General features: G+C 59.5%; 110 protein-coding genes and 1 tRNA gene (1 of these 111 only partly in view). 52 read left to right on the top strand and 59 right to left on the bottom strand.

Annotation, left to right across the window (positions count from 1 at the left end):
* The 5 genes from KF767_07050 to KF767_07030 form a co-directional block, all read right to left on the bottom strand.
* Positions 1 to 443 carry the 5' portion of a hypothetical protein gene (locus KF767_07050; protein ID MBX3017626.1) on the bottom strand. It extends 925 nt beyond the left edge of the window, so 443 of the gene's 1,368 nt are visible here — the first part of the coding sequence; its start codon is at positions 441 to 443; its stop codon lies beyond the left edge, outside the window.
* A gap of 3 nt (positions 444 to 446) precedes the next feature.
* Positions 447 to 1,145, bottom strand: a complete 699-nt coding sequence (locus tag KF767_07045) for a hypothetical protein (GenBank protein MBX3017625.1) — start codon at positions 1,143 to 1,145, stop codon at positions 447 to 449.
* Positions 1,142 to 1,696: a 2OG-Fe(II) oxygenase gene (locus KF767_07040; protein ID MBX3017624.1), complete on the bottom strand. Its 555-nt coding sequence runs from the start codon at positions 1,694 to 1,696 to the stop codon at positions 1,142 to 1,144. Before KF767_07040 ends, KF767_07045 begins: the two co-directional genes overlap by 4 nt.
* Positions 1,693 to 2,511 (bottom strand): hypothetical protein, encoded by an 819-nt coding sequence (locus KF767_07035; GenBank protein MBX3017623.1) that lies wholly within the window; start codon positions 2,509 to 2,511, stop codon positions 1,693 to 1,695. The genes KF767_07040 and KF767_07035 overlap by 4 nt, the downstream gene beginning before the upstream one ends.
* A gap of 65 nt (positions 2,512 to 2,576) precedes the next feature.
* Positions 2,577 to 2,738 carry a hypothetical protein gene (locus KF767_07030; GenBank protein MBX3017622.1) on the bottom strand — a complete coding sequence of 54 codons (162 nt, stop codon included), beginning with the start codon at positions 2,736 to 2,738 and terminating at the stop codon, positions 2,577 to 2,579.
* 215 nt (positions 2,739 to 2,953) lie between these two features.
* Between KF767_07030 and KF767_07025 the strand changes: the two genes are divergently transcribed.
* The 6 genes from KF767_07025 to KF767_07000 all read left to right on the top strand — a co-directional run bounded on the left by KF767_07025 (position 2,954) and on the right by KF767_07000 (position 10,899).
* Complete coding sequence (locus KF767_07025) at positions 2,954 to 3,427, top strand: hypothetical protein (protein ID MBX3017621.1); 474 nt, start codon at positions 2,954 to 2,956, stop codon at positions 3,425 to 3,427.
* Positions 3,424 to 5,361 (top strand): PAS domain-containing protein, encoded by a 1,938-nt coding sequence (locus KF767_07020; GenBank protein MBX3017620.1) that lies wholly within the window; start codon positions 3,424 to 3,426, stop codon positions 5,359 to 5,361. Before KF767_07025 ends, KF767_07020 begins: the two co-directional genes overlap by 4 nt.
* A gap of 13 nt (positions 5,362 to 5,374) precedes the next feature.
* On the top strand, positions 5,375 to 7,174 hold the full coding sequence (locus KF767_07015) for an ABC-F family ATP-binding cassette domain-containing protein (protein MBX3017619.1): 1,800 nt from the start codon (positions 5,375 to 5,377) through the stop codon (positions 7,172 to 7,174).
* 53 nt (positions 7,175 to 7,227) lie between these two features.
* Positions 7,228 to 8,139, top strand: coding sequence for a hypothetical protein (locus tag KF767_07010; GenBank protein ID MBX3017618.1), 912 nt, complete (start codon positions 7,228 to 7,230; stop codon positions 8,137 to 8,139).
* Positions 8,136 to 9,734 carry a metallophosphoesterase gene (locus KF767_07005; protein MBX3017617.1) on the top strand — a complete coding sequence of 533 codons (1,599 nt, stop codon included), beginning with the start codon at positions 8,136 to 8,138 and terminating at the stop codon, positions 9,732 to 9,734. Before KF767_07010 ends, KF767_07005 begins: the two co-directional genes overlap by 4 nt.
* A gap of 100 nt (positions 9,735 to 9,834) precedes the next feature.
* Positions 9,835 to 10,899 (top strand): alkene reductase, encoded by a 1,065-nt coding sequence (locus tag KF767_07000; GenBank protein MBX3017616.1) that lies wholly within the window; start codon positions 9,835 to 9,837, stop codon positions 10,897 to 10,899.
* Here the strand turns inward: KF767_07000 and KF767_06995 are convergent.
* Both KF767_06995 and KF767_06990 read right to left on the bottom strand, forming a co-directional pair.
* Entirely contained in the window at positions 10,896 to 12,767 is a 1,872-nt protein-coding gene (locus KF767_06995) for a ferrous iron transporter B (protein MBX3017615.1), read from the bottom strand. The genes KF767_07000 and KF767_06995 overlap by 4 nt on opposite strands.
* Positions 12,764 to 13,024 (bottom strand): ferrous iron transport protein A, encoded by a 261-nt coding sequence (locus KF767_06990; GenBank protein ID MBX3017614.1) that lies wholly within the window; start codon positions 13,022 to 13,024, stop codon positions 12,764 to 12,766. Before KF767_06990 ends, KF767_06995 begins: the two co-directional genes overlap by 4 nt.
* 170 nt (positions 13,025 to 13,194) lie before the next feature.
* Here KF767_06990 and KF767_06985 point away from each other — a divergent pair, with 170 nt between their 5' ends.
* On the top strand, positions 13,195 to 14,571 hold the full coding sequence (locus KF767_06985; GenBank protein MBX3017613.1) for a hypothetical protein: 1,377 nt from the start codon (positions 13,195 to 13,197) through the stop codon (positions 14,569 to 14,571).
* Here KF767_06985 and KF767_06980 read toward each other — a convergent pair.
* Positions 14,568 to 15,671: a hypothetical protein gene (locus KF767_06980; protein ID MBX3017612.1), complete on the bottom strand. Its 1,104-nt coding sequence runs from the start codon at positions 15,669 to 15,671 to the stop codon at positions 14,568 to 14,570. The two genes, KF767_06985 and KF767_06980, sit on opposite strands and share 4 nt — an antisense overlap.
* A 350-nt stretch (positions 15,672 to 16,021) precedes the next feature.
* Positions 16,022 to 16,249, bottom strand: a complete 228-nt coding sequence (locus KF767_06975; protein MBX3017611.1) for a hypothetical protein — start codon at positions 16,247 to 16,249, stop codon at positions 16,022 to 16,024.
* Positions 16,250 to 16,408: 159 nt separating this feature from the next.
* Here KF767_06975 and KF767_06970 point away from each other — a divergent pair, with 159 nt between their 5' ends.
* Both KF767_06970 and KF767_06965 read left to right on the top strand, forming a co-directional pair.
* Complete coding sequence (locus tag KF767_06970; GenBank protein MBX3017610.1) at positions 16,409 to 18,622, top strand: cation:proton antiporter; 2,214 nt, start codon at positions 16,409 to 16,411, stop codon at positions 18,620 to 18,622.
* Between the two features lie 122 nt (positions 18,623 to 18,744).
* On the top strand, positions 18,745 to 19,842 hold the full coding sequence (locus tag KF767_06965; GenBank protein MBX3017609.1) for a GGDEF domain-containing protein: 1,098 nt from the start codon (positions 18,745 to 18,747) through the stop codon (positions 19,840 to 19,842).
* Positions 19,843 to 19,865: 23 nt separating this feature from the next.
* Here KF767_06965 and KF767_06960 read toward each other — a convergent pair whose 3' ends face one another.
* Positions 19,866 to 20,720: an HNH endonuclease gene (locus tag KF767_06960; GenBank protein ID MBX3017608.1), complete on the bottom strand. Its 855-nt coding sequence runs from the start codon at positions 20,718 to 20,720 to the stop codon at positions 19,866 to 19,868.
* Positions 20,721 to 21,384: 664 nt separating this feature from the next.
* Here KF767_06960 and KF767_06955 point away from each other — a divergent pair.
* From KF767_06955 to KF767_06930, 6 genes are all read left to right on the top strand, one after another.
* Positions 21,385 to 22,467, top strand: coding sequence for a hypothetical protein (locus tag KF767_06955; protein MBX3017607.1), 1,083 nt, complete (start codon positions 21,385 to 21,387; stop codon positions 22,465 to 22,467).
* Positions 22,468 to 22,487: 20 nt separating this feature from the next.
* A complete protein-coding gene (locus KF767_06950) occupies positions 22,488 to 23,693 on the top strand; it encodes a S8 family serine peptidase (protein ID MBX3017606.1) in 1,206 nt (401 codons plus the stop codon).
* A 237-nt stretch (positions 23,694 to 23,930) separates the two neighbouring features.
* Positions 23,931 to 24,488, top strand: coding sequence for a hypothetical protein (locus tag KF767_06945; protein ID MBX3017605.1), 558 nt, complete (start codon positions 23,931 to 23,933; stop codon positions 24,486 to 24,488).
* Positions 24,489 to 24,581: 93 nt separating this feature from the next.
* On the top strand, positions 24,582 to 26,063 hold the full coding sequence (locus KF767_06940; protein ID MBX3017604.1) for a hypothetical protein: 1,482 nt from the start codon (positions 24,582 to 24,584) through the stop codon (positions 26,061 to 26,063).
* A 51-nt stretch (positions 26,064 to 26,114) separates the two neighbouring features.
* Positions 26,115 to 26,921, top strand: coding sequence for a hypothetical protein (locus KF767_06935; GenBank protein ID MBX3017603.1), 807 nt, complete (start codon positions 26,115 to 26,117; stop codon positions 26,919 to 26,921).
* A gap of 70 nt (positions 26,922 to 26,991) precedes the next feature.
* Entirely contained in the window at positions 26,992 to 27,483 is a 492-nt protein-coding gene (locus tag KF767_06930; GenBank protein MBX3017602.1) for a hypothetical protein, read from the top strand.
* Here the strand turns inward: KF767_06930 and KF767_06925 are convergent.
* Positions 27,480 to 28,124 carry a methyltransferase domain-containing protein gene (locus KF767_06925; GenBank protein ID MBX3017601.1) on the bottom strand — a complete coding sequence of 215 codons (645 nt, stop codon included), beginning with the start codon at positions 28,122 to 28,124 and terminating at the stop codon, positions 27,480 to 27,482. The two genes, KF767_06930 and KF767_06925, sit on opposite strands and share 4 nt — an antisense overlap.
* Positions 28,125 to 28,251: 127 nt before the next feature.
* Here KF767_06925 and KF767_06920 point away from each other — a divergent pair, with 127 nt between their 5' ends.
* Complete coding sequence (locus KF767_06920; protein MBX3017600.1) at positions 28,252 to 28,758, top strand: hypothetical protein; 507 nt, start codon at positions 28,252 to 28,254, stop codon at positions 28,756 to 28,758.
* 47 nt (positions 28,759 to 28,805) lie between these two features.
* Here KF767_06920 and KF767_06915 read toward each other — a convergent pair whose 3' ends face one another.
* The 4 genes from KF767_06915 to KF767_06900 all read right to left on the bottom strand — a co-directional run bounded on the left by KF767_06915 (position 28,806) and on the right by KF767_06900 (position 34,068).
* Positions 28,806 to 30,047 carry a TolC family protein gene (locus KF767_06915; GenBank protein MBX3017599.1) on the bottom strand — a complete coding sequence of 414 codons (1,242 nt, stop codon included), beginning with the start codon at positions 30,045 to 30,047 and terminating at the stop codon, positions 28,806 to 28,808.
* A gap of 9 nt (positions 30,048 to 30,056) precedes the next feature.
* Positions 30,057 to 30,470: a hypothetical protein gene (locus tag KF767_06910; protein MBX3017598.1), complete on the bottom strand. Its 414-nt coding sequence runs from the start codon at positions 30,468 to 30,470 to the stop codon at positions 30,057 to 30,059.
* A gap of 10 nt (positions 30,471 to 30,480) precedes the next feature.
* Positions 30,481 to 33,615, bottom strand: coding sequence for an efflux RND transporter permease subunit (locus tag KF767_06905; protein ID MBX3017597.1), 3,135 nt, complete (start codon positions 33,613 to 33,615; stop codon positions 30,481 to 30,483).
* Between the two features lie 75 nt (positions 33,616 to 33,690).
* Positions 33,691 to 34,068, bottom strand: coding sequence for a hypothetical protein (locus KF767_06900; GenBank protein MBX3017596.1), 378 nt, complete (start codon positions 34,066 to 34,068; stop codon positions 33,691 to 33,693).
* Between the two features lie 224 nt (positions 34,069 to 34,292).
* On the opposite strand from KF767_06900, the gene KF767_06895 reads away from it, so the two are divergent.
* Both KF767_06895 and KF767_06890 read left to right on the top strand, forming a co-directional pair.
* Complete coding sequence (locus KF767_06895; GenBank protein MBX3017595.1) at positions 34,293 to 34,754, top strand: hypothetical protein; 462 nt, start codon at positions 34,293 to 34,295, stop codon at positions 34,752 to 34,754.
* Positions 34,751 to 34,942, top strand: a complete 192-nt coding sequence (locus tag KF767_06890) for a hypothetical protein (protein ID MBX3017594.1) — start codon at positions 34,751 to 34,753, stop codon at positions 34,940 to 34,942. Before KF767_06895 ends, KF767_06890 begins: the two co-directional genes overlap by 4 nt.
* On the opposite strand, the gene KF767_06885 is transcribed toward KF767_06890, so the two are convergent.
* Together KF767_06885 and KF767_06880 are read right to left on the bottom strand one after the other, a co-directional pair.
* A complete protein-coding gene (locus tag KF767_06885; protein ID MBX3017593.1) occupies positions 34,939 to 35,871 on the bottom strand; it encodes a YihY/virulence factor BrkB family protein in 933 nt (310 codons plus the stop codon). The genes KF767_06890 and KF767_06885 overlap by 4 nt on opposite strands.
* Positions 35,871 to 36,974, bottom strand: a complete 1,104-nt coding sequence (locus tag KF767_06880; protein ID MBX3017592.1) for an AI-2E family transporter — start codon at positions 36,972 to 36,974, stop codon at positions 35,871 to 35,873. The genes KF767_06885 and KF767_06880 overlap by 1 nt, the downstream gene beginning before the upstream one ends.
* Before the next feature lie 219 nt (positions 36,975 to 37,193).
* Here KF767_06880 and KF767_06875 point away from each other — a divergent pair, with 219 nt between their 5' ends.
* The 3 genes from KF767_06875 (at position 37,194) to KF767_06865 (ending at position 39,144) form a co-directional block, all read left to right on the top strand.
* Positions 37,194 to 37,664, top strand: a complete 471-nt coding sequence (locus KF767_06875; GenBank protein ID MBX3017591.1) for a hypothetical protein — start codon at positions 37,194 to 37,196, stop codon at positions 37,662 to 37,664.
* A 153-nt stretch (positions 37,665 to 37,817) separates the two neighbouring features.
* Positions 37,818 to 38,516: a pirin family protein gene (locus KF767_06870; protein MBX3017590.1), complete on the top strand. Its 699-nt coding sequence runs from the start codon at positions 37,818 to 37,820 to the stop codon at positions 38,514 to 38,516.
* Positions 38,517 to 38,649: 133 nt separating this feature from the next.
* Positions 38,650 to 39,144 (top strand): chemotaxis protein CheX, encoded by a 495-nt coding sequence (locus KF767_06865; protein ID MBX3017589.1) that lies wholly within the window; start codon positions 38,650 to 38,652, stop codon positions 39,142 to 39,144.
* On the opposite strand, the gene KF767_06860 is transcribed toward KF767_06865, so the two are convergent.
* Positions 39,141 to 40,022, bottom strand: coding sequence for a LysR family transcriptional regulator (locus tag KF767_06860; GenBank protein ID MBX3017588.1), 882 nt, complete (start codon positions 40,020 to 40,022; stop codon positions 39,141 to 39,143). The genes KF767_06865 and KF767_06860 overlap by 4 nt on opposite strands.
* A gap of 148 nt (positions 40,023 to 40,170) precedes the next feature.
* On the opposite strand from KF767_06860, the gene KF767_06855 reads away from it, so the two are divergent.
* Entirely contained in the window at positions 40,171 to 40,764 is a 594-nt protein-coding gene (locus KF767_06855) for a YceI family protein (protein ID MBX3017587.1), read from the top strand.
* Here the strand turns inward: KF767_06855 and KF767_06850 are convergent, their stop codons facing one another.
* Positions 40,765 to 41,169, bottom strand: a complete 405-nt coding sequence (locus KF767_06850; GenBank protein ID MBX3017586.1) for a four-helix bundle copper-binding protein — start codon at positions 41,167 to 41,169, stop codon at positions 40,765 to 40,767.
* A gap of 243 nt (positions 41,170 to 41,412) precedes the next feature.
* Between KF767_06850 and KF767_06845 the strand changes: the two genes are divergently transcribed.
* From KF767_06845 to KF767_06835, 3 genes are read left to right on the top strand one after another with little or no spacing between them, the layout of a single operon-like run.
* Positions 41,413 to 41,697: a hypothetical protein gene (locus KF767_06845; protein ID MBX3017585.1), complete on the top strand. Its 285-nt coding sequence runs from the start codon at positions 41,413 to 41,415 to the stop codon at positions 41,695 to 41,697.
* The gene (locus KF767_06840; GenBank protein ID MBX3017584.1) at positions 41,697 to 42,116 is read left to right on the top strand and encodes a hypothetical protein; all 420 of its coding nucleotides are present in this window, start codon (positions 41,697 to 41,699) and stop codon (positions 42,114 to 42,116) included. Before KF767_06845 ends, KF767_06840 begins: the two co-directional genes overlap by 1 nt.
* A gap of 14 nt (positions 42,117 to 42,130) precedes the next feature.
* A complete protein-coding gene (locus KF767_06835) occupies positions 42,131 to 42,607 on the top strand; it encodes a GNAT family N-acetyltransferase (protein ID MBX3017583.1) in 477 nt (158 codons plus the stop codon).
* On the opposite strand, the gene KF767_06830 is transcribed toward KF767_06835, so the two are convergent.
* Entirely contained in the window at positions 42,604 to 43,446 is an 843-nt protein-coding gene (locus KF767_06830; GenBank protein ID MBX3017582.1) for an MBL fold metallo-hydrolase, read from the bottom strand. The two genes, KF767_06835 and KF767_06830, sit on opposite strands and share 4 nt — an antisense overlap.
* A gap of 124 nt (positions 43,447 to 43,570) precedes the next feature.
* On the opposite strand from KF767_06830, the gene KF767_06825 reads away from it, so the two are divergent.
* On the top strand, positions 43,571 to 45,850 hold the full coding sequence (locus tag KF767_06825) for a PAS domain S-box protein (protein ID MBX3017581.1): 2,280 nt from the start codon (positions 43,571 to 43,573) through the stop codon (positions 45,848 to 45,850).
* On the top strand, positions 45,840 to 46,175 hold the full coding sequence (locus KF767_06820) for a response regulator (GenBank protein ID MBX3017580.1): 336 nt from the start codon (positions 45,840 to 45,842) through the stop codon (positions 46,173 to 46,175). Before KF767_06825 ends, KF767_06820 begins: the two co-directional genes overlap by 11 nt.
* Positions 46,176 to 46,189: 14 nt before the next feature.
* Here the strand turns inward: KF767_06820 and KF767_06815 are convergent, their stop codons facing one another.
* The 7 genes from KF767_06815 to KF767_06785 form a co-directional block, all read right to left on the bottom strand.
* Positions 46,190 to 48,136, bottom strand: coding sequence for a class I tRNA ligase family protein (locus tag KF767_06815; protein ID MBX3017579.1), 1,947 nt, complete (start codon positions 48,134 to 48,136; stop codon positions 46,190 to 46,192).
* A gap of 84 nt (positions 48,137 to 48,220) precedes the next feature.
* A complete protein-coding gene (locus KF767_06810) occupies positions 48,221 to 48,688 on the bottom strand; it encodes a DUF2062 domain-containing protein (protein ID MBX3017578.1) in 468 nt (155 codons plus the stop codon).
* A 108-nt stretch (positions 48,689 to 48,796) separates the two neighbouring features.
* Complete coding sequence (locus KF767_06805; GenBank protein MBX3017577.1) at positions 48,797 to 49,831, bottom strand: nitronate monooxygenase; 1,035 nt, start codon at positions 49,829 to 49,831, stop codon at positions 48,797 to 48,799.
* Positions 49,832 to 49,899: 68 nt separating this feature from the next.
* Positions 49,900 to 50,481 (bottom strand): YaeQ family protein, encoded by a 582-nt coding sequence (locus KF767_06800; protein MBX3017576.1) that lies wholly within the window; start codon positions 50,479 to 50,481, stop codon positions 49,900 to 49,902.
* A complete protein-coding gene (locus KF767_06795) occupies positions 50,448 to 50,915 on the bottom strand; it encodes a GNAT family N-acetyltransferase (protein ID MBX3017575.1) in 468 nt (155 codons plus the stop codon). The genes KF767_06800 and KF767_06795 overlap by 34 nt, the downstream gene beginning before the upstream one ends.
* On the bottom strand, positions 50,912 to 51,382 hold the full coding sequence (locus tag KF767_06790; protein MBX3017574.1) for a VOC family protein: 471 nt from the start codon (positions 51,380 to 51,382) through the stop codon (positions 50,912 to 50,914). Before KF767_06790 ends, KF767_06795 begins: the two co-directional genes overlap by 4 nt.
* 10 nt (positions 51,383 to 51,392) lie before the next feature.
* A complete protein-coding gene (locus KF767_06785) occupies positions 51,393 to 51,872 on the bottom strand; it encodes an ASCH domain-containing protein (protein ID MBX3017573.1) in 480 nt (159 codons plus the stop codon).
* A 93-nt stretch (positions 51,873 to 51,965) separates the two neighbouring features.
* On the opposite strand from KF767_06785, the gene KF767_06780 reads away from it, so the two are divergent.
* Positions 51,966 to 53,021 (top strand): P1 family peptidase, encoded by a 1,056-nt coding sequence (locus tag KF767_06780; GenBank protein ID MBX3017572.1) that lies wholly within the window; start codon positions 51,966 to 51,968, stop codon positions 53,019 to 53,021.
* Between the two features lie 254 nt (positions 53,022 to 53,275).
* On the opposite strand, the gene KF767_06775 is transcribed toward KF767_06780, so the two are convergent.
* Positions 53,276 to 53,352, bottom strand: a tRNA-Asp gene (locus KF767_06775).
* 90 nt (positions 53,353 to 53,442) lie between these two features.
* A complete protein-coding gene (locus KF767_06770) occupies positions 53,443 to 55,440 on the bottom strand; it encodes a cyclic nucleotide-binding domain-containing protein (protein MBX3017571.1) in 1,998 nt (665 codons plus the stop codon).
* Positions 55,441 to 55,550: 110 nt separating this feature from the next.
* Between KF767_06770 and KF767_06765 the strand changes: the two genes are divergently transcribed.
* From KF767_06765 to KF767_06750, 4 genes are read left to right on the top strand one after another with little or no spacing between them, the layout of a single operon-like run.
* Entirely contained in the window at positions 55,551 to 55,856 is a 306-nt protein-coding gene (locus KF767_06765; protein ID MBX3017570.1) for a hypothetical protein, read from the top strand.
* 12 nt (positions 55,857 to 55,868) lie between these two features.
* Positions 55,869 to 58,070 carry a hypothetical protein gene (locus KF767_06760; GenBank protein ID MBX3017569.1) on the top strand — a complete coding sequence of 734 codons (2,202 nt, stop codon included), beginning with the start codon at positions 55,869 to 55,871 and terminating at the stop codon, positions 58,068 to 58,070.
* Positions 58,067 to 58,360: a hypothetical protein gene (locus tag KF767_06755; protein ID MBX3017568.1), complete on the top strand. Its 294-nt coding sequence runs from the start codon at positions 58,067 to 58,069 to the stop codon at positions 58,358 to 58,360. Before KF767_06760 ends, KF767_06755 begins: the two co-directional genes overlap by 4 nt.
* A 13-nt stretch (positions 58,361 to 58,373) precedes the next feature.
* Positions 58,374 to 61,838 (top strand): hypothetical protein, encoded by a 3,465-nt coding sequence (locus tag KF767_06750; GenBank protein MBX3017567.1) that lies wholly within the window; start codon positions 58,374 to 58,376, stop codon positions 61,836 to 61,838.
* A gap of 85 nt (positions 61,839 to 61,923) precedes the next feature.
* On the opposite strand, the gene KF767_06745 is transcribed toward KF767_06750, so the two are convergent.
* Positions 61,924 to 62,397, bottom strand: coding sequence for a hypothetical protein (locus tag KF767_06745; protein MBX3017566.1), 474 nt, complete (start codon positions 62,395 to 62,397; stop codon positions 61,924 to 61,926).
* Between the two features lie 197 nt (positions 62,398 to 62,594).
* Between KF767_06745 and KF767_06740 the strand changes: the two genes are divergently transcribed.
* Positions 62,595 to 62,795 (top strand): hypothetical protein, encoded by a 201-nt coding sequence (locus KF767_06740; protein MBX3017565.1) that lies wholly within the window; start codon positions 62,595 to 62,597, stop codon positions 62,793 to 62,795.
* On the opposite strand, the gene KF767_06735 is transcribed toward KF767_06740, so the two are convergent.
* Genes KF767_06735 through KF767_06725 form a run of 3 tightly spaced genes read right to left on the bottom strand, consistent with a single transcriptional unit; the run spans position 62,792 to position 65,355 of the window.
* Positions 62,792 to 63,571: an ABC-2 family transporter protein gene (locus KF767_06735; protein MBX3017564.1), complete on the bottom strand. Its 780-nt coding sequence runs from the start codon at positions 63,569 to 63,571 to the stop codon at positions 62,792 to 62,794. The genes KF767_06740 and KF767_06735 overlap by 4 nt on opposite strands.
* 1 nt (position 63,572) lies before the next feature.
* The gene (locus KF767_06730) at positions 63,573 to 64,358 is read right to left on the bottom strand and encodes an ABC-2 family transporter protein (protein MBX3017563.1); all 786 of its coding nucleotides are present in this window, start codon (positions 64,356 to 64,358) and stop codon (positions 63,573 to 63,575) included.
* A 4-nt stretch (positions 64,359 to 64,362) separates the two neighbouring features.
* Positions 64,363 to 65,355 (bottom strand): ATP-binding cassette domain-containing protein, encoded by a 993-nt coding sequence (locus tag KF767_06725; protein MBX3017562.1) that lies wholly within the window; start codon positions 65,353 to 65,355, stop codon positions 64,363 to 64,365.
* Between the two features lie 258 nt (positions 65,356 to 65,613).
* On the opposite strand from KF767_06725, the gene KF767_06720 reads away from it, so the two are divergent.
* Genes KF767_06720 through KF767_06710 form a run of 3 tightly spaced genes read left to right on the top strand, consistent with a single transcriptional unit; the run spans position 65,614 to position 68,671 of the window.
* Positions 65,614 to 66,786, top strand: coding sequence for a CapA family protein (locus KF767_06720; protein ID MBX3017561.1), 1,173 nt, complete (start codon positions 65,614 to 65,616; stop codon positions 66,784 to 66,786).
* Complete coding sequence (locus tag KF767_06715; GenBank protein MBX3017560.1) at positions 66,786 to 67,628, top strand: hypothetical protein; 843 nt, start codon at positions 66,786 to 66,788, stop codon at positions 67,626 to 67,628. Before KF767_06720 ends, KF767_06715 begins: the two co-directional genes overlap by 1 nt.
* Complete coding sequence (locus tag KF767_06710; protein ID MBX3017559.1) at positions 67,625 to 68,671, top strand: hypothetical protein; 1,047 nt, start codon at positions 67,625 to 67,627, stop codon at positions 68,669 to 68,671. Before KF767_06715 ends, KF767_06710 begins: the two co-directional genes overlap by 4 nt.
* Here KF767_06710 and KF767_06705 read toward each other — a convergent pair.
* The 9 genes from KF767_06705 to KF767_06665 form a co-directional block, all read right to left on the bottom strand.
* Complete coding sequence (locus KF767_06705; GenBank protein ID MBX3017558.1) at positions 68,668 to 69,345, bottom strand: hypothetical protein; 678 nt, start codon at positions 69,343 to 69,345, stop codon at positions 68,668 to 68,670. The two genes, KF767_06710 and KF767_06705, sit on opposite strands and share 4 nt — an antisense overlap.
* 58 nt (positions 69,346 to 69,403) lie before the next feature.
* Positions 69,404 to 70,612, bottom strand: a complete 1,209-nt coding sequence (locus KF767_06700; protein MBX3017557.1) for a hypothetical protein — start codon at positions 70,610 to 70,612, stop codon at positions 69,404 to 69,406.
* Between the two features lie 182 nt (positions 70,613 to 70,794).
* Positions 70,795 to 71,208, bottom strand: coding sequence for a RidA family protein (locus tag KF767_06695; protein ID MBX3017556.1), 414 nt, complete (start codon positions 71,206 to 71,208; stop codon positions 70,795 to 70,797).
* A gap of 24 nt (positions 71,209 to 71,232) precedes the next feature.
* Positions 71,233 to 72,387, bottom strand: a complete 1,155-nt coding sequence (locus KF767_06690; GenBank protein ID MBX3017555.1) for an asparaginase — start codon at positions 72,385 to 72,387, stop codon at positions 71,233 to 71,235.
* Positions 72,380 to 73,363 carry a hypothetical protein gene (locus KF767_06685; GenBank protein ID MBX3017554.1) on the bottom strand — a complete coding sequence of 328 codons (984 nt, stop codon included), beginning with the start codon at positions 73,361 to 73,363 and terminating at the stop codon, positions 72,380 to 72,382. Before KF767_06685 ends, KF767_06690 begins: the two co-directional genes overlap by 8 nt.
* Entirely contained in the window at positions 73,360 to 74,256 is an 897-nt protein-coding gene (locus KF767_06680; GenBank protein ID MBX3017553.1) for a tRNA U-34 5-methylaminomethyl-2-thiouridine biosynthesis protein, read from the bottom strand. Before KF767_06680 ends, KF767_06685 begins: the two co-directional genes overlap by 4 nt.
* Positions 74,257 to 74,260: 4 nt before the next feature.
* Positions 74,261 to 75,709, bottom strand: coding sequence for an aldehyde dehydrogenase (locus KF767_06675; protein ID MBX3017552.1), 1,449 nt, complete (start codon positions 75,707 to 75,709; stop codon positions 74,261 to 74,263).
* A complete protein-coding gene (locus tag KF767_06670; protein ID MBX3017551.1) occupies positions 75,706 to 76,950 on the bottom strand; it encodes an LLM class flavin-dependent oxidoreductase in 1,245 nt (414 codons plus the stop codon). The genes KF767_06675 and KF767_06670 overlap by 4 nt, the downstream gene beginning before the upstream one ends.
* The gene (locus KF767_06665; protein MBX3017550.1) at positions 76,947 to 77,753 is read right to left on the bottom strand and encodes an SDR family oxidoreductase; all 807 of its coding nucleotides are present in this window, start codon (positions 77,751 to 77,753) and stop codon (positions 76,947 to 76,949) included. The genes KF767_06670 and KF767_06665 overlap by 4 nt, the downstream gene beginning before the upstream one ends.
* 83 nt (positions 77,754 to 77,836) lie before the next feature.
* Between KF767_06665 and KF767_06660 the strand changes: the two genes are divergently transcribed.
* Together KF767_06660 and KF767_06655 are read left to right on the top strand one after the other, a co-directional pair.
* Entirely contained in the window at positions 77,837 to 78,703 is an 867-nt protein-coding gene (locus tag KF767_06660; protein ID MBX3017549.1) for an alpha/beta hydrolase, read from the top strand.
* Positions 78,704 to 78,855: 152 nt separating this feature from the next.
* The gene (locus KF767_06655; GenBank protein ID MBX3017548.1) at positions 78,856 to 79,302 is read left to right on the top strand and encodes a hypothetical protein; all 447 of its coding nucleotides are present in this window, start codon (positions 78,856 to 78,858) and stop codon (positions 79,300 to 79,302) included.
* A 10-nt stretch (positions 79,303 to 79,312) separates the two neighbouring features.
* Here the strand turns inward: KF767_06655 and KF767_06650 are convergent, their stop codons facing one another.
* On the bottom strand, positions 79,313 to 79,891 hold the full coding sequence (locus tag KF767_06650) for a hypothetical protein (GenBank protein ID MBX3017547.1): 579 nt from the start codon (positions 79,889 to 79,891) through the stop codon (positions 79,313 to 79,315).
* 2 nt (positions 79,892 to 79,893) lie between these two features.
* Positions 79,894 to 81,030, bottom strand: coding sequence for a hypothetical protein (locus tag KF767_06645; GenBank protein MBX3017546.1), 1,137 nt, complete (start codon positions 81,028 to 81,030; stop codon positions 79,894 to 79,896).
* A gap of 214 nt (positions 81,031 to 81,244) precedes the next feature.
* Here KF767_06645 and orn point away from each other — a divergent pair, with 214 nt between their 5' ends.
* From orn to KF767_06630, 3 genes are all read left to right on the top strand, one after another.
* Positions 81,245 to 81,808, top strand: coding sequence for an oligoribonuclease (gene orn / locus KF767_06640; GenBank protein ID MBX3017545.1), 564 nt, complete (start codon positions 81,245 to 81,247; stop codon positions 81,806 to 81,808).
* A gap of 150 nt (positions 81,809 to 81,958) precedes the next feature.
* Positions 81,959 to 84,931: a hypothetical protein gene (locus tag KF767_06635; protein MBX3017544.1), complete on the top strand. Its 2,973-nt coding sequence runs from the start codon at positions 81,959 to 81,961 to the stop codon at positions 84,929 to 84,931.
* A gap of 379 nt (positions 84,932 to 85,310) precedes the next feature.
* Positions 85,311 to 86,144: a flagellin FliC gene (locus KF767_06630; protein MBX3017543.1), complete on the top strand. Its 834-nt coding sequence runs from the start codon at positions 85,311 to 85,313 to the stop codon at positions 86,142 to 86,144.
* Positions 86,145 to 86,434: 290 nt separating this feature from the next.
* On the opposite strand, the gene KF767_06625 is transcribed toward KF767_06630, so the two are convergent.
* The 3 genes from KF767_06625 to KF767_06615 form a co-directional block, all read right to left on the bottom strand.
* Positions 86,435 to 87,115 carry a hypothetical protein gene (locus tag KF767_06625; protein MBX3017542.1) on the bottom strand — a complete coding sequence of 227 codons (681 nt, stop codon included), beginning with the start codon at positions 87,113 to 87,115 and terminating at the stop codon, positions 86,435 to 86,437.
* A 96-nt stretch (positions 87,116 to 87,211) separates the two neighbouring features.
* Positions 87,212 to 87,718 carry a hypothetical protein gene (locus KF767_06620; GenBank protein MBX3017541.1) on the bottom strand — a complete coding sequence of 169 codons (507 nt, stop codon included), beginning with the start codon at positions 87,716 to 87,718 and terminating at the stop codon, positions 87,212 to 87,214.
* A gap of 3 nt (positions 87,719 to 87,721) precedes the next feature.
* Positions 87,722 to 88,480, bottom strand: a complete 759-nt coding sequence (locus KF767_06615) for a hypothetical protein (protein MBX3017540.1) — start codon at positions 88,478 to 88,480, stop codon at positions 87,722 to 87,724.
* Positions 88,481 to 88,600: 120 nt separating this feature from the next.
* On the opposite strand from KF767_06615, the gene KF767_06610 reads away from it, so the two are divergent.
* The 4 genes from KF767_06610 to KF767_06595 all read left to right on the top strand — a co-directional run bounded on the left by KF767_06610 (position 88,601) and on the right by KF767_06595 (position 91,272).
* Entirely contained in the window at positions 88,601 to 89,461 is an 861-nt protein-coding gene (locus KF767_06610) for a LysR family transcriptional regulator (GenBank protein MBX3017539.1), read from the top strand.
* A 337-nt stretch (positions 89,462 to 89,798) separates the two neighbouring features.
* Positions 89,799 to 90,137, top strand: a complete 339-nt coding sequence (locus KF767_06605) for a hypothetical protein (protein ID MBX3017538.1) — start codon at positions 89,799 to 89,801, stop codon at positions 90,135 to 90,137.
* Positions 90,138 to 90,221: 84 nt separating this feature from the next.
* A complete protein-coding gene (locus KF767_06600) occupies positions 90,222 to 90,365 on the top strand; it encodes a hypothetical protein (GenBank protein ID MBX3017537.1) in 144 nt (47 codons plus the stop codon).
* 205 nt (positions 90,366 to 90,570) lie between these two features.
* A complete protein-coding gene (locus KF767_06595; protein MBX3017536.1) occupies positions 90,571 to 91,272 on the top strand; it encodes a hypothetical protein in 702 nt (233 codons plus the stop codon).
* 2 nt (positions 91,273 to 91,274) lie between these two features.
* Here KF767_06595 and KF767_06590 read toward each other — a convergent pair whose 3' ends face one another.
* Positions 91,275 to 94,397, bottom strand: a complete 3,123-nt coding sequence (locus tag KF767_06590; GenBank protein MBX3017535.1) for an efflux RND transporter permease subunit — start codon at positions 94,395 to 94,397, stop codon at positions 91,275 to 91,277.
* A 175-nt stretch (positions 94,398 to 94,572) separates the two neighbouring features.
* On the opposite strand from KF767_06590, the gene KF767_06585 reads away from it, so the two are divergent.
* From KF767_06585 to KF767_06570, 4 genes are all read left to right on the top strand, one after another.
* A complete protein-coding gene (locus KF767_06585; protein MBX3017534.1) occupies positions 94,573 to 94,944 on the top strand; it encodes a hypothetical protein in 372 nt (123 codons plus the stop codon).
* Positions 94,945 to 95,041: 97 nt separating this feature from the next.
* Positions 95,042 to 96,145, top strand: coding sequence for a hypothetical protein (locus KF767_06580; GenBank protein ID MBX3017533.1), 1,104 nt, complete (start codon positions 95,042 to 95,044; stop codon positions 96,143 to 96,145).
* A complete protein-coding gene (locus KF767_06575) occupies positions 96,145 to 97,572 on the top strand; it encodes a thiol oxidoreductase (GenBank protein MBX3017532.1) in 1,428 nt (475 codons plus the stop codon). Before KF767_06580 ends, KF767_06575 begins: the two co-directional genes overlap by 1 nt.
* 10 nt (positions 97,573 to 97,582) lie before the next feature.
* Positions 97,583 to 97,924 carry a hypothetical protein gene (locus KF767_06570; GenBank protein MBX3017531.1) on the top strand — a complete coding sequence of 114 codons (342 nt, stop codon included), beginning with the start codon at positions 97,583 to 97,585 and terminating at the stop codon, positions 97,922 to 97,924.
* On the opposite strand, the gene KF767_06565 is transcribed toward KF767_06570, so the two are convergent.
* From KF767_06565 to KF767_06555, 3 genes are all read right to left on the bottom strand, one after another.
* On the bottom strand, positions 97,899 to 98,459 hold the full coding sequence (locus KF767_06565) for a nucleotidyltransferase family protein (protein ID MBX3017530.1): 561 nt from the start codon (positions 98,457 to 98,459) through the stop codon (positions 97,899 to 97,901). The genes KF767_06570 and KF767_06565 overlap by 26 nt on opposite strands.
* Before the next feature lie 389 nt (positions 98,460 to 98,848).
* Positions 98,849 to 99,493: a hypothetical protein gene (locus KF767_06560; GenBank protein MBX3017529.1), complete on the bottom strand. Its 645-nt coding sequence runs from the start codon at positions 99,491 to 99,493 to the stop codon at positions 98,849 to 98,851.
* 129 nt (positions 99,494 to 99,622) lie between these two features.
* Entirely contained in the window at positions 99,623 to 101,659 is a 2,037-nt protein-coding gene (locus KF767_06555) for a hypothetical protein (protein MBX3017528.1), read from the bottom strand.
* 191 nt (positions 101,660 to 101,850) lie between these two features.
* On the opposite strand from KF767_06555, the gene KF767_06550 reads away from it, so the two are divergent.
* Positions 101,851 to 102,375, top strand: coding sequence for a hypothetical protein (locus KF767_06550; protein MBX3017527.1), 525 nt, complete (start codon positions 101,851 to 101,853; stop codon positions 102,373 to 102,375).
* A 30-nt stretch (positions 102,376 to 102,405) separates the two neighbouring features.
* On the opposite strand, the gene KF767_06545 is transcribed toward KF767_06550, so the two are convergent.
* From KF767_06545 to KF767_06530, 4 genes are all read right to left on the bottom strand, one after another.
* Complete coding sequence (locus tag KF767_06545) at positions 102,406 to 103,569, bottom strand: hypothetical protein (protein MBX3017526.1); 1,164 nt, start codon at positions 103,567 to 103,569, stop codon at positions 102,406 to 102,408.
* Positions 103,570 to 103,668: 99 nt separating this feature from the next.
* Complete coding sequence (locus KF767_06540) at positions 103,669 to 104,790, bottom strand: hypothetical protein (GenBank protein ID MBX3017525.1); 1,122 nt, start codon at positions 104,788 to 104,790, stop codon at positions 103,669 to 103,671.
* 15 nt (positions 104,791 to 104,805) lie between these two features.
* Positions 104,806 to 105,384 (bottom strand): YceI family protein, encoded by a 579-nt coding sequence (locus KF767_06535; GenBank protein ID MBX3017524.1) that lies wholly within the window; start codon positions 105,382 to 105,384, stop codon positions 104,806 to 104,808.
* A 78-nt stretch (positions 105,385 to 105,462) separates the two neighbouring features.
* A complete protein-coding gene (locus KF767_06530) occupies positions 105,463 to 106,224 on the bottom strand; it encodes a hypothetical protein (GenBank protein MBX3017523.1) in 762 nt (253 codons plus the stop codon).
* 131 nt (positions 106,225 to 106,355) lie between these two features.
* Between KF767_06530 and KF767_06525 the strand changes: the two genes are divergently transcribed.
* Together KF767_06525 and KF767_06520 are read left to right on the top strand one after the other, a co-directional pair.
* Complete coding sequence (locus KF767_06525) at positions 106,356 to 108,110, top strand: hypothetical protein (GenBank protein MBX3017522.1); 1,755 nt, start codon at positions 106,356 to 106,358, stop codon at positions 108,108 to 108,110.
* 69 nt (positions 108,111 to 108,179) lie between these two features.
* Positions 108,180 to 109,265: a tetratricopeptide repeat protein gene (locus tag KF767_06520; protein MBX3017521.1), complete on the top strand. Its 1,086-nt coding sequence runs from the start codon at positions 108,180 to 108,182 to the stop codon at positions 109,263 to 109,265.
* Here KF767_06520 and KF767_06515 read toward each other — a convergent pair.
* From KF767_06515 to KF767_06500, 4 genes are all read right to left on the bottom strand, one after another.
* Entirely contained in the window at positions 109,213 to 110,559 is a 1,347-nt protein-coding gene (locus KF767_06515; GenBank protein MBX3017520.1) for an alkaline phosphatase family protein, read from the bottom strand. The genes KF767_06520 and KF767_06515 overlap by 53 nt on opposite strands.
* A gap of 135 nt (positions 110,560 to 110,694) precedes the next feature.
* Positions 110,695 to 112,104, bottom strand: coding sequence for an OmpA family protein (locus KF767_06510; protein ID MBX3017519.1), 1,410 nt, complete (start codon positions 112,102 to 112,104; stop codon positions 110,695 to 110,697).
* A 96-nt stretch (positions 112,105 to 112,200) separates the two neighbouring features.
* A complete protein-coding gene (locus tag KF767_06505) occupies positions 112,201 to 113,202 on the bottom strand; it encodes a DUF3445 domain-containing protein (GenBank protein MBX3017518.1) in 1,002 nt (333 codons plus the stop codon).
* A 4-nt stretch (positions 113,203 to 113,206) separates the two neighbouring features.
* Complete coding sequence (locus KF767_06500; GenBank protein ID MBX3017517.1) at positions 113,207 to 113,584, bottom strand: hypothetical protein; 378 nt, start codon at positions 113,582 to 113,584, stop codon at positions 113,207 to 113,209.
* Positions 113,585 to 113,847: the final 263 nt, after the last annotated feature.

Below are 113,847 nucleotides of genomic sequence, written 5' to 3'. Positions count from 1 at the left end.
AAGTGATAGCCCAGAACCGCGAGATTCAAAGTCACGTTCAGGAGCACCGCCGTGATGTCGAACACGGTCGCGGCGACCTGGCGCAGCTGCCCCAGCGCTTCGCCCGTCACGCTCGCCAGAAAAGTTTCACGCTGATCGCGGCGCGCCCAGCGGCGGATCCCCTCGCCGTCCGCGGGAAAATTCGCGCTCAGGAAGTTGCGGTACGCCGATTGGACCCCCGACTCCAGTTCGCGCCGACCGAAGATACCGGGAACGTAAGGCGCGCTCAGCGCGAACAAAAAGACGAGCACCCACGGGGAAGCCGCCGCGACGTCCGTCGCCGCGAGCCCCGAGGCGCGAATCAGCGCGTAGGTCGAAAGCGCGACCAGTCCCTGCTCCAGGAAAAGCCAGAACGACATGCGAAACCAAGACGACTTCGGAAAAAACGCGATCAACTCTTTCATCGATTACTCCAATCCCAATTCCGGAAAAACCAAGGGCACGGCGGCCGTTAAAACTTCGGTGAATCCCACGCGCGAACTCGCCCATTCGAGCGCCCACAGCTTGCGGGGCCTGGCGCGGGCGTGCCCCGCCTCGATCTCGCGCAGCTCCCAGCCGCGCGCCCACAAGTTCACGCGGTCCCAAGCGCGTTGGTACGCGAGGTACGCCGCGAATTCCGCGGGCAACGTTTGGGTCTGCATGAATCGGCGTTCGGTTTCGAGCGCCGCGACCTCGGACGCCAGCACGGTCGCGAAGTCCTCGCCCGGATGAAGGGCGTCGAACCGCGCGTGCCCCGCTTCGTGCGCGACCATCCGGAGCCACCCCAAGGTCATCCCCCGCGCGGGCACCGTGACGACGCCTTGAGCGCAGGAGGCGTTCGCGCCCTCGACTAAACGGAGCCCCGCCACGAGCGGACCAAGGGTCTCGACCGCGATCGGCCGCGCGAAAAACTCGGGCTCGACCGGAAATTCCGGCGAGACGTCCGTCGCCGCACCCCGCGCGGAGTCCCGGCCCACGACGATGGATCCGTCCGCCCGCGCCGCGCGCAAAAGCGGGGCGCGCAGCGCTTCGGCGGCCACGCGAAAGTCTTCGTCCCACAGCAGACGCAGCGTCTCGCGACGATCGTCGAAAAGGCGTTGCAGCTCGGCGGAGGTTCGCAAAATCATCGCGCGCTCATTTCCCAGCTGACGTTCAAACGCGTTCCCGCCCGGACGGGCCGCACGCTGTGCCAGGTGCGCTCGTTCGATTCGAAAAACACGAGCCGATTCAGCTTCGGCGCGATCCGCACCTCGTCCGCGCCCGTCTCGCCCGCGTGCAGGCAGAGTTCGCCGCCATTGGCGGTCGGCCACGCCTCGTTCAGGTAAAACAGCGCCACGGCCTGACGCCCGGGCAGACGGTCCGTGTGACGCGGGAGCGGCGTCGAGGCGGATGTCATCTGGCGCAGCTGGATCCAACTGGTCGCATCGAATTTCCACGGAGTTTGGGTACGCGCCGAGACGAACTCACGAAACTCACGGCCCATAAAAAAGCGCGCGAGCGGAAGCGAACCCAAAGCCTGAAAGCGAACCCCGAGACGGTCGTCCGGAGCCTGCTCGAACTCGCCGATGCGTAATGCCTGAAGGGCCTCGCCCAGAAAGGCGGCGTCCAGAAAATCGTCGACGATGAGACAGGTCCAAGGCGCGCGGCGCATTTGGATTTCGGCAGCGGGGTTAATCACCGGACGGCTCCGTCGGTGACGTGATCCACCGCCGGCTTCACCGGCACCAGCAGGCGCAGGAACTCGCGGTCGACGTGTTTCGGCTTCACGCCGGGAACGAGTAACGTCATCCCGAAGTGCACGTTCTTCACCGCGGTCGTCATCTCATTGATCGTGGTGGTGATGACCCGCACGGGGCCCGCCGCGCCGGTCTCGTCTTCGGGCGAGTGCAGAAATTCGATCACGTGATCGCCGGGCCAGAACTTGCGAAGCTGATCGCGCAGAAGTTCCAAACGGTTCCCCCGCCAGGGCTCCAGAAAATCCGTGGCGGAGTTTCCGACCGAGCAGACATGGTAGATGTAGGTGTCCATTTCGGGATTGAGGTTTTGATTGAAAAGCAGCAGGCGGTTCGCGTCGATCATCAAAGATCCGCGGTCCAAAGGGTCGCGCCAGCGTTCGATGAAAAGATTGTCGAGACTCGAAGGCGCCGCGATCGCGCGGACCTGCGTGCCGTAAGCCGCCTTCAAACGTTGGGCGATGGTGACGCCCAGAAGCGGATGTCCTTGCACGAGAAGCGAAACGGTGCCGAACTCGCGACCGACGGCGTGAATATGGTTGAGGATACGGGCGTAATTGTCGTTGTCGACGGCGCCGTCTTGGTAAAGATCGTCGATGAACTCGGGGTCGACCAGATCCTGCGCGGTCGCGAACTCGAGCATCTCGAAGGGACGGACCTGAAAACTCAGAATTTTTTCGCTGCGTTTAAGAACGTTCAGGCCTTCCAAAGTGATCTGTTCGAGGCCTTTGGTACCGATGCCGACGAGATAGAGGGTCATGGGGGACTCCGGAAAAAGTGGGGGCTTCGGTCCGCGCATCCCTTCGCGAACCGAGGCAAGAAAAACTACTGCGCGTCTTGATCCTGCGACGACTCTTGCGCTTCGATTTCCGCCAGCAGCTTCAGAAGCTCGTCGGGAACCGTGTTCAACAGGCGGCGAATGATCGAGGGACCGGCCGACATCGCGTTCGAAGTTTCGACGGCAGCTTGAGTTTGTTGTTTGTCCATTTTGGACCTCCGTTGTTGGTGGGCATCAGCGCCCGCGAGGAGTCCAAAGCAAAGCGGGGCCCAGCGCCCGGCGCCGCGGTGACCGCGTAAATTTGATTTGAGGGTCCCGAAGTCCGGACCCGCGGACGGACCGGTCTCGGTTCCGGGATTGCCTGTTCGGCGCGGGACGGCTTGCCTCTCCATAAGGGAGGGATAGCCTTAAACCGGAGGTCCCCATGCTGATTCTCGCATCCCTACTGACCGTGCAACTCGCGTCCGCCTTCACCCCCCACGTGGGCGACGAAGCCAGCTACGAGGTCACGACCCCCATCGGTTCGACCCTGCACCGCCGCGTGATCGAAAACTTCGATGAAACGAAAGACAAATACGAAGTCGCGATCTACCAAGAGGCGAACGGCCAAGAGAAAAAACAAGTGGAATGGATCGACGCCGCGAAAGTGAAGGCCGTCTACGTCGGGGACCTCGGCGCGTTTTGCGCCGAGCGCGGAGGCCAGCTGACCCAGGTCGAATTCGAGCGCCGGCAACAACCCGCATGCTACACGTTGAAGGACAACGGCGTTTTGAAACAAGAGGACTTCTGGATGGCGGGCGTGCCGTTCGCGACCTACTTCTCGGAGAAAAAGAGCCCGCTGCACCCGAAAGCCGGAACCACCACCCGTCTGCTGTCCTTCCAACTGGCGCCCAGATGATCAACTCCCCCCCGAGCGATTCGGAGCTCATGCGCCTTCTGGACCGCGTCCATCGCGAAGCCCGCATGTCGGGTTGGTCGCTGTCGCTCGCGAAGGATGCGTTCCGGTGGTCGGCGGGGATGAGCGAGCTGGTGGGAGTCCCGTCCGAAGCGCATCCCACCGTCGCCGAGTTCATGAGCTATCTGGAGCCTGCCGCCGCTCGCGCCTTCGCCGAGGCCGTTGAAAGCTGCCTGAAGGATGGCGCGAGCTTTCACCTGACCGTCCGCACCGCGCGCGTTCCCCATTGCCTGGCGATCTGGGGTCTGCGCGAAAAAGACGAGGACGGAGAGCCTTGCGTTTACGGTCTTTGCCAGGACATCACCGCGCAGATGCGCCAAGAGCAAGAGCTTCTGGAAACCCGCACGCGCCTGCAAAATATTTTGGACGAAGTGCCGGCGGTCATCTACTCGAAAACCAAAGAAGGATACTTCCAATTCGCGAATCCGCTTTTTTACGAGGTCGTGCCCACGGGCGGACGCGCCTCGGTGACCGGGATGCACTCCAACGATATTCTGCCGGAAGAGACCTCGCGTGAGCACATCGCAAATGACTTAGAGGTCGTGCGTACGGGAAAGACGCTTCACTCGATCGAGCACGTCCCGCAGGCCGACGGCACGGTCCGTTACTTCGACTCCTATAAGTTCCCGACCCGTAACGCGCGCGGCGAGATCACGGGTATCACCGGCGTCTCGGTCGACATCACCGAGAAAAAGCGCATGCAGGACGATCTGGATCGCCAGCGCGCCCTGGCCCTTCATCAATCGCGCCTGGCCTCGATCGGCGAACTTGCGGCCGGAGTCGGTCACGAGATCAACAACCCGCTCACGATCGTGATGTCTTACCTTTCGCAGATCGAAGAGAACTTATCCGAACCCGCGATCGGCACCGTGACCCGGCAACGCAATCTGGAGATGATCTCGAAAGCGCGTAAAGCCAGCGAGCGCATTCGCAGCATCGTCGGGGGACTGCGGACCTTCGCGCGGGCGAGCGCGGACGCGAAGCAGGCCTTTCCGGTCCTGCGCGCCGTCGCGAACTCGGTGAACATGGTGAAAGAGATCTACGCCAAAGACGGCGTCGATCTCGAGTTCAAACCTTGCGACGGACAGCCCGCCTGCCACGGCGACGAGGGACAGATCCAGCAGGTCGTGATGAATCTGCTTTCGAACGCGCGCGACGCGGTCCTGCCGATGAAACTGCGACAGATCCACGTAGCCGTCGAAAGGAAAGATCAACACGTCCTGATCGTGGTGCGCGATTCGGGGCCCGGGATCGAACCCGTGCACCTGGCGCGGATCTTCGATCCCTTTTTCACGACGAAAGAGATGACCAAAGGCACGGGCCTGGGACTCCCCATCGCGCATTCGATCGTAAAGGACCACGGTGGCGACATCCACTACACGCGTCGCCCGGAAGGCGGCAGCGAGTTCACCGTGACGCTTCCCCTGCACCTCAAGAATATCGAAGTCACCGACACCGCGGTCGCGGTCGCCCCCGCCCCGGCTCCCGCGGTCCGGCCGAAGGGGCTGGCGCGCATCTTGGTGGCCGACGACGAGATCGACATTCAAGAGATCCTCTGCATGGTGCTTGAGCAGATCGGCTTCGATGTCGACAGCGTCGGCACCGGCAAAGACGCGCTCGCGCGCATCACGACCGGCGAATACGATGCGCTCATCACCGATATGAATATGCCCGCCCCCAAAGGCGGCGAGTTGATCCGCCTGATTCGCGAGGAACACGGTAACCAACGCCTGAAAATCTTCATCATCACGGGCGGAATCACCGGCAACCTCGGTTCGGAGGACGCCAAACTTCAGGGCATGATCGACGGACACTTCTTCAAGCCCTTCGATCAGCACATTCTGAAATCAAGCCTTTTCAGCGCGCTGGGCCTGTGAGACAAACGACCACATGAGTTTGATCAGTGTGCGCGGTTTGAATCACGGATTCGCCGGTAGAACCCTTTTTCGCAATCTTCAATTCGGCATCAACGAAGGCGATCGCGTCGGCCTTTTAGGACCGAACGGCGCCGGTAAATCCACGCTCGTCAAAATCCTTTCGCAACGTTTAGTTCCCGATGGCGGGGACATCGTCCACCGCCGCGGCCTCGTGCTGGGATTTTTGGATCAAGACCCGCTGTTCAAAGACGGTCAGACCATTCTGGACGCCATGATCGAAGACTCGCACCATGACGACGGCGGTTACAGCAAAGCTTTCGAGCTGATCTCGACGATGGGTCTTTCCCGTTTTGATGAAAACTCGCCCGTCGCGGACCTTTCCGGAGGCTGGAAGAAACGTTTGGCGCTGGCGCGCGAGCTCATGAAAGACCCGCAGCTCCTCATCCTCGATGAACCGACGAACCACCTGGACGTGACGAGCGTGCGTTGGCTGGAGGAGTTCCTGGCCGAGTCGCGCATCACCCAGATCGTCGTCACGCACGATCGTTTGTTCCTTCAGCGGGTCACCACCCGCATCCTCGATCTGGATCCGCGCTACCAGGGCGGACTGCTCGATTTCAAAGGCGACTATTCGGGCTATCTCGAAGCGCGCGAACAGATCACGGAAGGGCAAAAAAGCCGCGAAAAATCGCTGCGCAATACTTTGCGCCGCGAGACCGAATGGCTGCGCCGGGGGGCCAAGGCCCGTCAAACCAAACAGCAGGCGCGCATTCAGGCCGCGGGCGACTTGAAGGAAGAAGTGGGACTTTTGCGCGAGCGAAATCGCGTGCAGGTCAGCGGCATCAACTTCGGCGAAAACGACAAGACACCGGAACGTTTGATCGACGCCGAAGACTTGGGACAGTCGTTCGACGGCGGCGAAACCTGGCTTTACCAGCACCTCAATTTGCTGATCACGCCGCGCACCCGTTTGGCCCTTCTGGGAGACAACGGCTCGGGAAAAACGACGTTGATGCGGACGCTCATCGGCGAAGGCGAAGGGACCGAGGGTCGCGTGAAGCGACTTGAAGGTTTGAAGGTCGCCTACTTCGAACAGACCCGCGACCGCCTGGATCCGTCGAAGTCCGTCCTCGAAAACATCGCGCCGGGCGGCGACTACGTGAACTTCCAAGGCAGCTTCGTGCACGTGCGTTCGTACCTGGACCGCTTTTTGTTCTTCGGCAACAAGGCGGAACTGCCCGTCATGAAGCTCTCGGGCGGAGAAAAGGCCCGTCTACGGATCGCGCAGCTGATGCTCGAGCCCGCGCAGGTCCTGGTCCTCGATGAGCCGACGAACGATCTCGATCTCGAAACCCTCGAAGTTTTGGAAGAGGCGCTGGCGAACTTCCGCGGCGCCATCGTCCTGACGACGCACGATCGTTACTTCATGGATGCGACCTGCGATCAGATCCTGGCTTTCCCGCGCGACGGCAGCGGTGAACTCGTGAAGTTCGCGAGCTACTTCCAATGGGAAGACTGGATCGAAGGCCAAGGCGAAAGCGACAAGAAGAACGTAAAAAAAGCCGCCGACGCACCGGCCCCCGCCCCCGTCAAAGGCAAGCTCAGCTTCAAAGAGAAAAAAGAGCTCGACGAGATGGAAGGCACGATCAAAAAACTCGAAGCCCGCGTCAGTGACCTCTCCGCGAAGATGCAAGATCCCGCCGTCATCGCGAACCACCAAGAGCTCGCCAAGATCGGCGCGGAACTGAGCGCCGCCGAGCAGGAACTCGAACGCAAATTCACGCGCTGGCAAGAGCTCGAAGCCAAGGCCTAACCGAACGCTGACACGGCAGACTCTTTGCCTTATCTGGGGCCGAAGAGGTGCGTATGTCGTCCCATTCGAACGAATCGGAGCTGAAGTCCCGTGGAGGCTCATTTTGGGCGCTGGTGCTTACGAGCTTCACAGTCCTGATCGGCGTCAGTCTGACGGCCACGGTCGTCTGGGCCAAGCCCGCAGCCACCCTGTGCTCCTCCGCGAAGGATCGCCAAGCCCTCGAGGACCCGGCGAATTACCGGCCCTTGACGGACCTCCCCCGGATGGTGGAAGGCGCGCAGGTTCTTCTGCTGGGTGAAGTCCACCGCACGCACTACGGCTTTCGCGCGGCGCTGATGAAAGCGCTGGGCGCCACCCGCAAAGGGAACGCCTGCTTGTTCGTCGAACTCAATCGTGAAATGACGCTCGAAGAGCACATCCAAAATTTCAGCCAACCGGGCTTCGAAGACGTCGCGAAACACATGAAGCGCATGCGCACGCTCGCGCGTGAACAAGGTTTGAAGTCCTTCACGGTCGACACCGAGTCCTCGCCCGAAGATACCAGCGTCGGCGAAATCAATCGCCGCGATCTGGAGATGGCCAAAGAGATCGCGCGACTTCTGAAAAAGGACTGCGACACGGCGATCATGTTCGTCGGCAAAGCGCATCTCGTGAACGAAAAACGCGGACGCGTGAATTTGAACGAACGTCTGCGCAAACTCGGCGTCACGACCCGCTCGATCAATCTGCAAGATCCCGACGATCACCGGATGACACGCTTTTGGGGCGAAGAGCACGCACGTGAAGTGCAAAGCTGGAACGGCATCTGCGCGCGCGGCAAAAAATTGCCGAGCCCTTCCGCGCCGCAAATCTTTCTGAGCCGCAAACTTGATCCCCAACTTGTCCTGTGGCCGAAAATCAACGAGCGCGCCAATTGGGGAGCTTTCGACTTTACCCTCTTGGCGAAGGATCCGGATCTCGAGTGAAGTTACGCGTCCTGGCCCCTCTTTTACCGGCGCTGCTGATGCTGCTCATGGGCCTGATGGTCGCGCGCGCGCACGGGCAGACGTTGGTTGTCGAGTTCTCGGACGCGCACTCGGCCTACGACCGCTTGCCGAACTTCCTGCGCACGGTCGGTGAGTCGATCCGCGAATTCCGCGCGCAAAATCCCCAAGGCCAAGCCGTCATTCTGGTGAACGGCGACTACTCGGGACTGAGCGCCTGGACCAACGAGGACGGTTGGCTGGGCATCAAGGCGCTCGAGCATCTGCGACGTCAAGCGCCCGTGCTGTTCGTGCTGGGAAACCACGATGCCTTCGATTGGTCCGACAACAAACGCGGGAACGAGCTCGTTCAGCGACAGCTCGCCCGTCTGCACCAGGTCGGCGTCAAAGTCCTGGGCGCCAACATGGAGTTCGGCGATTCGGTCCGTCAGCTGACCGAGCCCCACTTCGATCTGCGCGCCCACGGAAAAACGCTCCGGATCGCCGCCCTGGGCCTTGAGAACTTCTTCGTGAAATCGAACTGGGTGAACGATCCGGTTCATCCCATCGTGAACCGCATGCTCGACACCGACCGCGCGCTCGCGGAGGTCTGGGACCGTGCCGCCCGCGACGGCGTGCACTCGCTCGTTTTCTTTCAACACGACGGTCACCGCGAGGTCGCCGAGCGCGTGCGGCGCCTCGGGACGTATCGGGAAGGTCGCGCGGGGCCAAACCTTCCGGTCGTGTTCGCGGCCCATGACCATGAGCTTGCGCGCTTTCAAGTGCAAGGCACCGAGGTCGTCGATAGTCGTTCGAATTTCGACCTCAGCACCGTGACGCTCGACCGCGATTTCAAATTCCGCAACGCCGAATTCTACGATCAAAGCCGTCAGCAAACGGTCGCCGCCCGCGCCGCGCGTCTGGATGACGGACTTGAGCGTTTCATCCGCACGACCGAAAGCCTGATCGCGAAAACCGCGCGCCAAAGCGGCGAAGTCCTGGCCGAGATGGCCGGCTTCGAAGATTATAAACTGACGCTGAAAGACGGTCGTCGTCCGCTGGGGACCGCGCTCGCCGAGTCGTTGCGGGCCTGGGGCGAAGAGGAAGCGCGGCGTTTGGGAAAAGCGCGTCTGCCGGTCGTCGCGATGTACAACTCCAGTAGCTACCGCCGCGACGATCCCGTCCGCGAAGGCGCGCTGACCCGCGGGGACGTACGTGGCTTTTACCCTTTCCCCGGCGAAGTCATGATGTTCGAGACGACGCTCCGTGAAGCCGAGAAGCTTTTCGCGGATCTGCGGCGCTGGCGTTTGGCCCAGGACGGAAAGTACACCCCGCAGCTTTCCGAAAACCTTGGCGAAGGGGATGCCCTGACCTTGGAGCTTCGGAAGAGCAATCGCGCGAAAAACCCGCGTGTGCTTTTGGTGCTCGACAGCTGGCTGAGCCGCAACGGCTACGCGATCGAATCCTTCGACGCCTTCCTGAAGACCCATCCCCCAATCGCGGGTTTCGCCCATATGCGGCTTCTGGAGAACTTCGCGCCCCGGGTTTTTGAACGTTTGGCGCCCCCGGTGAAGTCCTGCCGCCTCGTGCATCGCTGATTTGCGTACGAAAGTGGCAGCTTCAAAAATATCGAGCCGCCCCGACCTTGCGCTTGGCCAAGACGCGACCAGCTTCTTCGGGAAAGGAACCTTTCCCCACATGAAAACACTTTTTGATTCGTACGACCTCGCGGGGTTGAAGCTGAAAAACCGCGTCGTCATGGCGCCCATGACCCGCTCACGCGCCGAAGGCAACGTGCCCAATGAGATGATGGTCGAATACTACCGCGAGCGCGCGTCCGTCGGACTCATCGTCACCGAGGGCACCTCCCCTTCGCCGAATGGCGTGGGTTACTCGCGCATCCCGGGTCTTTATAGCGACGCGCAGGTCGCGGGTTGGCGAAAGGTCACCGATGCGGTTCACGCCGAAGGCGGTCACATCTTCGTGCAGCTCATGCACACCGGACGCGTCTTTCACGAGCTGAATCTGCCCCCCGGCGCGAAGGGCGTCGCGCCCTCGGCCAAAAAACTCGCGGGTCAGGTATGGACGGATCAAAAACAAATGCAAGACTACGGCACGCCCCAAGAGATGAGCTTGGCGGATATTGAAGCCGCACGCGAGGAATTCGTCACCGCCGCGAAGAACGCGATCCGCGCGGGCTTCGACGGCGTCGAGCTGCACGGCGCGAACGGCTATCTGCTGGAGCAGTTCCTTAGCCCCGTGACCAATGAACGCACGGACGACTACGGCGGCACGCCCGAAAAACGGATGCGTTTCGTCCTGGAGGTCGCGGCCGACGTCGCGCGGGCCATCGGCGCGAACAAAACGGCGATCCGTCTTTCACCTTACGGTACGAACGCCGGCACCTCGGCTTTCGAGGGCGTCGACGCCTTTTTCGGCGAACTCGCGAAACGTCTTTCGGAGTTGAAACTTGCCTACGTTCACGTCGTCGATCACTCGGCGATGGGCGCCCCGGCGGTCAGCCCCGAAGTGAAGAAACTCATTCGCGACAACTTCCAAGGCACTTATATTCTGTCGGGAGGTTACGACCGCGAACGCGCCGAGAAAGAGCTGAACGAAGGTTTTGGTGATCTGGTCGCGTTCGGACGTCCGCTCATTTCAAATCCGGATCTGGTGGCGAAACTCAAATCGGGCGCCGCGCTGAAGGCTCCCGACATGACGAAGGCCTACACTCCCGGACCCGAGGGCTACTTGAACGTTTAAGACAGAACCTGGTAAACGGCGACGGCCAGAATATAGGCCACGCCGTTCAGGGCCACGAGCTGCCCCAAGGCAAACTTCCACGAGCCGCTTTCACGAAAGGCGACCGCGACGGTGCTGAGGCATTGCAGCGCGATCACGAAGAAAATCAAAAGCGCGCAGGCCGAAGCGAAGTTCAAGATGGGCTCGCCGCCCGCGTCGGGAACTTTCGCGAGCGTCTGGATCAAAGAGCCCTCTTCGGTTTCGGTGCTGCCGCTGACCACGAGCGCGAGCGTCGCGACGAAGACCTCGCGCGCCGCGAACGCCGACAAGAGCGCGATGCCCACCCGCCAGTCGACGCCCATCGGATGGAAGATCGGATCCAAGAACTGCCCGATCTGCCCCAGGTAGCTGAGTTCGAGCTGCTGCTCGGCGCTGACGCCCTCGTGCCGCGGGAAACGCGACGCCGCCCAGATCAAGACGGTCAAAACGAAGATCACGGGCGCGGCGTTTTCGATGAACGCGCGCGTACGGTACCAAGTTTGGCGCGCGATCAAACGCCACTGCGGCCAACGGTAGAGCGGAAGTTCCAACGCGAGCGGGTTCACCGGGCCGCGGGGAAGCATCTTGTCCAGGATCAAGGCCGCGATTCCGCCCACCACGAGCGAAAGCAGGTACATCCCCGCCATCGCCATCCCCTTTTTCCAAGCGGGCGCATCGACGAACAAAAAGCCGATGAGCAGCGCGAAGACCGGCAGACGCGCCGAACAGGTCATGAGCGGAATCACAAAGTTCGTGATCCAACGATCGCGCTTTGAGCTGATCGTGCGGGTCGCCATGATCGCGGGGACCGCGCACGCGAAGCCGACCAGCACCGGGACGAGGGAACGGCCGCTGAGGCCGAACTTCGAAAGCGGACGATCCATCAGGATCACCGTGCGGGCCAGATAGCCGCTGGCTTCGAGAAACGAAATCACGACGAACAAAATCGCGATCTGCGGAACGAAAACCAGAAACGCGCCGAAGCCCGTGATCAGACCTTCACTCAAGAAAAGCCCGAACAGATTTTCCCCCGTCTGCGCGAGCGTCCACTCGGCGAGCGAAGCGAAGCCGCCGTCGACGAAATCCATCGCCGGCGCGGCCAATACGAAAACCGCCGTGAACAGCGCGGACATCACCAGGAAAAGCAGCGGCAGCGCGAGGTAGGGATTCAGGAAAAGCGCATCGATCGCTTGGGTGATCTTGCGTGCTTTGGGAATTTCGACGCGCGCGCGGCTGAGCTTTTCGCGGATGCGTTTTTGCGCGGCCACGTAGTCGGCTTCCGTCCACTGCAGATCGCGTAGTCCCGAGAGGGCCGGCGTTTTACGAAGCTCGATGATTTTCGCGGCCAAGGTGTCGACGCCGCCGCCCAGGCGACCTTCGATCCACAAGGCTTCGGGGAAGCGGGCTTTCAAGTGGCGACGTTCGTCCTCGCCGAGCAGATCCGTCATCGTGAAGACCAGAAGCGGCCGCACGCCCATGGCGACGAGCTGCTCGGGCACGATGAGTTGGCGCTCCAGCTGAGTCGCGTCGACGACGCCGACGACGAGATTCGGAGCGTCGCCCGTCGCGTCCCCGCGCAAAGCGCCAGCCTTTTCCGCGCGCAAAGCGCGACGCGTGACCTCTTCATCGGCGGTCACTTCACGCGCGGCCAAACCGAAGACCCCGGGACTGTCGACGATCTGGATGGGACCGACGTCCTCTTTGCTTTTGTTCCAGTGAGCGGCGAGCGGACCGCGACTGATCTCGACGGTGGAGCCGGGATAGTTCACGGCTTTGGCGGACAGGCCCGTCAGCCAGTTGAAGAGCGTGGTTTTTCCGCAGTTGGGTGCGCCGACGAGAAGGACCTTCACGCGTTCTCCTTCGTGGTTTGGACTTTCGCGATTTTCACGATCGCGGCCTCGTCTTCACGAAGCGCCCCCTGCCAGGATTCGAAATCCAGAATCAAACTGGAGGAGCCGGGCACGTGGCCCACGCATTTCAGGCGAACGCCCGGGATGACGCCGAAGGACATCAGCAGGTCTTTGAGGGCGCCGTCCGCGGTAAAACCGAGGACCTCCGCCCAACCGTCTTGCGGCTTCAATTGGCTCAAAATTTGGGGGTTCGACATTCGGGAATCCTTAAACTTTTCCGAAGCTTTCGTCCCCCTGGGCCCACCCCCTGCCTCAAATTGAAAATGAACTGAGAACACGCTCCGCTTTGAGACAGCGCTCTGAAATTTCGGGCGATAAAAGCCGATCATTTCTAGAATGAAATTCACGGGGCAACGAGTGGGGAACCATGTCTAAAATCACCAACGGCTTCAGTTGGAACTTTTCGAGCATTACATCCGTTCTCGCGGCCTTCGCGATCACTCTGTCGTTTCAGAATTGCCAAAACAATGGCCTCTTTGAAAACGACCTCGGTTTCAATGAAATCAACCGGAACCTCTCTTCGGACAATACCTGTGCCGATCCTCTCGATTCGTCCCGCAATCTGAACGAAGGCGAGTGGCGTTTGGCTTTCCGCACCCCGACCGTCGCGCCCGACGAGTACTGCCACGCGCAGAAACGCGTTTGCTCGAGCGGCAAAGTCTTCGGGAACTTTCGTTTTGAAAGTTGCTCGAACGAAGTTTTGAGCGGCTATTGCGGCTCCCCTTTCCCGGGCGGAAACCCCGTGGCCGAGGGGAAGTCGGTGCGCGCCTACTACCTGGATGCGAACTTCACCTGTAAAACCTCGACCCGCACTTGTACGGGCGGTGTTCTGAGCGGTCGGGGCAATCTGCCGTCCTGCCCCGATACGCCCACCTGCGTTCTGCCTTGGGGACTGCAGCTGGCGGAAGGTGGCCACATCGTCACCACCGATCGCGACGGCACCCCGCTGAAGCCCGGCACCTGCGGTAAGCCCACGATCAAGTGGACTTGTTCGGCCGGTAAAATTGTCGAGACGCCCTCGGCGAACTCTTGCGATCCCGGCGCCTGCTCCGCGCCTTGGGGCGAAAACGTCAGTAACGGAAAATCCGTCGACGCTTACCGCGTGGAGATCGCGACGAACTGCGCGGGCAACAAGATTTCGCGCAAATGCACGAACGGCGTTCTGGGCGGCGATACCTCGTATGATCGCCCGCACTGCTTCCAAGATCGCAATCCTTGCATGCTGCCGTGGGGGAAAGAGCTCGGCCACGGACAGTCGGTGGACGGCTACAACGTGCGGACCGCTTACAACGGCTCGACCTGCGATAAGAAGGTCTTCTCGTGCACGAACGGCGTCCTGAAGGGACCGAAAGACACGCACAAGTTCGAAAAGTGTTCGGTCTCGACCCGCAGCTGCGCTTCGCCTTGGGTGGCGGGCGAAGTTTACGAGCATCTCGCGATCGTCGAGGGCTGCACCACCGACACCGCTTACGGCTCGCAGATGTGTAACTGCACCGCCCGTCAATGTATCGACGGCGCGCTGACCAATCCGGCTTGGAAGTTCAAGACGTGCACGTACACGCCCGCGAACTGCAAGACGCCTTGGAACACGACAGTGAAGCACGGCGACTCGGTGAAGGCTTATCGCGACAACACGAAGAATTCGACGGCGGCCTGCGAGGCGGCGTCGAACATCCAACAGCGGACCTGCAACAACGGAACGCTCGAGGGCGATGCCCAGCACCGCGCCTGCACCACGAACTAGTTCGATTCCGTTTTTGATTCTTTGAGGAACTGCACGATCCGCTCGGTCAACCGGGCGGAGTTCTCGGGCTTTACGATCCGACCCGCGAGGATATGATTGTCCGCCGCCAGATCGAAGATCTCCAAACGACGAAATTGAAAACCGCGCAGGTAGGCTTCCGCCTTCCGGGCGTCGACCACGTCATCTTGGGGATTTCGCACCCACAGCACGTCGACGTCATGCCAATCGGCGCGGGTTTTCCCCGCCCGCATGCCGAGGTCCACGATCTCGGCCATCGCGCGCAGCGCGAACGCGCTCGTGCGGTGAACCCAGAACTTGGCCTGCTCTTCATTGAGCGGTTTCCATTCGTGATGCCCGCCGGTCGCCACGCGCGCGATCACGGTGCCGAGGGGGCCGATCATGAACTTCCAGTCCCAGCGCGGCAGACCGAAGTTCGGGGAAACCAGGATCAACGTCTTCACCGGCGCGCGGCCGTTGAGTTTCGAACGCGCGGCCATCAGCATCGCCATCGGCGCGCCCGTCGAAACGCCAATCACCGCGGCTTCGGGCGCCAGCTGTTTCGCGGTGACCTCGGCTTCGATCACGGCTTGCATGTAGTCGTCCAAACTCAGGCCCGCGAGATCATCCCCCTGAACGCCGTGATGATTCACACGACTGAAAAACACGGGCATCCCCGTTTGCGTCGAGACGTCCTCGATGACGGGCGAGATCTCTTGGCGGTTCGCCTGAAAACCGTGAAACGAAATGAGCGCGCGCGGATTCGCGAGGGCTTCGGTGCCCGGCGGGAACTGCACGAGCTTTTCGGCTCCCGGCAGAAGGCCCGCGACGGTCCCCTCTTCCAATTGGAAATGCTCGCTCAAAAAGCGATTGCGGGTCCCCGGCTCGACGGCGGAAGAGTTGAAGCTGAAGATCTTCTCGAGCAGCTGGCCCCGCGCACGGGCCCCCTGGTAGTCCTCGGGGTCGAAGCTCTTCAAGTAAAGACCCCAGGGGCCTAAAAGGAGTAGCGCCAGCACCACGATCACGACGAGCGAGAATCGTTGAAAGCGGAGGCGTTCACTGACTTTAAACGGAGACTTCAAGATACGGCGCTTCAGCTTCATGTGGGGCTGAGCCTATCTCAATTCGCGACGCTTTCACAACTCGTTCATCATTTACACAGACGTCAAACCGACGCCACTTTCCCGCGATTCATGAGCCGGTTTGGTGACTTAGGCAGAGCGTCACGGCGTTTTCCCCCGCTTCGTGGACGCGAAGGGGCCCTGCACCCGTGCTGGATTGGCGCGGGGCCCGGCCTGGAACTTGCTCTTGAATTGGGATGAACACACGGAGGATTTATGAAGAAAGCCCATGTCCGCTCCTACTTCTCTTGGAATTCGCTCGTCCTGCACGGATTCGCGCTGGCGACGATCTGGAGCACGGCTTCGGTTCTGTTTAGTGCTTAAGCGCTAAGCTAATCGATGAAATCGAGGGGATGAACACCCTCGACCGAGTGGACGTCCATCGAGGGCGTCCGTCTTTTTTTCGTCTCACAACGAAACCCCGGGTCCTCACCCGCGATCGCGGACGTGAATTGGACGCTGACGGGAGAGTACGTACAGTTCTGGAAAGGCAACAGGACGAACAAGAGCAAGCTGCCGATCAGATACAGATTTTCTGGTGATTTGGTGTCTTGACTCAACTCGCGGCCCTCCCCTTGCCAAAGCCCATCTAAAAATCTTAACTCCAGTTTCGGAATTTTCGTGCGGAAAATTTCGGAATTTTTATTCAGGTCTGGAATTCGTTTTTCAGCTATGGGTTAAGGTTTGCCGAAGGCGCCGATCATTGGCAAAGATGTCCTATGACCCATTTGCCTGATTTAATTTCGGATTTGGCGTTGATCCTGATCACCGCCGCCATCGTCACCGTCATTTTCCAAAAACTCAAACAGCCTCTCGTTCTGGGATACCTGCTCGCCGGGGTCCTGGTCGGCAGTTCCGTTTCGATATTCCCGGACATCCAAGACCCCCAGTCCATCCAAGTTTGGGCGGAAATCGGGGTGATCTTCCTGCTGTTCGGTCTGGGTCTCGAGTTCAGCTACTCGAAGCTCGCGCAGTACGGAAAAAGCGCCGGGATGACGGCGACCGTCGAGATCGTCTTCATGATGGGGCTCGGATACCTCACGGGACGCGGACTCGGCTGGAGCCACTGGGACTCGATCTTCCTGGGCGGAATCCTCGCGATGTCTTCGACGTCGATCATCGTGCGGGCCTTTGACGAACTGAACCTGAAGTCCAAAGCCTTCGCGCAGTTCGTCTTCGGGGTCCTCGTCTTCGAGGATTTATTTGCCATCTTGCTGCTCGTCGCCTTCTCGGCGATCGGAGCTTCAAGTGGCGAACTCGGACTCGGCTGGCTTAGCGTCATTCCCTTCCTGCTCTTCTTCCTGATCCTGACTTTCACTATCGGCGTCTACATGGTCCCCCAGGTGTTCAAACGCCTGAAGAAAGAGATGACCGACGAGACCCTCACCATCCTCAGCATCGGTCTTTGCCTTGTTCTCGTGGTCCTCGCGACCAAATCCGGATTCTCTCCCGCCCTCGGCGCCTTCCTGATGGGCTCGATCATCGGCGGCACCAAAGAAGCCCACCGCATCGAACTCCTCCTGCAGCCGGTTAAAAATCTTTTCTCCGCGGTCTTCTTCGTCTCGGTGGGGATGCTGCTCGAGCCGCGCTACCTTGTCGAATACTGGGCTTCGATCCTGATCATCATCGCGATCACCATCATCGGAAAAGGCTTCTCGACGGCGCTCGGCGCGGTCGTTTCGGGCCTGACCCCCCGGGACTCGATGCGTGCGGGACTGTCCATGGCGCAGATCGGGGAATTCGGTTTCATCATCGCCACGCTGGGCGTGACGCTGAAACTCACGAGCCCCTTCCTGTATCCCATCACGGTCGCCGTTTCGGTCATCACCACCTTCACGACGCCCTACCTGATGATCTGGTCGGGACCGATCGCCACCTGGCTCGAGAACCGGATGAGCGATCGTCTGCGCGAGCGCATCTCGGATTACCGTCAGGCCGTCAATACGGCCTCGGGTTCGGATCTGAAATCGCTGATCTTCCAGGCTTTCGGTTTCGCGCCGCTCATCAACATGGTGCTCGTCATCGCGTCGATCTACGGAATCCGCAACTGGGTCGTGCCGTGGACGGAAGACCTTTTCCCGCCCGTCGTGCGTCCCTACATCTACGCGTTCGGAACCTTGCTCCTCGTCGCGCCCTTCCTGTGGGGCATCATGCACTCGCGCGCCCGCGTGCGCCGCGACCTGGAAGGCACGGATATGCGTGCCGTCTTCTTCGGCGTCCTAATCGCCCGCGCGTTTTTGAGCCTCGTCTTGGTCTTCTTCATCTTCGGGACCTTCATCACCGACTCGCTCGTGTCGCTGATCTTGATCACGATGGTTTTCTTGGCGCTCTTCTTCGGTCGTCGTTGGCTCGAGCCCGCGTACCGTCGCTTCGAAGGCCGCTTCCTCGAGAATCTGTTGGCCGAGGGGCCGCACGGAGAGCCCGGACCCGCCGCGAAACCGCTTATGCACCTGACCCCTTGGGACGCGCAGCTCAAAAAAGTACAGGTCAGTCCGGATTCCAAATGGGCCGCGCATACGCTGCTCGAGGCGAATCTGCGCGAAGCTTATGGCGTCATGGTCGCATTGATCGATCGGGGCTCGCGTCAGATCATGACTCCCGGTCGCGACGAATTGCTTCTTCCCGGCGACACGCTTTACATGATCGGGACCGAAGAGCAGATCGAACGCGCGCGCGGCGATCTGGAGTTCGTTTTGCCCGAATCCCACGCCGAAGAGAACATCGGGTTGGCTCCGCTGAAGCTGGGGTCGGACTCGCCGTTCTTGAAGAAATCCATTCGCGACTCGGGCTTGCGTGAGGCGACTCACGGCTTGATCGTGGGCATGGAGCGCGCGGGTTCGCGGATTCTGAACCCCGACTCGACCATCGCCCTGGAAGAGGGTGATCTGCTCTGGATCGTGGGCCGGCGGGATCTGATTCAGGAGCTCGCCTGAGGCGAGACATTCAAGAGCTCGCTTAAAACGCGAGACCGGACCTTCGGCCGTTGTCGGCGGGGGCGGATCGACCGATAACTCCTGTGGACCTTGGGGGTCCCCCGATCGACAGGAGTTACCTCTTGAAAAAGTGGATGCAAAAATTGATCGCCCAGTTCGACATGGACTGGTCCGAGAAATCCGGCGGCAGCGCGCCCCAAATCTCCGAGGACCGCGCCACGATCTTGTTCTTCATCGATAACTACTCCAAACACCTGATCGAATTCGATTCGCAGCCCGTGCGCAAGGTGCGCGAAACGCTCGACGGTTTTTCGAAAGAGCTGCTCGCCGCCGACGACGTCGAGCTGGAGAAGGTGCTGTTCCGCATCCGTCAGTTCTTCGCCTCTTACCGCATCGAGGAAAGCGCCTACGTCCAAAAGACCTTCGAGGATTTCCGCGGTATCATCTGGGGTTTCGTGGATCAGCTGGCCGAAGACTTCGGCGACGAGAAAAAAGAAGACCGCGATCTGCGTTTGGGCTTGGAAAACCTGAAAGAAGCGGTCGAGGCGAACTCCATCGACAGTTTGAAAGCGCAGGCCCGCGAGTTCATCAACAGCTACGTCGAATACCAGTCACGTAAAGACAGCCGCCGCTCGCGCCGGATGGAAAACGTGAAGAAGAACCTGGACACGGTGAAAAAGCAACTGACCGACGTTTCGGCCTCGGTGAACGTGGATCACCTGACCAAGGCCATGAACCGCAAGGCTTTTGATGAGCACATGAAGCAGCTGCGTGGTTTGATCGAGATCTCGAAGAAGCCCGCGTCCATGATCGCCATCGATATCGATCACTTCAAGAAGATCAACGACTCTTACGGTCATGCCGTGGGTGACGTGGTTCTGGTCGAATGCGTGAAGATGCTCCAATCGCAGTTCAACCGCGACACCGATTTCGTCGCCCGCATCGGCGGTGAGGAGTTCGTGGTCGTCATGAGCGAAACCTCGGTTCACGAAGCCGTCAAACGCGCCGAGCTGTGCCTGGCGAAGATCCGCAAAGACGCGCTCGTCATCAATGAGCACACCCTGCGTTTCACCGTCTCGATGGGCATTGCGCAGTGGTTGACGGACGAGTCTCCCAGCGATTGGCTCAAACGCGCCGATAAGGCCCTGTACGATTCGAAGTCCGCAGGACGCGACCGTTTCACCATCGCGGGTCTGGCCGCCGTGAAAACCGCGGTTTAATTCGCGCGGTGTGGTTTTAGGCCTCAATGTCTAAGTCGGTGATGGGCGGCGCACAGAATCTCGAGATTTTGTGGCGCGTTCGTACCTCCGGCATGGACCGGTCTCCGATGATGAATCTCTAGAAATTTCGTATTCTCGCAGCGGATCCCTTGGCGGATCTGGTGCGTGCAGCGGTTTTGGTCCCGGTGGATCACGATGTGTTTGATCGCGGCGGGAAGGGGCCGGCGCGTGGACCGTGACGAAGGTTCCGATTTGAGTTTTGGAGTTTCGTCCTTCTGCAAGGAAGACTTCCCGGGCGAGCTTTTCCGATTCAAGCTGCGTTTCGCTTTTTCCAGCGGGTCGTGTTTTTGAATATACTCATCAAGCACGAGGCCGAGGGTTTCTTCGAGCGTGAGATCGCGTTTGATGAGATTGCGTGCTTTCTTGAGTTTTCCCATCGTCGCGGAGTCGAGCTTCAGCGTATGGAGGGTGTCGATCCCCTTTTTCTCGCGGAGCCATCTTTCGGTTTCGGCGGTGGAGTGCTGGGACGCGAACTCGATGACTTGTTTGGTTTCTTCGACGTGCTGGATATCCAGTGCGGAGGTGATCTTCGCGGCTTTCGATACGGTGAGCGTTTGCGTTTCGAGGGCCTCCATCAAATCGGGAACGACCGCGGCCTTGCGTGAAACCGTGATGAAGGCCGAGGTCACCGCTTCAGAGAGTTTGAGTTCGAGGACGCAGTATTGAAAGAGACTCGCGTACCCGAGTTCACGGAAGGCCCGCCGTCGATCCATCTCAATGAGGAGCGTGACCAGATCCGCTTCGATCTGCAGATAAGTTTTCGCGACAGACTTGGTTTTGAGGTGCAGCTCTTGATTCGTCATGGGTTTGTTTAACATGGCTTTTCCCGACGTCGTTTTCGCTCCAAGGAGAAGGGTGATCTAGGCCCCTTCTAAAGCGAACCGTGAAGCCGTCGTGCCGTTTTCTGCGGAAGAATCGGAAATTTTTGAGTCGAAGAGAGTTGTCTTCGTTATGGCGATCCTCGTGCTTCGAAAATTCGGTCAAATGAATTTTTGTTTGATCACGGCGTCAATTCCCCGAATTCATCTCCTCCCTCCGGCACACTGGATATCCAGTGTTTGCATTCCTTCGTCGGATCGGGTTGGTCGCGGACACCCAATTCAAGATCGAAGTCTGAATTTTCATTCTTATGTTTTTTTGAATCCGTTCTGATTTTGATTCTTGGTCGCTCACCCCTGGCTCCTGATCGTTAACCTCAATCTAAGTCCGCCCCCCCAATCCCAATCCCAATCCCAATCCCATTCCCACCCCGATCAAAACCCCTACCCCCAACCACGCTCCACCCGGCATCTCCCGCTGAGACGGCGCCCGAAAAACTTCGACACCGCCGTCGAAGCCTTTCACCCTGTCGGAAAATTCCGAACACCCCTGTTCCAAAGATTCTCGTGTCTGTCACAAAATCCCGAGTGACACCCGCGTCCCTCGCGGCGAACGCGTCACGCGCTCGCCGCGCTGGCCTCGCGGTTGCAATTCACCTCGAGTATGAAAACTCAAGCGCTCTTGTTCCTTCTCGGAACAGCGCTCGCCGAAGGATCGTCGGGCTTCGTGAATCTCAAGGATGGCTCCTACCAAACCCAACCCAGTCCGGAACGTCTGCAGCGCCTCGCGCTCGACTACTCCAGCCGCCGCAATATCACCGGAGTCTTCGGTGCGGGTTGGTGTTCGGAACTGGATCGCGAAATCCGTCCCGGTCGCGGCGACCGTTTCGAGCTGCGCGACTGCGACCGCATCACGCGCTTCGAGCCCGTCAAAACCACGGCCCTCGCGAACGGGCCCAAAACTTACGTCGCCAGTGACGATGACGGCAACCCGGCCCGCCTCGAACGCGACGCCAACGGTTTCCGAGTCGAGAGCGAACAGCGCCGTTACCGCTTCGACAAATACGGACAACTCACCGAGACCACCGAAGACGGCGCCACCGTCTATCGGCGACTCGATGACCGCCGCGTCGGGGGCGTGCGCAGCCTGCGCGCCCAGGTCCGCGGGGAACTCATGGATCTGACCTTTAATAAGGACAAACTCACGCGGCTTTCGACGCCGAAGGCGCCGACGCTCGAGTTCCGTTACGACGGAGCCCGTCTGGTGGCGGTGAACGAGAGCGCGCTCAAGATCACCTCCGAAATCGCGACCTACGCCTACGACACCGAGGACAATATGACCCAAGAGTCGCGCGACGGGGGGAACCCGGTCTTCATCGGCTACGACCGTCGCGCCGATCGGGTGCGGACGGTGAGCGGGCAGAACGAATGCGCGGAAAGATATGACTACGACCATCACGCGGGCCCGCCAAACGGGCCCGCGGCCGTTTTAACCGAAAGATCCAGGGTCATACGACAGTGCCCTACGACGGAACAGCTGATCCTGCAGATCGAGAACGACTATCTCCGCACCGAAACGAACGAGCTGCTGCTGACCGAAAGCCGCCGCATCAGCCAAGACCAGATCCTGCGCCGCCGGTTCCATCCCCTCTTGGGGAGCGTGGAATCCGAACGCCGCGAACCGAATCCGCAATCGCATCAATTCGCACCCGTCGCCCGCCCGAAAACTCGGCTGGCTTCGGAATAATGAAACACCGGGAGGTCCCTATGAGATCCATTCCGCAAAAACGCATCCTTGCTCCCGTCCCCGATACCCGCGCGCTTCTGTACCGAAGACTACGTCAGGCCGCGCTGGTTCTGGGAACCGGGGGACTCCTCACTTGGATGATGTTCGGATCCGGGGACCTCCCGATCCACAACCTACCTCGAGGAGAGAAAGCCCAACCGCCCGCGCCGCCGGAAAAGAAAGACGCGCGGGCGGCCTTTGGGGGAGGCGAACCTCCGCGCCCCGTCGTCATCGCCATCATCGATACCGGCATCGACCAAGAAGCCTTCCGCGATCTCCTTTGGACCAATCCTTTCGAAACCGCCGACGGCATCGACAACGACGGAAACGGACTGATCGACGACGTCCACGGTTACAATTTTATCGGCGACAACCACCGCATCGACGACCGCCACGGTCACGGCACCCACGTCGCGGGCATCGTCCGCCGCGAGCTGCGGTTACGGGAAGCCCTCGGCATCGAGGGACGCCCCATCCGCCTGATGATCCTGAAATACTTCGATCCCGGAGTCCCCGCCGGACGCACGATGCGCGCGAGCCTCGAAGCCTTCCGCTACGCCATCGATCGCGGCGCCGACATCATCAACTATTCGGGCGGCGGCGCGGTCCCCAGCGCGGAAGAAGAAGCCCTGCTCGTCGAAGCCGCTCGTCGCAACATCCTCCTGGTCGCGGCGGCCGGGAACGAAGGTCTCGACTCGGACGACGCGCCATTCTACCCCGCAAGCTACGGTACGCCCAATATTCTGTCCGTCGGCGCTACCGACGATCGCCTGGGCGCCGTTCCGTCCTCGAACTTCGGTCGTCACAGCGTTGATGTGACCGCACCGGGCGCGCAGGTTCTGTCGGATCTTCCCGAGGGACGTACCGGCCGCATGACCGGCACCTCGCAGGCCACCGCCTTCGTCACCGCGGCGGCCGCGCTCATCATGAGCGAGCACCGCACGCCCCCACCCGTCGAACGCGTCATCGATCGCGTGCTCGGTACGGGACGGATCTTCGCCCATCTCGAGGGACGCACCCGCAGCGGCGCTCACCTCGATGCCCTTCGCGCGGCGACCCAGCGCGATTCACAAACCACACTCACCGGCGAAAGCTCACGAAGTTCAGCGCGGATTCCCGCGAAGTACTTCTCGCACCATCCGGATGAAAGTTTACAGGCCCTCGACGAACGGAACAGACCGAACTAATCCCACCCCGGAACCCGCCGCCCGCGGTCCTCGCGGCACCGGGAACCGGCATCCCACCTTTACGGAAAGCATCGCCCCTCGTGATTCGAGGGCCGGGCGGTGCTTTCCGTCCTTTTTTTGTCTCAGGGTGAAGCACGCCGACGCGCGAACGCGGACTTAAGCAGTGGATCGACACGGGTTTCTAAGTTCGAATCCCCTCCCCGTCACGGCAAACTGAATTCATCAAAGGAGAACAAAATGAAGAAACTCATCTGCACTCTAGGACTCGTGACTACGGCACTCTTCTTCCAAAACTGCGGCACGAACCTGCAAACCACCTCCCTCGCTGACGAGACCAATAACGAAGCCTCTTTGAAACCCGTCGTCGACGACTTCATCATCGCCCCGTCCGCGGGCGAGGTTCCCGTGCTCGCCATTCTCTCCGCACCAACATTGAAAGTTCGTTTCGACGGTCGACATGGCGAATATCTGGTGGACCTGAAGGCCGCGACGGCGACGCGTGGAACGGCGAAAGCGAACTTGCCCGAAAGACTGCGCCTGCAATTTGTCCAAGCGCTCTCGAATGCGAAACTTTGTGAACAAGACCCGAAGAGTATCCGCGCTGATCTGGCCTGCACGATGATCGCAAGCGGCCCCTACGCCCGCCTGGAAACCAAAGGCAGCTCGATGGACTTGGGGACGCAAACCAGTGGCTGTACCTGGGTCCAGGACCTTTGCGGCAAAAAACGCGATCAACTTCGCCAGGCGATCAAGAACTTCATCGTCCTGAACGAAGAACTGTCTGCGCCCTACTGATTTGAACCCACAACCGACAACGACAATCCCACCGACCCCGACCGGAGTGAAGGCGACTTCACTCCGGTCGCTTTTCGAAGGACAATGATTTTCATGAATGCGGAGCTTTCAAGCATCGACCAAACGATCCGCGCGGGGGAAACCCGTCGCGCCCGTCAAGCGCTGATGGCGATTCGCTGGAAATCTTTGCCGCGTTCCGAACTCGTCCACTTCGCGAACCTCTGTCGACGCGCCCAGATCCCGGCGCAGGCCGCGCGCGCGCTTTTTCCCCTCGTGCGCCACGAATCGCCCACCGATGCGCCCGCGACTCCCGCTGAACTGGCCGAGTACGCCGTGGCTTTGCAGCGTCTCGGCGCCAACCGCGAAGCCCTCGAGATTCTGCGCGGTCTTCCCGAAGCCACCCGCAAGAGCATTCCGCAGTGGGGGCTTTACGTTTCGTTTTGCCTCGTCAGTCAGTGGAAGTACGACGAAGCGCTCGGGGTGCTGCAGTCCAGCCTCTCTCAAGCCGATCTCGATCCTTACTTGCGTCAGATCATCTTGATCAACGACTTCGCCGCGCGCATCGCAGTCGGCGACATCGCGAACCTCGCAGGTCCCTTGCAAGAGTTCGCCAATGAGCTGGCCACCCAAGGGGCACGTCGTCTTCAAGCGAACGCCTTAGAGCTTTTGTCGCAAGTGCATCTGCTGAGCGGGGAATTGAAAGCCGGCGAAGCGCAGCTGAACGCCGCCGCCGACCTTCACGCCGACGAAAAGGCGTGGGATCAGCTTTACATCCGCAAATGGCGCGGGATCTTGCGCGCACTGAAAGATCGCGACGCCGGGGAACTCTTGCACCTCCGCAGCGAAGTCGAAGGCACGGGACATTTCGAAAGCTTACGCGATATCGACTTTCATCTCTTGCGCACCCGCTTCGACGAGGAACGCTTCCGTTATCTTTACTTCGGCACGCCCCACCGCTCTTACCGGCGCCGACTTCACGAGTTCGGCGCGCCGCGGACGGCGGAAGCTTGGGCGCAGATTCCCGGCTCGACCGCGAAGCTGACGGACTTCGATCCGATGATCGACGTTCCCGACCTGGGAAGTCTACCGCACCGAACGTTGCAACTTTTCCTGCGCGACTTTTATCATCCGTTCCGGGTCGCCGAGATTTTTGGACTGCTGCACCCGGAAGAGTTCTTCGATCCCGATCACTCTCCGAATCGCGTTCACCAATCGTTGCACGCGACCCGCGCGTGGCTGACGAAGCACCAATTCAACTTCCGCATCGATGCGCGCGGCACGCGCTTTCGCCTGAATTGGGGCGACCACTATCGTCTGCGCGTCCGCGAGCCCGTCTTGCCCGTCACCGAGATGCAAATCTATCAGTACCGCATGGAGCTGGCCGCCCCCGGGCCCGAACACTACTGGTCTCGCCAAGAGACGCAGGAGCTTTTAGGCTGCGCGAAGAGCGTGGCGACCCGCTTCCTGGATCCCACGCTCAATCCCCTGATTCTGGAAAAACGCGGCGGCGGACCGCAGACGCGCTATCGGGTACGGCCCTACTCGGACCTCGGCGCGAACATCGCCCCAACCTGAGACACCAACTGGGAAATCGCCAAGCTTTTCGCTAAAATGGAAAGACGAGGAATGAACTCCATGATGCTCCGTCGTCCGCACTTCATCATTCTGCTGATGCTCATGATCGTGCCGCTCGCATTTCAAAATTGCGGCGAGTCCTTCAATATCGCCGACGGTCTGAACGTTCAGGGGAAAGGCAGCGGCGGCGGAAACGGCGGTGGTTACGACGGGAAACCCGGCACCTACGTGCTCGCCGATTTGGGTGACGAATGTAAATCTTCGACCGCGACCACCGTCACCGCCAAACAAGTCATCGTCGTCGATAAAGACGGCGGCATGAGCCGCACCGTACGCGACTGCCAAACACTTCCCGTGCCGGAACCCGTACGCGCCAGCGATCTCGAGTACCGCGCGAAAGCGAGCGACAGTTTCGTCGAGTCGGGACGACTGTTCCAGTACGCCGCACTCGACGTGAATCGGCACCTCGAACGGGGCCTCGTCGCCGAAGTCCTCTGTACCTGGAGTCGGGGCCACAATCGCGTGGGTGAGGCGCGCCTGCGGAACAGCACACTCCCCGAAGGGGTTTCGTCGACGACGTCATCGGGAACCGGTTTGTTCAGTGAGCTCTTCGAAGAAGGGGAACCCGAAGACGGCGTCACCAATGTGGGGATGGTCGACAATACGCCATCCCCCCATCTGGGCGATGTCCCGGATGCCTACGGCAAAGGGATCCTGAAGATTCTCGACTCTTCGGCCGGGGCCGCGCGGCCTCTTTCGGTTTCGGGTTTGTTCTTCGCGAACCGCGCCGCCGAAGGCGCCAGCGTCACCCTGGACAATCAAACCCAGTCCGGAACGCGCTGCTGGATGGCCTACTGAGTTCACGTCCTGACAAAAGTCCAGTCGCCTAGCCGCCCCTGAATTTCGGGTATAATATAAAATGAGGACTATGATCAAATCCATCGTGACCTTCGGAGTTTGTCTTCTGCTGAGCCTGAGCGCGACCGCGCAGATGACTCACCTCGTGGGCTCAACCCCGCAGGGAATCCAAAAAGGACTCGAGGCGCTTCGTTCAACGAAAGAGCGCGACTGCCGCTGGAAAGCGGGTCCCGAATCCGTGCGTCCCGAAAACCTCGCTCCGGAAGTTTTGAATTTCGTCGGCCAAGACGAGGGCCCCAAGGTGAAACGCCTTTGCCGCGGCACCATCGAATGCGACATCAAAGGCGAGCGTTGGCATTCGGATTTGTATCTGGTCTGCGGAATGCGTGAAACCAACTGCGATTCCGCACGCAAGTGCTGGACCCATTATCTGGAAGACAAACTCGCCTTCATCGAAAAGGTGAACACTCCCGCCACGGGGGCTCGTCCGCCCGTTGACGGGGGCCGCAAATCGATCGACGGTGGCCCCAAAGCCCCCGCCGATGGCGACGGTCGCGATTAGTCTTTTCGTTTAAAATGCAAAACGTGACGGCCCGTCCGCTCGAGCCGTAGGCCGGCGCGCCCCATGAAACGCGTCAGCCCACTCTTCGTGAAAAAAACCAAATGCGTGGGATCGCGCTGGTAATGCCAGCGCGCGAAGTTGATCCCGTCCTCGTACAGCTGAGTCATGATAAAAAGCGAACCCCCGGGGCGCAGCCGCGCGAGCAGACGCCGCAGCTCCTTTTCCGGTTCGCGCAGATGTTCCAAGACTTCGCTCGCGGCGATCAGATCGAAATCTTCCCGCCATACCCCTTCATCCGCCGCGAAGTATTTGTCGTACACCCGCCAGTCGTGCTCGGCCCGCAGAAGCGTCGCGATGCTTTTCGTGGGTCCGCAGCCGAAATCGAGCGCACGGGTCATGCGCGGATAAGCCGCCGCACGGATCGCCTCGAGCAGTGGCGCCAAATAGTTCAGGTAGCCGGGCTGCTCCAGATCGTTGTCGTGCTGATCGTAGCGCGAGGCCTCGTCGGGCTCGGTCAACCAACACTCTGGCCGCACATGAACCGTGGCGCATTCCGCCTCGGTACAGCGATCGAAAACGCGACCGCGAGTGTCGTCAAAAAAGGCAATACTCGGAGCCTGGCACAGGGGACAAACGGACATCCCTATCCGCTTAATCAGTTTTGCTTATGAAGGAAAGCGCGAAGGACGATTTATCAAGGAATTCTTACAGGCGGCGGTTGCCCGTCCCGGATCGGTCGACTAACGCCCAAAGCTCTTGGAGGAAACAATGTCACTGAAAAGCCTGCTTTCATGGTCCCTGTCCGTCGCCGCAATCACCCTGTCCGTGAGCGCTCACGCAAGCGAGCCCGCCCTGCAACAACAGATCAACACGATCCTTATTGCGGCTCCGCAAAAAGGACAGCGCGCGGATTTCCAACAGTACGTGAACTACTACTTCGCTTCGGGAACGAGCTTTGACACGAACGTCGACCGCGACGTGAAGTACTTCAGCGTCATCGGCCTCGTCGATCCCGCCAGCGGCGAGTTCTTCCCGCAAATGATCAGCACCGTCAGCGAATCTTGGCGCAAAACCGAACAAGGTTGGAACGTGGGTCAGAACATCCGCGAAGTCACCCTGGATGGTCGCGTGTACAAAGCCCTCGCGCAAACCCTGGTCTTCGAAGGCGCGGGCCGTTTGAAAGACATCCTGCGCGAACCCGCAGCGGAAGCCAGCGCCGACCAGGCCGCTTTCGAAGCCGAAGTCCGCGCCCTGTACACTGAACTCACGAAATAGAGGCTGAGGGGCGCTAGCGCCCCAGCTGGTGGAGTGAGCCAGGGCACCTAGCGCCCCAGCTTTGCCTTCACATGCGACTTCGCGATTTGGAAGTCGCGGATGCTTTCCAGGCGCTTTTGCCGCGCCTCGAGCAATTTCAGATTGGCTCCGAGAACATCGGGGCTATTCTTCACGCCCCGACCGTATTCACTGAGTGTCATCCGGTGATAGGTCTCGGCCCGACCGATGTTCTCTTCGAAATCGTGAACCTGATCGTGCAGCCGCTTGAGTTCGCGCATTTCCGTGCGCATGTGAAGCGCCATCGCCCGGCGATCCTTATCCGAACGCAGCTTCAGCCCTTCGGCCTCAAGCCTTTTCGCGCGCGCCTCGCGCTGCTCTTCGAAACCCGCCGACAAGTTCATGCGGACTTTCAGTCCCACGTAGGCCTCGGTGCGATCGGCGGCGTCCGGCGGATCCTCTTCGAGCTGGGTCAACTGCCAGTAGCCCGCCACCGCTTCGACCCGCGGCCAGAAGCCGCGCGCATCCCGGCGACTTTCCACGGACAAGCGATCGGCCGCGATCCGCGTGTCGGCGGTCCAGTAATCCATCGCGCTTTCGTCGTGCGCGAGTTCCTTTTCGTAGTCGTGGGCATGGGCCAATTTTTCGTTGATGACGAGCGCCTCGCGCGTTCCCAAGATCAACGCCAAGTCGTCGCGCGCCACCTCGAATTCCAGCTCTGCCTGCCGAAGCTGACGCCCGATTTCGGCGGATTGCATCTCGAACTCCAAGCGGTCGATACGGGTCGCGACCCCGCTCGCGATGCGCCGATCCGCGGCCTTCAAACTTTCGTCGTTCAGCGCCCGCGCCTTTTTCAGCGTTTCGATCCAGTCGCGCAGATAAAGCGCTCGCCAATAGCCAGAGTAAGCTTCGGACAGTCTTTCGGCGGTGACCCGACGGAGCGAAGCCTTCTCGCCTTCGGCGGCCAGATCGCGAATATCCGAAGTCAGGGCATCACGGCCCCCGTTCCACAGATTCACGCGCGCTTCGACTCCGTACTCGGGTTGGGTCTTCACCTCTTCGCGGCCTTTTTTGAAGTGCTCGCCCCCCACGCCCGCCGTCACTTCCGGCAGAAAGCTCCGGAGCAGACTGCCGCGACGGGTTTCGCTGGCTTCGACCTCCAGACGCTTGGCCTGCAGATTCGTATTGCCCGCTTCGACGAGTGTACGCAGGTTCGTCGAATCCACCGCCACTTGCGCGCGCGCAGGGGAAGTCAGGGTGATAAAGATCAGGAAAAACATCATGCGGATCATCCGTCCCCCTTAGTTACGTCGCGGTTCAATGGTAAACTTAAGGTCGTCGTCGTGACCGACCTTCGGATCGAAGATCTTGAGCTTCAGGTCATAGCGATGGGCGTTTTTCGCATCGTAGACGGTCGTGTAGTGATCGCCGTTGTCTTTCAAGACCAAGACCGACTTGCCTTTCTTGCGCGGAAGCTCGGCTTCGGCGGTCACTTTCAGGCCCTCGGTTTTACGCGGTTTCATATCGTGATCGAACATATAGATCGTCACGTCTTTGCCTTTGGTGACGACCTCGACGTTCAGCTCCTCCAATGAACGTACGATGCCGCCCTTCACGGGCTTCACCGACACCGGGGCGTCGTGATCGTGGCCCTCGTGGGCGAAGACGTTCGCGGCAAAAAGTGTCGAGATGAGGATCGTGATCAGATGTTTCATGATGTCTCCTTTAAAGTTCGGTTTCATTTTTTGTTCTTTCCAAATAGCGATGGGAGGCGGCCCCGCCCCACTTCAAAAACAGCGCCGGCGTCACGAAGATATCCAGCAGCGTCGAGGTCAGCAGCCCCCCGACGATCACCACGGCCACGGGATGCAGTATCTCGGAGCCGGGCTGCCCCGCCGCGAAGACCAGCGGCATCAGCGCCAGACCCGCGACCGCCGCGGTCATCAGCACCGGCACCAAACGCTCGCGCGAACCCCGCACGACCATCTCGTAACTGAACTTTTCGCCCTCGAACTCCATCAAGTGCAGATAGTGCGAGATCATCATGATCGAGTTCCGCGAGGCGATGCCCGCCAGCGTGATGAAGCCGACAAGGCTTGCCACCGTGAACGAACGATCCGTGAAGAACAGCGCGACGACCCCGCCGATGAAAGCCAGGGGCAAGGTCACCATGATCTGCGCGGTGATGACCTTCGAACGAAAGTGCGCGTACAGAACGAAGGCGACGCCCAGAAGCGCGATCAGTCCGTAGGTGAAGATGTTGCGGCTGGCCTGACGCTGACTTTCAAACTGCCCGCCGTAAACGACGTAGTAGCCTTCGGGCAGCTTCAGTTCTTCCGCCACCCGCGCTTGAATGTCGCCGATGACCGAGCCCAGATCCCGTCCCGCCACGTTCGCGCTGACCACGATCCGCCGCTGGTTGTTTTCGCGACTGATCTCGTTCGGGCCTTGGCTTTCGTAGACGTCGGCGACCTGCTCCACCAGAACCCGCCGGCCGTCGGGCATGACCTTCAGCACCGTCTTCTGCATGGCCTCAAGATTCGCGCGCGAGTTCGAATCATACTGGAAGAACACATCATAGCTGCGGTTCTCTTCGATCACCTGGGTGAGTGTCTCGCCGTTGAAAGCGGCCTCGAGCAGCTGCGTGACTTCCCCCGGACTCATCCCGAACTTGGCCGCCTCGTCGCGCAAGACGTGAATCTTCAGCTGGGGCACCAGGCCCTGACTTTCGACTTTCAAGTCCACCAATCCCGGGACGTCCTTCACCACCTCTTGCATGCTGGCGGCGTGTTCACGAAGGCTGGCCAAATCGGGACCGAAGATTTTGATCGCGATGGCCGAATTCACCCCGGACATCATATGATCGATCAAGTGCGAGATCGGCTGCCCGACGTTGACGCCCGCCTGCGGGAATTTTTCTTTGAGTTTTAAGCGCATCTCTTCGATGACCAGATCGCGCGCGCGGCCGCCGGGATTAAAATCCACGTCCATTTCGCTGACATTCACCCCCATGGCGTGCTCGTCCAGCTCGGCCCTTCCGGTCCGGCGCGAAACCGATTTCACTTCCGAGATCTCCAGAAGCGTCTTTTCCGCGTCCAACCCCATGCGGTTACTTTCCGTCAGCGAAATCCCCGGAGGGGCCGCCAACGAAACCATGGCCGTGCCCTCGTTGATCTTCGGCAGGAAGTCGACCCCCATGAAAGGGATGAATCCCAAAGACGCGACAAAAAGCAGCGCCGCGCCCCCACCGATGAGCTTCGGCCGCACCAGGCTCCAGGAAAGAATCCGCCCGTGAATCGCTTTGAGCCCGCGCACGAAACGAGTGTCACCATGATCGGCTCCGGGGGGAACCTGGCGAAGCAGATAGTAACAAAGCACGGGGGTCAGCGTGAGCGACACCACCAGCGAAGCTCCGAGCGCCGTCAGATAAGCGATGGCAAGCGGAGTGAACAAGCGCCCCTCCAGCCCGTCCAACGCGAAGAGCGGCAAGAAGACCAGCGCCACGATGACCGTCGCCAAAACGATGGAGTTTCGTACCTCGCTCGACGCATCGAAAATCACCCGCAACGCCGGACGCGGGGAAGCCAACTTGGCGTTCTCGCGCAGGCGGCGGAAGACGTTTTCCGCATCGACGATGGCGTCGTCCACCAGCTCACCGATCGCGATGGCCAATCCCCCGAGCGTCATCGTATTCACGCTGAGTCCCAGGTAATGAAAGACGATGGCGGTCACCACGAAAGACAGCGGGATCGCCGTCAAGGTGATCAAAGACAAACGTATATTGGCCAAGAACACGAGCAGGATCACGAAGACCAGAAGGCTTCCGACCTTCAGCTTTCCTTGGATGCCTTGGATCGAGGCCTCGATAAAGTTCGCCTGCTGGAAGACGTGGGGATTGATTTCGACGTCCGCGGGTAAAGCCGACCGCAACTCCTCGATGGCGCGGTCGATCTCACGGGAAATCCGCACGGTGTCCGCACCGGGTTGCTTTTGGATGGTCATGACCACCGAGGGCTGACCGTTGAAGCTGCCGTCGCCGCGTTTCAACCGGGGCGCCACGCGAACCTCGGCGATATCCGAAACCAAAACGGGACGCCCGAAGTGCAGTCCCACCAGGGTCGCCAAGATATCGTCGACGGACTCGACGACACCGATATTACGAACCAGGATTTCCTGGCCGTCTTTTTCGACGAAGCCGCCCGTCGTATTCTGCGAAATCGTCCGCAACTTTTCGTCCAGCTGATCCAGGGTCAGCTGGAAGCGGTTGAGTTTTTCCGCCGAGACCTGAATCTGGTACTGCTTCAAACCCCCACCGATGGAAATCACCTGCGCGACCCCGGGGATCATCATGATGCGCGGACGCAGCTGCCATTCGGCGATATCCCTTAACGCCAGCGGGTCGAAGGGCTTCGCGCTGTCTTTGGAATAGACCGCGATCTGCTGAATCTGCCCCATCAAAGAACCCACCGGCCCCAAGGTCGGCACCACGTCCCGGGGAAGCCGGCCCTGTGCCAGATTCAGTTTTTCCTGCACCAGCTGACGGGCGCGGTAAATATCCGTGCCCCAAGTGAACTCCACGAAAACGACCGACAGACCGATCCCCGATTGCGAGCGCAGTCGGTCCAAGCCCGGCAGTCCGTTCAAGTTCATTTCGATGGGCATGGTGACGCGGGTTTCGACCTCTTCCGGCGCCATCCCGTGGGCTTCGGTCATGATGGTGACCGTGGGTTTGGTGACGTCGGGAAGAACGTCGATCGGCAGCCGTTGAAAACTGATGGCTCCGAAAAAAAGAAGTGCCGCCGCCCCCATCAGGACGAAAAGGCGATGATTCAACGAGAGGCGTATCAATGCGTCGAGCATGTCGGCTCCATGAGCGTAATGATCACATAATAAAGATGTGGAATTTTAAACGGACGGGGGCCTTGCGGCCAGGACTCAAGCTCGAGGCGGCTGGAAAGGGCCGTCAAGATCGGGCGAGGTGATCAGCTCGGCATCGGGAACGCGGTTCCACGAAGCCGATAACTGGAAATTTTCACTCCACGAAAAACGCGGAGCGAAATTCAGCAGATTCTGCGCGATCCCCGAACAGGGGTAATGGCAATGGCAGTTCTCTTTGCCATTTTCGGAGTTTCCGGATTTCTCCGACGGGTGACCGTCGGCATGCGTATGGGTATGCGTTCCGTCCGCGCGTTCGACCGAAGCCTCCGCGTGGGAATGAAGATCGCAAGCGTGCTGCGCGAAGGCCGCCATCACCGGTCCACCCAGAAAAAGAATTCCGATGAGAGTGATAAACGAAAGCCGGAACCGCTTCATATCTATGATCTTCGCTCCAAATGAAGCCTAATCAAACACGAGTCCCAAAACTCTGTCAAAGCGAGACACGGCGCCCGGTCCAGGACCCAATTTCCACCCCGACCCGTTACGGAGTGTCCCAGCACGCCTCTGTTTTGGGACATGGGACCGGATGCCGGTTTTGCATAACTTAGAAGCGGAGCCGGACATCAATTGAACCAGGGACTGCACGGAAGGAGTACGATATGGGCCCCATGAAACTGAACAACAACGCCGCCACCGTCGAAGAGTTCCAGTGGACCGACTGGTTCTGGGCCGTGCTTGTCTGCGTTCTGTTTCTGCTGCCGGGTCTAACCTACGGTGAGACCGAGCGGGTCGCCTACCCGATCCAGATGGTGACCGGAGCGCAACAAACCCATCCTTCCACGGTGCAAATCCAAGCACGAACCTTGTTCCCCAATGCGTGCTTTCGCGCGGATCTGAATGGCGGTCGCCTGCGCGACCGTCAGACGATCGAGCTCGTACAGTACGCGCTGGTGACCGATGGTCACTGCACGCAGAAAATGGAAGCGACCGGTCTGACCGTCCAATTGGAGCGCCCGGATGACGGCACTTACCACATCCTGGATGCCCTCGACCAAAGATTCTTGGGCGTGCTCGAAGTGCGGGACGGAGTCGCGCAACTGATACCGAAGGAGGAGTTATGATCCAAGAGATTCCTTGGGCCGCATCGACCGCGGCCCTAATGACCACGATCACACTGCTCATGGTTTTCGCCGCGCTCTTCGGACTCATTATCATGAGCGTTCTGGATAGCTGGCACGACGATCACCTTTATGAAGTGGATCGTAAGAAAAATCGTCGCCCTCTCCGGCTGCTGCCGCTGCCGGGTTAGTGAAGGAGCGACTCTTCCCGCAGCGGGGTCTTGGACTTCGCTGCGGTTTTGTTTTCGACTTTGCCTTGAGTGAAGAAGACCTGCGCCGCCACCCCGCTGATCAGCACGATGAGCCCATTGTACTGCGCCCACAATAGCAAAATGATAAATCCGGCGAGCGCCCCGTAAGAATTCGAAAAGCCCGAGTTCGCGAAATAAATCTCGAGCATCTTGTTTCCGACATGAAACAAACCCGAACAAATCAGCGCGGCGCTTGACGCGAAACCCTTGCGCGGTTGTTTGGAAGGAAGAAAACGAAACATGCCGTAGAACAGCAGCGCAAAGACGGCGTAAGAACCCAGGAAGTTGACGTTGCGCCAGAAGTTTTCGTCGGCCGGGATCAACCAACGTAAGGCGATGCTGCCCGCGAAGCTCACGATCGCAAGCAAGACGCAGCTGATCACCGCCAAAATCGCGAATGCACGCCCCCAGGCCCAAAGCCGAATGGCGCCCCAAGTGCTGACGCTTTCCGCCTCCAGACGCGCGGCTTCGGTGGCCGCCGAAACTTCGGCCGCGCTCGCTTGCGGAGGCATCGGCAGAATCACGCGATTGAGGGCGTCACGAATCTCACCCACCACGCCCGAGCTCGAAAAAAGGATCGCGATCAAACCCAACAGCCCAAAGCTCAGGCCACTACCGCGGTCCGCATCCAGCCTTTGGCTGATGGCATCCAGACCGATGGCGGCGCTAGGCCCCAGACTTTCCGCCACCGCCGAACGGAAGTCGCTGCTGTTCTCCCAACCGATGACGGCGGTGAGCGCGAACATCAAAAGTAAAAATGGCGTCAACGACAGCACGAGGTAGAAACCGATCGAGGCCGAAAGCCCCAAAAGATTGCGATCCGCGAAGAGCGTGAAGAATTCAACGACTTTACTTTGCAGGTTCTTCATCAACGGGCTCCCGGCACGGTTCGATCCGCGAAATAGGCTTTCAGCTTCCGCCAACTTTCGCGCCATGCGGCCGGCGTCAGGTGGCGCTCTTGGGAAGGGGCGATCTCTTTCATCACGAGCTGTTCAAGCACGGGCGCGATGAAAAGTCCCGCGAATCCAAAAAGCGCGATCCCACCCAGAAAAGAAATCAACGAAATGAGCGGGTTACTCTTCGCCGCGCGCGAAAACAGATAAGCCACCATCAGGTTGTCCGTGACCCCCGCGAAGAGCGCGAACGCGAGCATGATCGTGCCGCCTTGAGAGTTTCCCTCGGCGAAGGCTCCGAGCGCCAAAAGAGTCCCGGCGACTCCCGCCCCCAGCACCGGCACCATGGCGAAGATGAAGGTCACCAATCCGATCAGCATCAAGCTGCCGAAGCCCGACATCGAAGCGCCGACGGTGATGATCACGGCCTGCACGGCCGCCGTCAGAAACACCGACCCTAAAGACAGCCAGCAGGTCTCTTCAAAGTCGTAGTAGCGGCGCTCGGCTTCGACTTCATCTTTCGTGAACCAGCCGATGACGCGCGAAAAACTCGGCCCCACCAGTAAAAACGCCGCCCAAGCGACGAAGAAAATGAAAACGTCCAATAAGAACACGGGCGTCTCGACGAGCGCGGTTCGCCCAAACGCCAACGCGGCATCGCGCGCGGACAGGGCGGCCGCATCCAGACCTTGCTCCACTTGGCGTAGGGCACTTCCCGACTCCAGCATCGGAATTTCGCGCATCCATCCCAGAACCGAAGACTTAATGCCGTTCAACCGCTCCGAATAGCCCGCGACGCTTTCGGGGTCGCCCATGATTTGCGTGGCCAATGAATACGCGTTCCACCCCATCGCGACGACCAACCCCACCAAGATCAACGTCAACAAACCCCAGATCCCCCACGCCGCGAGTTGCGGATGCCCCGGCCAGTAACCACGCACCCGGCGCACGAGGGGTTGGCTCGCGCTGGCGAGCAAGAAACCCAGGACGACGGGCTTCCAGAAAGGCGCAAACAGAAGAAGGTAGGCCGCCAGAACGGCGCCGAGCAGAAAGGTTTTACGATGATTCGTGGTGAGCATCCGGTCCCCCTTCAATGGAGGGGAGCAACGGAGGTGCCCCCACGCGAGGGGAATTCACGGACAGGAATGGGGACTCCTGCCCCGGGTGTCGAAGCTTTCGACAGCTGCCGAACCCCCTCGGGCGATCCCCTTCGGCACGAGACTCAAATCGAAAGGGAGGGGATCTGGCCGGTGCGTGCTTTGAAATACGGAGGGGTGAACGAAACATCGGAGGCCCTTATGAAATCATCTTTGAAAACCCTCTCGGCTTTGTCGCTGATCTCGATCATGGCGCTGGCTTCGGGCTGCGCGAAAGGTGACAAGGGCGATCCCGGAGATCCCGGTTCGGGCCGCATCGTTTCGACCATCAACTGCGGCGGCAACGTCGCGGGAACTTCGACGACCCTTGACGGAATCCGTGTTGAGTACAACGCCGTGCTGACCTCGGGTGGCGACGTTTACGTCACCGGAAATATCATCGATGAGTTGAGCCAAGTTTCGGGCACCGAATTCTACGCCGCCGGCCAAAACGGCGCCGCGACCGGCAAGGTCCTCGTGACCTTCGATCAACGCTCACCCGCCAACGGTGGAACTTGGGAGCTGACCCTGAATCGCGTGACCCTGGAAACCCTCGCGGTCTACAAAGATTCGGGTTACGCAGACGTCGTGATCCCGTTTGCGGCCTCGGCCTGCACGGTGATGAACTGGTAATACTCCGCTCTCCATATTCAATTAACCCCCCAAGGCCGGATCCCCCCTCCGGCCTTTTCTATTTTACGGATATCCGCAAGATCATTGCAGATTACCTCACCTTTTCAGAAAGCGATTTCATACCTATATTAGGGGCACACCAAGGAGGTCCCTATGACTCAATACTACCCCGCTCGCCTGCGTGGCCATGCCGACCACGGTTGGTTGAAATCCGCCCATAGTTTTTCGTTCGCGGATTTCTACGATCCGGGTCGTATGGGCTTTCGTTCGCTTCGGGTCATCAACGATGACCGCGTCGAAGGCGGTCAAGGTTTCGGCATGCACCCCCATCGCGATATGGAGATCATCACCTACGTCGTGGAAGGGGCGCTTCGGCACCGTGACTCGATGGGTACGAGTGAAGTCATTCGCCCTGGCGAAGTGCAACGCATGAGCGCCGGCGCCGGCATCACGCACTCGGAGTACAACGAGAATACGAACGACACGGTCCACCTTTACCAAATCTGGATCATGCCGAAAGTGCGCGGCGGAAAATCGACTTACGCGCAGAAGTCCTTCGACGAGGCCTTGAACAAAGAAGAAAAAGTTCTCGTCGTCTCGGAGGACGGACGTGACGGTTCGATCGCGATCAAACAAGACGCGGAGTTGTGGGTCAGTCGACGTCCCGCGGGTAGCACTTTGGAATTCCCGATCCGTCAAGATCGCGGCGTGTGGGTGCAAGTCGTGAAAGGCGAACTGAAAGCTGGAGAACACACTCTGCAACCGGGCGACGCGTTGATTGTTCAGGAAGAGTCCATGCTCCAGCTACGGTCGTTGACCGAGTCCGAGACTTTGATCTTCGACCTCAACTAAAGTCTTCGGCGCGCGTCACCTGACGCGCGCCATTTCCTGGCCGGTGGTCCAGTCCCCTCCACTGCGGAGCTTGGCCACGGGTTCGGTATCAAACGACTTGATTTCGTAAAACGTCCCCGGGAAAATTAGGGCCATGAGCCGCCCGAGCATCACGATTATCCCCCCGCTTCTCGAAAAATCCCTTCAAAACGCGTTCAAAGTCATGATGAACGCCAACGCCAAAATCGGCCGCATGAGCATGGACGCCTCGGTCGCGTCCAAGTTCCGCATCGATTGTTTAAGCACGATCACGCTGAACTCCTCGACGCTGGCCGGGACGTTGTCCCTGGGCTTCGGGTCGCCGGCGTTTCTGGCGCTCTTAACGGCGATGCTCGGTGAGCCCTACACCGAAATCACGCCCGAAAATTCCGATGCCGCCAGCGAGCTTTTGAACATCGTCTACGCGAATTCGCGCAAAGAGATGAACGAGGCGGGCTTCGATTTCGAACCTTCGATCCCGACAACCGTCATCGGCACCGCGCTGCACCTGGCGAAATCAAACCTGGCCGGTCAAGCGCTCTTCTTCGAGGGCGAAAGTGACTTCGGCCCCTTCCTGATGACGTTGTCCTTAAAAGCCAAAACCGCCTAGTCGATCCGGTACTGGGGCTTCAGGGCGAACTCCATGAAGCTACGGACGCGTGGGTCGACAAAACGCTGCGGCGGATACACGAAATTCAACGTAAAGCTGCCGAAGCTCCACTGCGGCAGCACGCGCACCATCTTTCCCGACGCTTCATCGGCGGGGCACAAAAAGCGCGGGATCAAACCGATCCCGTCGCCCGCCTGCACGAAGATCTTCAACATCTCGACGTCGTCGACCGCTAAACGTCCGTCGAATTTCACGTCGAAGTCGTCCTTCCCGTTCGTGAACCGCAGCGTCTCGGGCAGCACCGTGAACCGCATCAGCTGGTGGGATTTCAGATCGCGGGGATGTTTCGGCGCGCCCATTTTTTTGATGTACGCGGGCGACGCGTAGAAGTGTCCCTGCGTTTCGATAAACTTGCGCGCGATCAAATTGGAGTCGTGAAGTTTACCGGCGCGCACGGCCAGGTCCACTCCTTCGGTCACCAAATCCACCCGCCGTCCGGTCAGGATCATCTCGATTTGCGTTTTCGGATACTGCTTCAAGTAGTCCCGGATGATCGGGGCCAAAAGCAGGTGGCCGGCATCCACGGGAGCCGTGATCCGCAGAAGTCCTTCGGGCGCCGTTTTGGAGCTCGCGATTTCACTTTCCCCCGCCCGCACCTCTTCGAGCGCGCGGACGCAGCGTTTGAAGTAGGCCTCGCCCGCCGAAGTCAGATTGAGCTTTCTGGTCGTACGATGGATCAGTGTCACGCCAAGACGTTTCTCGAGCTGAGCCACTTTGCCGCTGACCGTCGTCACGGGCATTTTCATGACCCGCGCCGCGCCGCTAAAGCTGCCGACCTGGGCCACCTTCACGAAGACATCGATGCCGTCCAAGTTCAAAACGCGCCCCCTTTGGAAAACACCATTATACGGTTATCCGTAAGATAATTCCAGAATTAACGATCTAATCAGGAGTCCCGGTCGGGGGTAGCCTGAATCCGTCTTGAAAGAGATTTTGAATACGAACTAAAACTCAAGGAGCTTCATCATGAAAATGTCCCTCGCCACCCTGACCGTCGCCCTGGCGCTGCCGGTTCTGTCTTTCGCCAAAGTGCAAATCGCCCCGGGCACCTACAACATCGATCCGATGCACTCGAAAATCGGTTTCGAAATTCCCCACTTGGTGATTTCGACCGTGGAAGGGAAATTCGAAAAATTCGACGGTAAAATTGTCGCCGACAAAGACCTTGCGAAATCTAAAGTCGAGGTCAACATCGACGCCGCGTCGATCAATACCGCCGTCGAAAAACGCGATGAGCATTTGAAAAGTCCCGACTTTTTTGACGTCGCGAAGCACGCCAAACTCAGCTTCGTTTCGAAAAAAGTCACCGTCACCGGAAACGGTTTGAAGATTCAGGGCGCCCTGACCATCAAAGGCGTCAGCAAAGACGTGACCCTTGATGCGAACTATCTGGGACAAGTGAAGGACGGTTACGGCAACGAGAAAATCGCGTTCAAAGCGAAAACCAAGATCAACCGCAAAGACTTCGGTCTGACTTGGAGTAATATGGTCGAAGCCGGCCCCGTCGTCGGCGACGAAGTCGAAATCCAACTCAATATCCAAGCCGCTCTCGCGAAGTAATCAATGCGCGTGCGCGGACATCCTTTCGCAGGTGTCCGCGCAGTCCCGACACTGACGCGCGCAGGTTTTCATCTGCTCGTCGTCCCCCGCCAGCCGCGCGCACTCTTCGGCGCAATCGCGGCAAACCTTGGCGCAAAGTCCACACATCTCCGCATGAAATTCCGATTTGTACGCCATCAAGCGGACCGCGGCGTCGCAGGTCTCGGCGCAAACTAACAAACGACGGATATGATCTTCACTCGCGTGGGGGCCGCCCATGCTCAGACAGTGCGGCACCAGCGAACGACACAACTGCGCGGAGTGCTGACAATTCTCGAGACATTCGGCCATCAGAAGATCGTGAGCGGCATGCGCCTCGGCGGTGGGGAATTTTGTCGTCTCGTCGTGCTTCATCGTCGTTGCCATGAGGACTCCCTTCGGTGCGCCGGATCTTCCCGGCGGACCATGACCCCGCAAAATCGGCGCCGTGAAAAACGCGTCCATTAACCCCAATCGGGCGAAGATCCGTCCTAACGAGTGTCCCCGTTCGCTATAGAACGAATTCCAACCACCCAAAAATCCACCGAAAATCCCGTCCCGGGGGTATTTTTCCCTTGCCGCGCGGGAGTCCAGCTTGCAAAAACGCCTGAAAGGCGAATGGAGGTTCCCATGGCAGAACAGAAGTCTCCCCGGCGCGCAGTCCTGAGCGGCGCTATTTTCGGTGGTGTGATCGGTATCGCGGTCGCCCTGGTTCAAGTGGTCCTTTTCATGGCAGGTACGACCAGCTACAACGTCTCTGGAATTTCCGAGACCGTCACGACGGCGGGTTCGAGCGATTTCACGGGCTTCGTGGCGCTTCCGCTGCTGATCGTGCTGGGCTTCGCGGGCGCGGGCGCCGCGCTGGCCTCTCGTGCAGCGAAACCCCCGGTCGCTTCCGGCTCTCCCTACGCGTGATGGGGACGTCGAGCCCCCTGAATTCTTGGCAGAAAGTCGCGCTCGCCACCGGGATCGTCCTGGTCGCGAGCGTCGGCATTTTTGCTGGCTACACTCTCTTGTTGTCGCGGGACTTCAAAGTGATCTGCGACGCTTACTCGCGCGGCCCCGAGCTCGCACTGAGCGAAGACCCCGCCGCGATCGCTTACGAAATTTCCCGCTATATCGATGGCCACACGTTCACACGTCCCGCCCGCCAGGCGGTTAACGCCATCGCGTTCGCCAGCGCCGACGATCAATACCAGCTCTTACAGCTTGCGGCCTCGCAGTCGGGGCAAAAGGACTGGGAATGCCCAGCGATGCGCGAGTATCTGGCGAAAGCCGCGCGCCCTGCGGAACCCGTCACGGCGCCGACGGGCACCCCCGAAGCGGCCGAGTAACCGAAGGAATTCCGATGTCCGAAAAGTCCGCCGACCTGCGGGTCGTCACCTATGATCCCCAATACCTTCCCGCGTTCATCGCCCTGAATCGTGAGTGGATCGAAAAATTTTTTAAGATCGAATCCAACGACGTCTTGCAGCTCGAGAACGCCGAAACCGCGATTCTTCAGCGCGGCGGCGAGATTCTTTTCATTCTGGATGGCGCAGAAGCGATCGGCACCTGCGCGATGATCCCCCACGGCGAAAGCGAATATGAGCTCGCGAAAATGGCGGTGTCCCCCAAAGCGCAAGGCCGGGGCGCGGGCGATTTGCTGATGCGGGCCGCGATCGGTTGGGCACGTGAACGGGGCGCGCGCGAAGTCGTCCTGATCTCCAACACCCTCTTGACGCCCGCGATCGCCCTTTACAAAAAGCACGGCTTCGAGACGACCCGACTAGGTCCCCATCCCGATTACGAACGCGGCGACATCGAGATGCGTTTACGCCTCTAGCGACCGCGAGGAAAGACCTCGACGCGCGCACGATGCACGGCCGGGACTTTCTCGTCCAAGATGCGCACGAGCTCCGCCGGCGCGTAGCGCACCGAACTGTGAATGAGCAAAATTTTTTGCGCGCGAATGTCGTCCAGCCGGGGGATCAATTCATCGAGATGGATATGCCCCCACTCCCGGGCCCGGGCGACGTTTCGTTTGTCGTCCCAGAACGTGCACTCCATCACGAGGACCTGACTTTCCCGCGCCTGCGCGGAATCGAGAAACTCGATCTGCGTATCCCCGGTGAACGAAAGAACGTTGGCCTCGTAGGATTCATCAATCACGGTGCCGCCATGACGAAGTCGACCGAGCTCGGACGGCGAACGCCCGCGGAACTCCTCTTTCAAGCGTTTCTTGCGTTCAAAGATCGTGTACCCGGTCGAAGGCACCCGGTGGACCGTCGGGAAGCTACGCGCGAAGTAGTCCCCCTTGAGCGGATAGTCCCGCCCCGGGAAAACAGGAATGAACTCGAAGTTGTAGGTGTGCTCTTCGACCCCCGACCAAATCCGCATGATTTCACCTAAAGGTTCGATCAAGTGCGGGGGCAAGTGGATACGGGCACGCGAGGTCCCGTGCATCGCCTTTTGCCCGATCAAATAGGGAAGGCCCGCCGCGTGGTCCATATGGCCGTGGGTGATCAGGATGTTTCCGAATGGGATTTGCCACGGCAAGCCCTGGCCGACGTCAAAAAGCGCGTCGGCGGCGGAAAAGCCCACGCTGGTCGTGATTCCCGCGAGCGAATATCCCGTCAACCGAATGTCTTGGTGGGCCCAGACGAGCCCCTTCTCGAGCGACATGGGGAGAACATTAACATTCCATTCCTGGGGCGCGGAAGAAATCTTCTTCGCCCCAGATCCGCGACGCGAGGTGCCCTCTTGGTAGCACTTCCCGACGTCGCTTAAATTGGGGATAATAATTGTTATGGAACTCACTTATTCCCACTTTTCGGATGCGATGTCCCTACTGTCCGTGGAGCACCACCGTTTCGTCGAATGTAACGACGCAACCTTGGCGCTCTTCGGATACACCTCCCGCGAGGAGTTCTTCGCAAGAACGCCTTGGGATCTGTCGCCCGAGTTCCAACCGGACGGTGAAAGCTCGCGCACCAAGGCCATGCGGATCTTGGCGCTCACGATGGAAACCGGCAGTCACTATTTCGACTGGTTGCATGTGCGTAAGGATGGGACCGAGGTCCACTGCATCGTGCTGCTGAGCCGGATCACGCATGACGGAAAAACCTATATCCAAACGACCTGCCGGGACGTCACCCGCGAAAAAACGGCGCTGCGCCAACTGCAAACCCAACAGCACGAGATGAACCAGATCATGGAGGCGCTCAATCAAACCGCCCTCGTCTGCTGGACCGACGCCGAAGGACGTATCACCGACGTGAACGACTACTACTGCATTCAGTGCGGATATCGCCGTGAAGAGCTGATCGGCGAAACCCACGAAAAGCTGATCCCGCCCGGTCGCCCGCCGGAGCTCCGCGCGCAAATGCTGGAAGTCCTAGCCCAGGGGAAGCACTGGACCGGGATTCTGAACAACCAAGCAAAAGACGGATCCATCTATTGGGTGAACACCGTCATCACGCCGATTCGCGATATGCACGGCAAGATCATGAAGTACCTTTCGATTCAGACCGACCTCACCCGCCTGACCGAAACGCAGAACAAATTGAATCACGCGCAGGAAGTGGCGCGGATGGGAAGCTGGGAATTCCACTTCGAATCGAATTCATTCACCGGGTCGCAGAACTTCTTCCGACTCTATGAAGTCAGCCCCGACCATGACGAAAGCGCCCTCGCGGACTGCGTCAAGATGCGCGTCCATCCCGACGATATGCCGCTGGTCAACGCCGCGATGAAAGAGAGTCTGGAAACTGGGAACGACTACAACGTCCGCCACCGCCTCCTCTTTGACGACGGCAGCATCAAATACTTCGACTGTCGGGCGAATCTTGTTCGGGACCGAATGGGGACCCGCTTCTTGGGAACGGCCGCGGACGTGACCGAAACCGTCTTCCGCGAAGAAAAGATGAAACAACTTCTGAACTTCAACCGCACCGTCATGGACAGCGCCGACGCGATTTTGGTTACGGTGGACCGCGACGGTGTGCTCACCGGAATGAACGAGCATTCGGTCAAAATGCTGGGGTACCAGCCCGAAGAACTTGTGGGTAAATCCACTTCAGCGATCTTTCACCTGCGCGAAGAGATGATGCAGGCGACATTGGAGCTGAACCGCGAGTTCGGGTTGAATCTCGCCAAACCTTGCTTGGACACCTTTACTTATCGCGCACGCAACGGCGTCACCGATAGTCGGCAGTGGACGCTCGTTCGCAAGGACGGAACGAATTTCCAAGCCCGCCTTAGCATCACGCCCCTACGGGATTCGCAGGGCGCAGTTTACGGATTCGTCGGGATTGCGCGGGACCTCACGCAGGAGTTGGCGATTCGCGAAGCGCTCGAGTTCGAAAAGGCCAAGTCTTTGCACAACGCAAAGCTCGCATCGCTGGGGGAAATGGCCGCCGGGGTTGCCCACGAAATCAATAACCCCCTCGCGATGATCGTGGGCTCGGCCGAGCTGCTCGAAACGGCGCGTGAGGATGCGGCAAAGTTTCAAAAGAAAATCGACATCATTCGCCGGGCCTCGGGCCGCATCGAAAAGATCGTCAAGGGTCTACAGAAATTCGCCCGCACCACCGGCACGACCGAATTCTCGGTCGTGGATCTACGCACCGTCATCCAAGACGCTTTGATCTTGGTCGAAGGCAAAGCCCGTCGCCATGACGTGACGATTTCATTCGAGGCCCAAGGTGACGCTGCCATCTACTGCGACGCCGTCGAGATCGAGCAGGTCATCGTCAATTTGCTCAACAACGGGATCGATGCGATCAAAGAGCTTCCCGAGCGCTGGATCCGCATGGAGGTTCACTCTTCCCCGACGGGCGTCACTTTGCGGGTGGTGGATGCCGGCAAAGGGATCTCTCACGATGTGGAACCGAAACTCTTCCAACCTTTCTTCACGACGAAACCCGTCGGCGAAGGCACGGGTTTGGGTCTTTCGATCGTGAAAGGAATTTTGGATCAGCACCGGGCTTCGATTCGTTTGAACCGGGCCGAAAAGAACACCTGCTTCGAGTTGGATTTCCCGCGGGCCCCGACTCCACGGAATGAGGCGAGTCTGCATGGCGCTTAAGGTTTTTTATCTCGACGACGAACCGGATCTTCTCGAGATGTTCGCGGACCTGTTCTCGAGCCCCGAGATCGAAATATCGACTTCGGCCGACGCGGTCGCGGGCCTCAAGCGTCTGCAGTCGGAAAAATTTGACGTCGTATTTTTGGACTATCGGCTTCCGGGAACGACCGGCGACGAAATCGCGAAACGTATCCCTCCGGGGCCGACGCTCGCGCTGATCACCGGGGATCTAGCCGTGCACACGGACTTTCCGTTCAAAACGATCTTCTCGAAACCCTACAAACGGGAAGAGATGCTCCAGTTTCTACGCGACCAGATGAAATGAGTCGCCCCCGAGGCTCAGGCCTCGGTCGTTTCGCCCTCGACCGCCGGGAAATAAGTGCGCTTGGGGCCGATGACGTGACCCGCGGGTAACCCCGTTCCCAGCTCCTCGGCGCGCAGCGCGCTTTCGGGCAGATTCAGCGATTGGCGAAGCTCGTTCATCGTATGCGGAACGAAGGGCGCCAGCATGATCATCAAGTTCTTCAGCACGTAGAAGCAGGTGAAGAGCGCGTCTTTGCGCTCGGCCTCGGGCGCGCGGTCGTCGTGGGGTTTGAACTGCGCGAAGAGCGAGTTGATCTGGCGCGCGTAGTTTTCCACCTGGCCCAGCAGGACCGCGTAGTCCCCCTTCTGCATCGAGCGCAGATACATCTGCACGATCTTCAAGGTTTCCGCTTCGGCCTTCCCAATCAGTTTCCCTTCGGGAACCTGGCCGCCGTACTTCGAGTGGCAGGCCGAAATGGGTTTTTCAAAAGCCGCGTTCATCGGCCCGGCCAGGAATTTGTTGCGCTCTTTGAAGTGCTCGAAGTCGAAGTTCGACGCCTTCACCGCAAGACTCAACATCGCCAGATAATAGCGGACCTGATCCGGTCCGTAGCCCATTTCAAGCAGCTGATCGCCGGTGTAGAAGTTGCCTTTGGATTTACTCATCTTTTCGCCGTTCACCTGCAGGTGATAGCAGCTCAAGACTTCGGTCATCTGCAAGTCACCCCGTTGCGGCAGCTGTTGCGGATCGTTTTTGTGACCCAGCCACATCGAGCCCTGCATGATGACGTAGAAGAAGACGTTGTCCTGTCCCAGGAACTGCACGACGGTCGCTTCGGGATCGCACCAGAAGTCCTTGAAGGACTCGGCGGAACGCCCCGATTTTTCCAGCGCCACTTGCGTGAACACGATGGGCGCGATCAGCGAATCCGGCCAGACGTAAAGGGTCTTGCCGTTCATCTCGGGATCAAGTTCGGGCGGAACCGGAATCCCCCACGACACATCACGGGTGATGGGACGATAGCCCCATTTGTCGGTGATGGTGGACGGAATGCCGTGGCTTTCCAGCGTCGCTTGCGCGGCGGCGAGGTCCGCTTTGGAGTCGAACAGGCATTCGACTTTTTTGCCGGGGACGTAGCGGGATTTGTGTTTCGGGAGCGTGTCCTTGATCTCTTTGTATTTTTCTTCGTGGACGTTTTCGAAACGACAGCCGATCAGGACGACGTTGGTCACTTCCTGAATGATGGCCGAACGCCAAGCTTTGGTTTTGGAGTCGATCCAGGTTTTCAGCGGATCGGCGACCTTCCACATGTCCAGCCACCAGTGCGCGGTCTTGCGCAGCTCGGGGGTGGCGTCGCTGATTTCACTGCGCGGGCTTTTTAGCGTCGACGGGTCAAAGGTCGTCCCGCAGGTGTCGCACTCATCCGAGTAGGCTTCGGTGGCGCCGCAGTTCGGGCAGGTGCCGCGCACGAAGCGGTCCTGCAGAAAGCGATTCGCTTTGGGATCGAACCACTGCTCGGTCACGCGCTTTTCCAGCATGCCGTTCGCGTGGAGTTTACGCAGAAAATCCTGCGAGTACTTCTCGTGCTTCGGATAGGTTTCGGGGCGCGAGGTGCCGGTGAAGACGTCGGTCTGGACCGAGTATTTCTTCAGGGTCTCTTTCTGTTTTTCGTGGATCGTGTCGATGAACTCGCGGATCGTTTTGCCGGCGCGAACGGCCGCGACCTCGCTGGTCGAACCGTGATCGTCATTGCCGTTCACGAACAGCACGTTCTCGGCGCCGATCAGCATCCGCATCCAGCGGGCGTAGATATCGGCGGGAACATGCGCCCCCGCCAAGTGCCCCAGGTGTAAGGGACCGTTCGCGTAGGGCATGCCCGCCGTGACGACGACCTTCTTCGGTTTTTTGGCCTGCTTGAGCGCGGACGGAACGTCCGTGGGCGGAGTGAATCGGTTCTCGGGTTTCGTTCCTGGCTGCGACATCGGGGGCCTCGCTAAAACCTCGATTTAACGCGAAAAAGCCACGAAAGTCGAGAATTCGCGCCGCAGTAAGGGGGCCGTCGTCGTTTACGCCACCGGAGCGGGAACCGCGCGCCGAAGGACGCGTCGAAAAACCGGTCGAAGCGCGTGGTACAGGATCCAAGCGCAAGGGGGCGTAATGAGGGCCCAAGCCATGATCGCGTACAGGCCGGCCCAGCCGTACTCCGCAAGGAAGGCGCCGAAGTCGGTGGTCATTTTCTGGAAGATCACGACGGGATGGATGGTCACGTGCGGGGCACCGACCAGCCACTCACCCAGATAAAGATAAACGGGCAAAAGCAGGATCTGCGCCGGATAAAGCAGGTAGTTCACGATATGCATGACGGGCTGGTTGCCGCGAATCAGAATTCCCGCCAGCAGGCACAGCACCGCCGTCGTCCCGAGCAGCGGAAAGACCGACACGAGAGCCGAGACCGCGCACGCGCGCGCGAGGCCTTCGGGCGAGGCGCCTTGCTTCAGCTGATTTCGAACGACCGTTTTGATTTTCGCGAACACGCTTTCGACTCCCGGTGGGGGTGCGAAGGCGATTACCTGAATTTTCGGGGCTCCGCTAGGAGAACCTTTGGGCAGGGAAAAATGCCGTGGCCTTCGAGCGATCACCGTTTAGGGGAGCAGCCCGTCGATCACCTCGGCGACCGTGCCCGTGGGGAGCGCGCCCGTCCCCGTTCCACACCAAAGCGAGAGGTGGTCGGCCGAGTCGGCCTTCGCCGAGGCCGTGCGCAGATCGCGGGTGAATTTGTTTTGCGCCGGGAACGGCAGGATCGCGTCGGGCTGGGCGTCCATTTCAAGCATGAACGGATTTTCGATCCCGCGGGCCAGGCGGCCCGAGAACGCGCGCGTGGTTTTCGTGCGGCGCTGGCCGCTTGCGAGCAGAGCCCGCCGGTGGGGCGCCGAGGTTCCCGCCTCGCGGGTGGCGAGGAAGAGCGTTCCCATCTGGACGGCGTCCGCGCCCAAACTCAGCGCGGCTTGAACGTCCGCGGCCGTCATCAAGCCCCCCGCCGCGATGAGCGGGAGTTTCACGCGCGAGCGGGTCTCGCACAAAAGATCGAGCGCCGGAATTTCGGCGTCGGGCTCCGTCGCCGAGAAAATCCCCCGGTGACCGCCCGCCTCAATCCCTTGCAAGGTGATGGCGTCGACGCCCGCTTCGGTGAGCCGCTCGGCCTCTTCGGGGGTCGTCGCCGTACCGATGACGGTGATGCCCCAGCGCTGGGCCTCGCGCAGATAGTGGATGTCGGGAATTCCGAAAACGAAGCTGAAGACATCCGGCCGAAGCGAGATCATGGCTTCGAATTGCGCGTCGAAGTCCTCTTCGAAAGGGGGCTGAAGTGAGGGGCGCGGAAGCCCCCATTCGTCGCGGTGTTTTTGTGTCGCCGCCTCTGCGCGGGCGAGCCTTTCGGATGTGACTTTCACTTCCCCCGTGGGCACGAACAGATTGATGGCGAATGAGCGCGCGGTGCGGGCGCGGACCTGATGCACAAACTCCACCATTTGCGCGGGCGTGGAATAGGCCGCGCCCATGGAGCCGAGCGCCCCCGCCTCGCAAGATGCGGCGACGAACTCAGGCGTGGACGTTCCGCCCGCCATCGGGGCGACGATCAAAGGAACGCGAAGTTTGAGTTGGCGCAGGAGCGTGCTCATGTCGGGATTCTAAACCGCACCCGCCACGAAGTCAGGCTTCGTCTGGTGAACGGAGCACCTTGGCGTCTTTAAGCGTGAGTTTGGCGAAGCTGCGTCGAGTGAGTGCGCCCCGCGACCGTGACGTCGACCTGCCCCGACTGGACCAGGAGTGACCAGCGATTGTTTTTCTCGAGCGCCTCGGAGAGTTCATCCAAAAAGGCGGGCTCCACCGCGACGATTTCGATCTCGGAGGCGCGGTGAACTTGGTTCTCTTGGATATCCGCGCGCAGGACGTCGGGATTTTTGTAGGTGAAGACCGAAACACGGGACGCGGATTTGGTCGCCTTATGTAGTTTGCGGGAGGTGGGATTCCCGATCTCGATCCACGTGGCGACGGATTGGTGCGCGCCGTATTTCAAGATGGCAGGCGCTTCGGGATCGCCCAGTCCCTGCGCCGAGAACTCAAGGCCTTCCTCGTACGCGAGCGCATAGGCCAGGACGCGGGTCAGCAGGTACGGATGAGTTTCCGAGGGATGCTGAGCGACGCGGAAATCCAGAGTCTCGTAGACGCCGCGATCCACATCCGACAGTTCGATTTGAAAACGGAAAAGCAAACGGGGCTCCTTGCCGCAGGGATCTAGACTTGCAGACTCTTCACTAGAAGCAGGCAGGGGTTGTGCTCGCCCCACAGTGTTTTGAATTCCTCGAGCGGAGTGAAGCCCACGCGCAGGTAGAAGTTCCGCGTCTGATCGTATTCGTTGTTCGGGCGCGAGGCACTGAGGGTTTTCACCGTCAGGAATTTGAAGCCTCGCCCGCGCAGATCGAATTCGATCGTCTGCAGCAGCTCACGTCCGAGGGCTTGGCGATGAAAGCGCTCCACGATGCCCATGACGTGGATCTCGGCGGATTCGGGGAAGTGCACGTTGACGCTGGCGAAGCCGATGAACTCGCCGTCTTTTTGAACCGCCCAGGTGTCCATGGGTTTCACATCGTTCGCGTAGTCGACGATGGCGGATTCGATGCCGAACCAGAGCGGCAGGCTCCGTAAAATCGAGTCGCAGATCTGACTCTTCTGTTCGGGATCGGTGATCTTCGTGATGTTCACGCTTCTCCTTGGTTCAAATAGGGATCGAAGTCGCTTGCGAGCTGATTCGTCCAGTGCTGGGGCGAGCAATAGCCCGGCGAATAGACGACTTCAATTTTAATCCGGTCGGGATCCTCGAAAAAAACGGAGTAGTAGGTCTCGTCCCCTTTGGATTCGGTTTCATAGAGGCAAGGGATCTGGTGGGGCTTCAAAACCTTCTCGACATAGTCGTCGACCGAGGATTGCGACGGAGCGTAAAACGCCAGATGGTTCAGCCCCACCCTTTTCCGGTGATAGCTCGGCGTTTGATATTTCTCTTCGACCGGTCCGAGGACGATCTTCATCTGACCGTCACTGTAAACCGTATGGGTTTTCTGACAGACGAGGCGACGCCAGCCCAGCGGCACCAGAACATGATCGTAAAAGCGAATGCTTTTCGCGTAATCGGAAACATTGAGCTCGATGTGGGACAGAAGCGTACCGGACACGGGGACCTCGTCAGGGATTCGGTGAGCGGTACACGATGCGAAAGAACTCCGTGATGACCGTGGCCTCGTTCAAATCATGAACGCCCCACTTTGCCAAGAACGGCGTGTAGATCTCGCGGTGCACGCGACGCCAATACTCCAAAGAGCCGTCCCCCTCGCCTTCGGCGGCGGCGATTTCAGGAGGAACATCTTTGAACTTGTGCATCACGATTCTTTCCGTTTTCAGAATGCAGCAGGGCTCGCCACGGCGGTTGAGGTAGATCCAGTGGTTGCCCACTTGCGGCAGCGAATCCCCCGCCGACTGAAAATCCTCGAGCAGGCTGCTGCCCGCCGTCTTTTTTCCCGCGAAGTAGAGGGCCAACAGCTCGTCGGTCAATTCCGGATTTCCCGCATAGCCCGCGCTGACGACCGCGTCGTTCGGTCGCTCCCCTTCAGGCAAGGTGCGCAGATAGCTTTCCCAATAGCTTTGCTCGACCGGATTCAGTGCCATACGTGTTTCAGTTTCGCTGATCGACGCGGGTTGATTCAAGACTTCCCTTGCGGGATTTTATTGCCTATCTTTTTTTCGAAAAGGAGATCGCCCATGAACCACAACTTCCGTCCTGGCCCCCGCAATCGCATCACCGACGTGGAATCCATTCGGGTCGGCCAAGCCGAAGACGCCAAAGTCTGGAGCGGCGTTTCGGTGATCCTTTTCGACTCGACGGCGGTGGTCGCGGCGGACGTGCGTGGCGGCGCCCCCGGAACGCGCGACACCGACGCCCTTCAGCCAAGCTGCTTGGTGGACCGCGTGGACGCGGTCGTGCTGAGCGGCGGTTCGGTCTTCGGCCTGGGCGCGTCCTCGGCGGTGACGGACATGCTGGCCTCGAAAGGCATCGGCTTTCCCATCGGTCCCGCGCGCGCGCCCATCGTACCGAGCACGGTGCTATTTGATCTTTTGAACGGCGGCAACAAAGAGTGGGGCGCGAAATCCCCCTACGCGGAGCTGGGCCTTGCGGCACTGAACGCGGCTTCGCAGGATTTCAAACTTGGCAACGCGGGTGCGGGTTACGGCGCGAAAGCCGGCGCGTTCAAAGGCGGACTCGGAAGCGCATCGTCGGTTTCGGGCGACGGCTTGCAGGTCGGCGCCATCGTTGCCGTGAACTGCGTCGGCAGTCCCGTAATGCCGGGCCAGTCCTCGCTGTGGGCGTGGCCTTACGAGCAGGCCGACGAGATGGGCGGACAACCGCTCCCGACGTCCGGGATCGACTTTCAATCCCCGGGCGAAGCGTGGACCGGCTCGCCGCTGGACAACCTCGCGCCCCGCGCGGGCGAGAACACCACGATCGGCTTGGTCGCGACGAACGCGAAACTCACGAAGTCCGAAGCCCAGCGCGTGGCGATCATGGCGCAAGACGGATACGCGCGCTCGATCCGCCCCGTGCACACGCCCTTCGACGGCGACACGGTCTTCGCGGCCTCGACGGGCGAGTGGGGCAAGGATGTGGAGTCCCGCGCCGATCTCGTGAACCGCGTGGGCCTCGTCGCCGCAGATTGCCTGGCTCGCGCCGTCGCCCGTGGCGTATACGAAGCGTCGGCTCTTGGTCCGTGGCCCGCGTACCGCGAGGTTCATGGGAAGAGTTTGCGGGTGAAGCGGTAGGGAGCGCAGCGAGCGCGCCAAACACGAGTCCCGAGCGAGAAGCCACGGCGAAGCCGTGACAGATCCATCGCCTTAGCGATGAAACAATCCCCGCCAGAACCTGCGGAGTGAGTAAAGCGAACGACAACGCGAAGTGATTTAGAGAGTCGCGGCGAAGGCCGCAACAGGACCAGCGCGAAGCGATGGGCCCAACAGACAACACCCCGCCGAATAAACCGGGAGCTGAGCGAAGCGAACGACGATGGCAGGTGATTTGGCGGGGTGGACGGGACTCGAACCCGCGGCCTTCCGCGTGACAGGCGGACGTTATAACCAACTTAACTACCACCCCGCGGCGGTAAGAAAGAGACACAAGATATAGGGAGAAAAGATCCCGCTGCCAACGCCTTTTTTTGAGCAGACCCGGCGAAGCCGCGCCGCCCTAAAGGCGGGAATCTGCCAGATTATCGGGCGTTTCGCGGCGGAGCCAGCTGAGTTCTTGGATGTGGGCCGCGAGCGCGGGGTTCTGGTCGACCATCCGCCAGAATCCGTCGAACGGCAGCTTCAGGGCGACGCCGTCCGCGAGCGCGCGGATCGAGGCCGAGCGCGGCCGGTTCTCGAAAAGCGAAACCTCTCCGAAAAACCCCGCCGGACCGATCACGTTCAGCCGCATATCGCCCGCCCGCACGGCCTCAACCTCGCCGCGCAAAACGATGTAGAAATCCTTGTCGCGATCGCCGTGTTCGATCAAAAGCTCGCCCTTTTTAAACTCGCGGAACTCGCCGTAGCTCAAAATGATCTGCAAGGTCTCGGCGGGCAGATCTTGAAAAACGCTGGAGTCGCCGAGCACGCCCGACAGCGCGATCCTCCGCTCGATCATGCGGATGTTTTCACCCTGGAAGATCCGTGCGAACTCGCTGTTCGGCATCATGAAGACGCGCAGAGGACTGAGCGCCACGACGCTCGCCGTGCGCACCGTATTTCGCAGAAGCGACATCTCGCCGAAAACCGCGCCCTTCGACAGCACCGCCAGATCCTGCGCTTCGCCGGCCTCATCCAGACGTCGCACGACGGCCTCGCCCTCGAGCAACACGAAAAGTTCGGTGCCGACGTTCCCCTGAACGATGAGGGACTGTCCGGGCTTTACGATTTGGATCACTCCGCACTCCAAAAACGCGTCCAAAGATGCCTCTGCGGCCCCATGAAAAAGCGGCGACGCTGACAGGAAACGCCGGATCTGCGCGGGATCGAAACGACGTTCGGTGCGGATCGAGCGGTTGCGCGAGAAGTCCCGCAGCGGCCGCTGGAACAAGAACAGAAAATGCCGCGCGAGAAGTCGCCACAACTCCGAGACGACCGTCGCGGTGATGCCCGCGAAAATCAGCAGCATCAAAATCACCGAGCCCCAAGCGCTTCCGCGCGTATGCCCCAGCGCGAGCCACAGATCCTGCCCGTTCGCTACGACCAGCCCGATCAAGAAGGCCAGAAAACCCGCAGACCACAAAAGACACAAGAGCGCGTAACGCAAAAGCTGACTTTCATCTTGAATCCAACGTCCGCGCTTGAAAAAAGCGAAGAGCGCGCGGTTCTCCAGATAGCTGAGCGCGCGACGCACCTTCCACTGCGGATACAAGATGCCGAAGATCTTCGAGACCTCGCCCCGACGCCGCGGATTCAGCGACAAAAACGTCATCAAGAGTCCCAGCACCGAAAGGCTAGCCGCGTTCAGGCCCGGCAAAGAAAACGCGCCCCAAAAGGCCGCGCCCGCAAGATAAAGCAGAGCCGACGTCGTGAAGTAGAAGAGCTTCACGCTTTTCAAACGGTGAGCCTCGACCGGGGAGGCATCAACATCGAGATCGATCATCAAACCGCGAAAAGCGATCCGCGTCTCGGGCCAAGAACCCGTCGCCAGAAGGTGCATCGCCACGAGCACCACACCCTTCGTCAGCCCCAACAGCGAAAGCCCCAAAAAAAGCCCCACGAAGGCGAGCTCGAAGCTGCCGTTCACCCAAAGAAAATGCCGCAAATCAAATCCCGAAAGCACGCGCAGACCCGCGAGCGCCATCGTCAGAAAACCTAGAAAATAAAATCCCGGATAGAAACGAGCCCAGACATTGCGCTCACTCCAAAGTTTCAACTCAAAAAGCCGGTACTCGAACCAACCGGGGGCGACGTCGAATTCACGCAGTTTGCGCAAAAGTCCCGCGTCGCCGGGGACCTTGCCCTCCACTTCACGCACGAACTCGATCCAATCCCGCAGCCGCACCGGACTCGACTTTTCGATTCCGTCTTGTAACACCCGCGACGGCGGCAGGCCTTTTTGGTAAGCGTCGATCAGGGGCTTCCACGCCAGCGGGAACAGCTTCCGGAAGTGAAGATCATGTGGCTTTCGCACCACGATCGACTCCCCCACCACCTGCGTCTTCAAGATTTCCGGCATGCTTTGAGTGTAAGGACATTTTCTGCGGGTTGGCAAATCCACGACGCACTTTCTTTCGGTGATTTTCCGAGACGAAATCGCTACGCTGAGCCCCTCATCCGGAGGTTCCCATGAAGTCCGTTTTACTGCCGTCAATTCTGCTTTCGACCTCCTTCGCCTTCGCGGCCCCTTTGCAATTCAACGTGAGCGGGATGCACTGCGGGGCCTGCAAGGCCGCCATCGAAAAAGAGATCTGCGCCAAGGGCGACTTCGCGAAATGCGAAGCGAATCTGGTGGACACCAAAAAACAAACCGGTGAACTGATCATCGAAACCAAACCGGGCCAAACCGCCGATAACGCGGACATCATGAAGCGCATCGAGAAGCTCGGCTACAAGGCGGAGCCGGCCTCCAAAACACCCGCAAAGAAGAAATAGTCCCGCCACCACATGCTGAAGAAGCTCGGGATCGCTTTTTTAGTTTTTGTTTTGGTCCTCGGCGCCGTGGGCGTCGGCGGCTACTTTTGGGTGAAGACCCGTTTGTGGTCGGAAATCCAAAGCGTCGCGCGCGAACACGGAGCGGAACTGCAGCAGCCCGACCTGCAACTCGGCTGGCGCGGCGGTCTTCGCTTCACGATCACGCTCAAAAATCTGCGCGGCGAACTGAAAGCCCCGCTGCCCGTCACCGGGACCTTCACGCTCCCTCTTCTGGATGCGGACGTTGAGCTGACCGACGAGCGCCGCCGCGCCGTCATTTACCACGCGAAGATCGAGGGACTTTCGGGCGACTTCCACCGCGTGGCGGGGCCCGTGGAAGAGGCGCCCCCGAAGGACGATTTCAAAATCCCGACAGTCGAAGTCCCCGCTTTCGATCGTCCCGAACTTCCCCTCGCCGTCGATCTGCGTGACCTCGATTTGCAAACCGCAGAGATCCGCTTCCGCCAAACCGGCGAAGGCACGGAGCTCGAAGCGCGATCCACCGGCACCCGCATCAAAATCTCGGGACAAGCCGACGAACGCCAAACGAACTTCGCCGGCAGCGTTGACCTCAAACCCCTGCGGGTCAGCCAAAGCTCGACCACTCCCGAAGGCACGAGCCAAGCCCGCGCCGAGGTCCGCTCCGTCCAACTGAACTTCGAATCCAAATCCCCCGAGGCGGCGCCCCGGCGATTGCAACCCAAACTCGAAGCCCGCGCGGAATGGTCCCAACTCCAATTCGCGAAAACGCCGAAGGTCGGCACACCGCTGACTCTGGAAGACGGCGGCGGCGAGTTCACCGCCCAGGCCGAAGGCGCGGATTTTCAGATGCGCGGCCAAGGAAAGAACCTGCGCGCCTCGCCACTCAAGAAACCCACCGACTGGGGCTTTGAGCTGAAACCCCTGGCCCAGACCGCCACCGAACGGGCTTACCGCATGACCGCCACCGTGCCCGGTCTTTTGGATTTGAAGTTGAACGCGCGCGTTCCCGTGAACTTCGACCCCGCGACGCCCGAACTCAAAGCCGACGGCGAGGTCTCGGCGCATTCGGATCTGAGCCTTCTCGTGCTGGATCAGAATCCCTCGCCCTGGAAGTCGCGCCTGGATGGCAAGTTCAACGCGCGCCTGGCCCGCTCGGGCGACGTCAGCCTGACGATGCAGCTCCGCGGGGACGGCGTCTCGCTCGATCTGCAAAGCGAGCTCAATCCCCGTGCGCAAGAGGCGCAGGCCACGGGCTTCGTCTCGCTGCACTTCAAGGATAAACAGTTCCAGTATGCGGGCATCAAACCCCAGGGCCGCGTCTCGGCGCCCTTCAAACTTTTGCTGCGCCAGAAACGAAAGTTCTTTTTTGAGAGCGAACTTCGGTTGGGCGCCTTTTCGGTGGCGACCCCCGATCTGCGCATCGAGGCCATGCAGGGCTCGCTTCCCGTCAAGCAAGCCTGGTCGTACGTGGACGGACGCTGGACGCTCTCCCCGAAGCTTTCGCCGAACGCCTTTGGGCGCGCGGACTTCGAATCCTTCGAGCCTTTGGACACGCGCCTGAATCAGCTGCGCATCGCCCAGATCGTTTACCAGAAGCGCAATTACGGTCCGGTGTCGCTGGATCTGAAGTTCGAGCAGAATCTTCTTCGCTCGGGCTCTTGGTCCGCGGTCGTGGGTCAAGGCTCGATCGAAGGGGCGCTGCAGGCGGATCTCTCGCTCGACAATCCCCGCATGGGTCTTTTGATGCGCGCCTTCGACGTGAAGCTCGAGGAGCTTCTGCCCGAATCCATGTTCCGCTCGGCGCAAAAATCCGAGCGCGGGCTTTCGTTCCGCTTAGGCATGGACTGGGATCTGGGGAAAGCCACTGCGGTGGGACGTCTGGATTGGAGCGAAATCAACTCCGCCCAGGTCCTGCAGGTTCTGGATTTCCTGGATCCGCAATTCGAGAACGCGACCTTCAATCAAGCGCGGATGGTCCTCGCGCAAGCTTACCCTACCCGCGTGCAGGTCGAGATGCGCGGGCCCGTCGCCGACGTTCGCATCAGCACCAATCTCGTGGCCTTGCCCGAAGTGCGCAACGTCGCCATTTCGCCCTATCTCGTGAAAGCGAATGAAGCCCTGTATTCCAGCGAAGTCTACCGCAACCTCCGAGCCTCGGGGAAACCCGCCGTGCGAAAGGAACCCTCACCATGAAACGTTTCGTCCAAGTCCTCGCGTTGACCTTCACTTTCGTTTCGATCAGCGCCTGCGCGCCCAAAGTTTACGTCATCGACCGCGCGACCATTCTGGAAGAGGAATCCGGCGGCACCTGGCCGAACGTGGATCAGGCGCAGCGCCAGAAGTTGCTCAAGACATCGCCCACGGCGCAAAAGACCTCGGACCGTTCGGGACAAAAGGAAAAGCTCACCCGCATCCTCGAGCCGGATGAGTCCGTTTCGGGTCAGGCTTCGGGTCCATCTACCAACGCCCCCACTCAACGCTAAGCCGAGGCCCATCATGAAATCCTTGATGAACGTCGCATGGATGTCGCTTCTCGCGCTGAGCGCAAGCCCGGCCGGCGCGCAAAACGCCGCGCCCGCCCCCAAACCCACCATCGTCACCACGCGCGCGGCCGCGCTGATGCAGACCGTTCGCCTGGACCGGCTGACCTTCGGACCCGACGACAACTTCCAGCCCGCGCCGTTCTCGGACGGCCGATCACTTCTGTTCACGCGCAAAGCGCATATGAATCCCGTTCTTGAAATTCTGGACATCAACCGCCGCGAGCTTTCGAGCTGGCGTTCGAATTTGCGCGACGTGGACTCGGCCTCGGTGCACGCTTCGTCCGGGCAAGTGGTCTTCCGCTCGCTGGAGCGCACGCCCGACGGCGAGATCTGCCTGACGAACGCCATGTCCGAATCCGTCAGCTGCCTGAAACTTCTGAACGGAGAAAAATCCTCGCCCTTCTGGATCACCGACACCAAGATCGGCTTCGTCCGCAAAGAGCGCGGCTCGGCGAACGTGACCCTCGAGGTCTACGACACCCGCTCGCAGCAAAGCCGGACGCTCAACAACTCCAAACTCTTTCACCCTTCAGCGTCCATCGACGGTCGTCTGATCACTTGGGTCGAACGCCTGGCCCGCCAAGGCGAGCAGCAGAAGATCCAGTACGCGAGCTTCGACGGCGAACGTTTGGGCGAGCTCTGCACCCCGCGCATCGCATGGCCGGGACTGTCCGCGTACCCGCGCTTTTCCCGTGACGGAAAGTTCCTCGTGTTCTCGCATTATCTGGCGGACACCAATCAGGACGGCCGCATCGATGGCGATGACAACTCGATCCTCGCGCGCATTCCGCTGCCGGCGAAGGGCTGTCCCACCGAAACGCAGTTTCCCGAGCCGCTCACCTCGCTTGCGGAGAACTGCAGTCAGCCGGGGCTTTCGCCCGACCGCATGATCGTCGCCTGCGCCTTCGAAGGATCGCTGGATCTGTACGCGCTTCCCGAAACGGGCGTCATCCCCACGGCGTGGACGGAAAGTGAACTTCTGTCGGCGCACTTCTCGGCCCGCACCCCCGAAGACCGGCTGCTCTTCCTGCTGACGCTCGCCGCGCGCGCGAATGCGAATTCCGCGATCTCCCGCCCGCTTCTTCTGCGCGGGGTCTTCGGTCAAGCGCTGCTCATGAACGACGAAGCCGGCGGACTCGAGTGGTTACGCGAACTGCGCACGCGGGGCGCGGGCCTTTCCACTGCGGAAGCCGCGACCTTTGACAAAATCCTGAAAAACGGAGCCGCGCGCCGCTCGGAACCTCCCGGTGAATTGTCGCTGACCTTGCGCCAGTCCCTCGAGAACTCACTCCGCGGACTTGCGGGTTCCAGTTTTCTGGAGGCCGTCGGTCGCGCCAGCACCCACCGCATGATCGGCGGCCCGGGCTCTTTGGCGAAAGCCCGTGCGGAGCTCATGAAAGCCGCCGCACGCCCCGCAGAGAGCGATCTGAGTTTCCTGGCCTTCAGCCACGAATGGCAACAGACCGGCGATCTGGATGAAGCTCCCTATCAAGAGCGCCTCGCGAAAACCAAAATGTCCGAGCCCAGCCAGCTCATCTACTGGGCGAAGAGTTTGGAGCGGATGGAGAACGCGAAAAATCGCGAAACCCAACTCCATCGCTGGGCGAACGCGAAAGATCTGTCCCCCGCGGTCCGCAAGCTCCTCGAACTGGAGCTGCTCGCGATGAAGGTGCAAAAGGGCGAAAAAGACGCCTACCTGAACTTCGATAAGGTTATCACTCCCGTCCGCGATCAGTCCGTGCTCGTGCGCTTGGCCGCTTACCGCGCCATCCACTTGTGGACCGCGTCCGATCGTCTGCAAGAGGTCGAGTGGATCACGACGAACCTTTTCAAGTTCATTCCCGCCCACACTCTGGAGTCGACCTACGCGAAAGAGTATTTCATCGCGACGAGCTTCGATCGCGGCTACGAACACATCCGTTTGGGTCAACCGCAGGCGGCGCTGGGCCACTTCTACGGCGCGGTCGTCACGACCGATAACCTCGAAGCGCACTGGGGCTACCTGACCCAGATGGTCGCCGCCGGCCGCGAAAAGCTGATCGACGCGAACATCAACGAGCTGAAGAAACGGAACTTCATCAACGAAACCGAAAACCTCGTCCGTTTGTACGCGGAGCTCGCCCGGCTGAAGGGCGCTCTTCCCGAGGACTCGGCGGGCTGGCTCAGCAAAGTGGAAAAAGCCGAACCCCGCCCCGACGCCTTCGCGAGTTTCCTGCGCGGAAGCGTGCGGCTGCAACGAATCCTCGAAAAACCCGAGATCAAAGAAGACGAACGCCGCGAGGAACTCGAAAAGGCGCGCGTGGAGTTGATCCTCGCCCTGGACGGCGCGCGCAATAACGAACGCCTGAAAGCGCAAACGTTGACCAACCTGGGACTTCTGGGAAATCGCGCGAAGAGCTGGGGGCCCGCACAGAAATGGTGGCAGGAGCGCCTCGAGATGCCTTTCCTGGATGAGGACTCGCGCTTCCTCGCGCTGTACCTGCGCGCGCAGGCTCTGGTGGGTCTGCAGGACTTCCATCAAGCCAGCGAAATCCTCGATGGCTTGAAACTTCCCGCCGGACACTTCCTGGAGGCTCCGCTGCGCCATCTGCGCATCCAAGCCGCGGCCTATGCCGGTCGTCACGAGAAGGTCCTGGAGCTGAACGCGCTCAGCCCGAATCCTTATCAAGACATGAACGATCTGAAGCGCGGTCTTCTGGTCGGTCGCTCTTTGGTCGCGCTTGAGCGCACCACGGCCGCCTGCCAAACCTTGACCGCGGTCAAAGAGGGCCTGGCGCGCGTGAATGCGGGCGCCCTTCCCGAACACCCCTCGGGCCAGAACCCGCGCCGACTGCGCATCATCAACGCCGGTTACCTCGCCCGCTGCGAAACCGGAACGACCGCGGCCCGCACGCGTTTGGCCGAGCTGCAATCGCTTCTGCAGATTCCCGTCGAAGAGCGCAAAGCCCTCGCATTTTTCGAAACGAGCTTTCTGGAGACGCGCATGAAAACCCAGGTGCGTTTGTGGCTCGCGCACGGAGATCTATCCAACGACAGCGTGGCGGCCTACCTTCTGGATCTCGAGGCCCACCGCGCGGCCGCGGGACAGTTCGTGAACCTGGGCCAATTCGAAGCGCTCTACGCTTTGGGTTCGCTGACCCTGACCGCCAAGACGCGGCCGGAAGGCGCACCTTTGGAAGAACTCAAGACGCGGATGGATTCATTCTTGAGTTCATCGCGTAAATCTTTGACGACCTCGGATCTGCTCGTCGCGCAGCGAGTGAAGATGGAGGCCGTCCGCTGGAAACTCGACGGCATGAAGGCCGACGACTTCCGTCGCCGCCTCGAAGCCTCCGAGGATCTGACGGGGCTCGGCGCCCGCAACGCCTTCCTCGCCAAGCAGGTTCGCGAAGCCCTCGAATGGATGCAGGCGCTTTAACCGCCGCCGCGTTTTCAGAGTACGCCGGAAACGAGAAAGGGTGACCACCGGTCACCCTTTTTTATTTCTGGATTAGATTTTCGGATTAGCGCGCGGCGCCCGCGTTGATCCAGGCTTGGAGGCTGGAGCGCTCGGCGGCGGAGAGGTTCACGAGCGACAGGTGGGCGGTCGGCGGCTGGCAGCCGTTCGAGCCCGCAAAGTTGTTGTGGTTGTCCTCACTGAACAGGACGCCCAACAGATAGGAGTTGGTGGCGTCACCGGGAACGACGCGCCGGACCCCGCCGCACTTGGAGGGGTTCGACGGGATCTGCACGGCCACGTTGATCAGGCCGGCGTAAGCCGCGTCGGCGCTGGTGAAATCCAGGTTCGTGCCCGAGGAGGATCCCGCGCCCGCATGGCAGTTCATGCAGGTCACGCTAAACGAAGCGTTATAGACCTGCGTGAAGCTGTTCGCGTTGGAATCCGTCTGCTGAGCACAACCCGCGAGGAACAGCGTGAGGGCGGCACCGGTGCCGAGAGCGAGGAGCAAAATTTCCGAACGGCCGAAATTGATTTTCATGATTCTCAGCTTTCTTTCAACTCGGGCCCTTCGTCAATTCCCGACCGAGGGGCGTCGCGGACCCAGTCCTTTTTATCGGAGGACCGGCACCGGGTCTTGATCGAACCTTGACCCGGATCGTTTTAAACGCTTCCCACGTCTCAAATGCGGAACAGGTGGTCTTGAATCCCCCGCCCAACGGGTTCAGACTGAAAGGCGTGAAAGCTCAGGAACCCACCCCCACCACTGAAAACTCACCCCGCGACCTGTGGGGCATCGCCCTCGTGGTGGTTTCGCTCCTGCTCGCCGGCGCCGCCATCTGGGCCCGCCGGCAAATCGAATTCGATCCCGACACGATCGCCAAAGACTCCCGCGAAGCGGGGACCACCGCAACCCCCTCCCCGACGCCCGCCCGCTAACGCTGCATCAGGATCAAATTTCCGGATTCGTAGCGTTTGAGCCCCCGATGGAAGACGAAAAGCGCAATTCCCAAGTACACGGCCACGGCCAGAATCATCTGCCCCAAAAGCTCGGGCCGGAAATTTCGCACGAGTTCCACCGGCACCTCGCTGATGAAACCCGCCGGCAACACGGTGAAGAGGAGCGTCCGCGTCCAGCCCTCGAAGATCCGCGTCGGATACGTCGAGAAATGCACGATCGCGGTGGAGACCGACCCCGTCACCGACTCGGCATTGCGCAGGTAAAACGCCAGCGAGCCCACCGTCAGGTAAAACGAAAAATAGATCAAAGCCGCCAGAGCTCCGGTCAGGAAAAACAGCAGCCACTGCGTGCCGGTCATCGGGACGAAAAACAAAAGCAGCAGCGGTCCGAACAGACAGTCGCCCAGATTCACGGGACGCAAATGACTGACCGCCAAGTGCGCGAGCACGCCGCGCGGATGCCCCAGATAGTAATCGAGCTGCCCCTGCACGACGAGCTCCGGTAGCCGCGCCACGTTCCAGAAAAAGCCGAAGCACAACCCGAAGCTGAAGGTGATGCTGCCCCACATGACGAGCAGGTCGTTCAGCGTCCAGCCGTTCAAGACCGGAAACTTTTGGAAGTACATCACCCAAAAAATCACCCACAGGGTGTCGTTGATGAACATCCCCATGACCTGGCTGATGAACGAGAAACGATACTCCATCGCCGCCGCGAGGTTGTTCCGCAAATAAAACAGAAAATAGCTGTTCCGCATTCTAACCTCCGTTCACGTTCAAGCGTTTGAGTCCGCGGTGATTCATGAGCGCCACCACTCCGCCAACCACCACGAAAACCAAGACCTGCGCGCCCAAGACGCGCGCGAAGTCGGCCCAGCTGAAATGCACCAGCAGCTTCGCGGGTTCGTAAATCATCCAGCGAAAGGGCAGCCATTCGGCGAGCGTGCGCAAGGGCTCGGGAAACATCGATACCGGCAGCAAAAAGCCGCCCAACAGCCACTTCATCCGGTCCATGACGAAGAACAGCCCCGTGACGTCCTCGGTCCAGAAGGCCGAAAGCCCGATGATCGCGCTGTAGGTGAAGTTCAAGAGCAAACTCGTGAAGAAGATCAACAGCAGCGCGGGCAGACTCGTCCACTGAAAATCCAACGGTCCCACAAGCCACGTCGTCACGATCCCGCCCACCCCGATCAGGATGAACAGACGCACGAAGGCCTCGCCCAGAAACGCCGCCGCGTGAAAGCTCACGTAGCCGATGGGTTTGTTCAGGCGGATCGCGACGTCTCCTTCGCGGATCTCGCGCTCCAGCACCCGGTGGATCGGTAGCATCGACAAGATGATGGTTTCCGTGCCGACGTAGTACCAGATCATTTCATTCAACGTGAAACCCTCAAGGACGGCCCCGTCCGCGCCCAGCGTGATTCGCCACAACTGAACGAAAACGAACAAAATGATCGCGAGCAAAATCGCCATGCCCGCCAAATCACCCAGACTCGACAGGCGCGAACGCACCGTGATTTCAAAAACCGACAGATATTTTCTCATAAGGTCAGCGTCCGGGAGTTTGGTAGATCTGGGTGATGACATCTTCAAGCGCTTGGTTCGCGATGGTGATGTCCTCGACTCCGCCGTGGGCGAGGATCCCGCCCACGACTTTGTCGATGGAATTCACCGACTGATCCACGGACAGTTTCACGCCGTAGCCCTTCGCCTTCAGGACTTTCACACCGGGAATATCGATGCGTTCGTTCCATTCGCGGTTCAGCTTCAGCGAAATCTCTTTCGTCGTCAGATAATCGCGGCGCAGCTTCTGCGTGCTGTCGTCAAAGATCACGCGGCCGTGATTCACGATGATCACGCGCTGACACAGACGTTCGATGTCCCCGGAATCATGGGAGGTCAGAAAGACGGTCACGCCCTCTTCCTTGTTCGCGCGTTTGATCAGATCGCGGATACTCGCTTTCGCCACCGGATCCAGACCGATGGTCGGCTCATCCAAAAAGATGATCTCGGGCTCGTGCAGCAGACTCGCCGCGACCTCGCAGCGCATGCGCTGACCCAGGCTGAGCTTGCGCGTGGCCACGTCTTGGATTTCGCCAAGGTCGAAAAGTTCCACCAGCGTCCGGCGGCGCTTTTCGTATTTCGCGCGGTCCAGTCTATAGATCCGGCTTAAAAGCTCGAAGGTATCCCGCGGCGGCAGGTGCAACCATAGCTGCGACTTCTGTCCGAAGACGCTCCCGATCCGGTAAGCAAGCTCGATACGTTTCTGGGCCGGATCCATCCCCAGGACCGAAACGCGGCCCGAGGTCGGCTGCAACAAGCCGGTCAGCATCTTGATGGTCGTGGATTTCCCCGCCCCGTTGGGACCGATGAAGGCCAAACTTTCGCCCTTGGTGACCGAAAAGTTGATGTCCTCAACCGCACGAAAGACGTCCGCCGCTCCCCCGAAGGAGATCATGTTTTTCATGCGCGCGCCGAGTGTCGCGGCCCGTTTCGCACGTTGGAATTCTTTGCGGAGGTTTTCAACTTCGATGACTTTCATCTACTCATCATCGGCAGCCCGCGCGCCCGAGGCAAATCGGAAGTTTTCATGGAGCATGAAAGCAAAACTCGAGTGCCAATGCGGAACCAGACTCGCGTCTTCGCGTGGTCTAAACGCAAGTCTTCACCCTGTCTGAAGTTTGGACGATCCTGTCGGCCTTACAGGGAGGTCTCAGCCGCGCCCCCCTTGGCTTCGTCGCGACCGGGAACGGATTTTGGAAATGGGTTTTCCGAATCATCATCATTTTTTGGGGGTCCCATGTTCCGTCGCCATCTGCTGAAGTCCGTGCTGACGCTCACCGCGAGTGTCACGATGATCCCGAAGGCCCAGGCCTCGTGTTCGGCAAACGGCGAAGTGAAGATCGCCGCCGTCGGCGACATCCTGGTCCACGGGGCGCTCTACGCTCCGGCGAACCAGAGCCGTCAGGGATTCTCTTCGATCTGGTCGTCGCTGACTCCGCTTTTCAAGTCGGCCGACATCACTTATGGAAACTTCGAGGCCACCGCCGCGCGCGGGCTTTCCCAATCGGGTCGCCAACTGGCCGATCCCGGTCGTGTCTATGACTGCCGTCACCCGGTGGATAAAGACGGTCGCCCCAACACCAAACGCAACGGCGGCGATGCGGTTTACTGCGTGACCAACTTCCTTTTCAACTATCACCCCGACATGATCGGCGCCCTGAAACAATCGGGTTTCAGCGTCCTTTCGACTGCGAATAACCATTCGATGGATCGCGGCCGTTTGGGCGTCGATAAAACCGTCGAATCGATGCAAGAGTACGGCATGCCCTTCACCGGGACCCGCCACTCGAAACAGAACAACGCCTTCCACGCCATCACCAACGCCAAAGGCTGGAAAGTCGCTTGGCTCGGTTGCGCGGACGCCGTGAACTGGAGCGGGGCTCAGCCCCAAGTTCTGCGCTGTAACTCGGAAGCGACCATGTCGCTGATTCGCCAGCTTTCGAAAGACCGTTCGATCGACGCGGTCATCGTGACGCCGCACTGGGGTGGCGAATACCAGACAACGCCGAGCTCCTCGCAGACCCGGCTCGCGAAAAGGTTCGCCGATGCCGGCGCCACCGCCGTTATCGGAAACCACGCGCACGTGATTCAACCCTTGCGTATCGTGAAATCCTCGGATCAACGTGACGTTCCCGTGGCCTATTCGCTGGGAAATTTCGTCGCCGGTCAAAAGGGAATCGAACGCCAGATGTCCATCGTCCTGTTCTTGGACCTTTCCCGTTCGGGCGGCGTCACGAAGGTCCGCGGAATTTCCGCCGTTCCCGTCGTGCGCGTCGGCTTGAAGATCGTTTCCTTGGACAGCGCGATCGCGAACGGCGGAATCGCCGGTCAAGAGCGTGAGGCCGCGCAGATCCTCCGCTCGCGGATGTCGGAAGCCCGCATCCTTCGTCCCTCGCAGGTGTGCCAGTAATGCGCATCGGGGCCCTCGCCCTGGCGGCCGCTTTTTTGTTTTTGACCCTGGGTTGCCAAAACAACCGCAGCGAGCGCGTGCGTGAGTCTGAAATCGATCGCGCGGGCGCGCTCATCGATCAAGAGCGTTACGATGAGGCCATCACGCTTCTGGAAGACATGCGCAAAGACTCGGGCCAGCTGAAGATCAAGGTGTACTTGGCTTCAGCTTACGCGGGTCGCGCCGGTTTGAAATCCGTCGAATACTGGCAGGTTTCCAAACGCTACAAACAAATTCTGGAAGAAGAAAAGAACGAAGACCCCAAAGCGGCCGCGATCCTTTCGCCGAAGTCGCTGCCGGGGGCGGTCCCCCGGTGGATCCGTTTCGCCATTCCCCATTTCGACAAAAAACTGCGCGAGTTCAATCGGGTGCGCTCACGGCTTTCGGCCCTGCCGCTGATTCCCGAAGAAAAACGCGCCGACATCGAAAAAGCGCGGGACGTCTTGAGCGAGTCCGCCAATGAAGGACCGCGCCTTTACCGCGCGGTTTTGGGAATCATCCTGATGCGCTCCCACTTCGAAGAGGCCAACGAGCGCGTCGCGGAACTCAACACCGACAAAGAAGGCAACTGCTCGCCCGTCGTCGGCTCGATTTTGCATCAGCTGAAAATCAGCTACGTGCTGACCGTCGAGATCCTGAGCGATCTGCGATTGGCATTTCCCTCGAAAGCGGCCGAAATCGACGCGGAGCTGGCCAAGAACCAACTGACTCCCGCCCAGCGCGAACAGTTGGAATCCCTTGCTCGTCCCGAAGGTCGTAGCGTCTGCAAAGAGTTCCCCGTTCTGAAAGGACTCGGACGATGAAACGCCTGATCCTCGGGGGAGTCCTTTTGCTGTCGGTCTTCGCACAAGCCACTCCGATGCGGGTGGGCCCGACGCTTTCGACCTACCGTATGGGGATCGCGACGGACGCTTTAGGAAGCGCTTGCTTCGCCTTTGACGTGGGCGCCGACCTTCTGCCCTGTTCGCCCGCGGACATTGCGTTCACACGGGGAAACTCGGGGAAAGCGCAAGTTTACCTCGCGAATAACTTGCGAATCTCGAACGAAGCCCTCGAAATCTTGCGTCGTGATCAATCGACTCCGGAGTTTTTGGAGGAGATCTTCAACGAACGCCGCTCTAGCGAACTGCAGGCGGCCATCGATCTGGCGTGGCGCCGCGAAGGCTGGGGTCTGCAGCTGACGCCGATCCGTCTTTTCTATCACTCGTCCTTCCGGAACGAGGCGCTGACCGAAGCGCGGCTTCTGGTTTTTCAAGAGGCCGCCGCGAATTTGCAATGGGGACGCTACCTTGGTGACGACTGGGCCATGGGTTTGCAAACCCGTTTGGTGAATCGCAAATTTGTTTCGCAGTCCTTCTTTCTGTCCGACGCTTACAGCGAATCGGGGCGCGGTTTGCTGGATCCGCAAGAGCAGACTCTTTTGTACCTTGAGCCCGGCATCCAGTATCATGGCCTGGACTACGCGCTGAAGCCCCGCTTCGGGGTGACGATGACGAACTTAGGCGTCACCAATCGCGCGTCGAGCTTTTCGCAGCGTCCACAGTTTCACGTGGCCGCGTCGATCAATCCCGACATCGGAGAAAGCGTTTTGGGTTTGGGGATCGACGCCTTTTTGCACGAGGATTTGGTCGAAGCGAAAGACGCCTTCACGTTGGGCGTGGCTTGGTCGCTTCCGATCTTTCAGGTTTTCGGTAGCGTCAGCACCGAAGCGAGCGCTTTGGGCGTGAACGTTCCCTTGGGAGTCTTCAACCTGGCCGCCAGCTTCCGTCGCGAAAGCGTCGATTTCGGTGGTATCGCGAAAACCACGGACTCCAAAGCGGCCCTCGCTTTGGGCGTGAATTTCTAAAACGAATAGCGACCCAGGCCCACGTAGTACGCGTAGCCGTGCAGATCGGCGGGCTGATCGTTGAACGCACGCAAGTTCGCGGTCTTCTGCTGGGTCATGTAGACCGAGACGTAAAGAAACGCCGTGCTCGGCCCGATTTCGAAACCGAACTCTTGAAAGGTGCCTTGGCTCGCGAAGCTGAAGTCGTCGGCGATGCGCCCGTCCTCCAGCTGCTGTGACGCGCGTGTCGTCGAGGTGTGCAGACCCGCGCGCAAATTCGCCCGCAAATAGGTCGTCACCCAAGGCGTGACCTGTAAACCGAAGTCGAGGTGCTGGCGGTCCAAGGCGGCACGACGAACGTTCGCCGCAGTCTCGACGCCCTGGACGTGGGGACGTCCCGCAAAGTTTTCCAGGATCGCGCGATCCTGACCGCCGCCCAAGGTCACCGCCCAGCGTCCGTAGGACGGCAGAAAAGTATAACTGAGTTGCAATTTGACGCCGAGTTGACCGGCGCTCAGATCACTGAAGCCGTCCCCCGACCGCAGCGCTTCGTTGTTGATGCGGTAAAGATTCGAACTCCATTTCGGCGCGCCCAGACTCAAAACGCCCGACCAATTCGACAGCGTGCCTGGTCGGGACTGTCCGAATGCGGAGGAGGCGCTGAGAGCGAGAAGAAGAACGAACACGCGGAGCATGCATTCACGTTAAGGTCTGTAGGCGCGCGGGGCAAGTCCGGGAGCGAGGGTTAGCCCCTCAGCTTTTGAAAAACGCCGCGACGACTTCGTAGGCGATCAGCAAAATGATGATGATCTCAAGCCAATGGCCGCGTTTGTTGTTCACCTCACCCTGCAAGAGGGAAGAGACCTGGCCCAGAATGTTCATTTTGCGCGTCACCGAACTTTGCCAGTCGAGCAGACGGAATTTCCGCGTGGCCGAGCGGTAGACCGTCGCCAAGTAGAAGTCCCCGACCACCTTCAGCGAGTTTTCGACGCGTTCGATGAACTCCGAGAACTCGATGTAGCGTGCGCTGGCGTCTTCGTAGACCTGATCGAATTTGCTCGACCAGATGGGGCGACGGCGTTTTTTCTCGATGTCGTCGTATAGCAGTTTGAGTTTCGAATCCAGCAGATCGTCGTAGTAGCGCATCTCGAGCAGGTGGCTGACCGCGAACTCCAGCAGATCCGGAAGCTCACGTCCCCCGCCCGGCTCGATGACGAGCGCCGCGTTCCACTCGATGACCGCGAGGTCGACCTCGCCGTACTGGTGCAGGTTCTCCATGACCGAACGTTTCGAGGCTTCGCTGAGCGCGACTTCGTGTTCGGCCATCAGGAGCGCCGGGATGTCGACATTCTTCACGAAGTCCGAGAGCTTCACTTTGTCTTCGAACTCTTCGATGAAATAGACGATGTAGTCTTCGAAAAATTTCGAGTGCGTGGGCTTCACCAACGCGGGTTCGATCTGCTGCACGAGCTGCGGCATGAACTTCTGCACGTGCTCGTCGATCTCGGAGCCTTCCTCGATCTCGGCCGCCATGGTCACGAGCTGCGTCCAGTCCGTGCCGGGCGCGATCGGGATATTGTAGATCAGGCTCATGACGCCGAAATCGCGGATCTTCGCGACGAGTTCGGCGCGGAACTCTTTGCCCGCGATCTCGAGGCTCTGCTCGCCAAGGGAGAACGCGAGCGGTGGCTCTTTCATGATGAGGGCGCGGTCGATGTACTTGGGGACCTTGAATTTCTCCTGACCGCGAAAGCCTCTGAGGAGCGACTCCACCTTCGGCAGCACGATCTCTTCCGCGACGTCGAACACCCGGTAAACCATGATCGAGCCCCGCTGCACACGCGGATTGCTCAAAATCCCCTTGGGCCCCAGCGCGGGCGCGCTCGAGGTCGGCGAAGTCGTAGGCAGCGGATTGGGCGGAGTCACATTGAGGGGCGAAGGAACCGGCGTTTGCGCGGACATCCCTTAAGTAGGCGACTCCACGGCCCCCGCTGTCAACGCCCCAGTCCCTTTGGGGGTCCGGCGTCTAGGGTACCATCTACCCTGCTGCGCAGGGTAGATGGTACCCTAGCGGCGTCGTCCGCCGCCCGGAGAAAAAAGGTAGCACGTACCGCGTGCGGTACGTGCTACCTTCTGCGGTCCGGTCAGGCTTGAGCGATCACCTTGAATTCGACGGCGATCGGGGTCGGCAGCGCGCCCACTTCGATTGTCGTGCGGGTTGCACCCACCGACGTGAAGTGTTTCGCGTAGATTTCGTTATAGATTTTGAAGTCTTTTTTCATATTGGTGAGAAAGACCTGCACGTCCAAAATTTTATCGAAGGACGATCCGGCGTCTTCCAGGATGATGCGGATGTTTTCGATCACGGACTCGGTCTGCACGGCCACGTCATAGGCCGCGATCTCGCCGTCCGCGCCCAGGGTCACGCCGGGGATCTCTTTCGTTCCGGGCTTGCGCGGGCCCACGCCGGACAGGAAAAGCAGATCGCCGAATTTGCGCGCGTGGGGATAAGCGCCGACGGGTTCGGGGGCGCGTTTCGTGGAAATTTTCTCGCTCACTTCAGCCTCACTCAATAAATGGAATTACAGTTCCGCTTCGAGATCGCCGCTCAGGTCGACGTCGAAATACCAACGGTCATGATCCGGATCCCAGTCGTCCCAGGTCTTGATCTGCTCGAGCCGTCCCTGCAAATGATCCGGCACGATCTTCGGCACCAGAAACGCCTTCTGCCGACGCAAGGGATAGGGATTGCGCAAATCAAAACCCAAGGTCCCCAGAATTCCGCGCGCCAGATACCAGGTCGCCTGCGGATTCCAACCGTGGGCGATCTTGATCACCACGCCCAGTCCCTCGGGATAATCGGGATGTTCGATCGCCATTCCCAAAAGACCGTCGGCGCCCTCTTTAGCGATCACCTTGCCGCCGCAGGACTTCATGATCGTGGTGTCCAGACGATTGAATCCGCCCACCAGATCGGGATGACGAACCATGGATTCCCAGATCCAGTCCTCGTTCCGCGTCTGCGCAAGCCCCGCATAACATTGCGCAAGCTCTTTCACCGTCATCGAAACCGTCGGCAGCCCGTCCCCGTCCCGCGCGATCCGCAAAGGCGTCCAATCCTTGCCCAAGTAGCGGCGGTTCACCGCCATGAAGGAACGAAAAACCTTATGATTCGGAAGAGTGTAGCCGACGCGGCTCCAGTTTTTCAAACGGCAGCCCGCGAGGATCGCGGCATGGTGACCGCTGGAGTTATTGAACCAGCGCCGCGGCCGACGCACCTGACGCCCGAACTGCACGAGCGGCAGGTCGAGCGGCGTCTGCATCAATCCCCATTCGGACTCGGACAACAGCGACTGCGAGGTTTCGATGTGTTCGGCCGAGCCGTTGTGGGACGAAACGCTGATCGCCTTCTGCTCCCAGGAGTAGTCGTTCAGCACTTCGGTGAAAACCTTCATGTACAGGAGCTTCATCATCGAGCGCCCGTAGCACAGAACGTTTCCGCCCAACGAGTGGACGAGCTTTCCACCCGAGTACCAAGCCACGGCGCCATGGATCGTGTTTTCACTCACGCCGTTGCGGCGATAATCGATGAGCGGCTCCCACTCGACATCACGTCCGGTCGGCAGCCCGGCGACCTTCTCGCCGAAAGGACTCTTCGGGTAGACGCGGCTGTCGCGGTCACTAGCCGCGCCAGATAAACTGCGGCCATCAGCCGCGCTCAATGGACGGTCACTCATAGTCGTCCGCCTCGACGCCGGCGTTCAGGGTTTGCGACGACAGACCGCCCGTCGCTTCGCCCGCGCTGGGTCCCAGGACGTTGCGCTCGCCGGTGTAGAAATCCGGCGAGTCCTCGTCGAATTCCAGATCCCGCGACGAAAAATCCGTGGGCGTCATCTGGATGACGGCGCTGCCGGTCCCGTAAACGGGTTCGTAGGCGAGCACTTCGCCCTTGTAACGGTTGTGCGGACCAACCACCGTCGAAAGCCACCACAGCGGCTTGAAGTTGTTCACCTTCTTCACGCGCGCCTCGCGCTGGATCTGGCGCGAGAGCTGCGACAGATCTTCCATGCGGCCTTTTTCGAAGAACTCGATCATCTTCAAATTCCACTCTTGGTCTTTCAAAGAGTGGATCTTGTCGTCCTTCGGCGCAATCAAGTTCTGGTGCAAACGATTCGACAAGGTCGAGATGATGACCGCCACCGCGGTTTTTCCCTGCTGCTTCAAAACGTCGAGCGACGCCTTCCCCAGCACCACGGTTTCGGCGCGGTCCGCGTACATATTCGAAGAGAAGATCACGGCTTTGCGTTTGTTCTCGGGGTTGATGAGCTTCAACGCCACCACCGATCCCGTGTCGATGGGAAATCCGTGGTAGTCGACGCCCTTCATGTGCAAGCCCCGCGCGGTCCCCGCCTTCACGACCGCCTGCCCGAAGGCGCGGTCCATCTCGAAGGAATACGGAATCGAGCCCAGCTCGTGGAACTCTTCATCCACATGCACCCAGTCCAAACGATCGCGCAGCTGCACCTGGTGCCCCAGCACGCTCGGCCACATCGTCGAGTAGATCAGAATCACGTCGGGGTTCAGCTCATCGATGCGATCGCGCACCGTCTCGAAAGCCTGGCGCAGTTTGCGGTAACCCGGATTCGCATCCGGAGTCAAAAGAGGCTGCACAAGGCCCGGCAACACGAATCCCGCTTTCACCAGTTGGCTCATGCGCGCGCTCCTTCCGAAGACAAATTCCAAGAGGCGATGGCGTTCCCCGTCCCGATGACCGTGCCGTAGGCGTGAACCTCGGCCGGCACGCTGGGGAAGTTCATGGCCGACAACAGCCAAGTCAAAGCCCCGCTATCCGTTTCGGCGACGGCCTGCTCGACGAAGTCGGGCATCAGGTCGATCATCTCGCGCGAACGGCCTTTTTTCATGAGGTCGATCATGCGCATATCCCAAAGATACTGACTGTGGTTCATGATGTGCTCGGCGCTCATGTCCTCGGGAATGGGCGGCTCTTTCGTGAAGTGGCGGTGGGACAAAGAGCAGCTCGCCAAAAGCACCACACGTTTCCCGGACTTCTCGATCGCGCGGCGGGTGATCTCGCCCAGGCGCAGGGCCTCTTCGTTCATCACATCCGGAGAGAAATAGGCCGTCGAAGCATGGGAGCTGATCGAGACGATGGGTTTCGACCAAGTCGGATTCGACAGATGGCAGCTCACGATGGTGCCGTAGTCCACGCGGAAATCCGGATTCTCCATGAGCTTCATGGGAAGGCCCGCGGTACTTCCTTCATTCGCGATGGCGCGCGCCAGCTCCACGTCCACTTTCAGATCGTAGTGGTAGCGGAACAGATGCGGGAACACCGGGTCCACCGAAAGCCCTTTGAAGTTCGGATGGGCGAGCACGTGGGTCCCGACGTAAGTGCGCCAGTGGGGCGACATCACGACGACCGCATCGTAATCCATAGAGGCCATCTGTTTCGCGAGGCGCTCGTAGCCCCAGCGCAAAGTCTCCCAACCGCATTCGGCTTTGGGTTCGTTTTGCGGAGGATTGTCCGCATAAACCAGATGGGGAGGATGGGGCGCCAGCGCACCCAGAACGATTTTTCCGCTCATAACTTCAGTACCTCACACAAACGTTGGTGGCTTCCGTGTAAAATTCAATGGAGTGACGTCCGCCTTCGCGGCCCAGTCCCGACGCCTTCTGCCCACCGAAGGGCACGCGCAGATCGCGCTCCAGCCAAGAGTTCACCCACACCGTCGCGGCATGAAGGCCGCTCGAAACCCGCAAAGCCTTCGTCACATCCTGCGTCCATACGGAGGCCGACAGACCATACTTCACGCCGTTCGCGTAGCCCAAAACTTCGTCCACGTTTTTGAAGGTCGAGACGGTGACGACCGGACCGAAGATCTCTTCCTGGATACAACGCGAAGATTCCGGCAGTCCCGAAATCACCGTGGGCGAAAGCCAGTAGCCCCCGGCGAACTCGGACGCCAACGCGGGAACGTCCCCGCCCGTCCAGATCTTCCCGCCCTCGGCGCGCGCCTGCGCGATGAAGGAGTTCACCTTCTCGAGGTGCGCCTGCGAGACGAGGGGCCCCATAAAGGTCCCTTCGTCCGCGGGGTCGCCGACCTTCAGTCGCTTCACTTCCGCGACGAACTTCTCCATGAAACGCTCAAACAGCGACTCTTCGACATAAATGCGTGATCCGCAAAGGCAGATCTCGCCTTGATTCAGAAAACTCGAACGCAAAGTCGTCGCGACGGCCTTGTCCAGATCGCAATCGTTGAAAAGGATGTTGGGATTTTTCCCGCCCAATTCCAATGAGAGCTTTTTGAACTGCTCGGCCGAAGCTTCGATAATGTGACGGCCCGTCGCCGTGCCGCCGGTGAAAGAGATGACCGGCACGTCGGGATGACGAACCAGGGCTTCCCCCGCCTCGGGTCCCAAACCGTAAACGATGTTCACGACGCCCGCGGGAAGTCCCGCCTCGTTCAAAACATCCGCCAACAGATCCGCCGTCATCGACGTGAATTCCGAAGGTTTACACACCACCGTATTTCCACAGGCGATGGCGGGCGCGATCTTCCAAGACAAAAGATAAAGCGGAAGATTCCACGGCGAGATCAGACCGCAAACACCATGCGGCCGACGCATGACAAAGTTCAGCGTGTGCTGGTCGGTCTGCGTGGACTCGTTTTCATGATGCAGGATCGCGCCGGCGAAGAAGCGGAAGTTCTGGACGACCCGGCGGATGTCCATGCGCCGCGCGAGGGCCACGGGCTTCCCCTGATCCCTGCTTTCAGCTTCAGCAAAGCTCAATTCCCGGGCTTCGATCAAATCCGCTATTTTGCTGAGCAGCTTTGAGCGCTCCTCCGGGGAACGTGCGGCCCACGCGGGAAAGGCGGCCTTCGCGTTTTCCACAGCGCTGTGGATATCAGATTTTGCGCCACGAGCCAGAAGTGACAGAATCTGTCCTGTTGCCGGATTTCTGTTCTCGAGCCACTCGCCCGACGCCGCGGGAACTTTCCGACCGCCGATGAAATGGGAAACCCGGGGCGCACTCATCGCGCAGCCTCCAAAAGAGGTTTCACTTTTTGCATAAAGGCGCGCATCGAGGACTTCACGTTTTCGTTATCGTGGTTATTGAAATCGAACCACAACATCAGTCGATCTTCGGGATGATACTTTTCGCGGATCAGGGCCGCGACTTGCTTCACGTTGCCGGCGATGGTGTTCGAAACCGCGCCTTCGACCTTTTTGGGATCGAGGGTCTTCTCCATGGCGCGCCAGTAATTTTCCCAAGCGCGGGTCGCCGCGCGTTTGGCGCGCACCGATTGTTCGGTTTCGGAGATTCCGGGCGTATCGTCCAGGAAACACAGCACCGTTCGCGGCATCAGATCCCGCGTCCAACCGCCGCTCATATTGTTGTACGTCTTCGCCATGCGCTGGTGGGTCTCTTCGATGACCGCCGGGGGCGTGATCGACAGATTGAAAACCCCCACGGGCAAAATCGTGTTCGCGAAGTTTTGCGTCTCGGGATCGTGCGAGCCGATGGTCAGGCGCAAATTCTCTAAAGGCGCGTCGAAGGGAATGACGCCGACCTTTTCGAAGTTCCAGTGATGCGCCAAAGGAATGTTCTCGGCCTCGGTTTGTGCGATCAAGCCCTGCGCTTTGGCCGCGACGAGCGCCCGGTGCCAGTCGTCTTCTTTGCGGAAATCCGCGCGGGTCAAAGTGCGCGCCGAAACGTTCTCGCTCGAAAGTTTTTCGCCCTTCAACAGACGCAGGAAAATCTCGACGGCCTCTTGGAAGTATTTGTTCTTTAAAACTTCCCAGGTCTCGGTTTCGAAATCGCCTTTCGGTTTGAAGCCATAAGGCGTATTCGAGAAGGGAAAGCGGCCCGCCGCGAAGCCCAGCTCGAGCTTGCGCGTGGAGGTGGGATCGCTCATCCGACGGAGCGACAGGAAGGTCCGCACCGCTTCGGCATGGGCGATGGGACCGCCGTTACAGATGATGTTCCGAATGGCCGAGCCCACGTTGATATTCTTCGTATTCGCGAACACGACGTGCGCCATCTGCAGGATATCGGTATTCAAGCCGATCTCGCCCGTGAAGTGCGGAATGACCGCGCCCGGATTTTCTTTCTGTACCTGACAGGACAAATGCGTTTCCGCGATCCAGGCCGTGCCGAAACCCAGCTCATCGGCGAGCTTCGCCTGATCGAAGAAATTCGCGAACATCGTTTTTTCGTCCGGCATGAAGCCGTCGACTTCGGTCTGACAGATACTTAAGAAAAGATCGTACTTCATAGCGAAGGGGTCCTTCCGCCATCCACCGGCAGGTTGATGCCGTTGATATAACCGGCGGCGGGTGAGGCCAGAAACGCGATCGCCGCACCCAACTCCCAGGCTTCGCCGAAGCGGCCCGCCGGGATCGTCGAGAGCCACTGCTTTTCAACGTCGGACTCGGAAACCTGGCGCGCCGTCGCGCCGTTTTTACGAAGCTGCTCCAGACGCGCGGTTTGCGTGTATCCCGGAAGCACGTTGTTCATGGTGATCCCGAAGGGCGCGACTTCGCCCGCCACGGTCTTCGCCCAATTCGCCATCGCCGCGCGAATCGTGTTCGAAACGCCCAGACCCGCGATCGGCGCTTTCACCGAGGTCGAGATCACGTTCACGAATCGTCCGAATTTTTGCTCTTTCATATGCGGCAGCACCGCCTGCAAAATTTTTTGCGCGCTGACGATGTGCTGACGGAAGGCGGTTTCGAATTCGCTCGCCGCCGCCTGCGTGATGGGACCGCCTTTCGGCCCGCCCGTATTGTTGACGACGATCTCGATCCCCGCCGCCTTGGCCTTCTGCAAGAGCCCATCGAGCTCCGCCTCCACACTCAGATCACAGGGCCAGACCTCGTGACGACCCCCGCGCGAGGGCGTGAGCAGCGAGCGCGTCTTCTCGAGATTCTCGGCACTGCGCGCGACCAAAATCACCCGGGCCCCGAGCTCACTCAGGGCGACTGCCGCCGCCTGACCGATGCCTTGGGACGCTCCACACACCAGGGCCGTACGGCCCGTCAGATCCATCGCTTTCAACATAGCCCGGCAATGTGGCATAGGGAGCGAAAGCCCTCAATACGTCAGGGAGTTAACGCGCGCGGCCATTGACGCTCTGGGGAGCCGGGCCCAAGCTGACACACATGTTGCGCACCCTATTGCTTTTCGTCGCTCTGCCCCTCGTCGTGACCCCGCTCCTCGTGCTCTGCGGGTTCACTCTTTTTCAAGAAAAATTCCTCTTTCATCCCGACCCCCTCGCCGCTTCGGCCGAACTGAATTTCCCCCCGCCCGCGGAAGAGATCTGGGTCGACTTCGAAGGCTCGAAAATCCATTCGGCCTACTTCACCCATCCGAAATCCAAAACCCTGATTCTTTACTTCCATGGGAACGCCGGAAATCTGGAAGGCTGGGGACAAATCGGAGCCGAACTGCGCAGCGCCCTGCGCGCCAACGTCTGGATCATGGACTATCCCGGTTTCGGAAAAAGTGAAGGGAGTCTTTCTTCCAGCGCGCAGATGATCCGCATGGGGGAAACTTTCGCGAACCAGATCGGCGCGCGCGGCGAGATCGACCAAGTTTATATCTTCGGTCGCTCCATCGGCACGGGACTCGCGGCCTCGCTGGCCGCCACTTGGCTGGAGGCCGGAGCCCGCCCCCCGCTCGCCGGCGTGATTCTGGAAACGCCTTATCTCTCCATGACCGAACTCGTTCACGACTACGCGCCGTGGTTCCCCGGGTTTTTAGTGAAGTACAAATTTTCGGTGGTGGATTTGCTGCCGCAATTCCGTGGTCCGATCCTGATCCTGCACGGCACCGATGACGAGATCATCCCCTACCGTCACGGCGAAGAGCTCGCGAACCGCCTGGCGGGTCGCGGCTCGGTCACCATGATCGAAGTTCCCGGTGGTCACCACAACGATCTCGCGGAATTTCCGGCTTACGGCGAAGGGCTGCTCGCTTGGTGGAACGAAGTGCAGCGCCTCAACGCGACTACTGCTTGGCGTGACTAACGTCACGACTTGTTTGGTGCGGGTGCCGTGCCTGAGTCACCGTCAAAAAGAAAGACAGCTCCTGTCCACGAGGACGCGCTTCTTCGCGTTCCACGACCTCATACGGGGTCCCGGTTTTGCTCTTAAACGGGGAACAGAACCGGAGGTCACCCATGAAAGCTCTTCTCGTTAGCCTGCTTCTGATGTCCGCCCCCCTTGCCCATGCCCAGACAGAAATCACGAAGCCACTTGCGGATTTCGCTCGCGATGCCTCCGCGCGTTTGCAAGAGTTCAACGTCCAATCGACGGATCAAGCTGACGGCATATTCATTATCCGTCGCCAACAATCCAGTACACTGCTGGTTTCCGCCAGCGAAATGAAAAAGCTCATTTCGTCGGATGTCCTTTGCGGCTCCGAGGCGTTGAGCCTGCTTGAACTCTTCGAGAAGAAAAATGAATTGCTGCAGATCAAACGGATCGCCTTCAATCAGAAGTCGATCCTGCTGCTCCTCCCGGCGAAAAGCGAAGCGACTTATCCCAGCCTTTCCATTTCGTCGTCGGGTGAACTTTTGGCCGCGACTCGTAGCCAGAACCCCGCCGCGAACTGCGGAAACTGGTAAGAACTCGCCGCTAGAACGTCTTCGCCAGCTCGATGACGTCTTTGGGGATCTTCGTTGGATCGAAGTTCCAAATGTCTTGATGGAGTTCCGCGTGCAGAAGCTGCGCGCGGTTGAAACAGACTGCCCGTACCGAGCGGAAGAGCTCGGGATTCAAAGCACAGGATTGATAAAATCCCAGCCCCTGCGGACGCAAGGACGGATCACGTTCGAGGCGTTCGGCAATTTCGCCCATTTCCGCCGCCGCCTCCGTCACCAGACGCGGATGACCGTGGGCTTCCTTCGCGGTTAAATTTTGGGCGTCCTTGAAGGTCGGAAGTTTCTTCGCCACCGCGGCCAGAACCTCCGCGAATTCGCGCTCCGCCACGTTACGCGCGGCCCGCACTTCGTTCTCGAACGAGCGTGCCGTATCGACTTGGGCGCCGTGGGTCAGGGTGGAATTGGAAGGTCCGGGGGCGCCCCCTTGGGGAGGCGCCGCCGCACCTGGAACTCCCGAAGCTTCGTTTTTGCTCCAGGAGACGATGGCGTGTTCGATGACGAGAAGCCCGATGATCAACAGAACCAGAATACCGAAGACCTTGGGCCCCTGCACTTTTACTCTCCGCGCTTCGGCAGCTCGACCGCTTCGGGCGCGTCGTCCCACTCAAGCACTTGCGCTTCGAGCGACGTATCGGGAGCTTCGCAGAACGGGATATTGGTGCGTGTGCGCAGAAGTTTCGCGCACAGGTCATCCTGGCCCACCTGTGACGCGCGCGTCAGCGGCGTGAGGATACGGCTCATGCTGTCGGCGTAAAGCAGCGTCAGGATCTCTTTATCGCGCGCCGAACATTCGGGGCCGCAACCTTCGATCGCGGACTTCATGATCAAAGAGCCCACGCGGTAAGGTCCGTTCGAGGGACGATCGCACGCGGGGAATCCCGCCATCTCGTGACCGGGAGGGCAGATCTCGTGCGCGAAGCCCAGCTGCTTCGCCGCGATCCGCGCGCTGCCGTCGGTGTGACGTGCTTCGTGGAAAAGCGTGTCCATACGGAACATCGAGTGCACGAAGTCTTCGATCACTTCCTGCGCCCACTTGGGCGAAAGCGGTTGGAAAAGACCGCGACCGACCTGAAACAGGCCCACGCGCGGGCTCGTGATCGGCACCAGGCCCCCACCCAGCATGTTGAAACCGACGACGACGTTGTTCTGACGGCCGACCATATAAAGAGCCGCGCCCATGTTCGCCATCACGATGGTGGGACCGGACTCTTCCGCGGGCGAGTCAGATGTGGATGGAGTTCCTCCCCCTCCTTCCGCCGGAGCGGCCGCTTGGGCCACCTCGGCGTTTCTCGGAACTCCATCCACTCGGGCATTGTCAGGTTGAGCGGGCGCAGGCGGAGCCTCGACCGGTTTCGCATCGCCGGCCGCCGGATATTCCACGGGCGCGAGCGCAAAGATGGTGAACGCGTTGAAGGGATGCTTTTCGTCGATGACGTAACGAGCGCGGGTCGAAAGCCAGGACTCGAGGCTCGACGCCGAAACATCGGGCAGACCCAGGACGCGGCGGAGTTCGCCGGACGAATCGCCGAAGTTTTGCCCGGACAGCCGCGCGAGATCCTTTGTCAGTAGCTCACGTTGTTTTTCGGTGACGCCGGTCGAATATTGAAACTCCACCGCCGCTTCCGCGAGCAACCCCGCGAAGATCAAACTCAGGGCCGCGATGACTTGTGCACAAGAACGAAGCTTGAACATTTGATCCCCCCCCGGGTGCACCTCGACGAATGGCCCCTGCCATTCTCCCCCCCGAAGTGCTCATGTTCGTCGCCCTTGTACGGGGAACGGGCGTGCGCGAACAAGACGATAGTTTTGATAGCGCCCATCAGTTGATGCCCGGTGACACTCGTTTCGACTGGAAAAGCGGGTCATTTACCTGCAAAATTTTCCAATGTTGCAATCAAGTTCACCGATGAACCCGAATGAGAAGTTGATTTGGATCGATCTCGAGATGACCGGCCTCGATATCGAGAAGGAAGTGATCATCGAATGCGCGGTCATCATCGCCGATTATAATTTTCGCATCTTCGATGAGTACGAAACGGTCGTGAAACAACCGCAAGTCTATCTGGACCGCATGGACGACTGGAACAAGAAGCATCACGGAGAATCCGGGCTGCTCAAAAAAATTCCGTTCGGCCAAACTCCCGAAACGGTCGAGAACGAACTCATCCAGCTGACAAAGAAATACTGGCCGGGTGATCTGCCGAAAGGTCAGCGCCCCGTGCTCGCCGGAAACTCGATCATGCAAGATCGTCTGTTCATCAATAAGTACTTTCCGAAATTCGCGTCGCTACTTCACTACCGTATGCTCGACGTGACCTCGTGGAAGATCGTGATGAATACGAAGTACGGAATCCGCCACGAGAAGCGCAACTCCCACCGCGCGCTCGATGACATCAAAGAGAGCATTTCGGAGCTCCGTCACTATATGTCCTTCCTGAAAATGGAAGGTCCCAAACCGCCGGCGCGGTAAGCTCGCCACCGTACAACATTTAGACGGCTGCGGGGCCCTCCGGCGCCGGAGGCCCCTTTTGCGTCCGCGTAAACCCCCGATTTTCCTGAGCTCTCCGGGGGCCCGGGCGTTGCGATAGCTCCCCGTGGATCTATTCCATGAGGAGCTATCATGCGCGTCACTTCGACTCTTCTGCTTCTATGTTCGCAAGTCCTTTTCCTTGGGGCCGCGAACGCCGTCACGCTGCCGAAGAACGTGCCGATCCCGATCCCGCGCCCCGATCAGAAATTGACCACGCCCGCGTCGAAGACCACGGTCTGCTCGATCACGATCAATTCATCGGATGAAATCGAGATGTTCAAAGCCTCGCTACCGGCCGCGACCACCAACTTCGTGGAGCTCACGAAACTCACCGACGACAAGCTCGAAGGTGACGGAGAAGCGGAAGAGACCACCGACGAACCCCAAGACTCCGGCAAGTCCGCTTGGCTGCGTAAAGCCTGCCAACAAAAAATCAAGTGTGATGTCCTCGTCATCTCGGGCCACTTCGGCGGAAGCTTCTTCGGCTCGAGTGGTCTCGACCTCTCCATGGAAACCCTCGAAGAACTTTCGTGCGACAAAGGCTGCGACGGCATCCTGCAAAACCCTAAAGAAGTCTTCCTGATGGGTTGCAATACCCTCGCGGGAAAAAAGCAAGATCACCGTTCACCCGAAGAATACCGTCGCGTTCTGCGCCAAGACGGTTTCAGCGCCGAGCAAGCCGAACAGGTCGTCGCCTTCCGCTATTCGCCTTTGGGCGACGCGTTTAGCGATCGCATGCGCCGTGTGTTCCGTGGCGCGCCTCGGATCTACGGTTTCGACTCGGTCGGGCCGTCGGGGAAAAACGTGCGCGGACTGCTGGGCAACTACTTCAAGTCTTTGAAGGGCACGAACTACTACCTGCCCGAGAACCTGCGGAAGCTGGATGAAGCGACCAACGGCAAACTCGCGACCGCTCTGAAGGTCACCGCGTTCGCGCAGGAGTCCGGCGCGAAAGAGATGCAGCGTGAGCAGATTCCCACCTGCTACTTGAATAACTCGAAGGTCCCGTTCAACGCGAAATTGCACTGGATCACGAACTCGCTGCGCTCGGAGAAGTCTTTCGCGTACCTGCCGGCCATCAACGACTGGCTGAGCCGCCTGACCGTCGACAACTATCAATGGAAAGACAAAGAGTTCGAGATCCTCGAGCCCGTCATGACCAACAGCAAACTGCGCGACTCGCTCGCGGGGATCGTCGCCCGTCGTGACTCCGCGATCCTCGGGATGCAGCTGAAAGTTCTGACCTTCATGAAATTCTTCGGTTGGGTCTACAACAAAGACTACATGAAGAAAGTCGAAGCCCTTCTGATCGGCGATATGAACCAAGCCTTCGATCTTGAGCGCAAAGACCAGATCTGCTCTTACGCGAGTTCGAACAGCATCAAGGTGTCTTTCTCGACGGCGGATATTCCGGCGGCCCGCTTCCAGGACGCGCATTTCGTTCGCGCCTTGTCGTGCGTGGCGAATTTCGACGAAGACCTGATGGTCCGCGCTTTGCGCGAGTATCTCAAGGCCGACGCCAAGTCCGACATCGGTCAAGCTTACCTCGCTTACCTGCAACAGCTGAAAGTTCCGGGCAACGCGCACGCCTCGTACTTCCGCACGTTGATGCCGAACGGCGACCGCGGTTTGAACGAACACCAAACCCAATTGCTCTGCTCTTCGAGCTACTATAGCAAACACCCGATGTGGGAGCGCCCCGAGCTGAACCCCGAACTCATCGCGCAGCCCGAATATATCAAAAACACCGGCTGCTACCTGAAGTTCAACAAACGCGTCTTCGATCAACTGATGCAGCTTTCGCGCGGCGACTCGGATTCGCGAAGCGCGGTCATCGAGGCGCTCGATCGCCAACGCCAGTTCGCGACGGAAATGAATATCGACGACTCCGCTCAGGAAGCCCTGCTTGATTTGATGCAAGGTTCTTCGGTCGAGGATCAGCAGCGCCTGGCCGGCATCTGGCAACTGGTGAAAAATCTGACCCCCAACGTACAAAACCGCATGAAAGCCGAGCTGTACAAGCTGGCGAAGCAACCGCTCTCCGTGAACGCGACGACCCTGGAAGGCATCATCGCTTCCGCGCTGAAACCGGAAGTCTACTGCGAATTCGCATTGGAACGCGCGGAAACCGCGCTCGATGCCGGTCACTGGGACACCGGAATGAACGCGATGGATTCGATGGCTTCGCGTTGTATGCGCAAACTCCCCGACTCGGAAGAATACGGCTACCTGCCCGGCGAAAAGGCGCGTCTCTTGCGCACGATTCCGAAACTCTACGCCCAACTGGCGAAACATGACTACGACAAGATCTCGGAGCAGATGATGGATCTTGGCATCATGCCGGTCGATCTGATGGGACAAATCATCGAACTCAAAATTCCGATCCAGAACTTGAAAGAAGCGCGTGCCCTGACCGCGATGAACTCACGGACCTACCAGGGGCGTATGGGTTACGTCGCCAGTGATTCGACGATCTTCGGTTTGTACCCGCTCGCGAAGCTCGTGCCCGAAACGCTGAAACTGAAGGCCAGCAAAAACGCCGAAGACGTCCGGTTGGCTTACCAAATCCTGCGCGCCGTGGATCTTGAGAACGACGCGGTCACCGCGGAGCTGGCGAAAGAAGCCCTCGCGCAAGGGCTGAAGATGCTCGAGAACGACGTAAAAATCCCGCTGCGCGCGCTCGGCCGCCAGGACCTCAACAAAGGCGTCCAAGTCTGGTTCGAGAGTTACATCAAAGCGAAACCGGACGAAAAATCCTACCCCGTCGGCTTCACGGGCCTGATGAGCATGGAGAATTCGCCTTTGATCGCGCACGTCAAAGCCCGCTTGAAAGCCAAGACCGTGAGCGAGTCCGTGGTCGCCGAGTTCCTGCAGACGTACGCCTCGAACGCCCGCGCCTACTACCAGTTCAACGAGCTGCGCGCGCTCCTGCGGCAGTTCGCGCAAGAGTTCCCCACGGCCAAGATCCAAGAGGGAACACGCGCCGCGCTCCGTATCGTGCAAGAACGCGAAGCCGAGTGCGAAGAGTCGCCACGGATGTGCCGCTACGAAGAAGAAGAGTAATTTCCCCTCTGAAAACCCGGAACGAACTTCCGGGTTTTTTATTTCTCCACTCCCGTAACGCAAGATCTCCGTCCTAAGAGAAAAGTCTCGTCCACTTCCCGTTCGTCGCGCGCGGAAAGTCCGGCGCTTCTCTGTGCGAACGTCCTGAAAACCACGACCATAGCCACGTTCAACGGACCGATGCCTTGGGGACATCGGTCGAGTTGGACGCGACGAACGCCTCCAAATTTGGACTCCGGTCGAGTGTAGAAAAAACTCCGCTCGTCGAAGAGTATGCTGTCCACGGAACACGGTTTGTTGCGGGGACAACACGAGGAAACAAAAGGGAAGACACGGAGGTTGAATGCGGAAGTAACACAGTTACAAAGGGGATAGTTTTATGGGAATGCGCGTAAGCACGAATATCGGTGCAATCAATGCACAACGGAATCTCGCGGGTAGCCAACGTTCGATGTCGAAGTCCATGGGACAACTCGCATCGGGTTCTCGCATCAACATCGCAGCAGATGATGCTGCCGGTCTCGCGATCTCGGAGCGCCTGAAATCAGGTATCCGCTCGGCTCGCCAGGCTAACCGCAACGCCAATGACGGGATCTCGATGATCCAAACGGCGGAAGGCGGACTCAACGAAATCTCTAACATCGTCACCCGTCTGCGGGAACTGGGCATCCAGGCCGCTTCGGATACCGTCGGTCAGACTGAGCGCGGCTTCTTGGATAAAGAAGTTCAGCAAATGAAGTCGGAAATCGAACGTATCGCGAAGTCGACTAAGTGGGGCACCACCAACCTGCTCGACGGCACGACTCCTACTTTTGATTTCCAAGTCGGCGTTTATAACAACGCGGACGAAGATCGTATCTCTTTCGACTCGTCGGTGAACGTCGCCACTCTGGATGCTCTGGGCCTCGCCGGTCTGGACTTCACGAGCAAGGAAGGCGCTCAGGACGCACTCACGGCGCTCGACTCGGCTCAAGACATGGCGAACGGCATGCGCGCAAATTTGGGTGCACTCCAAAACCGTCTGACTTCGACCGTCGATAACTTGGGCGTCCTCGAAGAGAACATGTCGGCCGCGAATTCGCGGATCCGCGATACCGATGTCGCATCGGCTTCGTCGGAAATGACCCGCAACAACATCCTGCTTCAGGCTTCGACAAGCACACTGGCGCAAGCGAACAGCACGCCCCAGTTGGCTCTGAAACTGATCGGTTGATGAACTGACCTCGTGTCGGGGCCCTCGGTGTTTATCCTCCCGGGGGCCTCATTTAGGTCGCGATTTTCGCGGCGACCGAGGTCGGCTTCGTTGCAAAGGATAGTTATTCTCGCGGAAATTTTTTAGGATCCATCGCTCGCGACGAGCGACGATGACAGAGGCACGGGTCACTTCCCCACCCGGGGTGATCGACCGGCCCAATAAAAAACCCCAGCTTGTGGCCGGGGTCTTGGTGTTTCAGATGCGATGAACGTCCGCCGCAACTCGCGGAGACGTGGATCGGATTTGAATCAGAAGTAAGTTTGCAATCCAACGCCGCCCAGAGGCTGCGTGTCACTGCCCGAAGCTCCGCCGCCGCTGGTTTGCAGCAGCTGCATTCCCAAATGGAAGCGGATCGCCGTCGCGTTACCCAGAGCGAACATCTTGTAGCCGACATGCGGATAGATCTTGATGGTCGTCGTGCTGGTCGCGCCGCCGCTATTCGATCCGAAAGTCGCATTCGCGCCGACGAACAAGATCCCGTCATTGCCCGGACGATTCTCGGTGAAGTTGTAGTCGAAGACGCCACCAACTTCGAGATCGGTCGAATTCGATCCGCCACCGCTATTGATCGTCACGCCACCGATCACGCCGTACTCCATGGTCAGCTTATTCCATCCGTAAGTCGCCAGCAGGCCGATGCCGGTGGTCGTGGAAGATTGGTTGTTCACCGTGACCTTCGTCGAAGTGAATCGCCCTTCCAAACCGATGAACTTATTGCGCGAGCCCGCGCTACCGCCCGAACTGTACGAAGAGGAAGCCTCGCCGCCGCCGACCGAAACCGTCTGGCCTTCCGAGAACGACCCGCTGGTCATTTGGACGATGGCTTGTTTGCCTTTCACTTTTTTGACGGTGAAGGATTGAGCCTGGGCCGCCGTCGTCAACGCGAACGTGGTCAAAGAAAGAACGAGAACCGGTGCAAAGATTTTCATGTCGGACTCCGTAGTTTTGGTTTCTGCCCTTATTATTGAAGCAGAGTTTAAAACGGAGTCAATGGGAGTGACACGGAGTTCCTCCCCACCTGTTGATTACGGCTTACAGAGGTGCTGGAGCGACAGCCGGAGGGTTTTGCGCTCCTTCAGACAGCGCTGTTTGATTTTCTTCACGCGCTTCCCGATCTGTTCCTTGTAGAATTCCGCGTCGGGCTCGACGTATTCGATCACCACCGCGTCCCCGTCCAGGCGGAGCGAGCTCGGATCCACCCCACAAAGTGACTCTTGATCGCCGACTTTCAACGCCGACCAGTCTTGACTGGCGTACTCGCGGCAGGCCGCACGAATTTCGAGGACGAACGGACGATTCATCGAATGCCCGTCTTTGCGGATCAAAGCAAAGACCTTGTGCCAAGGGGCCTTCGCATCGAACGCTTTCCAATCCACAAGGGCGTCCACGGTCAGATCGTGCCCGTGACCGTCGTCGGTGTCCTCGGTGTTTTGGGAGCGCGCGCCGATCGTCTGCGCCCCGGCGGGCAAAACGAACGCCGACAGCGCCACGAAGAAAGTCACCAGCAGGGATTTAATCAACAGTTTCAGCATCGCTTACCCCGCACACAACGGATAGGAAAGATGAAGATGGTCATTGTGGAGGGTATTGCCCCCCATTTTCGACGACGGAAAACCGATCGAGCCCGAAGATTCCGTATCCGAAGACCGGCACGTCGCGGGAATCGTCGCCTTCCAGCACGCGCGAAACTCGTCATAAAATACCGCGTTCGCACCCGTGTAGTCACGAACGTGCGTCGACACTCGTTTCAACGCCCCCGCTGCATCGTAGAGATTGATATTCACAAGGTCGATCGCGCGCGCGTAGGCGTGCATCGACAAACGCGTCGATCCGCGCGCCGTGCGATCGTTGTATGATCCCCAATGACGCACAAAAATCCGCGCGGGTTCATTAAAACCGGCGCGCGCCGCCGCCGTCTTCACGCAACTCACGAAGTGGCGGTTCAGATGACGCCCGAACGCGGGCTGCACGTAGGCTTTCGAACAAACGCTGTCGCTTTCGTAACCGCCCTTCACAATCTGCTCGGCCTGGCAGCCTTCCCAAAACTGCGCGACGTCGTGAGCCAGACGGTGCTGGGCCGAAGAAAGGTAAAACGAGACTTTGCTTTGGCCGGGCGCGGGGGTCGGCGTCGGAGCCGGGGTCACGACGACCTCTTCTTCCTCTTCGCCCTCGCCAAGACCGTCATTATCCGTCCCGCTCTCTTGTTCGAGGTCCTCGACCGTGAGCATGGTCCCGCCTTGGGGCCCGCAGGCCGCAAGGATCATCATCATGAAGATTAGGAGTAGCGTTCTCATCCCCCTGGACATCGGTCGGGGCGCGCAAAGTCTTCAGTGAAATGTCCGGGAAACCGGTCGCTTTCCGCGAGTTTGCCGAATTCAGTCGATTTTTTCGACAGGACCTGCGAGACCGCTCGCATGATTCATCCCGATGACCTGCGCTACTTCAAAGAGATCAGCTCCACCGGAAATCTGCGCCGCGCGGCCGAGCGCCTAGGCGTCACCCAACCCGCCCTCAGCCATTCCTTAAAAAGACTGGAAGAGCAGCTCGGCTGTCCCCTCATGATTCGCTCAAAATCGGGAGTGCGCCTGACCCGCGCGGGCGCGAAGCTCGCGGGCCTGAGTGGTCAGCTCGAAGACGTCTGGAATCGCATCCAAAACATCGTGACCGACGAAAACGAGCGCATCGCCGGCACCTACCGTTTGGGCGTGCACACGGCGCTGGGGCAATATCTGCTGCCGAGCTTCGTGGGGCCCCTGCTCGAAGCGCACGAAGGACTCAGCTTCAAATTCGAACACGGACTTTCGCGCCAGATGGCCGAAAGCGTAATCAGCAACCGTCTGGATTTCGGAATCGTCGTGAACCCGCCGGAACATCCCGACCTCGTCATCCGTAAACTCGGCGAAGACAGCGTACGTATGTGGAAAGCGCCGAAGCTGAAGAATACGGACGTGCTGATCTGCGATCCCGACCTGCACCAAGTGCAGACGATCCTGCGCGCGTGCGCGAAAAAAGGAATACGTTTCGAACGCGAGCTGCATACGTCGTCTTTGGAAATCGCGGCGCGCTTGACCGCCGAAGGCGCGGGCGTCGGCATCATCCCCGCACGCGTGCTGAAAGTGATGGACGGCGCGAACGCCGTTCCGTTTCATCGGGACGCGCCCGAGTTCAAAGACTCGATCTGCCTGATCTACAAAAAGGAAAACCAGAACACCCGCGCCGCGCAAGTCATCACGGAATTCATCCGAACTCACGTCGGCGCCGCGTTCCGGGATTAGGGTGTTTCCTCCATTTGTCCAAGCACAGAATCGAGTCCCTTTGCGACACCTGCAAGGCGCGACGACGCAGGACTGGCCATGCCAATTCAAGGAGGAGCAACGAAGTCAGGGGGCGTGAAGGGACTTGACCCCGAAGGGGCGCCTCCCGCCGTCCGAATCTCCGCGTTGCTCCTCCTCGACATAGCAACGGCTAAGCCTTCGTCGTCACGCCTTGATCTTCGAACGGCGGGAGACGTTCTGTGCTTGGACAAATGGAGGAAACACCCTAAAGCGGGGCATTTCGCCCGCGTCTCCGGCTACCCTCGAGTTTGCACGAGCCCTCCACCAGGAGGATCTTATGGCGAAGAAGCACAAAGACTTCATCACCGAAGAGGACTACACGCTCGAGATGGCGAATGCGGCTTCGACCCGCCCCGAGGACGATAGTCCCGGGGATTCGGAATTCGACGCCGACACCGAAACCGAGATGGGTCTGAACTTCGAAACCGATCTGGAGCTCGACGAAGAAGACTTCGATGAAGCCGAAGGCCTGGTGTCGAGTAACGATACGGCGACCGGAAGTTACGCCCGCGACCGGAATCAACGGGATCTGAAGCTTCCCGAGAGCGCGGAAGTCGTCTCATCCGAGAAACCGGCCCCCCGACTGGACGAAAACTCGGATACCGCGATTCATTAGGGCACGGAATTGATCAAATTGCAGGCATGGGCTTGCCCATCACCTCAGTCCTCGTTATAGAATGAAGACTGTAAGGGAGGCCCCATGGCTCAACAACTTCCGAAGTCTGAAATCAAAGCCCGTAACGCAGACGAAGCGGCACGCGAGATGTTGCCGTTCGCGATCTATGCGGCCATCCCGATCATCGTGACCATCATCGTCGCGTTCTCGCTGGGTTCGACGACGTAGTCAACGCTTCGCGCGACTTTCGATTCTCGCAAAAAAGCGACTCCTCGGAGTCGCTTTTTTTATTCGCGAAGCGAAACCCTCGCGGCGGCGCGATTTTGTAACAGTTTGTTACAAATTTTGGCCAGCCGGTCTAGCGACCGCCCAACTCCTGCTGTTAAGACTCGGAGGTGGAAGACAAACGTCTCCGCAACCAAGGAGTGCTCAGATGAAATCCCCAAACGCTTTATTTCTTGCCGCCCTTTCGCTGTTCGCCGTCGCATGCTCGAAAACGACCTCGGACAACGTGAAAACCTCGGGCGTGTTCGCCTCTTATTCCGTGCAGGCGCAAGATACGAATCGCGTCGAGTGCCTCGTGCGTTTTCAAGTCGGGGGCGGGACCGGCACTTCGCTTGAGCTGGCCGGCGCCGACGACGTGACCTGTGACGGTCGCGCGATGACGAAGTCCGAAGCTTTCGGCGTGGTCACCTATAGCGTGAGCCTTCCCTACCGCACGGGTTACGATTACCAAGTGCAGTTCACACGTCCCAACGAGCCCGCCTACGTCGCCACGGCGTCGCTACCGGAGCCCATCTTGAACGTGAGTCCCGCCGCGCCGGTGATTCTGCGTAAAGGCGATCGCCTGGCCGTCACGTGGACGCCGAGCTTGAATCCCCTAGACGAGATGACCGCTTATCTTGAGTTTTCAACGGGGTCTTCATCGCATCTGCGCTACCGGAATGACACCGCGCCCGAAAACGGGGTCTTGGAGTTCGACGCCGCGGCGACGAGCCTCAACCCCAACGTCCCCGGCCAATGGAACGGCAACGTCAAAATCCAACGCCGTCGTCAGGGCCGCATGCCTTACGGATTGGCGGGAGCGATCTCGGCCGAACAAACACGTTCGGTGGGCGTCACGCTCACCGACTGAGTTTAAACGACGTTCTTGTCCTCGCCGAACAGGCGATGGAAAACGCGGATCAACCAGTGTTCGAAACGATCGATGTAAGAATAGACCGCCGGGATCACCACGAGTGTCAGGACCGTCGACGAAATCGTTCCGCCGATGACGACGATCCCCAAGCTCGTGCGCCCCTTCGACGCTTCGTTCAGACCGATCGCGACGGGCACCATGCCGGCGATCAACGCGAAGCTCGTCATCAGGATCGGGCGCAGACGCGTCTCGCCCGCTTCGATGATCGCGGTCTTCATGTCTTTGCCTTGGCGGATCGCCTCGGCCGCGTAGTCGACAAGCAGGATCGAGTTCTTCGTCGCGAGTCCCATCAGCATCACGCAACCGATCATCGAGAACAGATCGAAGCTCGAGCCCGTCAGCCACAGCGCCGCGAAGCCTCCGCAGGCCGCGAGCGGGATGACGATCATGATCGTGATCGGTTTCACGAAGCTCTCGTAAAGCGACGCGAGCACCAGGTAGATGAACAGAAAACCCAATCCCAACGAGACAAGGATGTTCGTCATCAGCTCGGCGAAACGCTCGGCCTCACCGACGAAGCTGTGCGAGACGCCCGGCGGCGGCTTGAGGTCTTCCAGAAACATCTTGTTGATGTCCGTGATCGCGCCGCCCAGTCCGGGACCGCCGGGGACCATGTCCGCCGACAGCTGGATGTAACGCGTACGATTTTCACGCAAAATCGTCGTGGGGCCGGTCGCCTCTTTCACGCTGGCCACGTTGGGCAGCGGGATCATCCGGTTGTTCAAGTTCGGCACCATCATGCGCTGGAAGTTCTGCCGTAGATCCCGTTGATCGTCTTGCAAGCGCACGCGCACGTCGTAATCGTAGCCGTTTTCGCGGTAGACCGCGGGCGTCTGCCCCTCGACCAGAATCCGCAGCTCAAGCCCCATCGACGTCAGCGTCACGCCCGCCATTTGCGAAGTCCGCGAGTTGGGCACGACCTGGAATTCGGGTTTCCCCGCACGGTAACTGGAGTCGACCTGCGACAGCGCGGGGTGCTTCGAAAGGCGCTCGCGCACTTTTTCCGAGAACGAAATCAGATCGTCGAGATTCTGTCCGACCAGGTTCATGTTGAACTGCCGCTGGCCGCCGCCGCCCGACTGATCGGTGACTTTGACTTTATATTTAGTCTCGAGGTCCTTCATCTTTTCGCGCACGATGGCTTTCACGCCCGTCGTATTTTCGGCGCGGTCCTTCGGGCCCACCAAGCGCAGGTACAAGTCCCCCTTGTTCGACTCGGACGTGCCCGAGCCGATGGTCATCAAGATGTCTTCCACCTGCGGAAGCTCCCGCACCCGCTTTTGAATGTCGTTCGCGACGGCTTCGGTGGCATCCAAAGACGCCCCCGGATCCAGCTCGAAGGTCACGAAGAACTCGCCGTTATCGGCGGGCGGCAAGAACGTGAAAGGCACCCGTCCGGCGAGCATCACCGAACCGATGAAGATCCCCACGGACGCGACCAGCGTGACCCAGGGCACTCTCATCACCCAATGGAGCAAGGCCGCGTAGCGCTTCTCGAGCCAGGTATTGAACCGATCGAAGCCCTTCAGCATATTGCGGTTCCAGCGCGCCAGGAAGAACTTCGGTTCGCCGTGATGCAAACCGCCCCCGACATACGCGCTCATCGCCGGCGCGACGAACAGACCGTCGAAAAGCGAAATGATCATCGCGAAGCAGACCGTGAGTCCGAACTGCTTGAAGAACTGACCGACGATCCCTTGCAAGTTCCCGATGGGACCGAAGACCGCGAGGATGGTCAGCGTCGTCGCGATGACGGCCATCGTGACTTCGTTGGTTCCCGTGACCGCCGCCTGTTTCGGCGACAGGCCCTGCTCGAGTTTACGGAAGATGTTTTCCCGCACGACGATGGCGTCATCGACCAGCAGTCCCACGACCAGACTCATCGCGAGCAGACTCATGATGTTGATCGAGAAGTCGAACACGAGCATCATGATACACGCGCCCAACAGCGAGTTCGGCAGCGCGAAGCCCGTGATGATCGTCGATTTCCAGCTCCCCAGGAAGAAGTAGACCACGATGATCGTCAGCAAAACCCCGAAAAAGATCGACTCGTAGACGTCAAAGACGTTGTTGCGGATGACCCGGCTGCGGTCGTTGACGAGTTTCATCTCGGCATCGGTGCCTTTGGTCTTCAATTCGAGGTTGATCTTCTCCATCCGTTTTTTGACGTCGTCCGCGACCCGCACGGAGTTCGCGCCGGATTGACGGAAGATGTTGAAGTAGATCGCTTTTTCCCCGTTGAAGCGGGTGCGCGAGACCTCGTCGATGAGTGAATCCGAAATCGTGCCCAGGCGGCCGATCGTGATCGGGTGATCGATGTTCGCCAAACGCAGGACGGTGTTGTCGATATCGCTCAAAGTTTTGAACTGCGCGATCGTGCGGTAACTGTACTCTTTCCCGGAGTCGTCGGTCTTCCCGATCGGGATGTTCCGCCCCCCGCTTTGCAGCGCCGCCACGACCGAGGTCGCCGAGATATCGGCGTTACGCAACTTGTTCATGTCGAGGTTGACGTGCACCTCGCGACGACGACCGCCCAAGATATCGACCTGACCGACCTGGTAGATCTGTTCGAACTGGGGCGAGATCACCTCTTTCGCCAGATCGTAAAGCTGCGCATCCGGAAGCGTCGAGCGCATCGCGATGCCCAGGATCGGCGCGTCCGAAGGACTGACCTGACGGATGATCGGCTCGTCGACGTCTTCGGGCAGCATCCGCATGGAGTTCGAGACCTTCGCGCGGACCTGTTGTTCCGCGAAGTTCAAATTCGTATTCAGATTGAATTCGACGATGACGACCGAGACGCCCTCGCGGTTTTGCGAAGACACTTTCTGCACGCCCGAGATCGTCGAAACCTCGTCCTCAAGGACCCGCGAGACTTCCGTTTCAATTTCGATCGGCCCGGCCCCGCCGTAGACCGTCTGCACGACGACCGTGGGGAACGTGACGTCGGGATAAAGATCGATCGGCAGACGATTCAGCGAGATCATCCCGAGGGCGAGCATTAAAATGACGAGTGACGCGATAAAGATGGGGCGACGGACGGACAGTAACGCAGGACTCAAGCTTCCCCCTCACGACCGAGGTTTTTCAAAAAAACCACTTTTTCAAAACCCGTTGACCGTGTGGGCGAAACACCTACTCCCGCGTTAATGTCTTGTCAAAATCACAGGCTGTACATCCCCTGAATGGACAAGCCTTCGCCCAAGGCATAGGACGCGGACATTTGGAGGAGATCCCATGAAATCGTTCCTGATCGCATTCGTTTTCCCCTGTCTTTTCAATATGTCCTTCGCCCAAGCCGAGCAGCTGGAGCTGTTTCCCGAGACCGAAAACAAAATTATGTGCCGCGGCGAAGTCTATGTGACGTCCAAGAATATGGTCGTCGATAGTTATGCCGACGGCTGCTACGCCTCGGATATCTTGAGCGGCGAAGTCTGTTTCGTAGGCGATTCCAAATGGGCCGCCTGGGCGCTGGATCAAGGCATCCTCTGGGGCGACGAAGAGTACGTCGAAAACGCCCGCGCCAACGGCAAAAACGAAGTCGTGATGGACTTTGTCGACGGTCCCAACGAAATCCGCGAAGAAACCAGCATCTCGAGCTGCCCGTAACTTCAGTTGATTTTCAACTCCGGAAACCCGCACGGGCGGTTTTGACCGCGCGGGTTTTATCGTCTCAGTTGCGGCCAATTCTTACGGAGGATCCTCGATGAAATCTTTGAAACTCGCGCTCAGCGCGGTCCTGCTGACGGTCAGTGCCCAAGCTTTGGCCCAAACTCCCAAAGCCGTGGTGAGCGCCTACTCGAAATTCGTGTTCACTCGTTACACCGAGACTTTGACCGCCACGAAACTGATGAACGAAAAGATCCAGGCGTTCACGCAAGCGCCCTCGGCCGAGTCGCTCGAAGCCGCGAAGACCGCTTGGGTGGAAGCGCGCAAGCTGTACTCGACGACCGAAGTTTTCCGTTTCTACTCGGGCCCCATCGACCGTGAAGACGGTCCCGAAGGCCTGATCAACGCTTGGCCGCTGGACGAAGTCTATATCGACTCGGTCCGTGGCGATAACGGCGCGGGTTTCATCAACGACCTCGTCAACTACCCGACTCTTTCGAAAGAACTGCTGATCGAGCTAAACGAAAAAGACGGCGAGAAAAACATCTCGACCGGCTGGCACGCGATCGAGTTCATGCTCTGGGGCCAAGACTTCAATATCAACGGACCCGGCAACCGTCCCTACACCGACTTCACCGTCAAAAAGAACGCGGACCGCCGCCGTCAATATCTGTCGCTGGTTTCGGATCTGCTGATCGAGCACCTGACGCACCTGGCGGAAGAATGGAATCCCGCGAACGGCGCGAACTACGTCGCCGACTTCGCGTCGCCCGCAAAGACCCTCGAGTCGCTGGGCTTCATCCTGACCGGCACCGTGCAACTGGCCGGCTTCGAGCTGAGCCAAGAGCGCCTGTTCGTCGCTTACGATACGCAACTCCAAGAAGACGAGCACTCGTGCTTCTCGGACACCACCCACAACGACATCGTGTACAACTTCTTGGGTATCAAAGAGGCCCTGACGTTGAACGGCGGATCGGTGCTGGAACTCGTGAAAGCGAAGGACGCGGCGCTAGCGACCCGCCTGGAGATCCAACTTGAAGTGACCGAAAAAGCGGTCCGCGCGATTCCCGCGCCCTTCGACCAAGCGATCTTCTCGGATGACGGACGCGCGGCGATCCTGACCGCGGTCACCGAGCTCGAAAACCTCGGCGCGGATCTGAAGACCGCGGCGACTCTGCTCGGCGTGGCGATCCTGCAATAATGCCCTCCCTCGTTTCGCGATTTTTTTCCGCGAAACTTCTGGCCCTGATCACGATCGTGATCGGGGCTTCGCTGTTTTTGGGCATCAGCTCAAAAACCAACGCGACCCCCGATCCTGCGGAATTTCCCGGCGGCGCCGGGAGCGTCCGTGACTTGACCCGCAACGCCTTCGGCCATCCGCTCGTCGGCGTCAGCAATCAAGAGCGCCGCGAATTCTTCGTCGGCAATTCGTTCTTCAAAGATGTCTGGGTGCAGGCGCCGTCTTCGACCGAAGGCCGCGACGGACTCGGACCGACCTTCAACGCGACCTCGTGTTCGGCCTGCCACGGCCTGGACGGACGCGGCCCCGCGTTTCTCGAAGCGAACGGCAAAGTTCGCGTCGATTTGTCTTTGCTTTTCCGTTTGAGCGGCCTCACCGTCGATGGCTTCCTTGGCGATCATCCGGTGTACGGCGAACAGCTCAATCCCTTCGGTATCAAGGGCGTCCCCGGCGAAGGCCAGGCGAGCGTCGAGTTTACCGATATTCCCGTCACCTATCCCGATGGCGAAGTCGCGACCCTACGCCGCCCTCGTTACTCCTTCGCGAATCTTGCGTTCGGTGATCTCGAACCCCATCCGCGCGCGCGTTTTTCGCCCCGGCAGGCCCCGCAGGTCATCGGCCTCGGACTCATCGAGGCGATCCCCGCGGCCGACATCCTCGCCCTGGAGGATCCCCAGGACGCGAACGGCGACGCCATTTCGGGACGCGCGAACTGGGCCCTCGATCATCTCACCGGCCAGAAAGCACTGGGCCGCTTCGGTTGGAAAGCCGGACAGCCCACCGTGCGCCAGCAATCCGCGGCCGCGTTCAACGGCGACATGGGTTTGACCACCTCGATGTTCCCGAATGAAAACTGCCCGCCGCTCCAAACCGCATGCGTGGCGGCACCGACCGGCGGCGCTCCGGAAGTGACCGATCAACAGCTCGATCGGGTGACTCTTTATATGCAGCTCCTCGCGGTGCCCGCGCGCCGCAAACCCCGCGATCCCGAAGTGCTCTTCGGCGAAAAACTGTTCCACCAGGTGAACTGCGCCACTTGCCACACGCCGCGTTTCACGACCGGTGCCGACGCGCCCTCGGCGATGCTCCGCAACCAGATCATCTTTCCGTATTCGGATTTCCTGCTGCATGACGTGGGCATGGACCTCGCCGACCACCGTCCCGAGGCGATGGCCAACGGCCGCGAGTGGCGCACTCCACCCCTTTGGGGCTTGGGGATGATCCGCACCGTGAACGGCCATCAGAATCTGATGCATGACGGACGCGCCCGCGGCGTCGAAGAGGCGATCCTTTGGCACGGCGGCGAAGCGGAAGCTTCGAAACGCGCGTTCATGGGTTTGACCGCCCCCGAGCGCAAAGCGCTCATCGAGTTCGTGAATGACCTTTAATGGAGGAACCATGTTGACTAAAAAAGTGGGCGCATTGATCGGCGCACTGCTGATGATCGCGGGCGTCGGCGCCGTTGCGGCCGATCCTTCGACCAGCGCGCTTTTCCAAGAATTTTTGCGTCGGGATAAGATGCGTCTGACCGCCGAACAAGGCCAGGCGATTCAATTCTTGAAAGACATCAAGTTCGCGACCGAAGACATTCTCGAACTCGAGATCTTGGACGCCGATGGACGTTTCGTCCTGCGCGACCGCAAGGACCAAATCTGCGTGGGCACCCCCGCGCTCGTCCTGCTTCGCTGCAAAAACAGCATGGGTCTGACGACCGTCACGTTCCAAGGTGACAGCGACTGAGCTCCGGCACATCTTCGGGGATGTCGAGGTCTTCCGTGACACCGACGTCCTCTACATCGATCGGCAAGACCGCGTTGAGACTCCGGCGCATCAAATAGCCTAGATCGTAGTCCCCTTCGAACTCGTTCAAAATCTCATCGAAAAAATGCCGCGAGACCAACGTCGGATGCCCACGTCGCCCCCGCCATCGCGGGAACAAGATCAGTGGTCCTCGTCGTTTGTAAAATTCTTGCGCCAGCCTTTGCACGACTTCGATGCGAAAGGACGGCCGGTCGCCGTGAACGATCACCACGCCGTCACAGGGCTTCGTCAGCGCCCGCAAGCCCGCCTTCAACGAAGTCGACATCCCCTCTTTATAACGAGCATTGTGCGTGAGGATGGCGTCGAAACTGATCAGCTCGGGCGTCACCAAGTCGGCCTCGTAGCCGGTGACGAAAACGCTTTCCTGAAAAGGAAATTTCGCAAGCTCCTTCGCCGTTCGTCGCACGAGCGTGCCGCCGTCCATCGGCAGCAGGAGTTTGTTCCGCGGACCCATTCTTTTACTCTCGCCAGCGGCAAGCATCAGGCTGGAAATCACGGGCACCTCCCCACCCCTCAATGAAGCAAAAGGCGTGCGGCGCAAGTTGGGGCTTTTCGGGGCATTTTGGCAATAAAAAAGGCCCGACCGAGTGTCGAGCCTTTCAGAAACTGCACCCTTTCCGTGTTGCAAAACCCTTTTCCGGAGAGCGGTAAAGTCCTCTCTTTTCGGTTGGATGGGACCTCCGCAGCGCCTGGATGGCGTATGACTCTGCGGTGAGGCCAGGAGGGCCGCGTCCCAGCCAAGCGAAAAGAGAGGACTTTGCCGCTCGCGCCGGGAACGACTTGCAACACGGAAAGGGTGCAGTTTCAGCCTTTCAAGATGGCGTGAAGTTTTATGATTCCCCGTTAGCGGATCGCGCCACGCGCATGGGTCTGGAATTTGGGTCCATAGTAGGCCCCCGAAAACTGCGCTTGGTAATTCGAGAAGCTCATATTGAACGACACCTGCGTCTGCATCTGCGCGTTCGCTTCGAAGAACATGCCCATGGCATCGTGACGACGGTTGCGGTCCATCAAACAAACCACGTAACAGCCGCCTTGCAGTTGCGTCAGATTCTGACCGTTCCGCAACTTCCAAGTCTGCACTTGGCCCAGACTATCGCCACGGCGCGAGTTCACGCGACCATAACGACGTGTGCCCGCCGCGCGCCAACGGTTTTCATATCCGCCCATACGTGAATAAGCCACGGGCATGGGCGCATTGCGACCCGCGCGCATGAACTGATTGCACTCATTGGTCGCGTTACGACCCGCGAAGCCCACGTTCCCCATGTAGTAGAGAACCGCGGTCCGGTTACCGAAATGGATCGAATCGTCGATGTCGACGTTCGTGTAGTTCCCGTCCGAATAGAAAGTCAGTCCCGGAGCCGGAAACGTCTGCGGCGTGACCGCGCTTCCCGCCGGTTCTTCGGACTTGTTCGAGGATTTATTGCAACCGCTCATCACCGCGGCCAGCGCGATCAATCCCGCGCCCATCAGACCTAATTTCATAAAAAAACCTCCACCCAAGAAGAGCTTTGTAACACAGCTCGGGCAGAGGTCGCGATGTCAGAAATCTGGACAGTAAAACAGAGAAAACCCGGTGCCCGTTTTGGGCCCCACCGGGTTTTCGTGCCAGCTTTAGGCGCCCAGCTCGCCGTTGTAGGCCGCTTTGTTGCTTTCAAACAGCTGATTCAGGCCCGTGATTTCGGCTTCGAGCTTCGCTTTCGCTTCGAAGTAGGGCTTCAGCAGCTCTTGCACTTCGGCCGACTTACCTTCGGTCTCTTCGATCTTCGCGAGGATCGCCTCGATCTCTTTCATCAGCGACGCGAGCGACTTCTTCTGCTTCGCCAGTTCGTTCGCGAGCGCCGTATTTTCGGCCTCGAGTTTCTGCAGCTCTTTTTTCACGCGTGACACTTCCGCCGCGGTTTGATCGACCGCCGCTTTCTTCGCGTCCCAACCCACCGAGGCTTTGTAATCATCGTAGGTCTTCTTGCGGGAAGCCACTTCCCCTTGCCACGAGTTGATGTTCGAGACGACCGACGGACGTTCCGAGCGCAAGGCATTGATCGTGTTTTGACGATTCGGAATTTCGTAATTCACGATGTTCCGCAAACGGCTGTCCAGGTTGTGGCGTTGGCTCTCGAGATTCGAGTAGCGGCGACGGGCGTCGCTTTCCTCGTTCCGCAGGCGGTTTTCGATATCACGGACTTCGTTTTCCGCGCGGCGCTCGGCCCAATCGACTTGTTGACGGGCGTTCTGCAATTGACCGCGCAGACGTTGCACGTCCTGGCGTTCACGCTGCACATCTTGCTGCGCCTGTTGCACCGCCGACTGTTCGCCCGCGCAGTTCGCGTTGGGTTGCGTGCGGCACTGGTCCAATTGACGACGCTTTTGATCCAGTTCGCGTTCGGCGCGATCCACTTGGCGCTCGGCCTGTTGCAGCTCCCGCTCGAAACGTTCGACGTCACGTTTGTTCATATCGTAGCCGGGTTGGCGGCGCAGACGCTCTTGCAGCTCGCGACGGGGGTCGAAGCGGCGCAGTTCGTTTTCCGCATCGTTCAGGTTGCGACGTGCGCGATCCAAATCGCTGTCCACCGAACTCAGCTGGCGGCGAACTTGATCCGCCTCGGAGTTCAGATTGGCGATCTCGCTTTGCGTGTTGCGGATGCCCGAGTCGATCTGACCCAAACGATTGTTCCACGAGTTCAGCGAGTTCTGGGCCTGTCCCAGCGATGACTGCAACCGGTCGTGCTCCGGCTTCAGCGGAGCCAGCACCTGCCAAGCGGCATCGTAAGCGGCATTGCGCTGCTGAAGCTCTTGGTCTTTCGCCGCGATCTCGCCTTGTTTCGAAGCGATCGCTTTATCCAGATCCGCGATCTTCTGGTCCAGGGTCGCTTTGCGCGCGTTCAGGTTCGCGAGCTCTTTTTGCGTCAGATTGTCGAGACTCCCTTTCAGGCGGTCGAGCTCACGCAGCTGCTTCATGTATTTGTTGGTCAGGGCTTGCAGCTCACCTTGTTTCGCGTCACGCGCGACGTAGGCCTGATGGCCCGACAGGTAGGCGTTCCGCAAACGTGCGACTTGATCCGGGCGCAGCGACAACGGATCCAAGGCCAGCAACTTCGCCAGGTCGAAGAAATTCTTTTCGAACTCGTTCGAGGTCAGCGCCTTCTTCGCGTTACAGCGCGCGATCAGATTGTCGAGCGTGACCGACGAGCCCCGCAACGAGAAGTCGACTTTGCGCGCGGGCACACCGGCGCTCACGAACTCCACCGGCAGGCTGAGCGAGCGTTTGATGTAAGACACCAGCGCCGTCGAACCGCGAGGGACCTGATACAGGCTCACGTTCCCCGACGCGTCCGCGAGGGGAGAGAAGTCATAATTGATGCCTTTGGATTTATCGTAAACGAAACGGGCGTATTGAGTCCCGTTGCCCGCGGGAACCTCCCGCACGAACACTTCCACCGGGAACTGGGCCGACTTGTCGATTTGCATCTCGAGCCGGTAGGTTTGGTTCTCGATCACCCGTTGGGTATGGGCCAAACACACCGCGCCAAGGTCCTCGAGGACCCAATCCTTGGTCGTAATGGGGTTGAAGGTGGCCTGAGCCATGGCGGTGGAAGCCAGGAAGCTCAAACCGAGCGTCGTCCATGTCGCTTGTTTCCGTAAAGACATCATGAGGAGTTCTCCCTTTTCTCTGGGGCAAATTGGCGTCAATTTGGCCTGGGTTGGCACGTTCAGTCCCCTTTCAGCAAAGCCCGGACCAAGTTTCAACCTCGGAAAACACGAAGTTTTGACACCACTTCATAACCCGTTTCGAGTCTTGCCGCCCGCAATGAAACGGCATAGAAATGAGGGCAGGAGGGAACATGAAGACGCTGATCCTGGCCCTACTGACGACGCTTGTCGCCCACGCCGCGCAGGCCCGCTCGCTCAAAGGCACCTACGAGGTCCCGACCGATAATCCCGAACTTCAAGGCTCGAACATCTACCCGGTTGAATTCGCGAACTCGGGCGACTTCATGCGCGACTCCCAAGTCCGTTTTGAACTCCCCGCCGCCCTCGTCGGCACGCCCATCGTTTATCAAATCTCGAGCGTACAGCGGGGCGAAAAAGACGTCTGGGCCGGCAACGGTATCGACAAGATGGAATGCGACATCGAAGGTCGCGAGTACGTCTGCCACGTCGTCTTCACCGCGAAGACCATCAACCTGAATGAGCCCGCCATCGAACAGGCCCTGAAGATCCAAGATCCCACGCTCTCCGAGGACGGAATGCTCAAGTTCATGTCCATTTCGCGGGAGTTCGCGGACGACCCCATCGGGATTTTACGTTACGAAGTCCGCGGCAAAGATCGCGAACAGAGCGGTACCGAACCGGCTCTCATTTACTAAGAAAAAAGCCCGCATCCCGCGGGCTTTTTTTTACTCCCCCGGATAGCGGGGGCCTTTTTGGATCAGATCTTCGACGTAACGTCGTTTGGTATCGAGCTTCGGCCCCAGGAAATGACCGCTCAGATCCAGCGAGTGGCCCCCCGTCTCGAGCTTGAGTCTCAGCCCGTCGTCGTGCGCGAGCTTCAGCGCGAAGTTTTCGGCGAAGTCCTCGGACGGATAACGGCTCGAGTAGGTCGACGGGAAGTTCGTGCCCAGCATCCCCAGGAACAGATCAATCGCCTCGGCCGCTTTCAGGAACTGGCCGTTGCAGAAATAAAAACAGATCTTCTCGCGGCCGGCGAAATCGTTTCCGGCGAGCGGCTCGCTGACGTTGCGCCAGCTGAGCGCGCCCCAAGTTCCCGGCAGCGGTTCGCAGGTCCCCACGCGCTCCCATTCGCCCGGCGCCTTCTCGCGGTAACGGCATTCGGTCGTGGCATTCAGTCCGTTCGCGAAGTCGAAGATGTGCCCGAACTCGTGGTTCAGCACGTAATCCAGAAAGAAGTCCGACGTCGGACGGTTCGAGACGTAGTTCAAGACGCCGATCCGTGGCGCGTTCGAGTCCGCGCTGCCGCCGAAACTCGTTTCTTCTTTCCATGAAAGCCAATCGTCAAAACCCAACTTCGATTCCAAAACCTCACGGCGAATGCCGATCCCGCCGCCGATCGTTTTTCCCGAAGAGTCGCGCACCAGGCCCGCGTAGGCCGTGCCCACGAACGACTTCTCGATCCAGATTTTCGAAAGGTGACAGTACATCTTTTGGATCACGGGCACGCTCCGGTCGAAGTGGCCTTCGAAAGCCCAGGCGTAGCTTTCACCGCCCGGCTCGCAGGCGCGCTGGTCGAAATCGTCGCCCTCTTCGTCAGCGTTCATCGGCTCGACCAGGCAGACGATCTTCGCGATGCGGGCCCGGCAGTCGGCCAGGTCCGTGGGCACCGGCCCCGACTGGAAAACCTTATCCGTGGTGCGGATGACGACGTCGCCTTGCCACTGGCTTGTGGCGAACCTCTGGTTCGACGTTTTGGCGACCCCTTGGTTCGACGTTGTGGCGACCCCTTGGTTCGACGTTGTGGCGAGCGGTTTCGCCTCGCTGTGCAGGGCGAGGAAGGCTAAAACTAAAATGGAGAGGCCGCTGATCCATAGCGAACGTCGACTCATGTGTCCCCCGGTGGTGGCGGAATTTGAATCGAAGCGGGCGCGCGAGTCCACCCTAAAATCCGGATGCAAACGAAATTAAGAATCCGGCCCGGTGCGTGCTTATAGGTAGTAGTGCAAGAGAAGATACGCCTCATCTCCCGAACGCTGCGAATTCTGCGCATCGACCCGACGGATCCAGTGCCCCGACAGCTCCCAATGGGGACGCGGGAAGAATTGGAACCCCGGTCCGAATCCGTCACGGTAGCCGAGCGGATTTCCGACGTCGCGATGGGACCTTTCCAGGAATAACTGCGCGAACACGCCGCGCGTGAATTCGTACGAGGTTTTACTCATGCCCACGAAGCCCCGCGTTTTCACCGCCGTGTTTTCGTTTTCGACGTAGTTGATTTCCGCGAGCGTCACGAACGAGTGCCCGAACGCGAGCTGCGCGTCGGCGCCGACAAGCAAGCGATCCTGCGCGGGGCCGTCCCCCCGGTAAACGCTGAGCCCCCACTTCTTCGTCTCGGCCAGCGTCTGTTCGACCCGCAAGGACAGTCCATCCTCTTGGAAAAGCTGTCCGTCGGGGTCCTTCGTTTTGGTGACGAAGATCGTGAATTTTTCGGTGACCCACGCCACTTCCAGCGCGTTGCGCTCGAAACCTTGATCGAAACCGAGCTCCTTGCGGGTGAGGTAGATGTGCTCGGGCACCAGCAGCCCGTGACTGGGCAGAAAACGTCCCGCCCGGATCGAAACGCCGTCGAGCGGCCGGTAAATCGCCGACCACTTCCGCGAGCGCGAAACGAATTCGTCACGCCCTTTCGGGAAGCGGCCGAACGCACCGGTCAGCGTGAGCGTTTTGTATTGTGCCGCGGCCTCGATTTCGGCTTGCATGAAAATCGAACGGCGCTCGCGGGCGTCGTTCGATTCTTTGTGCGACTGGACCCAGCGCACGTCGCCGCCGACGTTGAAGCCGATCTCGCGCGAGCCATCGAGCCAGCTGTTCAAGCCCTCGGCGTCGAGCGCGCCGTGGAAAAGCCGCTCTTCGCCCTCGTAGGCGTGTCGACTGAGAATCTCTTTGGACATGGAGCGGCCGTAAGGCGTCATCAGTCCGCCCCCGTTCGGCGACACGTGGCAGGTCATGCAACTCGTGTAGCCGTGACGGATCATCTCGGGGAAGGCCCAAGCCGGCGCCGCGAACCCCATCCCGAAAATGAAAAGCAGAACGAACGATAAAGCCTTCACGGATGCCCCCTTCGATTACTTCAAGTTCTTCAAGTTCACTTCGACATCGACCTTGTCCGCGACGGTGACGCCCGCGTAGCTGGGGATGCCGATCTGGTAGTCCGTGATCGCGAGTTGGAATTTCGCGCTGACGGAAGTCCCGTTCGCGCCCGAATCCACTTGCGCCGTTCCTTTGACCGGCTTCTTCACGCCGTGCATTTCAAGCTCACCGGTGAAAGGCATCTCTTTCGAAAGGGCCGTGACCGGAGTCCAATCCGCGGGAAGATCCAACTTCGCGATCGTGAGTTTCGCTTTCGGGTGTTTGCCGACCTCGAGGTATTTGTCTTTCATATGCTCGTCGCGCAGGGCGATTCCCGTTTCGAGCGTGCCGAGATCGAATTGGAATTCGGCGCCCCAGTTTTCGCCCTTTTTCTCGACCGCGCCGACCGGGCCTTTCGCTTCGCCCTTGATTTTCAGGAACGCGGGTTTACCGACGGCCAGGAACTGCACGTTTCCCTGCTCGGGCTTGATGTCGACTTTCGCGATCGCCGCGTGGGCGGCGCCCAAGTTGCCCATCAAGATCATCAACGCGGTCACATAGGCTTCCTTCTTCATATTTCCCCCTGCTTTTGGACGAACGAATCCCTTCCGGTCTTGGCCGGTGATTCGTCATCCGAGTTTGTTTGGTTCGCGTTACTCTAAAAGTCCGTCTTCAATCCAGCCGCGCAAGAGCTCGACTTCATCGTCGGTCAAACGCGGAATATTGCTCCGCACGGGCGGCATTTGCCCGCGGCCTTCCTTGAGCACGACCTGCACGATCACGCTGTTCGCGGGATTCGCACGGTCAAAGATATCGGTTAAAGCCACCATGCTGCGATAGTCGGTGAAATCGTAAAGCATCGCCGAGCCATCCAGGCTGTGGCAGTTCATACACTTCGGGACCAACACCTTCTCGCGCAGCTCCGCGTACGTGCGCGCGGGCCCTTGGCCGGGCGGCGTGGGTGTCGGCGCGACCGGCGGCGGCTCTGCTGGTTGGTCTCCCGGCGGGCCGGGCTTCTCGCCGCCGCCGGTGGGCGGGCAGGCCAGAACTTGCGCGGAGGTCTCGGGCGCGCCGGCTTCGAGCCACGCCACCATCAAACGTTTCTGATCCGCGACGAGGGGACCGTCATCGGGCATAAGGTCATTCGAAACTTCGAAATGAATCGAGTCCTTGATGCGGAAGACCTCGTTGTAAGACGTCACCGCATTCCGCGAGCCCGATTGGTGACAGCGCTGGCAACGGTTCTCGAAAATCGGTTTCACCGATTCGTAAGACAAAGCGACGTCGCAGAAGCGGAGCGCTTGCGGCCCCCCGTCCCCACCCCGAAAGCCCGTTTTAAGCGTGCTCTCTTGGCAGGCCGCAAGCCAAAGCATGGACAGGATCATGGTCCCCAGAACTCCCGCCTTCATGCTCACCCTAACCTCCTCAACCCGACATCGGCTGACAGGGCCAACATGCCAAAGCGCCCCCCCAGATGGAAATCAGGAATTCTGATCAATCTGATTTGATTTGATTCGATTCGAAAAACGCGCTAATCCCTGGACCGATGGCGCTGCGGACCCACTTCGAAAAAGGTGAATATCTAAAGGCACTTGAGGTGCCCCTCGCCCGGCAAAGGCCCGAGGATCTGCCGTGGCTTTTGGGGAGCGCGATCTTCGTCGGCGACTGGCCACGCGCCCAGGCCGCCAAGCAAAGAATTCCCGGTGTGCCGAGTCTGCTCGCCCCGACCCTCTACTTCGAGGCCCTGGGAGCGTTACGCCGTTCGGAGTACGGCCGCGCCCGCTCCTTGATGAAACGCAACCTCGCGCACCGCGAACGCCTGAAGGACTTCGCCGAGGAGTTCTTCATCGATCAAGGCCCCGCTCTCTATTTCTACTTCCGCGGAAATTTCGAAAAGTCCGCGCGCTTCGGGGAAAAAGCTTTCGTCACCGCCGAACGCCATGGGTTCACCTGGGGCGAGGTCGTATCGCGCGATCTGCTCGCGCACGTCTATTTTCATCTGGGCCGCGTCCGCACAAGCTTCGACTACTTCGAACGCGCCAGTCGCCAAGCCGAAAAACTCGGGAACGAAAGCCTCGTCTCGGCGATCGAGGTTTCCCATTTGAAATACGCCTGCCAGGTCGGACTTTGGGGCGGCGAATCCATTCGTCGACTCGAAGACTCCATCGCCGCGCTGAAAACTTCGGACACTTACTCACGCGCGGAGTTTCTGATGGAACTTTCGCGCCAGCGCGTCCTGCGGGGACAGCTCACCCGCGCGGAAGAGGCCCTGAAAGACGCGTTCCATTTGGTCCATCAGTTTCAGAACAAACGCCAGACGGCGCGGCTGAATTTTCGGCTCGCGTTTTTGCAGTACCTGCGCGGGCAAGATCTGGCCGCGCTCGGCATTTTACGTTCGGGCATGGTGCTGCTGGATCCGCAGGTCGATCATCTGGTCATGAACGAAATGCGCGGACTCGAGGCGCGTTTATTGAAACAACCCCCGCCGCTGATCGACGAGGCGGACGCGGTCTTCTGGCAAAAACGCTTGAACGCGCGCGCCGTCGGTCGCACGAACATGCTTCCTTTGGGTGAAGATCCACTGGGCGATCTGATGGATCTGATCGAGGTCGCTCCCGAAAAAGCGGCGCCCGTCATTCTGCGCGAAGAGTACTGGGGACTCTTGCCGCGACTTCTGGGTCTGGATCGCAGCGATAACGCGCTCATCGTCGGTTTCATTCCGAAAGGTCTCGCGCTGAGTGCCGCGGGCGAGATCACCGTCAAACGTCAGGGACTCACGAACCTCATGGCGCGTTTGATCCGAAGCCTGAGCGGCGGACTCAAATCGAAAGAAGAACTGGTCACGGAAGTCTGGGGCTATCAGTACGATCCGCTTCGCCACGATTCACTTTTGCACCGGGCCCTCGCGACGCTGCGAAAGCTCCTCGCCCCGCAGGAGGATTGGCTGCAATTCGACGGCGAGTCCTACCGCCTGCACTCCTCCGTCAAACTGCACGACCGCATGAATCTGGACGAGGCGATCACCGACGCGGTCGCGGGAACGATCACGGAGCCCACGCCGGAACCGACCGAGACCGTTGCCGCCGCCGCGAAAAATTTCGACTACGACACCAAGCTCAATCACCGTCAGAATTTGTTTCTGAAAAACTGGCCCGCCGACGTGCCCATCGACGTCCAGACCTATGCGGAAAGTTTCCAGGTTTCCGTCCCCTCGGCGACCCGCGACCTAACGGGCCTGCATCAAGCCGGACGCGTGCACCGCGTGGGCCGCGCGCGATCGACGCGCTACCTGCGCCGGTAGCGGGTTTGCGCGCGAATCTGGTCATAGGTCCGTACCCCGCGCGCGGCGTTCGCGCGACACTGGGATTCCATGGACTACCGCTTGGTGGCTTTTTTCTTTCTGCTCTTCGGAGCTTTAGGCGCGCTCTTCCAAATGCGCGAGACCGAACCGGCGCCACCGCCGGAACGCGCCGGTCGCGGCATCGCGGTGGTCGCCGGTCGGGCCGCCACTCCCCTCACGCCACCGAAAAAAATATCCGCGTCCGAGACGCCGAACGCGCCCGGTTCGCAGGTTCCGCTCATCGTGACGAGCGATCCCTGCCTTTGGATGAAAACGCCCACGCCCGGCGGAACCCAAGCGCAAGCGGCGAACTATCTGAAGGACGTGGCCTCGGGACTCAGCGCCGCCGATCAGGATCTGCTGGATTGGATGTTCGAGATTCCGAACGCGAAACCCCGTGAAGAGCCGTCCACCGCGCGCCGTTTTCTGGAGGGCCTGAGCGAAGCGGGAATTTTCTTGGGACGGGGTAATACCGCCCGCGTGAATATCCCGAAGGCGATCCAAATTCTGGAAGAAGCGCAAAGCGGCGATCCCGGAAACGGTGCCTTCGATCTGTTTCTGGCGTCCTTGTACCAGCGACAAGGCCGCGGCCCCGAGGCGCTCGAAGCCGCGCGCCGTGGGCTGGCGAAGGATCGTTTCGACGTCTACATGACCGACATTTCAAAAAAACTGCTGGCGGCCCCCGGCGACTCGGTGGGATTTCTGAAGGCCGTGCAGCTGTTTTCGGTGATGCCGGTCCCTGACATGAACCCCGTGCGCGAGGCGCTGTTGTCGCTGACCCGCAGTCCCGACTACGCACCCGACGTCTTCCGTTTCGCGGAACGTATCGTCGATCAGGCGACGGGATCGCGCGCGCCCTACAATCATCTGGATTGGTGGTTGTCGTCCTACGTGATGGCCAGCCACGTGCTGGCCCGCCGGGGGCAGGACATCCCCCGCGCCTTCGAACTCAATCAAGAGTTCAACCGCTTTCCGGACGTTTCCGTGCTGACCGACCCCGATGGACGTTGCAACGCGAACGAAATCAACGTCGCCATCGAAAGATTCCAGGCCGAAATCGGCGCTACTCGGCGATCGGCCGTTCGATCAGAAAATCCTTCTCGAACCCCAAACTGAGCGGTCCTTTCGGGCCATCGAGTTTGTAGTTCCGAATTTTCATTTCCCATTTTTGATTGTCGACGCGACTGTCGATCAAAACGTAATTGAACGCTTCCGCCGTGGCCGCGATCTGCCGCGGATTCGGAAAGTCATTCCAGTTCGAAGGATACACTTTCGCGTGAATCGGGGAACTGACGACCTCGATGGTTTCGTAGCCCAGTAGTGACTTTTCGATTTTCGAAATCTCCGAAGCGTGACGATCACCGCTGATGAAGGCGACGCGCGCGTCACGCTCCTTCAAACGCGCCATGAATTTTTTGAAATCGTTGGGCTGGTTGGACTCGAAAGATTCGAAAGGCGAATACGCCCCGAACCACTGATCCCCGGTGATCAACCAAGCCACGTCGGACCCGCCTTGTTCCAGAAGCCGCGTCAGCCACTGATCTTGTTGCTGGCCGAAATGCGTTTCGGGTTCACGCGTGGCCAAACGGTCGCGACCGCGATCCTTATGCGGTCTTTTCTCGCACTGTTTTTTGTCTTTTTTGGTCGCGCAGATCTGCGGGTCCTTGTTCGGCGAGCGGAAGCTGCGACCGTCCAGAAAATAGAAACGCTGCTCGCCGAAGCCGAACGCCGAGGCCGCCCCCGGGCCGCCGTAGAAAAGTTCACGCTCGACGTCTTGGGGGAAGAACGACTTGAAGATCTGCAGCGAAGACCGCTGCTGCGAATATCGGCGATCGCCATCGTTCTGACCGTAGTCGTGATCGTCCCACAGGGCCACGACCGGGATCAGGTTCTTCGCGCGGAAGAGCAGAAGGTTCGAGCGCGTCTGCACGTAACGGCGCCACAAAAGATCCGGCGTGGCGTCGCCTTGATATTTGCCGCCCTCGACGTCGGCGTAAACGTTGTCGCCGATCGCGAAGATGAAATCGGGTTTCTGCGCAAGGACGTGGGACCACATGACCTTTTGTTCCGCGGGATAGTGATCGTCGCTACAACTCACGACCGCGAAGCGGACGTCCTTGCGACCGTTGCGTAAACCGAAGTTCCGCTCGTCGACGACTTTGCCGTCCTTTTCGATCTGCAGCTTCAGTCCCGTTTCACCTTTCAAACCTTGCACGTTGATTTCGTCGACGACTTGATCCGAAGCCGCGAACTCATGCGTTCCTTGGCGCACACTTCCCGTCGCGATGCCATCGCCGGCGATCACCCGGTAGGTCAGCGGCTCCGCCTTGGGCCGCATGACCGTGAAGCGGGTCCACGTCGGCCCGGTCACGCCCTGCATGACGGGGTAATAACCCGTCGCCTCGATCACCGAAGAAACACCGCCCCTCTCAAGCGCAACGCCCCCTTTCGGGGGCGTAGTGCAAGAGACAAGCAGTGCGAGAAGAGAACCGGTCAGTAGAAACGGGACTGCAGAACGGAGCTTCATGCGCACGCGCCTTTCAAACTAACGCTCGATATAGAACTCAACACGACGGTTTTGCGCGCGACCTTGGTAGTTGCCGTTGTCGGCCACGGGACGGGTTTCACCGAAACCTTCAACCTGGATCTTGCTCGCATCCAAACCGAAGACTTCGACGAACGCACGTTTCACGGTCAGGGCGCGACGGCGGCTCAGGCCCAAGTTGTAATCGTCATTGCCGACCGAGTCGGTGTGACCGCTGATCACGATGCGTTTATACATCGGCGGCTTTTTCAGGTAGTTCGTGAACTTTTCCAGATACTGGCGGAACTCGAGCGGGATCTTCGACGAATCCGTCGCGAAGTTGATGTTCAGGACGACGAAGAGCTCCTTGTTCTCGGGACTGCGCGCATCCAGGAAGGCGCCATCGGCCGACTTGACGGTCGCGACGTCGGTCATCGTCGTCGCCGACGAGGGACCGCTCAACACGTCTTCGTCACTACGACGGTTGTCGACGGGAACGGGCACGGACATCCGCTCTTCATTCGCTCCTTGTCCCCACACCGGGCCGACCGCCCAGTTCAGCCCCGCGTAGATCCGCCAGTCGGGAGTGAACGATCCGTGCAGAAGCTCGGTACCCACCCCGCCGTGCAGCGCCAGGCTCGAAGTCCAGTCATGTTTGAAACCGACCAGCCACTCGGCGGTCGTCAGATCGCGATCCGATTGCGTCGCGGTCTTCTTCACCGGCTGCGAACCGAAAATTTCGGTGATCAGCTTGGTGTCGATGCTTTCGAACAGATAACTGCCGGCGACCGAGGCGATGTACTGATCGTCAACCGGCGCGATCGGCACTTGGGGGATGGGATCGCCGGGTTGGCGAATGCGGTAACCCAGGTTCAAACCGAGGGCGACCTTTTTGTAGGTCGTGTCCGCCGCGAATTCCAAGTTCAGGGTCGGATTGCTGCCCGAACCGCCGAAGGGATTGTTCTCGACCTGCGGAAGTTCCAGGGTCGCGATCAGGGCCGTTCCGCCCTCTTTGTCGCCGCTCGTTTGGAATTTCGTATTGATGCGGATGTCGGTCAGACCCGTCTTTTCAAACACGCCTTTGAAGACGTTGTCTTCGACTTGTTGGCTGAGGACGGCGGGAAAGCTGATCCCGATATCCCAACGGGGCAAAAGACCGATCCCGACGTTGATGTCCGACGACAGAAGTTTATCACGCGCTTGGGTCCGCGATTGATTGGTGGTGTCCGTATAGTTCGGCAGCGTATTGATCGCGTAGTTGAAGAAAAGCCCGAAGTTCACGACCCCCGGGGACAAAGTCTCGGAACTTTGCACGGTCACGAAGTCCAAACCGCTTGTCGTGGGGTTGAAGTTCTGGGTATCGACGCCGACGACATTCGCGTGGGCCGTGGACACCAAAGACAAGAGAAGCGCGTTCACGAGATATTTCATCAGACATCCTTGGCTGAAAGCTCGAGTTGTAAACCCCTTCGATGATAGGGGAATTTCCATCAAGTCACCAAGAGTTGTGGCGAGTTGCGCGGCGAATCAAGAAGGATCCGTTGGCGTGACGGCATCCGACCACTTCAGGAGTTGGTCACGATTCGCTTCGATGAAGGTCTTCGAATAGTGATTCACATGCTGACCGGTGAAGTCTTCGCGGAAGATCTTGGCCAGCACCTCGGCCGGTTCGGGACGACCGTTGTCGTCGACGAGGTTCCGCACATAGGTGCGGATCGTGAACAAAAAAGCGCCCAGATCCGGGAAGCCCGTCACCGTCTGACGTTCGAAACGTACGAACAAACTGGGCTCGGCGGCGCTGAAGGTTCGATTGCGCACGCACGCGGAAAAATCCGGATGCTCATTCAATCGAATTTCCGTGCGGAAGCCCACCGCCCCGACACGCTCGAAGCTGTCGGCCTGCCGGATGATCCCCTGGATCATCTGCACGGGGCGACGGATGATCGTGTCGATTCCCGGAATCGGTTTGTGGATGTAGTCGAAGTTTTGGCCGATGGCCTTTTCGGCCGCCCAGTCGTTAGGAACGCACAAATGAATGAGTCGCGACTCGGTCTCGCCGTCGGGATTCTGCCGCATGAACACGAGGTCTTCCGCGACATTCATGGCGATCGCGTCGAAAGCATCGGTGTAGGTGAACGGCGAGCGCGTCCGCGCGGGCTCCAAAGCCCAGTCCGCGGTGAACGCGAGGGTTTCGCCCGTCGGCCCCACCTGAAGGCTGCGCGTCGCCTCGTCCCAGCGGTAGTCCACGGGGTTCTCACTGGCAAGACGACCGATCATCCACTCGATCAGCCGGGCGGGAGGATCTTCGCGACGTTGATAGTATTTGGACTGCCGCTCCAGGCGGCCTTCGATTTTGGCCGCGCGGTAGTGCGGAAAGCTTTCGTCGATTTGGAAGATGCGCTCACGCTTCGAGGTCGCCGGCGACGGCAGCTTCTTCAGCCCGATCGCCATTTTCGGCAGCCCCTCTTTCAGAGGGAAATAGTCGAGGTGGTCCGTGGACCAACGTTTCACGTACGGCCCGAAGCGCATGAACTTACTCGTCGAAGAGGGGACGATCGGTTTCGCATTCGGTATAGCGGCGCGCACCGTCTTCGGTGAACGAGCTGTGGCAGTACCACATCTCTTGGCGCAGACAGCTGGCGAGGACGCGCGACTCGATCCGTAGAAGCTTCGGCACTCCGGTCCGCGCGGGCACGTCTTTGTATTCCGTCTTCAGGACGTCCCAGCTGTCGCAGTCTTCGTTCAGGCGCGTGAAGAATTCTTCTAAGCCTTTTTCGTGCTCGGTCGAAAGAGTCGTCTCAAGATGATCGAGCCCTCCGGGCAAGCCGTCGATGGCCGCGACCGCGGGCGCGACGAAAGTCAGGGAGGCAATCAGGGCGAAGAACGTCAGAACGATGGATTTCGATTTCATGGCCTGTCTCTAGACGATGACGGGCTCCGAATCAACGCGGGACAAAGCGGCATTTTCGACGCAATCCGGCCTCGCCCTTGGTCGGGCCCATCCTTAACTCTTTCTCAAGAATTCCGATAGGTTCTCTATGATTTACGGAGTTCCCGCTTGAACCGAACCTCTTCTTTCGACCCGCATTTCATGCGTAGCATTTGTGCGTCGACGCAGAAAACCTTCTCGACTCAGATCGGTCTCAACCTGACCACGGGAGAACCGCGTCTTTG

The organism is Pseudobdellovibrionaceae bacterium (genome assembly GCA_019637875.1).
GTDB lineage: Bacteria > Bdellovibrionota > Bdellovibrionia > Bdellovibrionales > Bdellovibrionaceae > JAHBUW01.
Note: the sequence above shows the minus strand (reverse complement) of the source record. Positions and strands in the feature narration are given on the sequence as shown.

Excerpts from the sequence above, each read along its gene's own strand:
- KF767_06525 (MBX3017522.1), top strand. The coding sequence starts at position 106,356 with ATGGCGCTGCGGACCCACTTCGAAAAAGGTGAATATCTAAAGGCACTT.
- KF767_06815 (MBX3017579.1), bottom strand. The coding sequence starts at position 48,136 with ATGTCGCAGCCAGGAACGAAACCCGAGAACCGATTCACTCCGCCCACG.
- KF767_06680 (MBX3017553.1), bottom strand. The coding sequence starts at position 74,256 with ATGAGCGGAAAAATCGTTCTGGGTGCGCTGGCGCCCCATCCTCCCCAT.
- KF767_06645 (MBX3017546.1), bottom strand. The coding sequence starts at position 81,030 with ATGTTCAAGCTTCGTTCTTGTGCACAAGTCATCGCGGCCCTGAGTTTG.
- KF767_06835 (MBX3017583.1), top strand. The coding sequence starts at position 42,131 with ATGTCCGAAAAGTCCGCCGACCTGCGGGTCGTCACCTATGATCCCCAA.
- KF767_06630 (MBX3017543.1), top strand. The coding sequence starts at position 85,311 with ATGGGAATGCGCGTAAGCACGAATATCGGTGCAATCAATGCACAACGG.
- KF767_06880 (MBX3017592.1), bottom strand. The coding sequence starts at position 36,974 with ATGCTCACCACGAATCATCGTAAAACCTTTCTGCTCGGCGCCGTTCTG.
- KF767_06725 (MBX3017562.1), bottom strand. The coding sequence starts at position 65,355 with ATGAAAGTCATCGAAGTTGAAAACCTCCGCAAAGAATTCCAACGTGCG.
- KF767_06605 (MBX3017538.1), top strand. The coding sequence starts at position 89,799 with ATGGCGAAGAAGCACAAAGACTTCATCACCGAAGAGGACTACACGCTC.
- KF767_06760 (MBX3017569.1), top strand. The coding sequence starts at position 55,869 with ATGCTGAAGAAGCTCGGGATCGCTTTTTTAGTTTTTGTTTTGGTCCTC.
- KF767_06930 (MBX3017602.1), top strand. The coding sequence starts at position 26,992 with ATGATCAAATCCATCGTGACCTTCGGAGTTTGTCTTCTGCTGAGCCTG.
- KF767_06570 (MBX3017531.1), top strand. The coding sequence starts at position 97,583 with ATGTTGACTAAAAAAGTGGGCGCATTGATCGGCGCACTGCTGATGATC.
- KF767_07020 (MBX3017620.1), top strand. The coding sequence starts at position 3,424 with ATGATCAACTCCCCCCCGAGCGATTCGGAGCTCATGCGCCTTCTGGAC.
- KF767_06950 (MBX3017606.1), top strand. The coding sequence starts at position 22,488 with ATGAGATCCATTCCGCAAAAACGCATCCTTGCTCCCGTCCCCGATACC.
- KF767_06900 (MBX3017596.1), bottom strand. The coding sequence starts at position 34,068 with ATGAAGCGGTTCCGGCTTTCGTTTATCACTCTCATCGGAATTCTTTTT.
- KF767_06580 (MBX3017533.1), top strand. The coding sequence starts at position 95,042 with ATGAAATCTTTGAAACTCGCGCTCAGCGCGGTCCTGCTGACGGTCAGT.
- KF767_06940 (MBX3017604.1), top strand. The coding sequence starts at position 24,582 with ATGAATGCGGAGCTTTCAAGCATCGACCAAACGATCCGCGCGGGGGAA.
- KF767_06710 (MBX3017559.1), top strand. The coding sequence starts at position 67,625 with ATGAAACGCCTGATCCTCGGGGGAGTCCTTTTGCTGTCGGTCTTCGCA.
- KF767_07025 (MBX3017621.1), top strand. The coding sequence starts at position 2,954 with ATGCTGATTCTCGCATCCCTACTGACCGTGCAACTCGCGTCCGCCTTC.
- KF767_06990 (MBX3017614.1), bottom strand. The coding sequence starts at position 13,024 with ATGTCGAACCCCCAAATTTTGAGCCAATTGAAGCCGCAAGACGGTTGG.
- KF767_06855 (MBX3017587.1), top strand. The coding sequence starts at position 40,171 with ATGAAAATGTCCCTCGCCACCCTGACCGTCGCCCTGGCGCTGCCGGTT.
- KF767_06970 (MBX3017610.1), top strand. The coding sequence starts at position 16,409 with ATGACCCATTTGCCTGATTTAATTTCGGATTTGGCGTTGATCCTGATC.
- KF767_06575 (MBX3017532.1), top strand. The coding sequence starts at position 96,145 with ATGCCCTCCCTCGTTTCGCGATTTTTTTCCGCGAAACTTCTGGCCCTG.
- KF767_06535 (MBX3017524.1), bottom strand. The coding sequence starts at position 105,384 with ATGAAGAAGGAAGCCTATGTGACCGCGTTGATGATCTTGATGGGCAAC.
- KF767_06910 (MBX3017598.1), bottom strand. The coding sequence starts at position 30,470 with ATGAAACATCTGATCACGATCCTCATCTCGACACTTTTTGCCGCGAAC.
- KF767_06735 (MBX3017564.1), bottom strand. The coding sequence starts at position 63,571 with ATGCGGAACAGCTATTTTCTGTTTTATTTGCGGAACAACCTCGCGGCG.
- KF767_06660 (MBX3017549.1), top strand. The coding sequence starts at position 77,837 with ATGTTGCGCACCCTATTGCTTTTCGTCGCTCTGCCCCTCGTCGTGACC.
- KF767_06915 (MBX3017599.1), bottom strand. The coding sequence starts at position 30,047 with ATGATCCGCATGATGTTTTTCCTGATCTTTATCACCCTGACTTCCCCT.
- KF767_06585 (MBX3017534.1), top strand. The coding sequence starts at position 94,573 with ATGAAATCGTTCCTGATCGCATTCGTTTTCCCCTGTCTTTTCAATATG.
- KF767_06550 (MBX3017527.1), top strand. The coding sequence starts at position 101,851 with ATGAAGACGCTGATCCTGGCCCTACTGACGACGCTTGTCGCCCACGCC.
- KF767_06945 (MBX3017605.1), top strand. The coding sequence starts at position 23,931 with ATGAAGAAACTCATCTGCACTCTAGGACTCGTGACTACGGCACTCTTC.
- KF767_06925 (MBX3017601.1), bottom strand. The coding sequence starts at position 28,124 with ATGTCCGTTTGTCCCCTGTGCCAGGCTCCGAGTATTGCCTTTTTTGAC.
- KF767_06960 (MBX3017608.1), bottom strand. The coding sequence starts at position 20,720 with ATGTTAAACAAACCCATGACGAATCAAGAGCTGCACCTCAAAACCAAG.
- KF767_06615 (MBX3017540.1), bottom strand. The coding sequence starts at position 88,480 with ATGAGAACGCTACTCCTAATCTTCATGATGATGATCCTTGCGGCCTGC.
- KF767_06765 (MBX3017570.1), top strand. The coding sequence starts at position 55,551 with ATGAAGTCCGTTTTACTGCCGTCAATTCTGCTTTCGACCTCCTTCGCC.
- KF767_06830 (MBX3017582.1), bottom strand. The coding sequence starts at position 43,446 with ATGTCGCTCGAGAAGGGGCTCGTCTGGGCCCACCAAGACATTCGGTTG.
- KF767_07015 (MBX3017619.1), top strand. The coding sequence starts at position 5,375 with ATGAGTTTGATCAGTGTGCGCGGTTTGAATCACGGATTCGCCGGTAGA.
- KF767_06865 (MBX3017589.1), top strand. The coding sequence starts at position 38,650 with ATGAGCCGCCCGAGCATCACGATTATCCCCCCGCTTCTCGAAAAATCC.
- KF767_06895 (MBX3017595.1), top strand. The coding sequence starts at position 34,293 with ATGGGCCCCATGAAACTGAACAACAACGCCGCCACCGTCGAAGAGTTC.
- KF767_06510 (MBX3017519.1), bottom strand. The coding sequence starts at position 112,104 with ATGAAATATCTCGTGAACGCGCTTCTCTTGTCTTTGGTGTCCACGGCC.
- KF767_06720 (MBX3017561.1), top strand. The coding sequence starts at position 65,614 with ATGTTCCGTCGCCATCTGCTGAAGTCCGTGCTGACGCTCACCGCGAGT.
- KF767_06565 (MBX3017530.1), bottom strand. The coding sequence starts at position 98,459 with ATGGGTCCGCGGAACAAACTCCTGCTGCCGATGGACGGCGGCACGCTC.
- KF767_06560 (MBX3017529.1), bottom strand. The coding sequence starts at position 99,493 with ATGAAATTAGGTCTGATGGGCGCGGGATTGATCGCGCTGGCCGCGGTG.
- KF767_06850 (MBX3017586.1), bottom strand. The coding sequence starts at position 41,169 with ATGGCAACGACGATGAAGCACGACGAGACGACAAAATTCCCCACCGCC.
- KF767_06545 (MBX3017526.1), bottom strand. The coding sequence starts at position 103,569 with ATGAGTCGACGTTCGCTATGGATCAGCGGCCTCTCCATTTTAGTTTTA.
- KF767_06690 (MBX3017555.1), bottom strand. The coding sequence starts at position 72,387 with ATGAGTGACCGTCCATTGAGCGCGGCTGATGGCCGCAGTTTATCTGGC.
- KF767_06825 (MBX3017581.1), top strand. The coding sequence starts at position 43,571 with ATGGAACTCACTTATTCCCACTTTTCGGATGCGATGTCCCTACTGTCC.
- KF767_06500 (MBX3017517.1), bottom strand. The coding sequence starts at position 113,584 with ATGAAATCGAAATCCATCGTTCTGACGTTCTTCGCCCTGATTGCCTCC.
- KF767_06730 (MBX3017563.1), bottom strand. The coding sequence starts at position 64,358 with ATGAGAAAATATCTGTCGGTTTTTGAAATCACGGTGCGTTCGCGCCTG.
- KF767_06955 (MBX3017607.1), top strand. The coding sequence starts at position 21,385 with ATGAAAACTCAAGCGCTCTTGTTCCTTCTCGGAACAGCGCTCGCCGAA.
- KF767_06780 (MBX3017572.1), top strand. The coding sequence starts at position 51,966 with ATGAACCACAACTTCCGTCCTGGCCCCCGCAATCGCATCACCGACGTG.
- KF767_06920 (MBX3017600.1), top strand. The coding sequence starts at position 28,252 with ATGTCACTGAAAAGCCTGCTTTCATGGTCCCTGTCCGTCGCCGCAATC.
- KF767_06875 (MBX3017591.1), top strand. The coding sequence starts at position 37,194 with ATGAAATCATCTTTGAAAACCCTCTCGGCTTTGTCGCTGATCTCGATC.
- KF767_06750 (MBX3017567.1), top strand. The coding sequence starts at position 58,374 with ATGAAATCCTTGATGAACGTCGCATGGATGTCGCTTCTCGCGCTGAGC.
- KF767_07035 (MBX3017623.1), bottom strand. The coding sequence starts at position 2,511 with ATGACCCTCTATCTCGTCGGCATCGGTACCAAAGGCCTCGAACAGATC.
- KF767_07010 (MBX3017618.1), top strand. The coding sequence starts at position 7,228 with ATGTCGTCCCATTCGAACGAATCGGAGCTGAAGTCCCGTGGAGGCTCA.
- KF767_06745 (MBX3017566.1), bottom strand. The coding sequence starts at position 62,397 with ATGAAAATCAATTTCGGCCGTTCGGAAATTTTGCTCCTCGCTCTCGGC.
- KF767_06755 (MBX3017568.1), top strand. The coding sequence starts at position 58,067 with ATGAAACGTTTCGTCCAAGTCCTCGCGTTGACCTTCACTTTCGTTTCG.
- KF767_06785 (MBX3017573.1), bottom strand. The coding sequence starts at position 51,872 with ATGGCACTGAATCCGGTCGAGCAAAGCTATTGGGAAAGCTATCTGCGC.
- KF767_06665 (MBX3017550.1), bottom strand. The coding sequence starts at position 77,753 with ATGCCACATTGCCGGGCTATGTTGAAAGCGATGGATCTGACGGGCCGT.
- KF767_06620 (MBX3017541.1), bottom strand. The coding sequence starts at position 87,718 with ATGCTGAAACTGTTGATTAAATCCCTGCTGGTGACTTTCTTCGTGGCG.
- KF767_06840 (MBX3017584.1), top strand. The coding sequence starts at position 41,697 with ATGGGGACGTCGAGCCCCCTGAATTCTTGGCAGAAAGTCGCGCTCGCC.
- KF767_06885 (MBX3017593.1), bottom strand. The coding sequence starts at position 35,871 with ATGAAGAACCTGCAAAGTAAAGTCGTTGAATTCTTCACGCTCTTCGCG.
- KF767_06600 (MBX3017537.1), top strand. The coding sequence starts at position 90,222 with ATGGCTCAACAACTTCCGAAGTCTGAAATCAAAGCCCGTAACGCAGAC.
- KF767_06610 (MBX3017539.1), top strand. The coding sequence starts at position 88,601 with ATGATTCATCCCGATGACCTGCGCTACTTCAAAGAGATCAGCTCCACC.
- KF767_06890 (MBX3017594.1), top strand. The coding sequence starts at position 34,751 with ATGATCCAAGAGATTCCTTGGGCCGCATCGACCGCGGCCCTAATGACC.
- KF767_06675 (MBX3017552.1), bottom strand. The coding sequence starts at position 75,709 with ATGAGTGCGCCCCGGGTTTCCCATTTCATCGGCGGTCGGAAAGTTCCC.
- KF767_06705 (MBX3017558.1), bottom strand. The coding sequence starts at position 69,345 with ATGCTCCGCGTGTTCGTTCTTCTTCTCGCTCTCAGCGCCTCCTCCGCA.
- KF767_06905 (MBX3017597.1), bottom strand. The coding sequence starts at position 33,615 with ATGCTCGACGCATTGATACGCCTCTCGTTGAATCATCGCCTTTTCGTC.
- KF767_06700 (MBX3017557.1), bottom strand. The coding sequence starts at position 70,612 with ATGTCCGCGCAAACGCCGGTTCCTTCGCCCCTCAATGTGACTCCGCCC.
- KF767_06625 (MBX3017542.1), bottom strand. The coding sequence starts at position 87,115 with ATGAAAATCTTTGCACCGGTTCTCGTTCTTTCTTTGACCACGTTCGCG.
- KF767_06595 (MBX3017536.1), top strand. The coding sequence starts at position 90,571 with ATGAAATCCCCAAACGCTTTATTTCTTGCCGCCCTTTCGCTGTTCGCC.
- orn (MBX3017545.1), top strand. The coding sequence starts at position 81,245 with ATGAACCCGAATGAGAAGTTGATTTGGATCGATCTCGAGATGACCGGC.
- KF767_06685 (MBX3017554.1), bottom strand. The coding sequence starts at position 73,363 with ATGAGCCAACTGGTGAAAGCGGGATTCGTGTTGCCGGGCCTTGTGCAG.
- KF767_06635 (MBX3017544.1), top strand. The coding sequence starts at position 81,959 with ATGCGCGTCACTTCGACTCTTCTGCTTCTATGTTCGCAAGTCCTTTTC.
- KF767_06505 (MBX3017518.1), bottom strand. The coding sequence starts at position 113,202 with ATGCGCTTCGGGCCGTACGTGAAACGTTGGTCCACGGACCACCTCGAC.
- KF767_06845 (MBX3017585.1), top strand. The coding sequence starts at position 41,413 with ATGGCAGAACAGAAGTCTCCCCGGCGCGCAGTCCTGAGCGGCGCTATT.
- KF767_06870 (MBX3017590.1), top strand. The coding sequence starts at position 37,818 with ATGACTCAATACTACCCCGCTCGCCTGCGTGGCCATGCCGACCACGGT.
- KF767_07000 (MBX3017616.1), top strand. The coding sequence starts at position 9,835 with ATGAAAACACTTTTTGATTCGTACGACCTCGCGGGGTTGAAGCTGAAA.
- KF767_06985 (MBX3017613.1), top strand. The coding sequence starts at position 13,195 with ATGTCTAAAATCACCAACGGCTTCAGTTGGAACTTTTCGAGCATTACA.
- KF767_07030 (MBX3017622.1), bottom strand. The coding sequence starts at position 2,738 with ATGGACAAACAACAAACTCAAGCTGCCGTCGAAACTTCGAACGCGATG.
- KF767_06655 (MBX3017548.1), top strand. The coding sequence starts at position 78,856 with ATGAAAGCTCTTCTCGTTAGCCTGCTTCTGATGTCCGCCCCCCTTGCC.
- KF767_06980 (MBX3017612.1), bottom strand. The coding sequence starts at position 15,671 with ATGAAGCTGAAGCGCCGTATCTTGAAGTCTCCGTTTAAAGTCAGTGAA.
- KF767_06715 (MBX3017560.1), top strand. The coding sequence starts at position 66,786 with ATGCGCATCGGGGCCCTCGCCCTGGCGGCCGCTTTTTTGTTTTTGACC.
- KF767_06935 (MBX3017603.1), top strand. The coding sequence starts at position 26,115 with ATGAACTCCATGATGCTCCGTCGTCCGCACTTCATCATTCTGCTGATG.
- KF767_06770 (MBX3017571.1), bottom strand. The coding sequence starts at position 55,440 with ATGCCGGAAATCTTGAAGACGCAGGTGGTGGGGGAGTCGATCGTGGTG.
- KF767_06820 (MBX3017580.1), top strand. The coding sequence starts at position 45,840 with ATGGCGCTTAAGGTTTTTTATCTCGACGACGAACCGGATCTTCTCGAG.
- KF767_06670 (MBX3017551.1), bottom strand. The coding sequence starts at position 76,950 with ATGAAGTACGATCTTTTCTTAAGTATCTGTCAGACCGAAGTCGACGGC.
- KF767_06520 (MBX3017521.1), top strand. The coding sequence starts at position 108,180 with ATGGACTACCGCTTGGTGGCTTTTTTCTTTCTGCTCTTCGGAGCTTTA.
- KF767_07045 (MBX3017625.1), bottom strand. The coding sequence starts at position 1,145 with ATGATTTTGCGAACCTCCGCCGAGCTGCAACGCCTTTTCGACGATCGT.
- KF767_06805 (MBX3017577.1), bottom strand. The coding sequence starts at position 49,831 with ATGAGCACGCTCCTGCGCCAACTCAAACTTCGCGTTCCTTTGATCGTC.
- KF767_06555 (MBX3017528.1), bottom strand. The coding sequence starts at position 101,659 with ATGATGTCTTTACGGAAACAAGCGACATGGACGACGCTCGGTTTGAGC.